Annotated in this window: 120 protein-coding genes and 3 tRNA genes (1 of these 123 cut by a window edge); 56 read left to right on the top strand and 67 right to left on the bottom strand. The window is 42.5% G+C overall.

The features are described 5' to 3' along the window. From J3P43_RS06365 to J3P43_RS06325, 9 genes are all read right to left on the bottom strand, one after another. Positions 1-301 carry the 5' end (the start) of a hypothetical protein gene (locus J3P43_RS06365; RefSeq protein ID WP_255900456.1) on the bottom strand. The gene continues 1,343 nt to the left of window position 1, outside the view, so only the first 301 of its 1,644 coding nucleotides appear in the window; it begins with the start codon at positions 299-301; its stop codon lies beyond the left edge, outside the window. Then, on the bottom strand, positions 291-953 hold the full coding sequence (locus tag J3P43_RS06360; RefSeq protein ID WP_255900454.1) for a hypothetical protein: 663 nt from the start codon (positions 951-953) through the stop codon (positions 291-293). Before J3P43_RS06360 ends, J3P43_RS06365 begins: the two co-directional genes overlap by 11 nt. Then, complete coding sequence (locus J3P43_RS06355) at positions 950-1,630, bottom strand: hypothetical protein (protein WP_255900452.1); 681 nt, start codon at positions 1,628-1,630, stop codon at positions 950-952. Before J3P43_RS06355 ends, J3P43_RS06360 begins: the two co-directional genes overlap by 4 nt. A 42-nt stretch (positions 1,631-1,672) precedes the next feature. Beyond that, a complete protein-coding gene (locus J3P43_RS06350) occupies positions 1,673-2,518 on the bottom strand; it encodes a hypothetical protein (protein ID WP_255900450.1) in 846 nt (281 codons plus the stop codon). Between the two features lie 112 nt (positions 2,519-2,630). After that, on the bottom strand, positions 2,631-2,831 hold the full coding sequence (locus tag J3P43_RS06345; protein ID WP_255900448.1) for a hypothetical protein: 201 nt from the start codon (positions 2,829-2,831) through the stop codon (positions 2,631-2,633). Between the two features lie 3 nt (positions 2,832-2,834). After that, a complete protein-coding gene (locus tag J3P43_RS06340; protein WP_255900445.1) occupies positions 2,835-3,398 on the bottom strand; it encodes a hypothetical protein in 564 nt (187 codons plus the stop codon). Between the two features lie 4 nt (positions 3,399-3,402). Further along, positions 3,403-3,729 carry a hypothetical protein gene (locus J3P43_RS06335; protein WP_255900443.1) on the bottom strand — a complete coding sequence of 109 codons (327 nt, stop codon included), beginning with the start codon at positions 3,727-3,729 and terminating at the stop codon, positions 3,403-3,405. A gap of 52 nt (positions 3,730-3,781) precedes the next feature. Continuing rightward, complete coding sequence (locus tag J3P43_RS06330) at positions 3,782-4,987, bottom strand: hypothetical protein (RefSeq protein ID WP_255900440.1); 1,206 nt, start codon at positions 4,985-4,987, stop codon at positions 3,782-3,784. Between the two features lie 11 nt (positions 4,988-4,998). Further along, positions 4,999-6,111, bottom strand: a complete 1,113-nt coding sequence (locus J3P43_RS06325) for a head maturation protease, ClpP-related (RefSeq protein ID WP_255900438.1) — start codon at positions 6,109-6,111, stop codon at positions 4,999-5,001. 115 nt (positions 6,112-6,226) lie between these two features. Here J3P43_RS06325 and J3P43_RS06320 point away from each other — a divergent pair, with 115 nt between their 5' ends. Then, complete coding sequence (locus J3P43_RS06320) at positions 6,227-7,123, top strand: hypothetical protein (protein ID WP_255900436.1); 897 nt, start codon at positions 6,227-6,229, stop codon at positions 7,121-7,123. Between the two features lie 3 nt (positions 7,124-7,126). Here J3P43_RS06320 and J3P43_RS06315 read toward each other — a convergent pair whose 3' ends face one another. Further along, positions 7,127-7,558, bottom strand: coding sequence for a hypothetical protein (locus J3P43_RS06315; RefSeq protein ID WP_255900434.1), 432 nt, complete (start codon positions 7,556-7,558; stop codon positions 7,127-7,129). A 30-nt stretch (positions 7,559-7,588) separates the two neighbouring features. Beyond that, a complete protein-coding gene (locus J3P43_RS06310; protein ID WP_255900432.1) occupies positions 7,589-8,173 on the bottom strand; it encodes a hypothetical protein in 585 nt (194 codons plus the stop codon). 109 nt (positions 8,174-8,282) lie between these two features. Here J3P43_RS06310 and J3P43_RS06305 point away from each other — a divergent pair, with 109 nt between their 5' ends. Genes J3P43_RS06305 through J3P43_RS06290 form a run of 4 tightly spaced genes read left to right on the top strand, consistent with a single transcriptional unit; the run spans position 8,283 to position 10,342 of the window. Continuing rightward, positions 8,283-8,525, top strand: coding sequence for a hypothetical protein (locus J3P43_RS06305; protein ID WP_255900430.1), 243 nt, complete (start codon positions 8,283-8,285; stop codon positions 8,523-8,525). A gap of 36 nt (positions 8,526-8,561) precedes the next feature. Next, positions 8,562-8,792, top strand: a complete 231-nt coding sequence (locus J3P43_RS06300) for a hypothetical protein (RefSeq protein ID WP_255900428.1) — start codon at positions 8,562-8,564, stop codon at positions 8,790-8,792. Positions 8,793-8,795: 3 nt separating this feature from the next. Next, positions 8,796-9,491, top strand: coding sequence for an SOS response-associated peptidase (locus J3P43_RS06295; RefSeq protein WP_255900426.1), 696 nt, complete (start codon positions 8,796-8,798; stop codon positions 9,489-9,491). Beyond that, complete coding sequence (locus J3P43_RS06290) at positions 9,491-10,342, top strand: DUF72 domain-containing protein (protein ID WP_255900424.1); 852 nt, start codon at positions 9,491-9,493, stop codon at positions 10,340-10,342. Before J3P43_RS06295 ends, J3P43_RS06290 begins: the two co-directional genes overlap by 1 nt. On the opposite strand, the gene J3P43_RS06285 is transcribed toward J3P43_RS06290, so the two are convergent. After that, positions 10,331-11,059, bottom strand: coding sequence for a DNA-formamidopyrimidine glycosylase family protein (locus J3P43_RS06285; RefSeq protein ID WP_255900422.1), 729 nt, complete (start codon positions 11,057-11,059; stop codon positions 10,331-10,333). The two genes, J3P43_RS06290 and J3P43_RS06285, sit on opposite strands and share 12 nt — an antisense overlap. 31 nt (positions 11,060-11,090) lie before the next feature. Next, entirely contained in the window at positions 11,091-11,294 is a 204-nt protein-coding gene (locus J3P43_RS06280; protein WP_255900420.1) for a DUF6965 family protein, read from the bottom strand. Between the two features lie 271 nt (positions 11,295-11,565). Here J3P43_RS06280 and J3P43_RS06275 point away from each other — a divergent pair, with 271 nt between their 5' ends. Further along, a complete protein-coding gene (locus tag J3P43_RS06275) occupies positions 11,566-12,048 on the top strand; it encodes a hypothetical protein (protein ID WP_255900418.1) in 483 nt (160 codons plus the stop codon). An 83-nt stretch (positions 12,049-12,131) separates the two neighbouring features. Here J3P43_RS06275 and J3P43_RS06270 read toward each other — a convergent pair whose 3' ends face one another. From J3P43_RS06270 to J3P43_RS06200, 15 genes are all read right to left on the bottom strand, one after another. Beyond that, a complete protein-coding gene (locus J3P43_RS06270; RefSeq protein WP_255900416.1) occupies positions 12,132-12,353 on the bottom strand; it encodes a hypothetical protein in 222 nt (73 codons plus the stop codon). A 2-nt stretch (positions 12,354-12,355) separates the two neighbouring features. Beyond that, complete coding sequence (locus J3P43_RS06265; RefSeq protein ID WP_255900414.1) at positions 12,356-13,558, bottom strand: phosphoadenosine phosphosulfate reductase domain-containing protein; 1,203 nt, start codon at positions 13,556-13,558, stop codon at positions 12,356-12,358. Then, a complete protein-coding gene (locus tag J3P43_RS06260) occupies positions 13,548-13,742 on the bottom strand; it encodes a hypothetical protein (protein ID WP_255900412.1) in 195 nt (64 codons plus the stop codon). Before J3P43_RS06260 ends, J3P43_RS06265 begins: the two co-directional genes overlap by 11 nt. Continuing rightward, complete coding sequence (locus tag J3P43_RS06255; protein WP_255900410.1) at positions 13,739-14,056, bottom strand: hypothetical protein; 318 nt, start codon at positions 14,054-14,056, stop codon at positions 13,739-13,741. Before J3P43_RS06255 ends, J3P43_RS06260 begins: the two co-directional genes overlap by 4 nt. A gap of 42 nt (positions 14,057-14,098) precedes the next feature. After that, positions 14,099-14,653, bottom strand: a complete 555-nt coding sequence (locus J3P43_RS06250) for a hypothetical protein (protein WP_255900408.1) — start codon at positions 14,651-14,653, stop codon at positions 14,099-14,101. A gap of 13 nt (positions 14,654-14,666) precedes the next feature. Then, positions 14,667-16,109, bottom strand: a complete 1,443-nt coding sequence (locus tag J3P43_RS06245) for a DUF3987 domain-containing protein (RefSeq protein WP_255900406.1) — start codon at positions 16,107-16,109, stop codon at positions 14,667-14,669. A 3-nt stretch (positions 16,110-16,112) separates the two neighbouring features. Then, a complete protein-coding gene (locus J3P43_RS06240) occupies positions 16,113-16,337 on the bottom strand; it encodes a hypothetical protein (protein ID WP_255900404.1) in 225 nt (74 codons plus the stop codon). A gap of 3 nt (positions 16,338-16,340) precedes the next feature. After that, entirely contained in the window at positions 16,341-17,069 is a 729-nt protein-coding gene (locus J3P43_RS06235; protein ID WP_255900402.1) for a DnaB-like helicase N-terminal domain-containing protein, read from the bottom strand. Positions 17,070-17,072: 3 nt separating this feature from the next. Then, positions 17,073-17,462 carry a hypothetical protein gene (locus J3P43_RS06230; protein ID WP_255900400.1) on the bottom strand — a complete coding sequence of 130 codons (390 nt, stop codon included), beginning with the start codon at positions 17,460-17,462 and terminating at the stop codon, positions 17,073-17,075. Beyond that, positions 17,459-17,827: a hypothetical protein gene (locus J3P43_RS06225; protein WP_255900397.1), complete on the bottom strand. Its 369-nt coding sequence runs from the start codon at positions 17,825-17,827 to the stop codon at positions 17,459-17,461. The genes J3P43_RS06230 and J3P43_RS06225 overlap by 4 nt, the downstream gene beginning before the upstream one ends. A 322-nt stretch (positions 17,828-18,149) precedes the next feature. Next, the gene (locus tag J3P43_RS06220; protein ID WP_255900395.1) at positions 18,150-18,305 is read right to left on the bottom strand and encodes a hypothetical protein; all 156 of its coding nucleotides are present in this window, start codon (positions 18,303-18,305) and stop codon (positions 18,150-18,152) included. Positions 18,306-18,553: 248 nt separating this feature from the next. Next, the gene (locus tag J3P43_RS06215; RefSeq protein WP_255900393.1) at positions 18,554-18,814 is read right to left on the bottom strand and encodes a hypothetical protein; all 261 of its coding nucleotides are present in this window, start codon (positions 18,812-18,814) and stop codon (positions 18,554-18,556) included. Further along, a complete protein-coding gene (locus tag J3P43_RS06210) occupies positions 18,811-19,176 on the bottom strand; it encodes a hypothetical protein (RefSeq protein WP_255900391.1) in 366 nt (121 codons plus the stop codon). Before J3P43_RS06210 ends, J3P43_RS06215 begins: the two co-directional genes overlap by 4 nt. Before the next feature lie 56 nt (positions 19,177-19,232). Next, entirely contained in the window at positions 19,233-19,796 is a 564-nt protein-coding gene (locus J3P43_RS19670; RefSeq protein ID WP_255900388.1) for a response regulator transcription factor, read from the bottom strand. Positions 19,797-19,806: 10 nt separating this feature from the next. Then, the gene (locus J3P43_RS06200) at positions 19,807-20,025 is read right to left on the bottom strand and encodes a hypothetical protein (protein WP_255900385.1); all 219 of its coding nucleotides are present in this window, start codon (positions 20,023-20,025) and stop codon (positions 19,807-19,809) included. Positions 20,026-20,191: 166 nt separating this feature from the next. Here J3P43_RS06200 and J3P43_RS06195 point away from each other — a divergent pair, with 166 nt between their 5' ends. Both J3P43_RS06195 and J3P43_RS06190 read left to right on the top strand, forming a co-directional pair. Further along, a complete protein-coding gene (locus J3P43_RS06195; protein WP_255900382.1) occupies positions 20,192-20,557 on the top strand; it encodes a hypothetical protein in 366 nt (121 codons plus the stop codon). Between the two features lie 919 nt (positions 20,558-21,476). Then, positions 21,477-21,917: a hypothetical protein gene (locus J3P43_RS06190; protein ID WP_255900380.1), complete on the top strand. Its 441-nt coding sequence runs from the start codon at positions 21,477-21,479 to the stop codon at positions 21,915-21,917. 37 nt (positions 21,918-21,954) lie between these two features. Here the strand turns inward: J3P43_RS06190 and J3P43_RS06185 are convergent, their stop codons facing one another. Then, the gene (locus J3P43_RS06185; protein WP_255900378.1) at positions 21,955-22,128 is read right to left on the bottom strand and encodes a hypothetical protein; all 174 of its coding nucleotides are present in this window, start codon (positions 22,126-22,128) and stop codon (positions 21,955-21,957) included. A 268-nt stretch (positions 22,129-22,396) separates the two neighbouring features. Here J3P43_RS06185 and J3P43_RS06180 point away from each other — a divergent pair, with 268 nt between their 5' ends. Further along, complete coding sequence (locus J3P43_RS06180) at positions 22,397-24,925, top strand: cellulase N-terminal Ig-like domain-containing protein (RefSeq protein WP_255900375.1); 2,529 nt, start codon at positions 22,397-22,399, stop codon at positions 24,923-24,925. A gap of 193 nt (positions 24,926-25,118) precedes the next feature. Here J3P43_RS06180 and J3P43_RS06175 read toward each other — a convergent pair whose 3' ends face one another. After that, complete coding sequence (locus tag J3P43_RS06175) at positions 25,119-25,295, bottom strand: hypothetical protein (protein WP_255900373.1); 177 nt, start codon at positions 25,293-25,295, stop codon at positions 25,119-25,121. Here J3P43_RS06175 and J3P43_RS06170 point away from each other — a divergent pair. After that, complete coding sequence (locus J3P43_RS06170; protein WP_255900371.1) at positions 25,294-26,142, top strand: DUF2911 domain-containing protein; 849 nt, start codon at positions 25,294-25,296, stop codon at positions 26,140-26,142. The genes J3P43_RS06175 and J3P43_RS06170 overlap by 2 nt on opposite strands. Positions 26,143-26,155: 13 nt before the next feature. Here J3P43_RS06170 and J3P43_RS06165 read toward each other — a convergent pair whose 3' ends face one another. The 4 genes from J3P43_RS06165 to J3P43_RS06150 all read right to left on the bottom strand — a co-directional run bounded on the left by J3P43_RS06165 (position 26,156) and on the right by J3P43_RS06150 (position 31,653). Continuing rightward, the gene (locus tag J3P43_RS06165) at positions 26,156-27,865 is read right to left on the bottom strand and encodes a sodium:solute symporter family protein (RefSeq protein ID WP_255900369.1); all 1,710 of its coding nucleotides are present in this window, start codon (positions 27,863-27,865) and stop codon (positions 26,156-26,158) included. A gap of 192 nt (positions 27,866-28,057) precedes the next feature. After that, positions 28,058-30,505 (bottom strand): PIG-L family deacetylase, encoded by a 2,448-nt coding sequence (locus J3P43_RS06160; protein WP_255900367.1) that lies wholly within the window; start codon positions 30,503-30,505, stop codon positions 28,058-28,060. A 134-nt stretch (positions 30,506-30,639) separates the two neighbouring features. Then, positions 30,640-31,095 (bottom strand): ferritin-like domain-containing protein, encoded by a 456-nt coding sequence (locus tag J3P43_RS06155; RefSeq protein WP_255900365.1) that lies wholly within the window; start codon positions 31,093-31,095, stop codon positions 30,640-30,642. Between the two features lie 15 nt (positions 31,096-31,110). Continuing rightward, positions 31,111-31,653 (bottom strand): YciE/YciF ferroxidase family protein, encoded by a 543-nt coding sequence (locus tag J3P43_RS06150; RefSeq protein WP_255900363.1) that lies wholly within the window; start codon positions 31,651-31,653, stop codon positions 31,111-31,113. A gap of 190 nt (positions 31,654-31,843) precedes the next feature. Here J3P43_RS06150 and J3P43_RS06145 point away from each other — a divergent pair, with 190 nt between their 5' ends. The 10 genes from J3P43_RS06145 to J3P43_RS06100 all read left to right on the top strand — a co-directional run bounded on the left by J3P43_RS06145 (position 31,844) and on the right by J3P43_RS06100 (position 44,354). Next, positions 31,844-35,374, top strand: a complete 3,531-nt coding sequence (locus J3P43_RS06145) for a response regulator (protein WP_255900361.1) — start codon at positions 31,844-31,846, stop codon at positions 35,372-35,374. Between the two features lie 8 nt (positions 35,375-35,382). Continuing rightward, a complete protein-coding gene (locus J3P43_RS06140; protein ID WP_255900359.1) occupies positions 35,383-36,213 on the top strand; it encodes a CheR family methyltransferase in 831 nt (276 codons plus the stop codon). Then, positions 36,206-36,823 carry a chemotaxis protein CheB gene (locus J3P43_RS06135; RefSeq protein ID WP_255900357.1) on the top strand — a complete coding sequence of 206 codons (618 nt, stop codon included), beginning with the start codon at positions 36,206-36,208 and terminating at the stop codon, positions 36,821-36,823. The genes J3P43_RS06140 and J3P43_RS06135 overlap by 8 nt, the downstream gene beginning before the upstream one ends. Next, complete coding sequence (locus tag J3P43_RS06130; protein ID WP_255900354.1) at positions 36,820-38,436, top strand: hybrid sensor histidine kinase/response regulator; 1,617 nt, start codon at positions 36,820-36,822, stop codon at positions 38,434-38,436. The genes J3P43_RS06135 and J3P43_RS06130 overlap by 4 nt, the downstream gene beginning before the upstream one ends. A 110-nt stretch (positions 38,437-38,546) precedes the next feature. Next, positions 38,547-38,631 (top strand) — tRNA-Leu (locus J3P43_RS06125). Between the two features lie 61 nt (positions 38,632-38,692). After that, positions 38,693-40,039 carry a trigger factor gene (gene tig / locus J3P43_RS06120; protein WP_255900352.1) on the top strand — a complete coding sequence of 449 codons (1,347 nt, stop codon included), beginning with the start codon at positions 38,693-38,695 and terminating at the stop codon, positions 40,037-40,039. A gap of 90 nt (positions 40,040-40,129) precedes the next feature. After that, positions 40,130-40,828, top strand: a complete 699-nt coding sequence (locus J3P43_RS06115) for an ATP-dependent Clp protease proteolytic subunit (RefSeq protein ID WP_255900350.1) — start codon at positions 40,130-40,132, stop codon at positions 40,826-40,828. A gap of 4 nt (positions 40,829-40,832) precedes the next feature. Continuing rightward, positions 40,833-42,071 carry an ATP-dependent Clp protease ATP-binding subunit ClpX gene (clpX, locus tag J3P43_RS06110; RefSeq protein WP_255900347.1) on the top strand — a complete coding sequence of 413 codons (1,239 nt, stop codon included), beginning with the start codon at positions 40,833-40,835 and terminating at the stop codon, positions 42,069-42,071. A 48-nt stretch (positions 42,072-42,119) separates the two neighbouring features. Then, positions 42,120-42,983 (top strand): AMP nucleosidase, encoded by an 864-nt coding sequence (locus tag J3P43_RS06105; protein WP_255900344.1) that lies wholly within the window; start codon positions 42,120-42,122, stop codon positions 42,981-42,983. A gap of 9 nt (positions 42,984-42,992) precedes the next feature. After that, positions 42,993-44,354, top strand: a complete 1,362-nt coding sequence (locus J3P43_RS06100; protein WP_255900342.1) for a pyridoxal-phosphate dependent enzyme — start codon at positions 42,993-42,995, stop codon at positions 44,352-44,354. Positions 44,355-44,453: 99 nt separating this feature from the next. Here J3P43_RS06100 and murA read toward each other — a convergent pair whose 3' ends face one another. From murA to J3P43_RS06080, 4 genes are all read right to left on the bottom strand, one after another. Next, the gene (murA, locus tag J3P43_RS06095) at positions 44,454-45,779 is read right to left on the bottom strand and encodes a UDP-N-acetylglucosamine 1-carboxyvinyltransferase (RefSeq protein WP_255900340.1); all 1,326 of its coding nucleotides are present in this window, start codon (positions 45,777-45,779) and stop codon (positions 44,454-44,456) included. Positions 45,780-45,815: 36 nt separating this feature from the next. Further along, positions 45,816-46,511 carry a DUF4290 domain-containing protein gene (locus J3P43_RS06090; RefSeq protein ID WP_255900338.1) on the bottom strand — a complete coding sequence of 232 codons (696 nt, stop codon included), beginning with the start codon at positions 46,509-46,511 and terminating at the stop codon, positions 45,816-45,818. A 202-nt stretch (positions 46,512-46,713) separates the two neighbouring features. Continuing rightward, complete coding sequence (locus J3P43_RS06085) at positions 46,714-48,990, bottom strand: ATP-dependent helicase (protein ID WP_255900335.1); 2,277 nt, start codon at positions 48,988-48,990, stop codon at positions 46,714-46,716. A gap of 139 nt (positions 48,991-49,129) precedes the next feature. Further along, positions 49,130-50,593, bottom strand: coding sequence for a tetratricopeptide repeat protein (locus J3P43_RS06080; RefSeq protein ID WP_255900332.1), 1,464 nt, complete (start codon positions 50,591-50,593; stop codon positions 49,130-49,132). A gap of 95 nt (positions 50,594-50,688) precedes the next feature. Here J3P43_RS06080 and J3P43_RS06075 point away from each other — a divergent pair, with 95 nt between their 5' ends. The 7 genes from J3P43_RS06075 (at position 50,689) to J3P43_RS06045 (ending at position 54,008) form a co-directional block, all read left to right on the top strand. Further along, the gene (locus J3P43_RS06075; RefSeq protein ID WP_255900330.1) at positions 50,689-50,829 is read left to right on the top strand and encodes a hypothetical protein; all 141 of its coding nucleotides are present in this window, start codon (positions 50,689-50,691) and stop codon (positions 50,827-50,829) included. Between the two features lie 34 nt (positions 50,830-50,863). Then, positions 50,864-51,004: a hypothetical protein gene (locus J3P43_RS06070; RefSeq protein ID WP_255900328.1), complete on the top strand. Its 141-nt coding sequence runs from the start codon at positions 50,864-50,866 to the stop codon at positions 51,002-51,004. 35 nt (positions 51,005-51,039) lie between these two features. Then, a complete protein-coding gene (locus J3P43_RS06065; protein ID WP_255900326.1) occupies positions 51,040-51,180 on the top strand; it encodes a hypothetical protein in 141 nt (46 codons plus the stop codon). A gap of 36 nt (positions 51,181-51,216) precedes the next feature. Then, complete coding sequence (locus tag J3P43_RS06060) at positions 51,217-51,357, top strand: hypothetical protein (RefSeq protein ID WP_255900324.1); 141 nt, start codon at positions 51,217-51,219, stop codon at positions 51,355-51,357. 11 nt (positions 51,358-51,368) lie between these two features. Continuing rightward, positions 51,369-51,524 carry a hypothetical protein gene (locus J3P43_RS06055; RefSeq protein WP_255900322.1) on the top strand — a complete coding sequence of 52 codons (156 nt, stop codon included), beginning with the start codon at positions 51,369-51,371 and terminating at the stop codon, positions 51,522-51,524. 63 nt (positions 51,525-51,587) lie between these two features. Next, positions 51,588-52,958 carry a dipeptidase gene (locus J3P43_RS06050; protein ID WP_255900320.1) on the top strand — a complete coding sequence of 457 codons (1,371 nt, stop codon included), beginning with the start codon at positions 51,588-51,590 and terminating at the stop codon, positions 52,956-52,958. Between the two features lie 207 nt (positions 52,959-53,165). Continuing rightward, positions 53,166-54,008: a glycoside hydrolase family 25 protein gene (locus J3P43_RS06045; RefSeq protein ID WP_255900318.1), complete on the top strand. Its 843-nt coding sequence runs from the start codon at positions 53,166-53,168 to the stop codon at positions 54,006-54,008. A 9-nt stretch (positions 54,009-54,017) separates the two neighbouring features. Here J3P43_RS06045 and J3P43_RS06040 read toward each other — a convergent pair whose 3' ends face one another. Next, complete coding sequence (locus J3P43_RS06040) at positions 54,018-55,115, bottom strand: mandelate racemase/muconate lactonizing enzyme family protein (RefSeq protein ID WP_255900316.1); 1,098 nt, start codon at positions 55,113-55,115, stop codon at positions 54,018-54,020. 126 nt (positions 55,116-55,241) lie between these two features. On the opposite strand from J3P43_RS06040, the gene J3P43_RS06035 reads away from it, so the two are divergent. Further along, positions 55,242-57,257: a thioredoxin domain-containing protein gene (locus J3P43_RS06035; protein WP_255900314.1), complete on the top strand. Its 2,016-nt coding sequence runs from the start codon at positions 55,242-55,244 to the stop codon at positions 57,255-57,257. A 76-nt stretch (positions 57,258-57,333) separates the two neighbouring features. Next, the gene (locus J3P43_RS06030; RefSeq protein WP_255900311.1) at positions 57,334-57,831 is read left to right on the top strand and encodes an FKBP-type peptidyl-prolyl cis-trans isomerase; all 498 of its coding nucleotides are present in this window, start codon (positions 57,334-57,336) and stop codon (positions 57,829-57,831) included. A gap of 182 nt (positions 57,832-58,013) precedes the next feature. On the opposite strand, the gene J3P43_RS06025 is transcribed toward J3P43_RS06030, so the two are convergent. Next, positions 58,014-58,625, bottom strand: coding sequence for a DUF502 domain-containing protein (locus J3P43_RS06025; RefSeq protein ID WP_255900309.1), 612 nt, complete (start codon positions 58,623-58,625; stop codon positions 58,014-58,016). A gap of 63 nt (positions 58,626-58,688) precedes the next feature. Further along, positions 58,689-61,157, bottom strand: a complete 2,469-nt coding sequence (locus J3P43_RS06020; protein ID WP_255900307.1) for a bifunctional UDP-N-acetylmuramoyl-tripeptide:D-alanyl-D-alanine ligase/alanine racemase — start codon at positions 61,155-61,157, stop codon at positions 58,689-58,691. Between the two features lie 64 nt (positions 61,158-61,221). On the opposite strand from J3P43_RS06020, the gene J3P43_RS06015 reads away from it, so the two are divergent. From J3P43_RS06015 to J3P43_RS05965, 11 genes are all read left to right on the top strand, one after another. Continuing rightward, positions 61,222-61,710: a regulatory protein RecX gene (locus J3P43_RS06015; protein ID WP_255900305.1), complete on the top strand. Its 489-nt coding sequence runs from the start codon at positions 61,222-61,224 to the stop codon at positions 61,708-61,710. Between the two features lie 113 nt (positions 61,711-61,823). Then, positions 61,824-61,896 (top strand) — tRNA-Gly (locus J3P43_RS06010). Between the two features lie 66 nt (positions 61,897-61,962). Beyond that, a tRNA-Leu gene (locus J3P43_RS06005) sits at positions 61,963-62,048 on the top strand. A gap of 419 nt (positions 62,049-62,467) precedes the next feature. Beyond that, positions 62,468-62,905 carry an RrF2 family transcriptional regulator gene (locus J3P43_RS06000; protein ID WP_255900302.1) on the top strand — a complete coding sequence of 146 codons (438 nt, stop codon included), beginning with the start codon at positions 62,468-62,470 and terminating at the stop codon, positions 62,903-62,905. A 42-nt stretch (positions 62,906-62,947) separates the two neighbouring features. Further along, the gene (locus tag J3P43_RS05995; protein WP_255900300.1) at positions 62,948-65,104 is read left to right on the top strand and encodes a cbb3-type cytochrome c oxidase subunit I; all 2,157 of its coding nucleotides are present in this window, start codon (positions 62,948-62,950) and stop codon (positions 65,102-65,104) included. Between the two features lie 8 nt (positions 65,105-65,112). Next, positions 65,113-66,108, top strand: a complete 996-nt coding sequence (locus J3P43_RS05990; RefSeq protein WP_255900298.1) for a cytochrome c — start codon at positions 65,113-65,115, stop codon at positions 66,106-66,108. 294 nt (positions 66,109-66,402) lie between these two features. Continuing rightward, positions 66,403-66,816 carry a cytochrome C gene (locus J3P43_RS05985; RefSeq protein WP_255900296.1) on the top strand — a complete coding sequence of 138 codons (414 nt, stop codon included), beginning with the start codon at positions 66,403-66,405 and terminating at the stop codon, positions 66,814-66,816. Positions 66,817-66,821: 5 nt separating this feature from the next. Beyond that, positions 66,822-67,208: a group III truncated hemoglobin gene (locus J3P43_RS05980; protein ID WP_255900294.1), complete on the top strand. Its 387-nt coding sequence runs from the start codon at positions 66,822-66,824 to the stop codon at positions 67,206-67,208. Then, on the top strand, positions 67,208-67,591 hold the full coding sequence (locus tag J3P43_RS05975; RefSeq protein ID WP_255900292.1) for a group III truncated hemoglobin: 384 nt from the start codon (positions 67,208-67,210) through the stop codon (positions 67,589-67,591). Before J3P43_RS05980 ends, J3P43_RS05975 begins: the two co-directional genes overlap by 1 nt. A 39-nt stretch (positions 67,592-67,630) precedes the next feature. Continuing rightward, positions 67,631-67,927 (top strand): 2Fe-2S iron-sulfur cluster-binding protein, encoded by a 297-nt coding sequence (locus J3P43_RS05970; protein WP_255900290.1) that lies wholly within the window; start codon positions 67,631-67,633, stop codon positions 67,925-67,927. Between the two features lie 22 nt (positions 67,928-67,949). After that, the gene (locus tag J3P43_RS05965; protein ID WP_255900288.1) at positions 67,950-68,681 is read left to right on the top strand and encodes a cupin domain-containing protein; all 732 of its coding nucleotides are present in this window, start codon (positions 67,950-67,952) and stop codon (positions 68,679-68,681) included. Between the two features lie 173 nt (positions 68,682-68,854). Here the strand turns inward: J3P43_RS05965 and J3P43_RS05960 are convergent, their stop codons facing one another. From J3P43_RS05960 to J3P43_RS05950, 3 genes are all read right to left on the bottom strand, one after another. Then, positions 68,855-71,020, bottom strand: a complete 2,166-nt coding sequence (locus tag J3P43_RS05960; RefSeq protein ID WP_255900286.1) for an amylo-alpha-1,6-glucosidase — start codon at positions 71,018-71,020, stop codon at positions 68,855-68,857. A 49-nt stretch (positions 71,021-71,069) separates the two neighbouring features. Next, entirely contained in the window at positions 71,070-72,173 is a 1,104-nt protein-coding gene (locus tag J3P43_RS05955; protein WP_255900284.1) for a glycosyltransferase family 4 protein, read from the bottom strand. A 334-nt stretch (positions 72,174-72,507) separates the two neighbouring features. After that, positions 72,508-73,485, bottom strand: coding sequence for a GlxA family transcriptional regulator (locus tag J3P43_RS05950; protein ID WP_255900282.1), 978 nt, complete (start codon positions 73,483-73,485; stop codon positions 72,508-72,510). Between the two features lie 190 nt (positions 73,486-73,675). Here J3P43_RS05950 and J3P43_RS05945 point away from each other — a divergent pair, with 190 nt between their 5' ends. After that, positions 73,676-74,089: a VOC family protein gene (locus J3P43_RS05945; RefSeq protein WP_255900280.1), complete on the top strand. Its 414-nt coding sequence runs from the start codon at positions 73,676-73,678 to the stop codon at positions 74,087-74,089. 338 nt (positions 74,090-74,427) lie between these two features. After that, a complete protein-coding gene (locus J3P43_RS05940; RefSeq protein WP_255900278.1) occupies positions 74,428-75,012 on the top strand; it encodes a dihydrofolate reductase family protein in 585 nt (194 codons plus the stop codon). A gap of 194 nt (positions 75,013-75,206) precedes the next feature. Here J3P43_RS05940 and J3P43_RS05935 read toward each other — a convergent pair whose 3' ends face one another. The 5 genes from J3P43_RS05935 to J3P43_RS05915 all read right to left on the bottom strand — a co-directional run bounded on the left by J3P43_RS05935 (position 75,207) and on the right by J3P43_RS05915 (position 78,081). Continuing rightward, the gene (locus J3P43_RS05935; RefSeq protein WP_255902303.1) at positions 75,207-75,404 is read right to left on the bottom strand and encodes a DUF2200 family protein; all 198 of its coding nucleotides are present in this window, start codon (positions 75,402-75,404) and stop codon (positions 75,207-75,209) included. Positions 75,405-75,504: 100 nt separating this feature from the next. After that, complete coding sequence (locus J3P43_RS05930) at positions 75,505-75,903, bottom strand: VOC family protein (RefSeq protein WP_255900276.1); 399 nt, start codon at positions 75,901-75,903, stop codon at positions 75,505-75,507. Between the two features lie 16 nt (positions 75,904-75,919). After that, a complete protein-coding gene (locus J3P43_RS05925; RefSeq protein WP_255900274.1) occupies positions 75,920-76,423 on the bottom strand; it encodes a DUF4199 domain-containing protein in 504 nt (167 codons plus the stop codon). 114 nt (positions 76,424-76,537) lie between these two features. Continuing rightward, on the bottom strand, positions 76,538-77,005 hold the full coding sequence (locus J3P43_RS05920) for a response regulator transcription factor (protein ID WP_255900272.1): 468 nt from the start codon (positions 77,003-77,005) through the stop codon (positions 76,538-76,540). A 275-nt stretch (positions 77,006-77,280) separates the two neighbouring features. Further along, positions 77,281-78,081, bottom strand: coding sequence for a GDSL-type esterase/lipase family protein (locus tag J3P43_RS05915; RefSeq protein ID WP_255900270.1), 801 nt, complete (start codon positions 78,079-78,081; stop codon positions 77,281-77,283). 191 nt (positions 78,082-78,272) lie between these two features. On the opposite strand from J3P43_RS05915, the gene J3P43_RS05910 reads away from it, so the two are divergent. Beyond that, complete coding sequence (locus J3P43_RS05910) at positions 78,273-80,168, top strand: AAA domain-containing protein (RefSeq protein ID WP_255900267.1); 1,896 nt, start codon at positions 78,273-78,275, stop codon at positions 80,166-80,168. A 327-nt stretch (positions 80,169-80,495) separates the two neighbouring features. After that, positions 80,496-81,731 (top strand): PQQ-dependent sugar dehydrogenase, encoded by a 1,236-nt coding sequence (locus J3P43_RS05905; protein WP_255900265.1) that lies wholly within the window; start codon positions 80,496-80,498, stop codon positions 81,729-81,731. Positions 81,732-81,801: 70 nt separating this feature from the next. On the opposite strand, the gene J3P43_RS05900 is transcribed toward J3P43_RS05905, so the two are convergent. Further along, positions 81,802-82,581, bottom strand: coding sequence for an NIPSNAP family protein (locus J3P43_RS05900; protein ID WP_255900263.1), 780 nt, complete (start codon positions 82,579-82,581; stop codon positions 81,802-81,804). 63 nt (positions 82,582-82,644) lie between these two features. Further along, positions 82,645-83,532, bottom strand: a complete 888-nt coding sequence (locus J3P43_RS05895) for an AraC family transcriptional regulator (RefSeq protein ID WP_255900260.1) — start codon at positions 83,530-83,532, stop codon at positions 82,645-82,647. Between the two features lie 125 nt (positions 83,533-83,657). On the opposite strand from J3P43_RS05895, the gene J3P43_RS05890 reads away from it, so the two are divergent. From J3P43_RS05890 to J3P43_RS05860, 7 genes are all read left to right on the top strand, one after another. After that, the gene (locus J3P43_RS05890; protein WP_255900258.1) at positions 83,658-87,134 is read left to right on the top strand and encodes a PVC-type heme-binding CxxCH protein; all 3,477 of its coding nucleotides are present in this window, start codon (positions 83,658-83,660) and stop codon (positions 87,132-87,134) included. 30 nt (positions 87,135-87,164) lie between these two features. Beyond that, entirely contained in the window at positions 87,165-88,700 is a 1,536-nt protein-coding gene (locus tag J3P43_RS05885; RefSeq protein WP_255900255.1) for an MFS transporter, read from the top strand. A 12-nt stretch (positions 88,701-88,712) separates the two neighbouring features. Continuing rightward, a complete protein-coding gene (locus tag J3P43_RS05880) occupies positions 88,713-89,570 on the top strand; it encodes a sugar phosphate isomerase/epimerase family protein (RefSeq protein ID WP_255900253.1) in 858 nt (285 codons plus the stop codon). Between the two features lie 34 nt (positions 89,571-89,604). Further along, on the top strand, positions 89,605-90,714 hold the full coding sequence (locus J3P43_RS05875; protein ID WP_255900251.1) for a Gfo/Idh/MocA family protein: 1,110 nt from the start codon (positions 89,605-89,607) through the stop codon (positions 90,712-90,714). A gap of 57 nt (positions 90,715-90,771) precedes the next feature. Further along, the gene (locus tag J3P43_RS05870; protein WP_255900249.1) at positions 90,772-91,164 is read left to right on the top strand and encodes a transmembrane 220 family protein; all 393 of its coding nucleotides are present in this window, start codon (positions 90,772-90,774) and stop codon (positions 91,162-91,164) included. 138 nt (positions 91,165-91,302) lie between these two features. Continuing rightward, positions 91,303-91,830, top strand: coding sequence for a c-type cytochrome (locus tag J3P43_RS05865; protein ID WP_255900247.1), 528 nt, complete (start codon positions 91,303-91,305; stop codon positions 91,828-91,830). 9 nt (positions 91,831-91,839) lie between these two features. Continuing rightward, positions 91,840-94,197: a TonB-dependent receptor gene (locus tag J3P43_RS05860; RefSeq protein ID WP_255900245.1), complete on the top strand. Its 2,358-nt coding sequence runs from the start codon at positions 91,840-91,842 to the stop codon at positions 94,195-94,197. Positions 94,198-94,295: 98 nt separating this feature from the next. On the opposite strand, the gene J3P43_RS05855 is transcribed toward J3P43_RS05860, so the two are convergent. The 10 genes from J3P43_RS05855 to chrA form a co-directional block, all read right to left on the bottom strand. Beyond that, positions 94,296-95,348: a sugar phosphate isomerase/epimerase family protein gene (locus J3P43_RS05855; RefSeq protein ID WP_255900243.1), complete on the bottom strand. Its 1,053-nt coding sequence runs from the start codon at positions 95,346-95,348 to the stop codon at positions 94,296-94,298. Positions 95,349-95,361: 13 nt separating this feature from the next. Further along, positions 95,362-96,519, bottom strand: a complete 1,158-nt coding sequence (locus J3P43_RS05850) for a Gfo/Idh/MocA family protein (protein ID WP_255900240.1) — start codon at positions 96,517-96,519, stop codon at positions 95,362-95,364. Positions 96,520-96,523: 4 nt separating this feature from the next. Next, a complete protein-coding gene (locus J3P43_RS05845; RefSeq protein ID WP_255900237.1) occupies positions 96,524-98,746 on the bottom strand; it encodes a PVC-type heme-binding CxxCH protein in 2,223 nt (740 codons plus the stop codon). Between the two features lie 16 nt (positions 98,747-98,762). Further along, the gene (locus J3P43_RS05840; RefSeq protein WP_255900235.1) at positions 98,763-99,518 is read right to left on the bottom strand and encodes a ThuA domain-containing protein; all 756 of its coding nucleotides are present in this window, start codon (positions 99,516-99,518) and stop codon (positions 98,763-98,765) included. 433 nt (positions 99,519-99,951) lie between these two features. Next, positions 99,952-100,518: a DUF4256 domain-containing protein gene (locus J3P43_RS05835; protein ID WP_255900232.1), complete on the bottom strand. Its 567-nt coding sequence runs from the start codon at positions 100,516-100,518 to the stop codon at positions 99,952-99,954. A gap of 10 nt (positions 100,519-100,528) precedes the next feature. After that, on the bottom strand, positions 100,529-100,912 hold the full coding sequence (locus tag J3P43_RS05830) for a DoxX family protein (protein ID WP_255900230.1): 384 nt from the start codon (positions 100,910-100,912) through the stop codon (positions 100,529-100,531). 6 nt (positions 100,913-100,918) lie between these two features. Then, the gene (locus tag J3P43_RS05825; RefSeq protein ID WP_255900228.1) at positions 100,919-101,383 is read right to left on the bottom strand and encodes an SRPBCC domain-containing protein; all 465 of its coding nucleotides are present in this window, start codon (positions 101,381-101,383) and stop codon (positions 100,919-100,921) included. 3 nt (positions 101,384-101,386) lie between these two features. Then, entirely contained in the window at positions 101,387-101,710 is a 324-nt protein-coding gene (locus J3P43_RS05820; RefSeq protein ID WP_255900226.1) for an ArsR/SmtB family transcription factor, read from the bottom strand. 96 nt (positions 101,711-101,806) lie between these two features. Next, positions 101,807-102,256 carry an SRPBCC domain-containing protein gene (locus tag J3P43_RS05815; RefSeq protein ID WP_255900224.1) on the bottom strand — a complete coding sequence of 150 codons (450 nt, stop codon included), beginning with the start codon at positions 102,254-102,256 and terminating at the stop codon, positions 101,807-101,809. Between the two features lie 216 nt (positions 102,257-102,472). After that, entirely contained in the window at positions 102,473-103,597 is a 1,125-nt protein-coding gene (gene chrA / locus J3P43_RS05810; protein WP_255900222.1) for a chromate efflux transporter, read from the bottom strand. Positions 103,598-103,771: 174 nt separating this feature from the next. On the opposite strand from chrA, the gene J3P43_RS05805 reads away from it, so the two are divergent. Continuing rightward, a complete protein-coding gene (locus tag J3P43_RS05805) occupies positions 103,772-104,530 on the top strand; it encodes a DUF4382 domain-containing protein (RefSeq protein ID WP_255900221.1) in 759 nt (252 codons plus the stop codon). Between the two features lie 71 nt (positions 104,531-104,601). Here J3P43_RS05805 and J3P43_RS05800 read toward each other — a convergent pair whose 3' ends face one another. From J3P43_RS05800 to J3P43_RS05775, 6 genes are all read right to left on the bottom strand, one after another. Then, entirely contained in the window at positions 104,602-107,775 is a 3,174-nt protein-coding gene (locus J3P43_RS05800; RefSeq protein WP_255900219.1) for an efflux RND transporter permease subunit, read from the bottom strand. Between the two features lie 100 nt (positions 107,776-107,875). After that, on the bottom strand, positions 107,876-108,940 hold the full coding sequence (locus J3P43_RS05795; protein ID WP_255900218.1) for an efflux RND transporter periplasmic adaptor subunit: 1,065 nt from the start codon (positions 108,938-108,940) through the stop codon (positions 107,876-107,878). Between the two features lie 4 nt (positions 108,941-108,944). After that, on the bottom strand, positions 108,945-110,282 hold the full coding sequence (locus J3P43_RS05790) for a TolC family protein (RefSeq protein WP_255900216.1): 1,338 nt from the start codon (positions 110,280-110,282) through the stop codon (positions 108,945-108,947). Beyond that, positions 110,269-110,886, bottom strand: a complete 618-nt coding sequence (locus J3P43_RS05785) for a TetR/AcrR family transcriptional regulator (RefSeq protein WP_255900214.1) — start codon at positions 110,884-110,886, stop codon at positions 110,269-110,271. Before J3P43_RS05785 ends, J3P43_RS05790 begins: the two co-directional genes overlap by 14 nt. Further along, a complete protein-coding gene (locus J3P43_RS05780; RefSeq protein ID WP_255900212.1) occupies positions 110,867-111,493 on the bottom strand; it encodes a TetR/AcrR family transcriptional regulator in 627 nt (208 codons plus the stop codon). The genes J3P43_RS05785 and J3P43_RS05780 overlap by 20 nt, the downstream gene beginning before the upstream one ends. 184 nt (positions 111,494-111,677) lie before the next feature. Further along, positions 111,678-112,277, bottom strand: coding sequence for a TetR/AcrR family transcriptional regulator (locus J3P43_RS05775; protein ID WP_255900211.1), 600 nt, complete (start codon positions 112,275-112,277; stop codon positions 111,678-111,680). 190 nt (positions 112,278-112,467) lie between these two features. Between J3P43_RS05775 and J3P43_RS05770 the strand changes: the two genes are divergently transcribed. The 4 genes from J3P43_RS05770 (at position 112,468) to J3P43_RS05755 (ending at position 114,847) form a co-directional block, all read left to right on the top strand. Next, the gene (locus J3P43_RS05770; protein ID WP_255900210.1) at positions 112,468-112,914 is read left to right on the top strand and encodes a KTSC domain-containing protein; all 447 of its coding nucleotides are present in this window, start codon (positions 112,468-112,470) and stop codon (positions 112,912-112,914) included. 284 nt (positions 112,915-113,198) lie between these two features. Then, a complete protein-coding gene (locus J3P43_RS05765; protein WP_255900208.1) occupies positions 113,199-113,705 on the top strand; it encodes a TPM domain-containing protein in 507 nt (168 codons plus the stop codon). Positions 113,706-113,780: 75 nt separating this feature from the next. Continuing rightward, a complete protein-coding gene (locus J3P43_RS05760) occupies positions 113,781-114,173 on the top strand; it encodes a PAS domain-containing protein (RefSeq protein WP_255900207.1) in 393 nt (130 codons plus the stop codon). A 47-nt stretch (positions 114,174-114,220) separates the two neighbouring features. Then, positions 114,221-114,847, top strand: a complete 627-nt coding sequence (locus J3P43_RS05755) for an alpha-ketoglutarate-dependent dioxygenase AlkB family protein (RefSeq protein ID WP_255900206.1) — start codon at positions 114,221-114,223, stop codon at positions 114,845-114,847. The last annotated feature ends 123 nt before the right edge of the window (positions 114,848-114,970 follow it).

Genomic DNA, 114,970 nt, shown 5'->3' with positions numbered 1-114,970 from the left:
TGTTTAATTTCTTCGGTGGGCGCTGGCGAACCCAATAATGAACATCTTTTATATAACCGCGGGCCTCCCACGATTTAAACAGCGGGGGGAGCGTCCTGTCTAAATGTTGCATGTAAGTGGCAGCAACTACGCCCGTAGTACCGCGAGGCATCACTGTTGCCTGGTGCGAAGTTCGTTTTGATATCGGGCCGTCGGTCTTACCCGTTGCCCGACCCCAAACGCCGTACTCTTCATTGGCTTGTACGAGCTCAGATATTTTTTGCGGACGATTAAGCCAAACTTTCCGCTCTTCAGTTACCATCTGGCACCTCCTCGGCGATATCAGCTTCCGAAATCATCTTATCCAGCTTCGTTTTCTTCCGTCTAGCCAGTATATCAGCAACTAGTTGATCAGGATTCTCAACCTTCGTGAACGCATCGTTCAATTCGCTCGGATCCGCAACAATTGCGAGGTGAGGCAGCTGCACCTGGTGATAGGCAGGCGCATCGATATCATCTTTCTTGTGGCCTTTAATTTCATTAAGTTCTTTAAAGAACGCATGTGCAGATTTATAATCGCCAGCTGCCCTGGCTTCAAACATCATCTGTTCGCCCCATTCAATATAAACTCCTCTTCCGAATTCCTTTTCATCCTTCGATTGGTCAGGAAGAAAAAATCGTTTAGCACTGGCAATATCGTTGTAGGCAGTGCGAAAAGAGATTTTATAGTATTCAACTAAAAATTCAGCAATCTCATTGTATTTGTAAGGGAGAGTTATTTCATTCTTCCCCCTTTTTACCAGATGACCTTCTCGTATCATCGCATTAACCTGCTTCCAGCGTTCAAGCATTCGAGCCAGGTCTTCCGGCAGTTCATTTATTTTGTGATCAAGCCAATATTTCAGGATGATATCAAAAGCGGTTTCTCCCTTAATATCCTTCGGCTTGAGCAATCCCGCTAACTGTGGAATCATCCTTCACCTCCCTTCAAAACTTCCAACTCCTTCCGTTTCTCCTCAATCAGCTTCAAGGTTTTCTCCCGGTCTTTATATCCGGGCTTTTTCAAGCGAGAATTCGCACGACTGATACATTGATAAATCAGCTGCATCTTCTCCTCCCGGGATTTCTCAGGCACCACCTCAACCACCTCAAAGCAACCATGCTCATCATAGTAATCGATCAGCATCCAGAGTTCCTGCTTTTTGTCCCAGAGTTTAAGCAGTTGCTTAGCCGTTTGGTGCAGCACTACCTGGTTGCTCTCGTAATTGAGGAGAAACTTGTTGTTATCGATTTGTAAAAGGATTTTATCCCGCTCGGCTTTTAACGCAAGGTATTTGCGCATATCGGCCGCACGCTGCGTTTCGGAGATGGCAGACTTCTGTTTTCCATTAATACGAATATTAACCTTTACCTCTTCCTTCGGCGCTTCTCCTTCACCTTTCACCTTTAACCTTTCAGCTTGCGCCTCCACACTGGCAGGTGTGCCAGGCGCCAAGCCTTCCAGCTCTTCGCCCAGCTTTTTTACGTTGTATGGCGTTGGACCTGCTTTAAGCAGCGTTCTAAAAAACGAGTTAGTGCCGTACTTTTGGTAAAGCTCGGCACCCTTGGTAAAATCTCTCTCAGAATGAAGCCACGCATTGATATCCTGCATGGCATAAAGGTGGTGATGGATAGATAGGAAGGAAAGGACAGGTTACCCTTTAGGTATATTTCTTACTGCGGTCAATAACATCTGGTGAAAATCGTTTATATGCATGGTTGAAAAAGGTGGGTCCTTTCTTAAAGTGTTCATAAGTTCCCCCATTGTAGGCGAATGGTTTAAAATTGTATCAACTGTCCAGTTTCGCTCTATTAAAGCGTTCTCCAACATCGTGGACAGCAGCCTTTGGTTATGTGATTCTATTCTAGAAGATACATTAATTCTAGTGCTTGGAGCCTTTAACCTGTTTATGTCTTGCTTAATTTCATCTAAATAATTAAATACCGCTTCAATGTCCAGTGGTTTCTCGTCGAGCCTTTGTGGCTTGAATGTTCCAAACGATTGTAAAAACGTACTATAATTCGGGTCTTTACTCTTTTCATAGGTTCCGTTGATCTTAGCTTTCAAATCTTCCTTAAAGGCGAGAATCTTGTGAAAATGTAAATCTCGTGGATATGAGAGATGTTCTATGGGAGATGTGTCAAAACTGTAATCAGTTTGATCATCTTTTACGACAATCGTCGGTTTATCGAACGCCAGACGCATCCCAAGCTCAAACATAACATTTGGGTTTTTCGCACTGACGTCGCATATAACAAGTTCGTTTTGGTACAGGTTAGAAACGATCCTCTGTTGAATGATTCCACTTTCTTCAGCATAACTTACTAGGTTCGCCTCAAAACCTTCACCCTCTATGGCCTCTTGTAGTATTAGCAGGACGTCGGCCCAATGGTTTGCAGGGTAACTGTCTATTGACGCAATCGGCATAATTATACCGCATTTTGGCTTTTTCGACGTTTTCTTTTTAGTCCCGTCTTCTTTAACTTCTGTTGTTGCCATTCTGATAGGTTAAGAGGACCAAAGTAAGAATTAATCCGGCGGATTTATCATACAAAAAAATCCCACTCACCTTGCGATGAGCGGGACTTAACTAACCAATTATAAACCTAAATTATGAAGAGACTTTCTTACCAGCTTTTTTCACTTTCCGCAGATACCTGGTTCCCGCAGCCACAAGCCTTTCGGCCTGCTCTTCGGTCATAGTCCGGAAATCTACCATACCAATGCGACTGTGCAATACCGGCAGATGAGTGTTTATCACCTCAAACTTACCTTTGATCAGCGCACTGATTTCAAAATTTAGCTTAGCCATACATTAAGGCGCTGGTGCAGGTACTTCGCCTTTGTAAACATACACAGGCATAATACCGTACGATTGAAACGTTACTTTGCTTCCCACTTCTCCGGTAGGTCCAACACCAGTACCGCCAGCAATGTCCATAACTTTAGCCGTTAAGCCTTCGCTACCTACCTGCCAGAATTCGCCACTACCATCGTTTTTCTGAATCAACAGAATACCGCGATAGTTTTTAATGGCACCAGCTGTACCAAGGGATGCAGCAGAGTTATCGGGTACAAACACCTCGACACCCTGTTCGAAGATCTTAGAAAGCTGCTCACCTGCAAGCTTCCAATTAATGCCCGATTTCTCGAACATCGGAGTGATGCGTATAGGTGCTTTGCCAGCTTTCAATACGTGGTCGGTGGTGATTTCCACCAGGCTCTCCGCCGTAGTGCCTGCGGGATCAGGTTTTTTTAATCCTGTACCATCCACAAAGAAGCTAAGTGGAATAAAGTATCCCACTTCCGAAACTCCGGAAGGGTTTTCTTTGCCATCGCCAAAATTCATGGCGAGGTTTGTTATAGTTGCGTAATCCATCAGATTAATCCTCCAATACTTTTACAGCACCCGACTTGAATTTAACCAGCACCTTTAACTTCGCCTGGTCTTTTGCAAGTTCTTCCTTTGTTAAACCATCAACACCGAATAAAACCTCAACAGTTTTACCGTCAACCTTTGCTGTTAATTTCTTTGGAAGGGCATCTTCCAACTGATTCGCTTTTTTTACTGCATCTTCTGCAATTTGCTCAGCGTCAGCCTTTGCCTTTTCGGCAACTTTCAACTTTTCCTTAGTTTCAGAAAGCTCTTTTTTTAGCTCCTCGATGTGAGCAACTGCAGCTTCAACAGTTTCAAATTTTGTGTTTGCCATTTGGATATAAATTAGCCCCGGATTGAACCGGGGCAATAAATTAATCTGTTAGTTATCCCTCGTCAGTCATTACAACCTCTTCCGCATCCTGGTAATTGAAACCAATTACTCCAGCCACACCCATTTTCAAAGTGTAAACATCAGGGATTACGTTAACCTCATTGAAGTCGCTCAATAGGTCTGTACCGATTTGGAAGTTGTCGATAGGACCGGAAAACATAGGATCACCAGTCTTCATCCAGGTAGCAGGAACAATCCTGCCTTTTTTGCTGGTATTAGCCAGGTACATCCTTCCGCTGCCATCATTCTCGGTGTACTTACCAACTTTGTTTTCAAAGTCGTCCATCAACTCTTCAACACGACTGGTTGGAGCGTAGATATTTACACCTAATGCTTTACGAGCATCAGAATGACCGCGGAACAATTCTTTAAATAAAGGATAAGCATCTTTACCAGCGGCAGAAACAACTTTCGTGATTTCGGCAGCTGCACGACCTGCAATCAGCTTTACTCCCAAACCTTCGCAGATTGCAAGAGCGTTAGACTCAGTCCACTTTGCAGGATGTGTTGAAGGACTTTCACCTGCCAAGGTTGCGGTTTTACAAACGAAGTACTGCATCTCGTTATTAAGCGTGAACTTAATTTTCGCACCAACAGCATAGGTTATTCCAGCGTTAAACGCCGCGAAAGCTGCTTTACCTACACCGTTAAAGGCTGTTAGGTTGTTGAATATAGCCGCATCGCTTTCCAACACCGTTTTGATGGTGAAAGCCTCAAAAGGAATCTTATTGTTCTTAGAACTTTCACCGGCTCCACGCTCGTAAGCAAAGTGTGATGTGCGGTATTTACGAGGATCCACAATTAAATCCCTTTGAAAAGGCTCAACAGTTAAAGTCCGTGGCTCGTAGTCCAGATCATCACCCACGGGGTTAAATACACCAGTATAAGGCTTCGGCCCGTTTTTAACAGTTAAACGGGTGCTTACCAAGATATTTTTTACGTTAGGTATCAGTGAGATATCCTTCGCAATATCCATGGAGTTGAAAAGCTTTGCCTGTAACCCCTTAGCTACCTTACCAATGTAAGTACTGATTTTAGAAATATCCGGAGATACATCGGCAGAAAACACACCCGGCATCTCACGTTTCGGCAGGGCAACGAACAGCGCAAATAAGGCTATTCCAATCAATGGATTAAAAGCGGTTGCCAAAAGGCTCACCACTAGTAAACACTTAAAAAAATCGAATAAATTTTTCATACGTATTATTATTAAGGGATTAGGTTGAACAATGCATTAATTGAATTCATCTCCTTGTCCATGGCCGTTAGAACTTCTTCATCCTTTTTACCATCGCCCGGAGTTTCATCCGTTTCTTCAGTACTAGGTGCAGTCGGATCAGTAACCACCGCATCCAATTTCTTTTTCTGCTCCGCGATTGTAGCTTCCAAGCCAGCAATCTTAGCCACCTGAGCCTCTAAACCAGTAACCTTATCAGCCGAAGCCTTTAATGTTACAATCTCAGCTTCCAACCCTTCCACTTTTGCAGCGGCATCCATGGTTTCTTTTAAATCGGCATCCAAAACGATAGACACGCCTTTTATTCCTTCAGCTTCGATTTCCTCTTGTACTGGCTTAAGCTGATCAGCAGTAAGGTCGGCCACTGCTACTTTAGCCAGGGCGGACAGAGTTTTGAATTTGTTTGTAGTTAATAATCCCATATCGGTTTTTTGTGAATTCGTAGGTAAATTTGATTTGTAGAGGGCCGCAACTTTATCGAACGACATATTGGTGATGTTCTCGGGCACTTCTGCCTCCGACTCATAATCCTCAACCGTTGCAAAACCAAACGCTTCCGTTTCCTGAGCGCTTAACCAGTGGTCTTTATAATCGAAAAATTGCTTTTGGATTTCTTCAACCGTTTTTCCGGAGGCATCCGAATAGAAGCCAGCCAACACCGTGTCGAATGTTTTAAGATAGTCGGCAGTATCTTGCATATCCTGGCTGTTGCCCCATGCAATTGTACTGGCGCTGTGAATCATGGTAACCGACTGTTTTGCCAAATGGCGTTTGCCAGTTTTTGCACTGCATAAAATAGCCGAACCCATACTGGCCGCTAAACCGTCGTTCCAGGTATGGATATCCAGTTTGCTGGATTTAATGGCATTACAAATACCTAAACCATCAAACACGCTACCGCCAACCGAATTGATATGCACGTCAACCCGCGAAATACCTTTACCTTCCAGTACGGTAAGCTCGCGAACAAAACGATCTGCTGTTAATGGAGAATCAGTCCAGTAATCGCCTATAATACCATATAAGTAAATTTTAGCCGATTTCTCAGCCGCGTTGCTAACGACTAAGTGAAGAGGTTTTTTCATTGAAGCGGTTGATCATGTTTGAATTCTGACTCTTAAAAATCTTGAACTCAAAAATCATCAACCGCGAGGAGGAGGGAAAGGACAGGGAAAATGGTATATTTACATACCTAAATATATGAAAGAACTAGTTGATGAAGTCCGGACCGGGGTTCGGGAGCGGCTTCGAAATCCTTTTGTTGGTGCCTTTTTTCTATCATGGATTGTGGTGAATTGGAAGGCAATATTCACTATCCTATTTTCCAAAAAACCGATAGAAGAGAGTATTCCCTATGTAACAGAAAACTTTGCAGGGATTGACTTACTTTTGGTTTGGCCGCTTACATTAGCGATAGTCTATCTTATCGGATTACCGTACATAAACTGGCTTTTAGAAGCGATTCTCACTCACTCATCCGAAAAACGTGCTATTATTTCAACCAGTCAAGAGATACGAAGAATTTCCAGGGGGACATCTATTGAGGTTGCGAAAATCGAACAAGAAAAGGCGAAAGCCGAACACCAAAGTCGCGATCAGCTAAACAAAGAGGTAGAGGACTTAAAGTCTCTTCTAAAAGCAGCTACAGAAAATGCAGCGAAGGAGAGAAAGGATTATACCGATGTAATTAAAGAATTACAGGAGCAGAATTTAAAAGCTCAGGAAGGTCGTTTACTTATAAGTGAGCAATATGAGAAGCGTCTTACTACACTCCAAGATAATTTAACTGTACAGACGCAGGCGAATGAACGCATATCGGAGCATAATAAGAAGAACGAACATTCTTACCTTTCAGAGATAAAAAAATTAGGCGACGAAATAAAGGTCCTTAAGGCGACGAATGAAGCTCTCGTAAATGATCTTCAGAAAGAGTCTAATAGGGGTCTTGGTATAGATCGTCCAAACTCTTCATCACCACATAATAGTTCTACGGCTAACATGGATTCCATTGCTGAAACGGCTACAATTTTTGGCATGTCTGAGCTTAGTAAAAAAGTAGGGTTAGACGCATTAATTCAGCCTAAAAAAAAGAAATAGAATCTATTCCTTAAAAGCCCTAAACACCTGCTCCGTCTTAAACCGCAGCTCCGTTCCATTCTCAGCAGTAAAGCCCTCGCCCGTACCGCCGCTCGTTTCCAGCGTAACCGCGTAACCAGGCGCACCAATTATCCTCACCTTACCATTCATATCAACCGTGCGTACAACCGCCACCTGACCAAGAAACGGATCCAGCTCGTTCTCATCCTCTTCGTTCCAGTGCGGCATAAACATGCGGCCGGCATAGTCGTGGATAATCCCGTTAGGAGAATCTATTTTTCTAACCGACAAACTTCCGCTGCCTTCTTTAAATGGGATTCGGGTCCAACCTTTACCGTCGTGAAAAACAACAGGGTTAAAACCGCTAAAATCTGTGTGCATTGCAATTTCGGCCGAGGCCAGCGAGCTGATGTTATCGCCTTCGTGGTATTCCATGGTTATAAGTAAAAATTAAAAAGTTAAAAGTCAAAAGCCCAGCGCGAACTGCACCGGCGCAGCCACCATCTGCACCACCTTAGCCTGCTTGCCTTTCGGCTCTTCCGAATACTCAATAGTAACAGTCGGGGTAAATGGCTCTATTTGCTTAGTCCGATCGTTCATACGTTCGCGCTCGCGGTAATACCAGCGTTTTACATTTCCAAACGGAAGCTCATCCTCACTAAAGCCGTAAAAATCCAGAAAGCGTTGAATGTTGTAATCCACCACCATATCGGTAGCGTTGGGGTGGTGGCACCAGCGGTACAGCTCGTCGTGAATCATATCATCAACGGCATCATTAAATTTCTTTAAATCTTCGTTCGAGATATACGCACCGTTTTTATTGTAGATAGACGAACCGATATAAACCGGAAAGCCCAGGTAGTTAATATTATCAATAAGCTTTTGCGATGGCCGTACCGTCCCCGGGTCTTTCTTTGCAAACTTCTGCAGCATCTTTAACAGTAGCAGAGGCACGTAACCGCGCATCGATACAACTATTAATTGCCCGAACTGTATTTCGAGATACTTTTTAATGTGTGGCTTTACCGGGATAAGAATTTTTGCGTCCATGACAGTTCATAGCGCAACGATGGGGGAATACTGTGGGGGAAAAGGACGTTATAAATGTAAAATTTATTTATCATCAAAGCAAAAACAAAATTGGTGGGTAGTTTTGTGTATGGGGAAATATAAGTTCAGGAAGATGTATTTTGTCTGTAAAGATAAACAGGTGATAAGCCCTGATGTTCAAATGACCAATGCTTACCAATCTAAAGATACCGCCGACGCTGTTTGTAAACAGCAGCAACGGGATTATAAATATTTATGGGAGACAGCTATATCGAAAAAAACGGTAGAGGGTTTTTACCTGGTGCCCGAAGCGCTGTTTGAAGAAGTGCTCAAAAAGTGGGTCGAAGAATAGCTTAAACAAACCGAAGAATTAATTATTATTGTAATTATGGAACCTTACGATGAGCCTTTCTATGTTCAACATGGCGATTATTCATTTCAAGTGATACCGAACACTGGTACAGAGCCCCTTGATTCCGAATTTCTAGTTTTGCTCGGTGGTGTAAAAGTTGGAGATTTAACGATGGATGAAAACGAACAATGGCAGTGGAACGACAGCAACATGACGGATGCTGATGCCGAAGCCATTGGCCGTGGTATTGAATCACATTACGATTAAAATATGTGCGGCAGAGTAGCGGTACCCGAGCGGGATCTTTTATTAGAAGCGTATAATCTCAAGCCCACCGGTAGGGAGTGGGTAAAGGATATTAACGTGCCACCCACCGGCGGAGTTCCGGTTATCGCTAACGATAGCCCCGGCGAGCTTGATTTTATGAGCTGGTCGCTGCTGCCTTGGTATACAAAGGCAGATCCCGCAACCGGTAAACCCATACATAACATTTCCACCTTTAACGCCCGGTACGACAAGCTCTTCGAATCGAAGCTATGGAAGCCATTGCTCGGGAAAAACCATTGCGTTGTGATTACCGATGGTTATTACGAATGGGAGGAGTTAGATGAATGGGCCGACGAGAAAAAGAAGAAGAAGAAAAAGCAACCACATTTCATTCGTGCCAAGAATCAAGACTTTACCCTGCTTGCTGGCCTGTATTCGCCATGGATAAATAAAGTAACCGGCGAAGTAATCAAGACCTGCGCAGTTATAACTCATGATGCTGTTGAAGCCTGGGGAAAGATTCACGATAGAATGCCGGCTTTCTTGACTGACGAAGGATCATCCATCTGGCTAAATAAAGAATTATCTTTAGAGGAGCGGCTCAAAGTAATACAACCCAAACCCGAAGACTTTCTCGAATCGTTTAAAATAGATCAGGTTGGGAATAGGGAAGAATTTGAACACGTAGTATTTAAATAATGGAATTCGGATTTCTACCATCTACTGATCTTGATACTATTGATTTCTCATTGCCAGAAGGCGACGACTCCATATTACCAGGTCAGGCAAGCCCTGATTTTAAATTTTACTTCGGCGCTGCCCGCTGGGGACGTAAAGAATGGGTTGGTACACTTTATCCTGAACGATTAAAAGAATCTTTATTTTTCGATGAATACCTTAAGCACTTTAATTACATCGAATTAAACGCAGTATTCTATCAACTGCCCAAAGCAGATCAGGTTCGAATCTGGGCAGAGAAAGCCAAGCCATATCCAGATTTCAAGTTTACACCTAAGATCAGCAGGGAGATCACGCACATCAGGCGATTAAAAAACGCACAGGCCGCTACCAATAACTTTATTGAAGTGATTTCAGAGTTCGGTGCCGCCTTAGGACCTTGCTTCTTTCAATTAAGCGATAATTTTGCATCAAAGCATTTTGATGTACTAGAAGAGTATTTGGTTTCGCTGCCAGAAGACTTTAAATGCAACGTTGAGTTTAGACATCCCGACTGGTTTGAGCCTGAAGTTTTCCGGCGAATCACCGATCTGCTAACCGATTTAAACATTGGTTTAATCATTACCGACTCAGCCGGCCGGCGCGATGTGGTGCATACTAGTTTAACAACCGACAGCGTGCATATCCGGTTCAATGGCTATAGCAACCATCCAACCGACCGCCAGCGCATGGAAGCATGGCGTGATAAAATTCTAAACTGGAAAGCAAAAGGCATTAAGGAAGTTTATTTTACCCTCAATCAGTGGGAAAACGATGCTTTTTATGTATCACAACTCACCGCCCGCGAAGTTTTTAAAGACTTACTCGTATAGTTCCTGGCACTTATCACAATAATAAATCACCCGCGATCCTAATTTCTCAGCAATCACCGGCATTTTATCCCGCGGACATTCCTCGCGTTTATAGATCACCAGGTTCTCATCCTGCACGCCGGCTTTCTTCCATTCAAACATCCGGAACATAAACGTAACGCAGGCCTCAATAATCTCCATCAGTTTATCATCGTCAATAGCGTTTACTTTGCTTAGCGGATGCACACCCACTAAAAAAAGCACTTCATTCCGGATCTTGTTGCCAATGCCGGCGAACAGGTTCTGATCGATCAGCGCATCCACAATTGCTAGCTTTGGTTTTTTCTTAAGATCAGAGAGTGCCAGTTTCTTATCAAACCGCTCGTTCATCACCTCCCGCCTAAAATCATATGCTTCTTCCAATGGTTCTTCAATTAACCTGGTATCGCAAGCATAAAAGTTCAGTTCTCCTTTCTGGAATTCGAGGCCAAGATGTAAAATGCCGTTTTTGTGATTGTTGATGGTATACGAACCAAATAGCATCAGGTGCACCCTGAGCGTAAAATCCGGAAAACAAATCAGCAGCTCCTTGCCAAAAGTTTTAACCGCAGTAACCGGCTGGCCCACCAGTCGCGACTTATCAAACTTCGATGCCTTTCCCTCGGCACTCAATACTTTCTGACCAATAAACTGTTTGGTTTGCTCTGCGAGGAGTAATACGGTAGGGGCTTCTGGCATTTCTTTTTAACAGGGGAAGGGTTGGAAGTGTTTATTCTCCTTCAGGTTTTGTGAGATGAGTGTACATCTGCATCAAATGCTCGTAGCCTGGGCTTTTTTCCCCGTGCTTCTTTGCATATGCCAAGGAAGTACTTAAAAACAGCTCCGTGTCAACAATTCTAGTAGAACGGTTTAGTTGAACTTCTTTAGGGATTGGGGTGGTAGCAAAGTATTGTTCGATTTGTGCGATTGACATAGTTTTTATTAATTTACTTTTATACAGTAAATATATGGTTCCCAAATCTACAACACTTCCGCTATTAAAGGATTCAGTAAATAGGATTCTTAATCATCAGGAAATAAAAATCGACAGCCTCGAAAAGATTATTACCAGGGTTGACATCAGTAAAGACTATTTTTCAGATATTCTGACTGCTCAATTATCAATTTTTATATTGATAATAAGTTTAATCGGCTTAGTTTCTTGGGCAGCTTTTTATATCCCGTTTAAAAGGAGAGAAAAAGATATGAGATTAACATTTACAACGATGATCGCAAACCAAAAGCTCAATTTCGATGAGACAATTAAGCAATTTGAAAAGAATTTCGAATCGTTGTCGTCAGACCATAAAAAGCTCTCTTATCATGCATTGCGAGCTATGTACTTCTATTGTGAGAGTTCTGATTATAAAAATGGTGCTGTGCTCTGGGCCTTGCGTGTTGCAAAAGTAGCCACCCAAGAACATATTTGGGGCTGGATGGATAATGCCGAACGGAATCTGGACGAGACTATTTTCCAGGAGGGGTTTCTAGAACTGTATAAACAGGAAATGATGGAACTTAAGGAAAGGGCTTCAAAAGAAGAATTCGAAGGACTCACCGAGAAAATTAACCTAATTGAAGATGCTTTTCATCAGGTGCGGATCGCTTGGTTGTTGGAGAAGAAGTTGGGGAAAGAGAAGTCTGAAAGAATGTCACTCGAGGACGATGAAGCAATTCAAGGAAATTAATTTGTTACCATTAATAGTTTATTAACGAAAGACACATAACGTGGATGTTCCATAGTTTTTTCTTACATGCTATAACATTATCACTATAAAAGTTTTAAAGTTTCATGCATTATCATTTCATTCATTTTCTCCACCGGCACAATCCGCACTTTGCCACCAGCCAGCGGCGTAAGCTCATAACTTACTACCTGGTAATTATTCAAAAATCCTTTACCCCAAATCCCGGTTACACGGAAGCTCTTTTTTGCTTCGGTGTGCTGCCAGCAAGTTTCAAGAGCGGGGTTTGGGTAGGGGTAGAGGTGCATGGTTAATTACCAAATTGGATAAGCGGTTGAATAGATCCGTCTGCATAAACCGTATCCATAGGAATATCAGCCGTTGGCTCTTCGCCTGTCCATTTGTTCGGCCATAGGTTATTTGCCCAGCATGTTTTTATAAATTCCTGCTCCTCATGATTCAATAAAAACACCTTCGGCATACCGGTAAGTTCCGCAGCTTCATTTATCTCGTCCTGAATAGATAATATTTCGTTGAACGCCGATTCTCTGGCCGACATCGTAATCGGACCCATTCGTTGCTTGTTGCGTTCGTTGGTTATTTCCTTTCCGGTTTTACGCAGGCGGTTTTGTGGTTTTCTTAGTTCGCGATAAATTGGGCGTAATCTCTTTAAAGGTGATAGGTATGCCCACTTAGGTTTTTTCAGCAAATTATCCAGAGCGGTGTCTTTATCTGTCAATGGGCAACCCATACAGCCTGTTCTGGCGTTCAGTTCTTCGGCTTCATCACCTCCGTAAGCATCAGCGATTAGTTCAGTCGAGAAATCGCCATACTCCGGAAGCGGTGCCCAATGCTTCAACCACTCCCAAACATGGCAAACGCGCCAGTGAAGTATTGGAGCCAAAGTATCGCATAACGCTTTGGGTAAAGTTTCCTGATACCAACCTTGGCCGCATTCTGATCCATTCTTAGAACACGATAAAACAATGCGTGCATCACGGATTGCCGATTCCCCCTGTCTCACTCCTGTAAGCATAAGAACCTTTTCTCCTAAATCGCCCACAAGCTTTTCTAAGGCGTGTTGCATCGGTTCTATCTTAATTCGAGATGTGCACCAACGGAATGTGGCATTGTTTGGAGGAGGAACGCCGCGACCGAGTATATAAGTCAAAAACCTATTCTCCATTGCGGCCATCACCACCTCAACCTTATAACCGTGCTCTGCCAGCTCTTCCATAATCGTTTGAGCTGCATAGAAAAGTGGCGTAAGTTCAAGCCTGGTATCAGCATACATTATGTAAATCTTTTTGGGCGGGTTTATTTTCTTTGAGATAATCAGCCAGACAATTAATGTTACCAGTGTGGTGCTGTCTTTTCCACCGCTCCAAGCCATGCACCAATAGTTGTACTTTGGCCCGTAAGCATGTAGCGATTGAATCGTTAGTTCAATGCTCTCATTCATTTGCAACCTGCGCGATCCTTCGAATAGGTTTGTTTGTGGGTTAGTCTTCATGTAATTGGATTTCGGTTTTTAATACCATTACTGTTTTATGCTCTCTTTCTCTTCCTTTTAAATCGAGCTTCACTCTGCAGTATTCTGGAAAGACGGAAGAGTAGTTCTTTATGAATTCTCCGGTGCGGCCTTTCAATCTTCCGGCAATGGCCTTAACTCGGTCGCCGTTGCTATACTGTTTCATAGTCCTTTACATTCTAAAAAAGCGAAACGGTTTCTTTTCCCTAAAAGGACAGCAAAAACGCTATAAATCAACACGTTAAAGTGGTTTTTTGCCGTTTCAAATCGTTTCATTTGGCTGTTTAGTAAATTGATAATCAATAACTTAGCATATGTCAATCGTTCCAAAATTTGGAACGGCATCGTTTCAAAATGTGAAACGATTATACCCCTCTCACGTACCTGAAAAGGCACGTTTGGAACGATTTGAAACGGTGCTGGAACGCTATTTTTCTGCGTTTTTAATAGTGTTAAGGTGGTTTTTGGTGTCTTTTTCATGATTTGAATTCGTTTCGGTTGTAGGAAATGAGTTTTAGTGCGTTAATTCTTGAATAAAGTTGGCCCTGTATATTCCGATTTGGCTGTAAAATCTTCTTCAAAATCTCGCACGTATTCCTTATCGTAAATTGAATCTATGTGCCCTTTGATATATAATCTTCTGAGGGCTGAGTACATCAGTGAATGCTCAGCTTGTAGGTTCTGCTTAAAGCCAGGGTGGCCTAATTGCATACCCGATGCTCCCATGTACCGATTGTATGGATTGTACACGCATCTCGCCTTAAATTTGTGGTCTACATAGATAAGTCCCCAGCCGTCGGGAAGTTCTTCCTTCTTAATAAGTCCAGTCGGGCAGACGTAATACCGGTATTTTCCCATCCCGCGCTCCGGATATTTCCTAAATGATTTCTTTTTATCACACAGGAAATCTGAACGCGTTGCCTTACATTCCAGTAAAACGCTGTTTCCCCAACTACCGAAACCAATAACATCAGGGTATTCGCCCGCTATTGTATTCAGTTCTTTAAATGCAACACCGCATGAGCCGTTTTTTAAAACCCATCTATATGCGGGCAGAATCAAGTCTTTATGTGTCATATTATTCAGGTTTCTAATTATTCACCGCACCAAACACCTTCGGATAATCCAGAATCGCTTTCTTAAGCTTCCGGTTCATGGCGCTCTTGCGGGCTTTAGGAGTTAATCGTTTATCAAGTAGGGCATCAGCAATAAATTGAATGCTGCGGCCGGCTTTTACCAGTGCCGCCATCTGCATCACTTCCAGCGGTGCTGTAATCGAATTATCCACCGCCTCATAAATATCCACCGCACTTTTAAAGAAGTACTCAGCGGCCATAATAGCCCGCTCCATAAGCTTCTCGGTGATGGGCAGTTCGTTAGGGTAGAATACATTCGAGCGGTCCAGATTGCCAAACTCGTTGACAAATACGTTAGCGGTATTTTTGTAAGCCTCAAAAGCAAAATCACTCACGGCCAGAATCCCGGCAAAGCGATAAGCATACGCTTTCATCTTCCCCAGAATCCCCGAGTGCACGTTCATTTCGCGGGTATCGCGTATCTGGTTAATCTCGTTGGCCTTGTTGCGTTGCCAGGTATCAATCAGCGAAGTAGCTTCTTTAGTCATAATGCACACTTTCGGTTCTTCGTAACCATCCTCCACCGGCAAATCCGTCCACATGCGTTTTACATGGTTGGCGTGCATCTGCTTCAATTCGTAGGGGATATCGTAACCAGGCTCAGGCTGAGCAATTTTGAATACTTCGGGAGAGGAGAACAGCAAGCGGAAGATAAAACCACTGCTTCCACGGTCGTTTTTAAAGAGTTTGTAGAGCAAATCCGGCTGAATTCCGCCCACCACATTGGTAAATACGCGGGGGATGTTGGTCTTCTGGTTTCCAGAGCGGATGGCCGAGTACTTCCTGCCGTCCCATGCCGAGATCCAGAACTGCTCGTCTGTGCTTTCTTTTTTGCCCAGCGAGTTCAGTCCGTTAATCCATTCCAGAATCTCGTCACTATCCTTCAAAACTCCCTTCGGGTTAAAAGGCATAATACTCCTGATCAGCGTCGGGATGTACGCATCGCGGTAGATAATCATTTTAATAAACTTTCGCATGCGGGCATCGTCGGTAATGCCTTTCGTTTCGGCATCCCATTCAGCATCCAAATCATTCTGTAGTTCGTTAAGCGGAGCCATACACATATCCATGGCCAAACTCTTTCCGGAGGAGGATATACCATTAAAGCAACCCCAGCAGCAAAGCGTCATTCTATCGCTTCCATTGCGCGAAACAGCGTAAGCCGTACCAATAGCGGTGCTGTAGGTGATAAGCATGCTGAGGCCGATGTACGAGCGCGGGATATCGTATTTAGTGTGCAGCTCGTTTAAAAAAGGCTTTATGTTGGGATGAAAGATTTCCAGAGGGAAAACATTGTTTTGGCTGTCGCGCTTTTCAAGCTCATGACGGAGGTCGCTTGTTGTGGCGGTGCTTACTTCGGTGGAGCGGTTGGTATTTATCCAGTCGTGGAATCCCATGGGTTAAAATGTTTGCTTTTTATCGTTTGCAACTCCGTTGTGAATGTCAAAGGCACCGAAATATTCAGCCTTAATTAGGATGGTTCGAGCGATTTTATGCATTTCAACAGTCAGCTTTTCAGCGTCTTTAGCATTTCCAGTGTGTCCCATAGAGTTATCATCATCCCAGGCATATAGTAATGCAGTCGCTAGCCTCAAGGCTTGAATTCTCGCTTCTTTTTGTGTCATAGCCTATTTCAGTATTAATTCCACAGCCTCAGTATATCTCGGATTAGTAGCACCTGTACTAATCATATCCGCAATCGCCTGGGCAAAAACATTGCATTCGCGTTTCACCTGGTTATTGCTGCAATCGGTAACGCTCATTAAGTATTTCAGGGCCACCTTAATGCTTTCCACCTTTTTGATGTTGCGGCACTTGTCGCTCACCTGACCGAAGAGTTCGCGGGTGCCTTCCAGTTCTTCCTCCATGTTATGGTGCTCGAAATAGGCCATCGCATTCTCCACCATATCGAAAACCGTTTCCGGCTCATTAGAAGCTTCGAGAATTTCGAGCAGCGAAGCAGCTTCCACATGGTCGTGATTGGCAATTCGCACTTCGCGCCATTCTTGCAGCTTCGCCCGAAACTTATTATTGATATCCAGTTGAAGCAGCGTAAAAGCCCAGCTGATCACATTGGCGTTGGCGTTCACCTTTTCGTTAGCGGTCTCAAAAATCCAGTGCATCAGCATTTGTTCGCTTTCAACCGGATGCATCTGTTTGTATTTGGCGCTCACGGTTACCAGATCGATAGGAGTGTGGGGGTAAAGACTGGCCATCACCTCAAACAGCTCCCTGCTTTTGTGCTCGGCAGACGAGATGAAGTTTTTAGCCGAAAGAATATGCGCCACCTGCGGAAAACCGTCGCAGTAAAGGCATGCGCCAAGTATGGCTCGTTCGATGTAGGTGCGGGATAGCATGGGCTAGGATTGAGCGGTTTGAGGTAGTGCCAGTTCTCGGGTATTATGATGTAACACCAACTCTCTGTCATTTATGATTTTGAACTTGCTGTTGCACTCTCCACATGTAAAAAATGAGTTTCTATTTTGGCGAAAAACATCCTGTACGTCTGTGTAACTATCGACATCATCTGCTTCAAAGTCTTCATTTACCCATCCATTACAGCAAGGGCATTTAAATTTTAAACTTACCGTGAGGTCGATGATGCAACGTGAATCGTAAACGTCGACCATTCCCGTTTTGAAGTCCTTAACCCATTCTTCCGCTTGCTTTATTATTTTGATGTGATCCTGGTTGCCGAATTCCGGTTTCGTGTGGCCGTCGATTAAAGCTCTCCGATTTATTCTCGTCATGCTGCCACCTCCTCTCTAACCACTTCCATCGAAGCAGCTTCCTTCTTCATCTTCGCTATCAGCCCTTTAACCCGTTGCTGTTGCTTGCAGTCGAGCAGAAAGAAATCATACACCAAATCCTTATGATGATCAACCGCAGCCAGCGCAATGGCTTTCTGCTCGTCGTTCATGTTTTTGGTTAATAAACGGCGGAGGGCGTTGCCCAGCTTAGTACAAGCTTTACCCGCTTGTTCGGCCAGGTTGCGCTCGTAGTTTTGTCCCTGCTCGTTTAAAATGGTAGCCAGCGATTCGGCATATTCGGCCGTGGTATCGGCGCTGAATATGGTGCCGTAGATGTAATTGAAATTTAGCTCTTCTTTGGTCATGGTGTGTGAAAATTAGTGTGATGACTTACATTGCGAAAGGATAGCGTAAGGCGGGTTCCGCAAGTCGGAAGGGAACTTCACAACGTGACGGGTGGCTTCTTCGAGTTCATCGCCAGCAATTAAATGTTGACAGCTGGATATACAGCAGAGAATGTATGGTGTGCCTTCGATAACGTTTGTGTAAGCAACTCGTGAAACATCGGCCTTTTGGTCTTGTGTTACCCAGATAGGGCCGTTTGCATACTTTACTATGCCGTTCTGCTTCACTTTACACTCTGGGCATACAACCCGCACATCTTCGCTCTCTGGAATCGGGAAAAAATTATACATTGCTGGCTCCCTTCCTGGTGGTGTTCTTCCAGTTTTGGTATTCACGATCGTCTTTATGTTTATCGCGGTAGCTGATGAGGTATCCAATACCTACACCTATAATAAATAATGCTGCCAGGCAGAATAGGATGGTGTTTGCTTGATTCATAATATTTAGATTTTTGGTTTTTAGAGTGAAATACTCCCGGCCTTCACGGGAACCGGGAGTGAAAAAAAGAACGAGCTTAAAGTCCTGCGGACTGAGAACATCAACCGGCATCCTCATCGAGGTAAGTTTAGGATTACCATTTCCTCATCTTAAATGCTCCGGCACCGGCACCGGATTTCCCTTTTCCAAACTCAGGCGCTCCCCAGCGCTGCTTTGTTTTTAACTAACCAATTATTCCGGTGAAGACTTTAGCCTCTGCCGCTCCTGAAAGCCGGGCAGGGTTCTTTAATACTTGAAATGATTTCTATGATGTCCAGATCCAGAAACTCCTCAGAAAGCAAGCGGAAGGTTTCGTCCTGGTCACGCTTAATTTCCTGTATCCTGCTTTCGAGGATCTGCTGTAATTGCGGATTGTGACTGTGCCATTTAATGGTATCCGCCAGGTTGTTGATCAAATCGCCCTGCAAGGCGTAGGATTTCAGCATATCGGCAACTGCTTCGATATTCATACCTGAGCCCTCCGGTTTAAGTAAGCGCGACAGTTATCCATTAGCGGGTTAAGCCGCTTGAAGTAATTTTTGCAAAGTGAAGAAGTGGCTGATGGTGCAATTCGGTTGAAAAGCAATTCGAGGTTTAAACAGATTTTCGCCGAGTCTTTCGGGTTAAGGCAACCGCGGGCATGGTTTAACGATACCCGGATGTAAGCAATAGTCGCGAACTTTTCGGCAGCACCTTTAGCATGCGGATACGCATTTAAAGCGTGATTTCTGTTCTCGCAAAGCGAAGAAAGTTTTTGAATAATTTCGGAAGGAAGAAATTTTACATTTGGCAAAACCATTGCCGCCTGCACTTGTTCAGCTTGTTGAATCATCAGTTCAAAAATTTAATTTTAGAGTCCTGCTTTTGCCGAGCGGGACTTTTTTGTTTTTAAATCAATCCTAATTTGTAAGCGAGAACTGCAAGTGCCGGCTTGCGTTCTATCCCAGCTTTCGTTGAAATATGTTCTTTATGAGTTCTCAGCGTATCCTGAGTAATTGAAAGTTTCTCGCAGATTTCTTTATCGTACGATCCTAGACCGATTTCTTTAAGCACTTCGATTTCTCGCTTAGTAAGTAAGCCGTGGGGCAACTGGATAGAGTTGCAAAGTTTCCCCTCGTAAGGGCATTTACCACGACGGCCGCAATCCACATACTCGGCCGGGAGAACCTCGCCTTTGGTTGAGATATCCGGATTATTATCAAAGCCGCCAAACCTGCAGGCAATGTACTGCCGCATTTGTTCAAGTGGATCGGTGATATCCCAGCTGGCAAGGGCTTGCATCGCTTTCGGGTTAGAAAGCATATCCTGTTCAACTATCGCCACCACAAATTCAGGAAGCTGATCGAACGTGTATACATTACCCAGATACAGGCATTTAATTTCGTGCTGGTGAATGAAGAATTCAACTGCATTGTCCACTAGTCCAGGAGGGAGTGATTGTCTGTTATCCACCAGATTCATATCAATCGTTCAAAACTTTGTAGGTGTATTGTTCTTTTTCGGCGGCAGGGAGTTTCGACATCTCGATCGCTTTCACCACCAAATCCTTTTTCACTCTACTACCCGCCATCACTTTCACGACCATTGAATCTGATATCTCAAACTCATTTGCCAGGGTATCCACCCATGGCCGAGGTAGGTGCTTTTTAATCTTGTTTAAAGAGGCTTTCGTTAGTCCCATTTTAATGTGATTGTTTACCTTTATTGTTGTGCCTATACTTGTGTTCCTTATCACAAGTGTAAAACTGTAAATATTTGGCGAATACTGCAAGTATTTTACAGTTTTATGCATTAAAATTACATAAGTAATTGATTTACAAGCGAAAATGTTTTACCAATTTTGCCAAATGAAGCCTCATATTGGTAAAAGAGTTGCAGTAATTGCAAAGTCCGTAGAAAAAAGCGCTCCCGAACTTGCACAAGAATTAAGCACAGCCGAACGCAACATCTATAATTATTACAAAAAGGAGGATTGGACCGTTCACCAGCTTTGGGATTTTTCGGTGGCCTTGGGGCATAATTTCTTTTCAGAAATCAATCCTCCAATAAAGCCAACCAAAGACCTGGCTTTTGAGGAAACTGCTGCGGAATATGAGCGAAGAGCGAGTATTTCTTTCCAGGTAGAGTACCCGATGAGTAAAGCTCAGGATCTCGGGGAATTTATAAAGCAGCTACATGTGCTGGCTAATAAAATGGGGCTGAAAGTGGTATAAACTTCGCAATTACTTCGCAGTGCTTTATATGAGCGTTGAAAATCAGCGGTTTAGCGATTAAAATATCACCTGATGGGTGTACAGCTAAAGCCACTTCTCCAAATCGGAAGAGTGGCTTTTTTGTTTGCATTTGGCGCGGGCGTGAACATCCTGGGCCTGGTTGACTGCATGACGGAGGCGGCTGAGGAGCACAGGGGCCTACGGCTCGCCGGCCAGCGGCGTTGTGATCCCAACCTGCAAAGAAGGATACTGACCCAACGTAGCCTATTACAAAAACGGCGGTAACGTTATTCTTGAAATTTTTTTACTTTTAACAATGCTTTTTGCCGGGCTAAAATAAAGTGCATCGTAGCCGTCATCATCGCAGACCTTTAATGTTAATGGCAACAAAAAGGACACATCGAACTACATTACAAGATCGAATAATTGTCGTTCGATAGCTTTGTACACCTCACTTTAAACAAGATTTTTTATGCACCCTCCCCACGCCGCAGCCTTTCCAAAAGGAATTTTGATGATTGGACGTTTTATGGTCCTATTTGTTAGTATTGTATTTAGATATTACAATGTGAAACAGCATGCCTTTCAACTTCCAGATTATCATTTATTTGATACAGCCTATAACTTAGTATATATCGCTTGCGGATTATTGCTTCTTTCCAAGAAAACCCATTACGTCCGAGTCGCACTCTTCATAATTGCCGCAATTATAGCTCTTAAAATAATTCTGATAATTTCTGGACACAGCCCTATAATTACAACCGTAAACATCACTTTCGCTATTCTATTCTTTGCTCTTCATATCTTTTTCTTTGTATATATCCGAGAAAAGGTTAACCAATATGCCACTGGGAAATATAAAAACCGGACAGTAGCCGACGATCTGGTTTTCAATATGACTCGGCTAAACACTAAGAGGATGAAAATTCAGACCGATTTAAATATTCAGGAAATCGACCAGAGGATCTCTGATATTCAAAAGAAAGAAACTCGACTAATCATATTTCCTTCACCAAACAAAATTCGATACGCAAATCGAGATGGCGATAAACTCATACTTACGAACTCAACCTTTAGAGCTTTCGGAAATATAAATATTTCAAAAAAAGAGATTCTAGTCAAAATTGAAATCTCTACCGTATACAAAATTGCAGGTATTGTTACCTTGCTGCTTTTCTCGGTTTCTGTTTTGTTTAATAAAGTAACTATAAACGGTAATGCAAATCCTTCTGTTTATGAAAAGCTTACTTACTTAGGGTTTTGCCTATTATTGCTCCTTATTCCAGTTTTAATTTTATTGAAGCAAAAATCCGACTTCCAAAAAAGAATCAAAGAAGTACTAGGGAGCAGAGGAGACTAAAAGAGTATCCGCACTCAACGTTTCTTCTTCCTCAAACTTATGTAACTGGGATGTACTTGGCTTTTCGCTTGCTGTCTTCCCTAACTTCCTGACTCATGCCGCTTACTACGTCAGTAGCCGTAACTAATACGCCAAGTGCCGAAGGAAGGCCTTCCCTCAATATGTCCGCCCAATAATGTTCAGTCTGAAAAGCTGAATTAATCCAGTTCATCTATACATATGTTCTATCACCTTCATCAAATGTGACATCGGTTCTCAACAGGCCGCTTTAGCTTTGTAGTATCAGTACTTAAAAGCAAAAAAATCACTCAAATTGATGAAGAAAAGACTTCTTTTTGCGCCATTGTTCTTCCGTGTAAATATCTCACTTGCACCTCAAATTGATTCTCTTAAGCCTCGCAATATCGCAGATATGTTCGCTGGGGCCGCTTTTTTCACCGCAGGAGTTTAAAACAGTATTTTTTATTTTTTAACCAAACATGAATAGATTAAGATTTTTATCAGTTGTAGTGCTCCAGCTGGCGGCGTTCAATTATGCTTCGAGCCAGGATTTAAAGCTCAATGATCTTGAGTATTTCGAGACGCAGGGCGTTAATGTCCTTGTGTACAATAACCTTTTTACCGGAGGTTTTAACGATGAAAAGAACGCCGGGATAGAATTAATTCACCATGGCGTCAGAACATCGCAGGGCGGCGCTGTGCGACTCTCCAATACTCCCGAGCAGTGGGATCTTGTTCCCGATATATCAAACCGAAAGGTAAACCGTGCGGCCAAAACCATTGAGGCCACGCTGAGGTATAAGGATTACGATTTTGATTCGCGCGTGGTTGTAACCGCGAAAGGTAAAGGTGTTGAGATATCTGTTTACCTTGATAAACCGGTTCCTAAGGCGCTTGAAGGAAGTGCTGGATTTAATCTCGAGTTTTTACCCTCACAATATTGGCAAAAGGCTTATTTGATGGATGGCCGGTATAACCGGTTCCCGCGCTATGTTGTAGGTAATACCACTACAAGGCCCAACAGCGAAAAACCAAAGCAATATAAAGGATATATAACTGCCGACGACAGAGGGACCGGCAAATACATCGATCCGCTTCCCCTTGAAACCGGGCGTACATTTCTGCTTGCACCCGATGAACCTGAACGTCTGGTGAAAATCACCTCGCAGGATGCCGATCTTATGCTTTTCGATGGCCGTGTACTGGCCCAAAATGGTTGGTTTGTAGTTCGCAGCTTACTTCCTGCGGGAAAAACAGGCAAGGTCCTGACCTGGACAGTTGAACCAAATGCTATCAATGGCTGGATCCGGGAGCCAAATATCGGCTTTTCCCAGGTGGGCTATCTCCCTTCGCAGAAAAAAGTTGCTGTTATTGAACTCGACAAGAAAGACAAGCCGCTTACTGTATCATCGTTATACAAAATAGGCGACGATGGTAAAGCTACCAAAGTTTTTAGCGGCAATATTACACCCTGGGGTAACTACTTTAAATACAACTATGTAAAATTCGACTTTACGTCTGTCAACACTCCTGGCATATACTACATTCAGTATGGCAACCTAAAAACCAATAACTTCTTAATACAAAACAACGTTTACGATAAGATCACTGATGCCACCAGCGATATATGGATCCCGATACATATGAACCATATGTTCGTGAACGAGGCTTACAGAGTATGGCATGGCGAGCCCTTTAAAGAAGGTTATCGCCAGGCTCCGCCCAACACCGATCACTTCGATCTTCATAAGCAGGGACCAACTACCGACACCAAATATAAAGCGCTCGAACTGATACCCGGATTAAACGTAGGTGGCTTTTTCGACGCCGGAGATTTTGACATCGAGACCGGATCGAACATTAGCGTGGTGCAAAACTTCGTTCGGACATGGGAACATTTTAAACCCCTGCGCGATCAGACTTTTGTTGACCAGAAGCAGCGTTATGTAGATCTTCACCGACCCGATGGAACGCCGGATGTATTGCAGTTTATCGAGCATGGAACCCTGAACCTGGTAGCCCAGGCAGAGATTATAGGCCACATGTCACAAACGCTTTCTAACTCTGTGCTCGACAATTACCATCACCTCGGCGATGCAGCCTCATTGACCGACGGTCTCCCTTATAATCCCAAACTGGGTCCTTACGAAGTAGCCGGTGACGGCCGGTCAAGTGGAGTGAAGGATGACCTGTGGGCGTTTACAAGCCGTAATCCTCGTCTCGACCTTGACGCAGCAACAATGTTTGCAGCAGCAAGCCGGGCGCTGAAGGGTTATAACGACGATCTTTCGGACAGGGCATTGCAACAGTCAAAAAGACTGTTAAAAGAGTCATCAGAATTACTTGCAAACCGCTCGCAAGATAGCTTAGGCAGGCGCGGGAGAGGAGATATTGCCACAAATTTTCAATTGTATGTTTCAACCGGTGAAAAACAATACCTAGACAGATTTCAGCAACTTTTATGGCCAGCACTTGACCGTAACGTGAATATCGTTCTTCTTACGGCCTTGGATGCCATACCGCATATGGACGCATCCTTCAAAGAAAAACTGCGACCATATGTTGTGAAGTACAAAGAATACATCGGCGGACTAGAAAAGGACAATCCATACGGAGTACCTATTGGTCTTGGTAACTGGGCAGGTAGCGGAGAGGTGATGAATTTTGGTACCACAATTTGCTTTGCCAGCAAACATTTCCCTGATATTATTGACGAAAGCCATGCTTTTAAAGCAGCTAACTACTTGTATGGCTGCCACCCGTATCATAACTATTCGTTAGTGGCAACCGTTGGTGCTACACGTCCCAAGGCAGTCTTTTACGGCAATAACAGGGCAGATTTCTCTTTTATTCCGGGCAATGTTGCTCCGGGCCTATTATTCAGAAAACCCGACCATTTCGAAAACTACGACGACTGGCCATTTTTCTGGGGACAAAATGAAGGCACTATTGGTGGCAATACCAGTTACTTAATTTTTGGATCAGCTTTTAAGAATTTAGTAAAATAAACAAACTACATTCACCAGTTTTGAATCGGGTACCGATTCAAAACTGGTTCGATTTCAGCGCAAGTTATAAAGTCTATTGATTTGAGGCTTATGGTTAAACCTATTTCCTCACAACCAGTACCCAATCTGCAGTTTATTAATAAGCTTCCGCGATTTATCAATAAGCTCCCATGCTTATAAGTAATCACGATAGTTATCCTCTCGCCATTGCCTGCCCCGACGCAGCAATCTCCAAACCTGCGAATAAGTAGCCGGTGAACACGCTACCCGACATTTCAACCAGCTCATCGGTCAGTATTAAGACACAATATAAACAGACGTTCTTTTTATAGATTCTATTCGTATTTTTAAACCATAAATTTATCATCATGAACGTATTTAAAAGTTTTTTTGCTGTGGCAGTTTGTTTAGTATGCTATAGCCCTTTGGCAAATGCTCAAGGCATAAAAATGCCCCAGGCAAGCTCAACTCAAACCTTAACTCAGGATTTCGGCCTTGGGAAAATTTCCGTAACCTACTCGAGACCTGATGTAAAAGGCCGCGTAATATTCGGCGGACTTGTGCCTTACGATGCAGTGTGGCGTACAGGTGCTAATAGTGCAACTGTAATTACCTTTACAGACGATATCAAGATTGAGGGAAACACAGTGCCGGCCGGAGAATATGGATTGTTCACTGTCCCTGGAAAGAACGAGTGGACCGTAATTCTAAGTAAAGGCTCAAAGCAATGGGGCGCTTACGCATACAAAGAGGCCGACGACTTTTTAAGGATAAAAGTGAAGCCTGCAACGCTTAAAGATAAGGTAGAGACTTTTACCATTCAAATCGCAAATGTTTATCCAACTACCGCTGCTCTGCAACTAATGTGGGACAACACAGCGGTTTCTTTGAACCTGAGCACCGACATAGATAGTAAGGTGATGGCAAGTATCGATGAAGCTATGAAGGGTGAAAAGAAACCTTATTTCCAGGCGGCTCAATACTATTTCAATAATGGTAAAGACATCAACAAAGCTTTAGAATGGATGAATGCTGCCGAAGCTGGTAGCCCTAAAGCTCCTCACGTTAAATACTGGAAAGCACGTGTTCAACTAAAAGCCGGCGATAAAAAAGGTGCTGCGCAGACAGCTCAGGCCGGAATAGATTTAGCTCGCGAAGCCAAAAACGACGAGTATATTAAATTGAACGGTGAGGCTTTAGCCGAAGCAAAAAAATAATCACTCAGCTATTTTATGCAGCCGCCGGGTATTTGCCCGGCGGCTTTTTTGTGCCCATTTCAATTATCGTTGCCAGCACAACCACCGTCAGACACCCGATCACATTAAGCCATAAATAAGCCACTACGCCATAATATCCGCAAATGCAAACAATTATCTCTGTTAACACAGCTGCGTAAAACACTGCTTTTCCTTGAATTCGTTTCAGGTAAAAGGCCACCAGGAATACTCCCAGAATGGTACCGTAGATATACGACCCCAGTTTATTAACGGCTTCAATAAGATTGCCCATTTTGCTGGCATATAAAGCCATTACAATACAAACAAGTCCCCATCCAATGGTAGCCAGCCGGGATGCCAGGAGGTAATTCTTATCTGATGCTTCTTTATGGATCAAACGCTTATACACATCAATCACCGTAGTAGAAGCTAAGGAATTTAAAGCGCTTGCAGTCGAACCCATAGAAGCCAGGAAGATGATAGCGATAAGTAGGCCTATCAATCCTTTGGGCAAATATTCGGTCACAAAGCTCAGAAAGATATAGTTGTTGTCGTTGATCTCTGCATCGGCATCATTCTTTTGCATCAAATCGGTCAACTTCGTCCTTAAAGCCTTGGTTTTTTCATCCGTCAGTTTCAGGTCTGTTCTGCTTTGATTAATCGCTGCCTCATCTTCTGTTGTGATAGCCTGGTTTAATTTGATGACCTGCTGCTGTTTATCATCAAAGGCTTTATCATATTCAGATCTGATCTTAGCTAATTCCGGGTTGAAGGAGCTCTTTTCGAGTTTATTGATCTCGTATTTGTTAAAAAATAATGGCGGTTTGTGATACTGGTAAAACGTGAACACCAAAACCCCTATCAACAAAATCAAAAATTGCATGGGGATCTTTACCAGGCCGTTCATCAATAAGCCAAGGCGGCTTTGGGCTACCGATGAGCCTGTCAGGTATCTTCCAACCTGGCTTTGGTCGGTTCCAAAATACGATAACTGTAAAAAGAATCCACCGATAATTCCACTCCAGACCGTGTATTGATTATCCCAGTCGAACGAAAAATCAATGGCATTGGTTCTGCCCATTTTACCGGCAATGCTGATAGCTTTTACAAAACCTATATCTTCCGGAAGGAGATACACTACCATTACCCCGGCTGCAAACAGTCCGGAAAATATAATGCTCATTTGAAGCAGCTGGGTATACGAAACCGCTTTAGTTCCTCCGTAAACAGTATAGAAAATTACCAATCCGCCGATAAAGATGGTGGTGTATGTAGTATCAATATTTAAAATAGTAGATAGTATGATAGATGGAGCATAAATAGTTATTCCAGTGGATAAACCTCGCTGAATTAAAAACAAAAATGCAGTAAGTACCCGTGTTTGAAGATTGAAACGGCCTTCCAGAAATTCATAGGCAGTGTATACTTTTAGTCTGTGAAAAATAGGCACGAAGGTGATACAAAGTACAATCATGGCCAGGGGCAGGCCGAAATAGAACTGGACAAAACTCATTCCCGAAGAATAGGCCAGTCCGGGGGCAGATAAAAACGTAATGGCGCTTGCTTGTGTAGCCATCACCGAAAGGCAAACATGGTACCATGGCAGCGACTGGTTTCCCAAGAGGAAGCCTTTAATATCATGACTTCCCCTGCTTTTATAAACACCGTAGCTTACAATGCCCGTAAGCGTCAGAACCAAAATGCACCAGTCAATCGTACTCATGCGAAATACCAGGTAAAGCAGTAAAATGCAATAATAAGCAGGACTAGCCAGCCTATTAACAGCAGGTAGAATTGATTCCAGCTTTTAACAAAAGGAGGAAGGTCGGGATTTGTATCTTTCATAAATAAAAACTGCTTGATGTCTGTTTGCGACCCTGTTAGTATATGGCTGAAGCGTTTCTTTGAACGGATTTTACTTCTGTTTAGATATTAAATTTACGAACAACCGGTATGCCCCGGGCACGCCTGCGGGCAATTGCCTGAAGAAAGATAATGAAGTGTACACAAACTTCCCTTTACCATGATTGGCTACCAGTAAAGAACCGGTATTTGGCTTTTCTCCGGTATCATTGGTGCTTAGTATCGGTGTGTAAGCTGCATCCGCTTCGGTGGCAAAATAGAGTCCCCGTTCCTGTATCCAGCCCTCAAAATCCCGGGCGGTAATCTTATTAGGAAAGTTTAAAACAGGGTGTTCCGGATTAATCAGCCGAACTTCAGCATCTTCCTGTGTAACCCGGTCGCGGTTAAGCCTGAAAGGGTAGGGCCCCATGTTTTGTATTAAAAGCGGATTGCTAACATTGTACTGCAGCAGTAACACACCACCTTTAAAAACATAGTCTAAAAGTTTGGGCTGCATCGCCTTTACATCCGGATTGGTATTATACAATCTCACTCCGGTAACTATTGCATCGAAAGCAGATAAGTCTGTACTTAAAACTTGCTCAGCCGAGAGATTGGTAACATCGTAACCAATTAATTTTAACGACTCGCCAACTAAATCGCCCGCTCCGGCAATGTAGGCCACTTTTTTTCCAGTGGTTTTGATATCTAATCGTGCTACCTGCGCTTGTGCCTTCGGAAACAGGCTTTGAGCAGGAATATGATCGTATTTTATTTCTTTAAAGCCTTGATTAAACGTCTGATTGCCAACCCGGATATTAACCGTCATGTTTCCGTTAGAAACGTTGCCACCGGGGGTAATCGTAAATTCCTTAACTTCAAAACCACCTTTCTTTTGCAATGTAAAATCGACGGTTTTAGGAGTAACGCTCCAGCCGGCAGGTACCTGAACTTCAGCCCGGCCTGCAATATTATCGCGGAAGCTCTGCAATTGAACACTTATTTTTTGGGGAGTGTTATGATTGAATACATAGGCCTTTTCTGTGAGCGAAGCAGTAACCGGTGGCGCCACAACAAGATGCTGGTATACTTCTCCGCGAACCTGGTCGGTGTACTTATAAACTACCGGACGTTTTACCGTTATTTTTTGATCGCCTATTTGAACGTTGAAAATTGCACTAAAGGGATCTTTGTTTTCGGGCATTCCATTCTCATTGGTATTAGTCAGGGAGTAAGACCCTATGCTCTGAGGCAGACGTAACCAGTACGGCTGGGTATTGGAAAGTGTTTCGAATTTTACCAACGGATTGACGGTGGTAATTTTATTAGGTGAGAGTTTGAGACCTGTTTGTTTGGATAAAGTTTCGTTGATTGATACGTCGTATTTAAAGTCTGTCGGCACCCGTGCTATTGCCTGAAGTTTCACCGCTATTGAATCTCCCGCCGCGTAATAGGGTTCGTTGCTGGTCATCTCGAACCAAATCCCTGCGCATGCCAATATCAGTTTGTTAATTTCTTCCGATTTCTGCTGTTCTTCAGTTTGATCGATCAGACGTTTTATTTTAAGCAGAGATTCAACAGATTTTGAGGGTTGAGTAGCATCAAAGATATTCTCGGCAGCTTTTATAAGTGTAGAAATCTCTTTGCCATCTGGAAGTTTCCCCCAACTGAAATCTAGACCCTCAAACAAATCAGTCTTAGCCTTCGACCCGGCCACATGACGGAAGAACTCCATGAAATCGCCCCGCTGACTAGCGCTTCCAAACCCCTGACTTTTGTGGTTGGTGCGGCTTTCTGCAGCAATTTCTCCGTATGATTTCCCCAGTAATGGATTGTAAAGGCCAACGTTAATAGTTAGTTGATCGCTGGCTGTTGTGTTCGTTCCCCCGAAATTAAAGGTGTTCCACACGATTCTTTTTGCCTGCCAGGTCTTTACTTGTTTAAGTTGATCAGGAAAACGTTTTGAATCTGCGGCAGCAATAAAAGCTTCTCTTGCCAGGATTGCAGAAGCCGAATGCTGGCCATGTCCGGCTCTTTCATCTTCCGGAAATCGCGTGATGATCACGTCGGGTTTAAAGTTTCTAATCACCCAAACTACATCTTCCAGGATTTGTTCTTTCCCCCAGAATTTTAGCGACTCTTCCGGCGACTTCGAGAATCCAAAGTCATTGGCACGGGTAAAGAATTGCTCTGCTCCATCCACTTTCCGGGCTGCGAGAAGTTCCTGGGTTCTTATCAGGCCTAAAAGTTCTGCTTGCTCTGTTCCGATAAGGTTTTGTCCACCATCGCCCCGGGTAATGGATAAATAGCCCGTTCGTAACTTTTTTTCTTTAGCCAGATAAGCGAGCAAACGCGTGTTTTCGTCGTCGGGGTGGGCTGCAATGTATAAAACACTGCCTACCACGTTAAGCTTTTGCAAACCGAGCCTGATCTCGGAGGAGTTTAGCTGATTAAACTCTTGAGCTTTGACCGAAAAAGAGAGGAGAAGAAGTAGGAAAACGTAATATCGACGGCTGTTCATATCAAATGATAAGCGTCGAAAATAAAATAAAAAATGGTTAATGCACCAGACGTAATAATGAAATTACTGTGTACTTACAATAACAAAAGCCCCAACTTTTGAGGTTGGGGCTTTCCGGGGCATTAAACTTAGTACTAAGAATACTGTTGTTCTAAACTCTGAACGTTTCTCAGGCACTCGTTAATATCTGAGCGCTGAGAGGTTAAAGTTTCGCGCATTTCCGGGGTCAGACTCGTATCTGCTAATACCTTATCATACGCTTCTATTGCAGCTTTTTCGCCGGTGATGCAAGCATCAAGAATAGCATGGTTGTCGTTTCCGGTTACAGCGGTTTTAATATCCATCCAAACCCGGTGAATAGCGCCTAAGGGACCGCCGCTTTCGTTATCAGAGTCTGCACCTAACTGGCGTAACAGACTTTTCAATTCCATTTCAAATTCAGACCGCTGGATTGAGTAGGTCGTAAACAGTGCTTTCAATTCTGCTGAATCGGCATCTTCGGCTGCGGTCTTATAGCCTTCTTTTCCATCGTTAGCTATGTGGAGAAGGTGTTTTATTCCGTCGATTAGATCTTCATTTCTTGTTTCCATAGATTTTGTTTTTTGTTATTCTTTTTCTGCTTTAGCAGATTCATTTACAAAGCTCTCTGCTATCTGAGTTAATTTAATGTCAGCGTTTTTTTCCTCCTCCAGGGTTTCTTCAAGCAATGCGGCTGCTTCGCTTAACCCCAGGGTGTTTGCAAGGGTACGTAAAGTACCGTATGAAGCGATTTCATAGTGCTCCATTTTTTGAGACGAGGAAATGATGGCCGCATCGCGGGTAAGACTTCCTGTTTCTGTTTCCTCCATCATGCTTTTACCTTCTTCTACCAAACCTTCCATTGCTTCGCATTTTTTCGCGGTAGCTTTTTGGCCTACCAGCTCAAAAACCTGTTGCAAACGGGTAATTTGATTTTCAGTTTCGGTTATATGCATCTCAATAGAAGAGCGCAATTCTTCCGAGGTTGCACCTTTAGCCATTTTTGGAAGTGCTTTTAAAAGATGTTTCTCTGCCCACAGGATATCTTTTAATTCGTCAATAAACAGAGTTTTAAGCCCGGATTCTTGAATGCTGCTTTCGTTTGATGTCTTTGAATTTTGTGTTTTCATGGTATTTTTTCAGTTTATGGTTAACTAACCTTGTTTTTAGATGTTCTTAAATTCTAACACCTCCTTGATGAAAGGGTTTTATTAAATTTTCAAATTAGCCAGATTGTAATATCTTAGGGCTGTCGAAGTTTGAAACCATTTTTCGCCTACCTCGTAATAGTCAGTAAATTATAAATCTATTATAGCTCTAATGCAAAAACTTACATTTAAACAGTTAGTACTCACGGGCTTTGCCGCAACTATAGGCTGTGTTTTTATTCTCGGAATTTCGTCGTACCTAAGTATTAGCGATTTGCAAGACTCTGAAAAACGAGTGTCGCAAACAGAGAAGGTTCTGGTGCAAACCCACGACGTATATCAACACCTGCTTGATGCCGAAAGCAGTGAAAGAGGCTATATTTTAACTGATAAAAAAGACTTTATTTCCCGCTATAATTATTCCGCCAGCCTTGTCAGGCCAACAGTCGACCGCCTGAGGCAGCAGGTCTCAGATAATCCTGTTCAGGTTAAAAATGTTGATTCACTTTCCTTTTATGTTTCGGAGAAGCTTGCCGAAATGAAAGCGATAATAGAAGCACACGATAAAAGCGGAATAAACGCATCAGCAAGTTTATTGAAAACCAGTCGTGCAAAGCAGCAGATGGATATGGTGCGGCTGCATGTAAGTAAGATCGAGGAGATTGAAAGGGCGGTTTTGATGGCTCAACGAGCCGAAAATGAAGCCAGCGCTTTCAGAACTTCTGCTATTATAATCGGAGGCAGTCTCTTTATCTTGTGTCTGGTAATTCTTTTATCCTCCTTGATCAGAAGAACTTTCCTGGCTCAAAAAAATATTGAGACAGAGATGCTGGAAACCCATAATCAGCTTGAGCTGGTATCAAAAGAAAGCGACAGACAGAATTGGTTACTGGAAGGTGCTGTAATGATGGATGCTGCGATGCGCGGTGCTCAAACCCTTGATGAACGTTGTGAGTGTATCATAAACGAAATGTCTAAATATGTAAAAGCCGATTTAGGTGCAATATATATAGCAGACTCACGTGGTGCGGCTTTGCATTTGCGTGCGGCATATGGTTTCCCGAAGGCCAGCGGCAAGAAAACGATTAAAGTAGATGAAGGCTGGACTGGACTAGCTGTTGCCGAAAAGAAAAATCTTATTTTTAACGATGTCCCGGAAGATTACACCAGGGTTACGTCTGGATTAGGAGATTCAATTCCAAAATCTATTTTTATACAGCCTATATTTTTCCAGGATACGCTTAAGGGGGTTATCGAGCTTGCTTTTGCAAGCGATGTCCCCGAAGATACAGCCCCATTCTTTGATAAGGTAGTTTATAGCATTGGAGTGAGCATTAATGCTGCCGAAGCTAGAGTACAGATGCAGGAGCTGGTTGAAAAAACCCAGCAGCAAGCAGAAGAGCTTGAAACTCAGCACGAAGAGCTGCGCGCTACTAACGAAGAATTGATTCGTAAAACCCAGCTGTTGCAGGTTTCTGAAGAGGAACTTATGGTACAGCAGGAAGAACTTAAACAAACGAATGCTGAAATTGAAGAGAAAGCGCAGCTACTGGAAGAAAGAAATAAGGCAATCGAGTTAGCGAAGGAAGCGATTGCGCTTAAAGCGGAAGAGCTAGAATTGAGCAGCAAATATAAATCAGACTTCCTGGCAAATATGAGTCATGAATTGCGGACTCCTCTAAACAGTATTTTGATTTTAGCGAAGATTCTGAAAGAAAATAAGCTTCAGAACTTGTCTGAAGAGCAAATTAAATATGCGGGGGTAATTCATAATGCAGGAAGCGATTTACTTTCTCTCATCAATGATATTCTTGATCTATCAAAAATAGAGTCAGGAAAAGTAGATTTAACCATCGAGGAAGTTGCCTTGAACGAAATCAAGGTGGATATCGAGATGTTGTTTAAAGAGGTAGCTAACAACAAGAAAATCAAGTTCGAATATAAAACGGAATCGGGCCTCCCGTTAGCAATAAACTCAGACAGAATGCGGGTAGAGCAAGTGCTGAAAAACCTCTTGTCGAATGCGTTTAAATTTACGCCGGAAAACGGTAAGGTTTCACTTGAAGTGTCTCTGGCCGATAAAAATCATCATTATTATTCTGAGCAATTAAAAGACGAAGATATTTCTGTCTTGGCATTTAAAGTAAAAGATTCAGGGATAGGTATCCCTGAAGACAAACAAAAAGTTATTTTCGAGGCATTCCAGCAAGCCGATGGATCTACAAGCCGTAAATACGGAGGCACAGGTCTTGGGTTATCAATAAGCCGCCAGCTGGCTAATTTATTGGGCGGAGAGATACAAGTCGAAAGCGTGGTGAACCAGGGAAGTACATTTACCTTATATCTGCCGATTGCAAGTCATGTAAGACTGGAAGGCGATGGAGAATTCGAGACTTCTTCGGTAACGCAAGAGAATATTCAGGAAGCAGCTTCAGTTATAAAAGAAGAAATCGCTAATTTAATCCCTGCAGAGGCCTTAAAGCTTCCCGATCCGAATAAGGAATACACATTGCTTATTGTAGAGGATGACACTTATTTTGCCGATATTCTGAAGGACTATGCCGAGGATCGCGGATTTAAAACTCTGATCGCTTATCAGGGAGATACTGGATTTGAAATGGCGAAGAAGCATCAGCCTGATGCAATAGTTTTAGATATTATGCTTCCCGTACTCGACGGTTGGTCGGTATTGAAAAGGCTTAAAGATGACTCCGCTACATGTGATATTCCGGTTCACCTGATGTCGGCCAAGGATGAGAAAATTTCAAAAGCCAAAGAAGAAGGCGCTTTAGGATTTTTGCGCAAACCTGTAGAGAAAGAGGAGCTTCAGGGCGCTTTCGATCTTATCATAAAAGAAACCGGTAATGTTAAAATATCCAGGGTATTACTGGTTGAAGATCAGCAAATTCAGAGTGATAATCTAACCATGCAGTTAAAGACTAAAAACATTAAGGTAGAACAGTCTTTCGATGGCGAGCAAACCATGAGTATCCTATCCGGCGACGCTGCATTTGACTGTATTATTCTCGACTTAAAGCTTCCCGATATTTCCGGATTAGATTTACTTGAGAAGATAAAAGCCGACGAGCGATTGGTAAAGATTCCTGTTGTCATCAACACCGCAATGGAATTAGATAAGGCAAGTATGACTCGTGTTTTGAAGCATACGGATGTAATGGTGCTAAAGAATAACAAATCCAATGACCGTATCCTGGATGAGGTTAACTTGTTTATGAATAAAATACGGACAAATGAGCCGGTCCCCACCAAGCCTTTGCCTTATCAGGTGCAGGGAAAACCATCGTCGGACACTACAACTCTTGAAAAAGCGCTCAAAAACAGATCTGTTTTAGTTGTAGATGACGATATGCGTAATATTTTTGCGCTCACAAGTGCGCTGCAGGAATATGAGCTGAACATTCAGATCGCTAATAATGGAATAGAGGCGTTGAAAAAACTCGACGAATTTCCGGATACCGATATTGTGCTGATGGATATCATGATGCCTGAAATGGACGGCTATGATGCCATGCAGGAGATCAGGAAACAAAATCGTTTTATGAAACTTCCAATCATCGCTTTAACGGCAAAGGCAATGAAAGCCGACAGAGAGAAGTGTATAGAGGCCGGAGCCAACGACTATGTGTCGAAGCCTGTTGATATGGATAAGTTACTTTCTATGATGAGAGTATGGTTAAGTTAAATTTTAATATGAAAGATACAGTGGTCGATGTTATATCTTTTGAACAGGTAGAAGAGATCATAGAATGGGTGAATAAAATTCATGGATTTGATTTCAGTGGTTATTCAAGAGCATCGTTAAAGCGGCGGATAACCCGCATTATGCAACTTCAGCAGCTTTCTATGTACGAACTAAAATCCATGCTGGTAAATAATCCTTCTTTCTTTGAAGAGTTTTTGATAGAAGTTACAGTAAACGTTACAGAAATGTTCCGTGATCCCACGTTCTTCAAAGCTGTAAGAGAAAAAGTGTTACCCTATTTGTCCTCCTTTCAAAGGATAAAAGTGTGGAATGCGGGCTGTTCTACTGGAGAAGAGCTATATTCGTTCGCTATTTTACTTGATCAGGAAAACCTTTATAACCGGGCGTTCTTGTATGGCACTGATATTAACCGAAACGTGTTAAATACCGCCAAAAAAGGAATTTACAACCTTAAATTAATGAAACAATACTCAGAGAACTATATGCTAAGCGGTGCAGCTGGCTCTCTCTCTGATTATTACGTTGCCAAATATGATGCGGCTACTATCGTGAATAATTTACGTAAGAACATCCTCTTTTCGGTTCATAATCTTGTTTCGGATGGGGTGTTTAACGAATTTCAGTTAATTTCGTGCCGCAATGTCATGATCTATTTTGATGTTGAATTACAGAATAAGGTTATAAATCTTTTTTACGAAAGCTTATGTCCGCTGGGCTTTTTATGCCTCGGATCTAAAGAAAGTTTACGTAATGCTGAACTTGCCAAGAAGTTTAGGGTTATTGACAGAGTGGAAAATATTTATCAAAAAATTGGCTGATTTAACGCGGCATAATAATGAGCGGGTTCGAAAGGCGAAAGTAGTTCTAATAGGCTGCTCGGCAGGAGGATTTACACTGGTGTATGATATTGTATCAAAACTGCCCAGAAACTTTCCGCTTCCCGTTATCGTAGTTATTCATCGTAGCCGGAAACATAAATCTTCTATTGAAGAGATTTTAAATAGTAAATCAAAACTGATGGTAAAGGTAGCAGCTGATAAAGACCAGTTAAAAAGAGGGAATGTATATTTCGCTCCTTCCGACTACCATCTGTTATTGGAACCTGATGAATCGTTAACTTTAGATTGTTCAGAACCAATATTATATTCACGTCCATCTATTGATGTGACGTTTCAAAGCGTTGCGGATGTGTATCATGACAACGTAATCGCCATCCTTTTATCGGGGGCGAATGCCGATGGAGCCGATGGGATCTGTTATATTCACGAAAAAAAGGGGTTCACGGTAGTGCAACATCCTGATAGTGCAGAAGTAAGAACGATGCCAGAGGCGGCAATAAATAAGTGTAGTGCAGATTTAATATTATCAAATTTGGAAATTTTCTCATTTATGGAAACTCTGGCAACTACCGTAAACCATAACGCATGATTGAGCCTATTAATATATTGATAGTTGACGATAAAATCGAGAATATAATTGCTCTTGAAGCGCTTATACAACGCGATGATATCAAAATCATAACAACTACATCTCCCAATGAAGCCCTGCGCATCTGCTGGCAAAACGAGATTTCCATAGCTTTGGTAGACGTCCAAATGCCCGAAATGGATGGTTTTGAGCTGGTAGATCTTATTAAGAGCAATCCTAAAACCCGCGATATCTTAGTGGTTTTCGTTACCGCGATATCTACAGAGACTAAATACGCAGTTAAAGGTTTGTCTACCGGCGCTGTCGATTACCTATATAAACCACTGGACCCTTATATCACCAACGCTAAAGTCGACTCTTTAATCAATCTTGTTAGAACACAACTTGAAATCAAGCACAAAAATATAGAGCTCGAGAGATACCAGGAAGAATTAATTGAGGCCAGAGATCAGGCAGAAAAAGGGAAGAAAATAAAAGAGCGTTTTCTGGCTAATATGAGTCATGAAATACGCACACCGTTAAACGGGATACTGGGTTTGGCACACCTGCTGAAAAACACCGATCTCGATTGCGAGCAAACACGTATGCTCGATCTGTTAAAACTATCGTCGGAAGCGCTTTTAGGGGTAATTAACGATATTCTTGATATTTCTAAGATTGATGCCGGGAAATTTAAGATCGTTCGCACCGAAACCAATATCGCTAACCTCTGCACTTCTGTAATCGACCTGTTAAAGTATAAAGCTGAAGAAAAAGGAATCGAAATTTTGGCAAAGACCGATCCTGAGATTCCTCAGTTAATCATGGCCGATTCGATGAGGTTGAATCAAATTCTTCTGAACCTGCTTTCTAATGCCATAAAGTTTACTGATGTTGGAAGTATTGTCTTAAGCCTTGAACTGTTGGAAAAAGGCGAGGGCAAGGTGAAATTGAGATTTAGTGTGATCGATTCTGGTATCGGTATTCCGGAAAACAAGATCGACAAAATATTTGAGTCTTTTGAGCAGGCAGACGACGACACCGACCATAAATACGGCGGCACAGGCCTTGGCTTATCCATTGTAAAAAAACTCGTCGATCTGAAAGGAGGGGAGATCAATGTCACCAGCGAACCTGGTAAAGGAAGTACATTTGCTGTAACCAACTGGTATGAAATTGCAGCCAATCAAAAACAAACTGCAAGAGTAAACCCTGCAGATCTCGCTAAATTCGACAATGTTTCTGTTTTGGTTGCCGAAGACAATACAATTAATCAATTTATGATTAAGAAGATTCTTACCGGCTGGAACCTGAAAGTAACTATCGTCGAAAACGGAGAATTGGCTCTCGAAAGCTTGAAGAACAATACATATGATATCATCTTAATGGATACACATATGCCGGTTCTGGGCGGGTTTGAGACTACCCGCAGGATTCGCTCGGATATGCCTGACGGCGTTAATAATATTCCAATCATATCGCTTTCGGCCGCAGTTTTAGAAGAAGAATTGCAAGAAGCGTACGACGCCGGTGTGAACGACATCGTTAGCAAGCCTTTTGATTTAAGCGTACTTCACCATAAAATTCAGAAGCTGGTGAACCAATATCGCGAAGAATTTGGCGCCGTTAAATAAATTAAATATCTGGTAGCCTTTACGATAGCAATTAAATCGAAATTACATTAAAAAAATGTTTTGATTTATCGGTAGAAACCTTACTTTTGCAGTCCTATTGAAATCCTAATGCGGAAGTGGCGTAATTGGTAGCCGCACCAGACTTAGGATCTGGCGCTTCACGGCGTGGGGGTTCGAGTCCCTTCTTCCGCACCAAATTCCCTCTGAGTAATCGGGGGGAATTTTTGTATAGATACGAACGTAAATAATTGCAATAATGAATATCACTCAGGAGAAAATCAACAACCTTAATTCGGTGCTTACTGTTAAAATCAACCCGGAAGATTATCGTGAACGTGTAGAAAAAGCGATAAAAACCCAGGCCAAAAAAGCTAAGCTTCCAGGATTCAGACCAGGTATGGTTCCATCTTCACATATTAAAAGAATGTATGGAAAGAGCATTCTTGTTGACGAGATAAATAATCTTTTAAGTGATTCACTTAATAACTATATCAACGAAAATAAACTCGAAGTATTAGGTCAGCCGCTTCCTAAGGTTGACGACAGCAAGGAGTTTAACTGGGATTATAACGATGAGTTTGAATTCAATTACGAGCTGGGCTTAGCTCCGGAATTTGAACTGAATTTCTCTGAAGCTGATAAGCTTCCTTACTATCAGATAAAAATTGATGCCGAAACGCTTGAATCCAGAATCAAAAATTTAAGAAAAAGCTATGGCAAAATGACAAATCCGGAAGTTTCGGCAGATGATGATGTATTATATGCAGAGTTAATACAATTATCGCCGGATGGCTCCGTTTTTGAAGATGGTATTTCCAACGTAGCATCTGTTAGGTTAGATACTGTTAAGGATGATTCGATCAGAAAATCATTGATAGGTTTAAAGATTGGTGATTCTGTTGAATTTGATCTTCAGAAAGCTTTTGATAACAATGCTGCCGCCATTGCAAAAGTATTGGGTATCTCTGAGGAAGATGCTGGAGACCTGCAATCAGGTTTCCGTTTAACGGTTAAGAACATTAACCGTTTAGAAGAATCTGATTTAGATCAGGAGTTCTTTGATAAAATATTTCCGGGTGGTGAAGTTACCACCGAAGAAGAATTCAGAGCGAAGATCACTGAAGAACTTGAGGGAATGATGGTTCAGAATTCTGACCAAAAGCTTCATAACGATGTGATCAAATTCGGATTGGATAAAGTTCAGCTAGACTTGCCGGACGATTTTCTGAAGCGTTGGTTAAAAGAAACCAATCAGAATATATCTGATGAAGAGTTGGAGAAAGGATATAACGACTTTGCTCAAAATTTGAAATGGACCCTGATAGAGAACAAAATCATTAAGGAGAATCAAATTGAGATTAAGTACGAGGATGTGTTAGCTTCCGCTAAGCAAAAATTGGACGCTCAATTCAGAATGTACAGCCCTCAGGCTTTACCAGAAGAGCAACTTACACAGTATACTGTTCAGTTCTTGCAAAATAAAGAAAATGCGAACAGAACCTTTGAAGAAGTAAAAGGTCAAAAAGTATTTGAATACCTGAAAAGTGTTATTACATTAGAAAAAAAAGAAATAGAATATAACAAATTTATAGAGTTGAATTAGTGGAGGTTTTTGTGAAAGGTGATAAGTTCTGCTTCTATTTATTGAACTAAAATTAAACTTTCCACTATTAAAACTGTATAACTATTGACTATGAATATTGATAAAAAAGAGTTTCGTAATTACGCGGTAAAACATCACCGTATAGGTAGCCAGCATGTAGATAAATTTATCGGCAGGGTAGAGTCTAACTATCCAAGCTCGATGACTCCATATATTATCGAAGAACGCCAGCTGAACGTAGCTCAGATGGATGTTTTTTCCCGTTTAATGATGGATAGGATTATCTTCTTGGGCGATGCTATATATGATCAGAATGCGAATATCATCCAAGCTCAGTTATTGTTCCTGCAATCAACTGATAATAAGCGTGATATCCAGATCTATATCAACTCTCCCGGAGGATCGGTTTATGCTGGTTTAGGTATCTACGATACTATTCAGTACATTACACCTGATGTGGCTACGATCTGTACTGGTATGGCAGCATCAATGGGCGCTGTTTTACTTTGCGCAGGTGCAGAGGGCAAAAGAGCAGCATTGCCGCATTCAAGGGTAATGATTCACCAGCCTTCTGGCGGTGCGCAGGGGGTGGCTTCGGATATGGAGATCAACCTGAGAGAAATGCTGAAACTGAAAAAAGAATTGTATGATATATTGTCCAAACATTCTGGTCAGTCCTACGAATGGGTAGAGAAAGCATCAGACAGGGATTATTGGATGATAGCCAGCGAAGCCAAAGAATTCGGAATGATTGACGAAGTGCTTGGTGTTAGCGGCGGAAAAGAATAAAGTAATGAGTAAAAGTAAAGATATCAAATGCTCTTTTTGCGGTTCTGGTAAACAGGATACATTGATGCTTATTGCAGGTTTGGATGCTCATATCTGCGATAAATGCGTTGCCCAGGCCAATCAGATCTTGTCTGAGGAATTATCCACCAGAAAGAACAAAACGGCACAATCAGCCTTAACGCTGATGAAGCCAATGGAAATCAAAAACCATTTGGATCAATACGTTATTGGCCAGGACGATGCAAAAAAAGTATTGTCTGTAGCGGTTTACAATCACTACAAACGTCTAAACCAAAAAGTGGATAAGGATGAGATCGAGATTGAAAAATCCAATATCATAATGGTTGGTGAAACCGGTACAGGAAAAACACTATTAGCAAAAACTATTGCCAAAGTTTTACATGTTCCTTTTTGCATCTGTGATGCTACCGTATTAACGGAGGCTGGATATGTTGGCGAGGATGTAGAGAGTATTTTAACCCGCCTGCTGCAAGCTGCTGATTATGATGTTGCTGCCGCCGAGCGCGGGATCGTATATATTGATGAGGTTGATAAGATTGCACGCAAGAGCGATAATCCATCTATTACGCGCGATGTTTCCGGCGAAGGTGTTCAGCAGGCATTGCTAAAGATTTTGGAGGGTACCATGGTAAATGTTCCGCCTCAGGGTGGACGTAAACATCCCGATCAGAAGATGATAGCAGTTAATACAAATAATATTTTGTTTATCTGTGGTGGCGCCTTTGACGGTATCGAAAAGAAAATTGCGAATCGGTTAAAAACCCAAACTGTAGGATATCGCGTAAACAATGATGATGTGAATATAGATATGAAAAATCTATACAAATACATCACACCGCAAGACCTGCGCTCATTTGGATTAATTCCTGAGTTAATTGGACGTTTGCCGGTTATTACCAGTTTGAATCCATTAGACAGAGATGCCTTATTAAACATCCTAACCGAACCTAAAAATTCTTTAATTCGTCAATACACCAAATTGTTTGAATTTGAGGGAGTGAAATTGGAGTTTGAAAGAGAAGTTCTTGAGTTTATAGTGGATAAAGCAATGGAATTCAAACTAGGTGCGCGTGGTTTACGCTCTATATGTGAGGCAATTATGATTGATGCCATGTTTGAAATGCCATCAGAAAAGCATCACGATAAAGAACTTTATATCACCCTCGATTATGCTATAGACAAGTTTGCAAAATCCGACATTAAAAAATTAAAAGTAGCTTAAAAAGCCCCCCGCCTTTTAGCGGGGGGTTTTTTGTTTTATATTAGATTTATGAACGAAGAAAAAGAGGTAAAGCAAGATCCGGAAATTGTTAAGAGCTCCAAAAAAGTAAAGGAAGTAGAATCTCCGGTAAAGAAGGGGCTTAAAACAAAAGAAGAGATTGTGAAAAACTGGTTGCCCAGGTATACCGGAAGACCTCTTGATCAGTTTACTGATTTTATTCTGCTTACTAATTTTTCCCGTTATTTACAGCTATTTTCAGAGTGGCACAACGACGCGCCTATAATGGGTCTTGATAAGCCTATGCAAAGCGTGTCGGCAGGTGGAATTACTATCATCAATTTTGGCATGGGAAGTCCGGTAGCAGCCACCATGATGGATCTGTTATCATCAATAAAGCCGAAAGCCGTTCTTTTTCTGGGGAAGTGCGGAGGATTGAAAAAAAATAATAACATCGGTGATCTTATTCTGCCGATAGCTGCTATACGAGGCGAAGGGACATCGAACGACTATTTCCCACCCGAAGTTCCGGCGCTGCCTTCATTCGCCCTGCAAAAGGCAATTTCCACTACTATTCGTGATCACTCCCGGGATTACTGGACAGGAACGGTATACACCACCAACAGACGGGTGTGGGAACATGATAAAGGCTTTAAGAAATACCTTAAAACTCTGCGTGCTATGGCGATTGATATGGAAACGGCGACTGTTTTTACAACTGGCTTTGCTAACAAAATCCCTACCGGGGCCTTGTTACTTATTTCCGATCAACCGATGATCCCGGAAGGGGTAAAAACTGCTGAAAGTGATTCAAAAGTTACGGAGCAATACGTAGAAACTCATCTTAGAGTTGGTATTGAATCGTTGAAGCAATTAATAAACAACGGACTTACTGTTAAGCACTTGAAGTTTTAATCAGAAAAGATGTGGTACAATAATATTCTGGAAACCATTGGTAACACACCCCTGGTTAAATTAAATAAAATCACGAAGGAAGTTAAAGCTACGGTGCTTGCTAAAATAGAGACAACCAACCCCGGTAATTCAATAAAAGACCGCATGGCTCTGCAGATGATTGTTGACGCTGAGCGCGAAGGAAAGCTAAAGCCTGGCGGTACAATTATCGAGGGAACATCGGGAAATACCGGAATGGGGCTGGCAATCGCTGCTGCGGTAAAAGGTTATCGTTGTATTTTTACGACTACCGACAAGCAATCCAAAGAAAAGTTTGATGCACTGAGGGCGTTTGGCGCCGAGGTGATTGTTTGTCCTACGAATGTTGAACCAGAGGATCCACGTTCCTATTACTCTGTAGCATCACGGTTAGAGAAGGAGATTCCGAACTCCTGGAAAGCAAATCAGTACGATAATCTTTCGAATACAAAAGCAAACTACGAGCAAACCGGCCCGGAGATTTGGGAGCAAACAGAAGGGAAGATTACACACTTGGTGGTGGGCGTTGGAACGGGCGGTACTATTTCCGGAGCGGGACGATATTTGAAAGAAAAAAATCCGAATATTAAATGCTGGGGAATTGATACATATGGGTCGGTTTTTAAAAAATACAAAGAAACCGGCGTTTTTGACAAAAACGAGATCTATCCCTATATAACTGAGGGTATTGGTGAAGATTTTTTACCTCAGAACGTTGATTTCTCTGTGATTGATCATTTTGAAAAAGTAACCGACAAGGATGCTGCATTGATGACCCGCGAGATCGCATTAAAAGAAGGAATCTTTGCGGGGAATTCTTCAGGCGCGATAATAGCAGGTTTGCTGCAAATGAAAGCTCATTTGACGGAAAATGACCTTGTTGTTGTTATTTTCCATGATCATGGCACCCGCTATCTTGGTAAAATGTACAACGAAGACTGGTTGCGTGAGCGCGGCTTTCTTAAGGATGAAAAGCTTACAGCAAGAAGTATCCTGAATAAACGGGCTCATCAAAAGATGGTAACCATTGAATCGGACAAGACTGTTTTAGAAGCTATTAATACGTTAAAGAGTCTGAATATATCTCAGTTGCCGGTGGTTCGAAACCAAATGATCGTTGGGAAGATTACGGAGGGAGATATATTTGCCTGTCTGTTTGATAATCCTGCCATAACCTCCAGTCATATCAGCGAGATCATGACTAAGCCCTTTCCTGTGGTAGATTTAGATACTTCCATTGATAAGATATCCTCATTGATCAACAAAGAAAATACGGCGGTAATGGTTGAGGATGAGTTTAGAAAACTGGAGATAATTACACAGTTTGATATTATAAATGCAATATCGGTGTGATACTATAGAGGTGTATCGGAGATTTCGAGTCATCCTGTAGCTAATCACGGTAGTAGAACTTGCCAAAAGTTCCGAACTTTTGGCAAGTTACGAATGCATCTAGTGCGACTTCGGCATTGCATCGATTCTCTTGATCTCAGCTCCGAGAGAACGTAATCTGATGTCGATATCCTGATAGCCCCGCTCGATTTGTTCTATAGCGTGAATAATGGAAGTTCCGCTGGCTGATAACGCAGCAATCAATAGTGAAACACCCGCCCTGATATCGGGTGAGGTCATTTCAATTCCGCGAAGTTGCACTTGCTTATTCAATCCCATTACGGTTGCCCTATGCGGATCGCATAGAATGATCTGAGCACCCATATCTATCAGCTTATCCACAAAGAACAAGCGACTTTCGAACATCTTTTGATGGATCATCACATTTCCCTTTGCCTGTGTAGCTACCACCAGGATAATGGATAGCAGATCTGGCGTAAATCCAGGCCAGGGTGCATCAGCAATAGTTAGAATAGAGCCGTCAATAAATGTATCAATCTCATAATTAGCTTGCGAAGGGATGTAAATATCGTCGCCTCTGCGTTCGAAGTCGATGCCGAGTCTTCTGAAAACATTAGGAATAATGCCCAGTTCTTCAAAATGAACATCTTTAATGGTGATTTCCGACGCAGTCATAGCTGCCAATCCGATAAACGACCCGATTTCGATCATATCGGGAAGTAGTCTGTGATCCGTTCCGCCAAGTTCTGAAACGCCTTCTATCGTGAGCAAGTTCGAGCCTATACCTGAGATCTTTGCACCCATTCGATTCAGCATTTTGCATAATTGCTGCAAATAGGGCTCACAGGCAGCATTATAAATGGTGGTAGTTCCTTTGGCGAGTACAGCAGCCATTACTACGTTTGCAGTACCTGTTACCGAGGCTTCGTCCAGCAGAATGTATGTACCCTGAAGATTGGTAGCATCCACATTAAAGAAACTTGTTTCCGCGTTGTAATTGAACTTGGCTCCAAGTTTTTCGAAACCTAAAAAGTGTGTATCGAGCCTCCTTCTTCCGATTTTATCGCCGCCTGGTTTAGGAATTGCAGCTTTCCCGAAGCGGGCAAGCAAAGGTCCAACAATCATTATGGAACCTCTTAAACTACCGCCCTTTGATTTAAACTGTTGCGACTGGAAGAACTCGAGATTGATGTTTTTAGCTTCGAAGGTGTAGGTGTCTTTGCTTAAGCGTTCGATGGTAACACCTAAGTCGCCAAGTAAAGCAATGAGCTTGTTTACATCAACAATATCCGGAATATTACTTACTGTTACCTTCTCCGGTGTTAACAAAACGGCCGCAAGAATCTGTAAAGCTTCATTTTTGGCTCCTTGCGGAATAATTTCTCCCTTCAGCGGTTTGCCGCCGTGAATTTCAAATGCATTCATGGAATATAAAAGGTTTAGAGCGAATTAAGGTTTGAGTTAATAACGTTTTCCGGTGTTTTTTGGGCGGTTCCCCTGATTGCGGGACGCATTATTGGTGTTTTGTCTGGGTTTGTTACTATTGCTGTTACCATTGTTACCGCTGTTAGAACCGCTTTTTTGTCTTACGCCAGGGGCATTTGGTCTAACCTCGATTTTATGCAAGTTAAAGCTTTCATCGAGTACTAATTCACCGCCTGAGAGGGCTTTCAAATCGCTGATTATCGTTTCGTCGGCAACGGTATCTTTATTCCACGTCACGTATGCCATTTTCATGAAATTTGCGATAGATTGAATCATTGCCTGTCTGCGTTGAGGATCTTCAACCGCTTTCGCTTTTTTTATCATGAGCTCTACGGTCTTTCCATAATGTTTAAACCTGATGCGCTGTTGAGGATAAGCGAGAGGAGCAGGCTTAAAATGAATTGCGTCGGGAGCGGGTTTTGGATAATTTGAGTCTACATCTATCTGAAAATCAGATATTATATGGAGATGATCCCATAGTTTGTGCTTAAAATCGGCAACATCGCGTAAATGAGGATTCAAAAATCCCATCAAGTCGATTACAACCTGAGCGTGTCTGTTCCTTTCCTCTTTAGTTGGCAGGGTACAGATATATGCTACCATGTTTTGAACATTCCGTCCGTATTCTGCAAGGATTAGCTTTTTCCTTGATGTATTATAATCAAATGTCATGTTTATTATATTTTGCCACGAAGACACAAAGGCACAAAGTAAAGATCTAAGTGTTAGATGTCTTTGAGACTATTTTTATTTTAGTCTTGAGCTGCTAAGGTACAAAACACAATCGCAAAATTCTTTGTCTTTAAAACCTTATTAGCTATTGGTGGAAGGGAATATTCCCAGCCTGATCGCTGTTTCTGTAAAGTTCTGGAATTTACGATACGATACGAAGTTTTGCAAATTTAAGTAAAAGTTGTTTCTGTCCTAGTTCTTTGAAAAATATTGTTGCTTTTATATCTGGCTTATTACCCTCAAGGTTAATTACCTTTCCAAAACCAAACCGCTCATGCTCAACATCCATACCTACCTGAAGGTTTGTCGTATCCGAAGGAGCAAAGCCTTCACTCGGCACGTGTGCTTTTGGAAGAATAGAAGTGGTTTTAGGCGCTGTAGCCGGTTTCGGTTTAGAGAACGTATCTCCGCCAGACTGGCTGCTCCATGAACTTCGCTCCTGATTAAAGAACGGATTCTCTGTTTTCTGCTGGGGCTTGAAATCGAGTTCCAGATATTTGGGGTCTATTTCGTCGATAAAGCGGCTTGGTTCGCAGCTTGTTAAAGTTCCCCATCTGTAACGCGAGGTGGCATAAGAAATTGTCAGCTTCTTTTCAGCCCGGGTGATCGCCACATAAAATAATCTGCGCTCTTCCTCTAAGTCAGCCCGCGAATTTAAGGACATCTGCGAAGGAAAGAGATTTTCTTCCAGGCCCACAATACAAACATTCTTAAACTCAAGTCCCTTAGCCGAGTGTATGGTCATTAAAGAGACTGTATCCGCATCAGGATTCTTATCGTTATCGTCATTGGTTAAGAGTGCGATGTCCTGCATGAAAATATCAAGACCTTTTTCTTCAATATCTTCGCGTTCGCTAAACTCCTTAATCCCGTTTAAAAGCTCCTGGATGTTTTCGTAGCGGTTCAAACCTTCCACTGATTTGTCATCATACAGGTCTTTTAATAGTCCCGAATGCTGCGCGATATGCAAAGCACAATCGTAAGCCGAATGCGTTTTTGCCAGTACCTGGAAACTCTGAATAACGGTAGCAAAATTCGCTACAGCCGCAGAACTGCGTCCATCCAGGTGGTTTGCCGAATCTGTTATGACTTCCCATAGCGTAGAATCGGCTTTGTCGGCTGCAATAATAATTCGCTCTATGGTGGTATCACCGATTCCGCGGCGCGGATAATTGATCACCCGTTTTAGCGCCTCTTCATCATTTGGATTGAAGGTAAGGCGAAAATAGGCTATCAAATCTTTGATTTCCTTACGCTGATAAAAAGACAGACCGCCGTAGATCTTATATGGAATGTTGAGCTTTCTTAAGGCTTCCTCCATGGCCCGCGACTGGGCATTGGTTCTGTAAAGAATCGCAAAATCGTTGTAGTGATATCCCTTCACGGCCCGTTCCTGGGCAATCCCTTCGGCTATTACTTTACCTTCTTCGTTATCGCTGAAGGCACGGAGAATCTTTATCTTATCTCCTGTTTCGTTTTCAGAAAATACCGTTTTTTTAAGCTGATTCTTATTATTTGCGATAATACTGTTTGCAGCGTTTACGATGTTCTGCGTTGAACGATAATTCTGCTCAAGCTTAAATACTTTTAAATCAGGGTAATCTTTCTCAAAATTGAGAATATTCTGGATGTTGGCTCCGCGAAATGCATAGATACTCTGGGCGTCATCGCCGACAACGCAAATGTTTTCATTTATGGCTGCCAGTCGCTTTACAATCAGGTACTGCGAATAATTAGTATCCTGATACTCATCCACCATTAAATACTTAAATTTATTCTGGTATTTATAAAGTACCTCGGGGTTATCTTTCAGAAGAACGTTTGTTTTGAAAAGTAAATCGTCAAAATCCATAGCGCCGGCTTTAAAACAGCGTTGGGCGTAGATCTGATAGATTTCGCCAAGTTTACCGCGGCCGGTGGCAAAATCTTCCGACTGAATGTGCTCGTTTTTTAAATATTCAGCCGGGGATATTAAATTATTCTTTGCTGATGAAATCCGGTTGTAAACGAAGTTGGCGTTATAAAGTTTATCATCCAGCTGCTGCTCTTTAAGGATAGCCCGAAGCAGGCTTTTACTGTCGTCGGTATCATAGATAGTAAAATTGTTGGGGTAGCCGATTTTGTTGGCTTCAACCCTTAAAATTTTCGCGAATACCGAGTGGAATGTTCCCATCCAGATATTCTTAGCTTCCGGACCAACCGCCTTCATGATACGCTCGCGCATCTCTTTAGCAGCTTTGTTGGTAAAGGTTAAAACCAGGATGTTAAACGGATCAACACCTTTAGTAATCAGGTGTGCTACACGGCAGGTGATCACGCGTGTTTTACCCGAACCAGCACCTGCTACAATCATTACCGGCCCGCTCGTTTGTTCTACTGCTTCTTTCTGTGAAGGATTTAACCCTATTAAATAATCCAAACCTGTTCCTTTTTCAAAAGTATATTATCGTTTTCTCTGGGATTCGAACCGGCATGGATTCATATTTCAACGATCGGGCGCTGAAAATGTGTGCCGGTTTCAAAAGGCTAAATTAAAAAAATGAAAAGGATTTAAAGCCTCAGGATTTAGTTTCTTTATCAACAACTCTGGGTATCAGGCCCGACTCGGACAGATTGTGTAAAACATCGTTAATATTGATGATCCGGTCGTCTACCTCGTTTACGCATTTACCAATTTCTTTAATGAATTCCTCGTCTTCAATGAGGTTTTCCTGTTCAAGAATCATTAGTCCCTTCATGGTAGCTACCGGTCCGCGAATTTGGTGGGAGAGGTGAGAAGAGTATTCCGAGAGTTTTCGGTTTTTTATTTGGAGATCCCTGGTGCGTTCGTCGATTATTTTTTCGAGGTTCTGATTTACTGTATCAAGGTTCTCTTTCTGAACAGAAATTTCTTCGTTTAATATTTTGAGCTGATGGTTGGTTTTTGCTTTCTTTTGAACATTCAAAAATAAGATTATGATGATCAACACTGCTAGAATAGAAATAGCAATTGACGCGGTAAAAACTACCCGGTTTGTCTTAGCTTTTTCGAGTTTTATAGCACTTTCCTTTTCTCTTGCCTGAAACTTTGATTGTTCTTCGAATAGACCAAATTTTTTAGATATCGTGGTTTGCAACTCGAGACTATCTTGAGTATACAGCTTTTGAAGATAGAGAAGCGCCTGTTTGTAGTCTTTACGCTTGCGTTCCAGTTCGTATGCTCTTTTCAAATAATCGCTCTGCAACTTCGTGTCTTTACCGATAATTGCATATCTGGTTCCTTCCTTAAGATATTGGTCTGCTTTACTGTAATTCTTAAATTTCATATAGATAGCAACCAAGGTCAGGTTGATACTTGCAATGGTGCTGTTCAGGTTGGCTTCTTTCGCCCTGGCATAGGCCTCCAAAAGTATTTTTTCTGCTTTCTTGTGCTGATTTAGTTTATTATATATTACGCCGGTGTTTTGAAGTGCGAGAGTCACACCGGTAGGATTGTCGAGTTTTAAGAATATCTCATAGCTTTTTTTGGTGTGTTTTAATGCAAGTTCATAATCTTTCGTCCGGTAATTGATAATTCCTATATTTAAATAGTGTCCTGCGACGATGTCCGGTGCATCTAGTTTAGTGGCTATTGTTAACGCTTTCTGGAAGTATTCCAAAGCTTTCTCGTAATTAACTTCCTTATATAAATTTCCTATATTGTTATAGACCTTAGCTTGGCCCGTCAAGTTTCTGGTTTCTTTAAAGCTCGCCAGAGCGGTGAGGTAATTTGATATTGCCCGATCATTCTTGCCCAAGTAATAGTATCCGATACCTAAGATGCGATGCGATTCGGCACTGCCATTTATATAGTTAGTTTTTTTTGAGAGACGTAACGCTGTCCGGCCGAAAACTAATGACTTCTCAGGATCTGTTAATCGCATCTCATATCCAACTTTATTTAATGAGTCGATTTTTAAGCTGTCGGAGGTTGTGAAAGATTGTGAATGCGAGAGAAAAGATATTACTGATAAGATAAGAGTAAAAATATATCTCAAACTCATGATTTGTGGAAAGAAAGATAGGTGGGTCTTATACGACAAGTTAGGAAAAAAGTTACATTTATTTTTAATTAAATTCAGAAACTTAAGTAAAAACCATGAAAAAAATCTTGTTAGTATTAGCGGTAGTAGCTTTAGGAATAAGCTCTTGCAAAAAGGAAACAGAAGTAAAACCAGTACAGGTTGAAAATGCAGCTATGGGGGCAGGGACCTTAAAGGACATGAGCGGAATGGACTAATGTATTACAATCATCAAATGTAAAATTAAAAACCATGAAAAAAATCTTGTTAGTATTAGCAGTAGTAGCCCTAGGACTAGGCTCTTGCAAAAAAGAAACAGAAGTAAAACCGGTGCAAGTTGAGAATGCAGCTATGGGCGCTGGAACATTGAAGGACATGAGTGGAATGGACTAGCGCCATTAATTCGTTAACAACTTAAAATTAAAACCATGAAAAAAATCTTGTTAGTATTAGCAATAGTAGCTTTAGGACTAGGCTCTTGCAAAAAAGAAACAGAAGTAAAACCGGTGCAAGTTGAGAATGCAGCTATGGGCGCTGGAACATTGAAGGACATGAGTGGAATGGACTAATCATTTAATCAAATCGATAACAAATTAATTAATATCATGAAAAAAATCTTGTTAGTATTAGCAGTAGTAGCTTTAGGACTAAGCTCCTGCAAAAAGGAAACAGAAGTAAAACCGGTAGCCGTTGAAAATGCAACTATGGGTGCTGGAACATTAAAAGACATGAGTGGAATGGACTAAACATCAGGAATATGAAAAAGGCATTTACTTTAATACTTATTTTAATCATTGCAACGGTGGGCGTTGTTATCGCTGAGATTGTGAAAAGCAAGCCTGTGGCAAAAGAGTCAATTAATGTCCCTCAAGAAACCACGTTGGAGCGTGTTGATCTGGCCTCATGGGATTAATTATTTCCACTCCTGTCAATCAAAGTTTTCACAACTCGGTTATATTTGTGAAAAAGGTGATACATGCAGGACATAAAGAAATATATTGAAGAGAATAAGCAGCGGTTCCTTGACGAACTCTTTGAACTGCTGCGCTTTCCTTCTGTTAGTGCCGACCCAAAGTACAAGGATGATGTTTTAAAAACAGCAGATTACGTAGCCGAAAAGTTAAAAGCTGCGGGGGCTGAAAAGGTAGAGGTCTGCCCGACACAGGGATATCCCATTGTTTATGGTGAGAAGATAATTGATGCCTCAAAACCAACGGTTTTGGTGTACGGGCATTATGATGTTCAACCAGCAGACCCTCTGGAGCTTTGGACCTCGCCACCCTTCGAACCGGTGGTAAAGGATGAAAAAATATTTGCCAGGGGGGCTTGTGACGACAAAGGCCAGTTCTATATGCACGTCAAGGCCTTCGAACTGATGATGTCACTAAATACGCTTCCCTGCAATATCAAATTTATGATTGAGGGGGAAGAAGAGGTTGGCTCGAGTAACCTTGATGAGTTTGTGAAGGCTAACAAGCAGCGGCTTAAGTCAGACGTGGTACTTATATCGGATACTGCGATGATAAGTCTGGAAAGCCCATCAATTGAAACTGGGCTGAGAGGACTTTCTTATCTCGAGGTCGAAATTACTGGCCCTAATCGCGATTTACATTCCGGAGTATATGGTGGTGCTGTTGCTAATCCGGCTACCATATTATGTCAGATGATTGCCTCTTTGCACGATTCGAACAATCACATTACTATTCCTGGCTTTTACGACGATGTGGCAAGTCTCAGTAACGAGGAACGCGAGCAATTAAATGCTGCACCCTATAATGAACATGATTACAAGACCGACCTTGGAGTGGAGGAACTTTGGGGAGAATTAGGTTACACAGCTATAGAACATACCGGAATCCGCCCTACACTGGAAGTAAATGGTATTTGGGGTGGTTATATTGGCGAGGGGGCAAAAACAGTGTTGCCTTCAAAAGCCAGTGCCAAAATTTCTATGCGTTTGGTTCCTAATCAGCAATCTGAAAAGATCACCCAGCTGTTTAAACAACATTTTGAAAGTATTGCTCCGAAAAGTGTTAAGGTGAAAGTTACTCCGCATCATGGCGGCGAGCCTGTGGTAACTCCTACGGACAGTATTGCGTTCAAAGCCGCGGAGAAAGCGATTGAAGAAGCTTTTGGAAAAAAGCCTATCCCGACAAGGGGAGGAGGAAGTATTCCTATTGTCTCGCTCTTCGAAAAGGAACTGGGAATAAAAACAGTTTTAATGGGTTTTGGCCTTGATAGCGATAATTTACACTCTCCGAACGAGAAATTTGATATTGCAAATTATTTTAAAGGGATAGAGACGATACCTTTATTTCATAAGTATTTTACGGAGCTGAGTAAGTAATTGAGCCACGAAGGTACTAAGAATCTAGTTTTGTGCCTTCGGGTCTTTAGGGCTATTTACTTGTTGAAATTTTTTGGCCGCGAAGACACTGAGAAATTTTGCGCCCTTTGGGCCTTTGTGGCTATTTACTTAAATAACATTTTCCTGCCTCGGGATACAAGCTATTAAAATCCCAACTTTGTATCTTTGTGGCCAATTAAAAAAGAATTGCCAGTCAAAAGAAAGCGGAAGCCGGTTAAGAAGAAAAAGAGCAAAGGAGGCATTTCCTTACAGGTTAAGATGGTGCTTGTGGCATTGTCGTTAATATTATTATCGCCCTTTTATTACGGATATATACTCAAGTTTGGTGCTTCGACCTGGGGCTGGCTAAAGTTTTGGGACGATGACCCTGATTACCCCAGCTATGAAAGCTATGGAATTAAGATCCCGAAAAAGTATTCAGTTCATGGTATAGACGTATCTTATTATCAGGGTAAGATAGATTGGCAGAAGGTAAAGGAAATGAATGATGACGGTGTTAAGGTCAGCTTCGCCTTTATCAAAGCGACAGAGGGTGTTATGCTGGTTGACCGGTATTTTCAGCGTAACTGGCGAGAAGCACCAAAAGCAGGAATAGTTTGCGGCGCGTATCATTTTTTCAGGCCTAAAAAATCGGGGCGCTGGCAGGCCAAGTTTTTTCTTCAGACAGTTGACGTAGAAAAAGGCGATTTACCTCCGGTTGTTGATGTGGAAGAATTAAACGGGGTCTCGCCATCGCGAATGCGGGAGGAATTGAAAGAATATATTCGCTATATTGAGAAGAAGACAGGAGTAAAGCCCATTATTTATACCGGATTAAGTTTCTATAAGGACTATCTCGCAGGTCATTTTGATGGCTACCCTCTTTGGATCGCACATTATTATAAAGCGAAGCTTAGCATCAGCGAAAAAACCAGGTGGCATTTCTGGCAGCATTCTGATAAAGCTAAAGTAAATGGAATTAGTTACATCGTAGACTTTAACGCTTTTAACGGGGATAGCACAGAATTCAAGGCATTATTGGTTGATTGAGTTCAGCAACTAAACTGTAAACCGTTCACATCCTTTTAAAAATTCCTCATTGGCATCGGCGCCAATACCTGGATGATCGCCTATATCCATAAGATAGCCATGGTATTTAACACCGTCTTTACAGGGATCTTCCAGATGTCCGATCATGCAGGTATCCAGATCGTAAAACCTGATTTGGGGGCAGGCGTAGGCAAAATGTAGCTTAGCGCTTAAAGCGATCCTGCTTTCCAGCATTCCGCCTATCATACAAGGTATATCGAATTTACTGGCAGTCTCATAAATCTTTAGCGATTCGGTGATACCCCCTGATTTTGAGAATTTGATGTTAATATAATCACATGCGTTGTCATTAATCAGTTTTCGGGCATCGTGATGATTAAAACAACTTTCATCTGCCATAATCTTTATCGGGGATATTTTCCGAAGCGCCGGAAGTAAATCATCGTACCAGGCACTCATCGGTTGCTCACAAAACTGAATATCTAAGTCGGACATTGATGTAAGTGCTTTAATGGCATCTTCAAAACCCCAGCCCTGGTTAGCGTCTATTCGTAATATGATGTCTGGTCCAACCGCCTCTCTGATCTCGGTCAGTCGTTGAATATCATGTTCTGCGTTTTTACCAAGCTTAACCTTTAGTATCCTCGCCCCCGATCCTTTAAATTCAATAGCCTGTTTTACCATTTCTTCAATTGTGCCAATGCCGATGGTGATGTCGGTCTCGACTTCTCTTTTTTGGCCGTTCAAAAATTTATATAACGGCAGGCCCGCATGCTTTGAAGCGATATCGTACAGAGCCATGTCGAATGCGCTTTTTATGGTGAAGTTATGAGCAGTGTACTTATGTAAGTCGTTATTTCTTTCTTCAATTTCCAGCGGGTTTCTGCCTTTCCATAGAGCTGCGAAATCTTTTCCCATTGCCAGGCACGTTTCCTGAGTTTCGCCAACTATTACCGGGAATGCAGAACATTCGCCCACACCGTAAATGCCGGCATCGGTATGCACCCTGATGAAAACGTTTTGGGCAAAATCCATTGTTCCGGTAGCTATGGTAAAGGGGCGCATTTTAATGCTGAAGCGGTAGAGGTCGGTATGTGTAATTTTCATGCGGTTGATTTTCCGTTTAAAGGCTGAAGCGGCCGATAGTTGCGGGACTAATAATAATCTCTATCAACAATTCGAACAAGATAAGAGTTAGAAATAATATTCAGACCATTAACTTCGCAGCAGATTATGTCAAACAGACTGAGTAAAGAAACCTCGCCATACTTATTACAGCACGCAAACAACCCCGTGGATTGGTATCCCTGGGGAAATGAGGCTCTAAGCCGCGCGAAGGAAGAAAATAAATTAATCCTGGTAAGTGTAGGTTACTCGGCCTGCCACTGGTGCCATGTAATGGAACATGAAAGCTTTGAGGATAGCGAAGTTGCAGAGATAATGAACGAGCATTTTATCTGCATCAAAGTGGACCGTGAAGAACGGCCTGATGTTGACCAGGTTTATATGACCGCTGTTCAATTAATGACAGGACAGGGGGGCTGGCCTTTAAACTGTATCTGTTTGCCAGACCAGCGCCCGGTTTACGGAGGAACCTATTTCGGGAAAAATAATTGGAAAAACTTATTACTAAACCTGGCAAATTTTTGGAAAGAGAAGCCAGAAGAAGCGATAGAGTATGCTGATAAACTCACGAACGGAATACAGCAATCAGAAAGCCTTAATTTATCTGATGAAACATTTGAGTATTCCCGTAAGGACCTCGAAGAAATATTCGAGCCTCTGAAACGCAGCTTCGATATGGCAGAAGGAGGTTATAATCGTGCGCCCAAATTTCCCTTGCCCAACAACTGGCAGTTTATATTGCGTTATGCTCGTTTAATGAAAGACGAGGCAGCACGCGTAGCAACCGGGCTCACGCTCGAAAAGATGGCATTTGGCGGTATTTATGATCATATCGGAGGAGGTTTTGCACGATATTCGGTCGATGGTTTCTGGCACGTTCCGCACTTTGAAAAAATGCTTTACGATAACGCGCAGTTAGTCAGCCTGTATTCGGAAGCTTATCAGTATTCTCCAAATGAACTGTATAAGAACGTAGTTTATGAAACACTTGAGTGGGTGAAACGCGAAATGACATCTCCGAAAGGAGGGTTTTACTCTGCTTTGGATGCAGATAGTGAAGGGGTGGAAGGTAAATTTTATACGTTTACCAGGAAAGAAGTTCAAGAGGTATTGGGCGAGGATTTTGAACTGTTTTGCCTTTATTACAATATCACAGAAGGAGGAAACTGGGAAGAAGAGCGTACAAACGTACTTATGCGTACCGAAGATGATGAAACATTTGCCGCCGATTCAAATATCAGTGTGGAAGAGCTTCGGTCTAAAATTCAGATTCAAAAACAAAGGCTCTTTGAGGTTCGGCAACAACGGATAAGGCCGGGATTGGATAATAAGATCCTCGCTTCCTGGAATGGAATGATGCTCAAAGGCTTTGCAGACGCCTACAAGGTGTTTAATGAAAAAGAATTCCTGAGTATTGCAATATCGAATGCTGAATTTATTTCTAAGCATTTACTAAGCGAGGGAGGCAGATTATGCCGCATTTATAAAGAAAAAGAAGGCGATGCTCTTTCCGGGGTTGCTTTCCTTGACGATTACGCTTTGGTGATAGACGGATTTATAACCTTATACGAAGCCACATTCGCCGAAAAGTGGCTCTCAACAGCACGTGACTTGTGCGAGTATGCTCTCCAGAATTTTTACGATCCGGGGACGGGGATGCTTTTTTATACTTCACAGCACGATGAAGAACTTATCGCCCGAAAATATGAATTGCTGGATAATGTCATTCCCGCTTCCAACTCAGTTATGGCAAATGTGTTGCTAAAACTGGGGCACTTTTTTGATGACGAGATGTATCTCGTTCAGTCGCGGCAAATGTTACAGAATATATTCCCCCAGGTAAAAACCTATGCGTCAGGATATTCCAATTGGGCTATTTTACTAATGAACGAGGTTTTTGGACTATACGAAATTGCAATTACCGGAGCCCAGGCCGAAGACAAAAGGAGGGAGATCGAAAAATCTTTTATTCCCAACAAAATTATGTTGGGAGGAATTACAGGAACATTACCTTTGCTGCAGGATAAGTGGACAAACGAAACCAAAATATTTGTTTGTAAAAACAGAACTTGTCAGTTGCCCGTTACAGAAGTTAGCGAGGCATTAAAGCAAATTTTTAATTAGTAACACTCCTTAAAAATTAAATCAGGTTAATTATTTATAAATCGTTACGACTTAAAGTCGGACAAAATTCAGTGTAATGAACATTCAACCAAACAGCGTTGTGGCGCTTACGTACGATTTGTACACCACAGAAAATGGCGAAGAAGTATTTGTAGAAAAGGCGACTGAAGATCAGCCTTTGGTTTTTCTATATGGCGTTGGAATGATGCTTCCTAAATTTGAAGAGAATTTGAGCGGACTTTCGCAGGGCGCTGCTTATGATTTTCATTTGGCAGCGGTTGATGCCTATGGCGAGAAAGATGCCAGTGCAGTTGCAGAATTGTCTGCCGAGATGTTTCAGGGCATGGACAAGCCAGAAATTGGTTCCGTTTTACCTTTACAGGATAATCAGGGAAATCAGTTCAGAGCTAAAGTTGTTGCAGTAACTGAAGAAAACGTGACGGTTGATCTGAACCATCCAATGGCAGGTCAGGATTTGCATTTTAAAGGACAAATTCTAAGTGTGCGCGAAGCTACAGAAGACGAACTTGCACATGGACATGCACACGGCGTTGACGGACATTCAGGTCATTAGCCAATTGCAGGCATAAATAATTGCCGGTAAAAAAGAGGAAGGGGTTTAATTACCTTTTCCTCTTTTTGCTATAGAACAGAGTTGTTTGCTGAATAGTAAAACCAGCCCAGCATTTGTCGACAGACATGGCAATATCAGTACTTGTCTTTTGTGGACGGAAAATTCCGTTCCGTTAATTGGGGCTAGCGACGCCCAAGCTTATCGGATAATCCACTTACGCCTCCCGAAACCACAAACTTCATCGCAGCACTGGCAGTCATATTAAGGGGAGTTACACGGTCGCTTTTAACAATAACAAGTTGTCCTGCAAAGGAGTATGAGAAGGGAAGGTAAACCGCTACTTCATCTGTAAGTTTAATTCTCTTGAGATTTTTATGGGTAACAAAGCCCACTTGCTTCAATCCCGAATCGTTCAATTCTACCAGTACCGGTTCGCTGAATTTCTTTTCATCACCAACAAATGCCTCGGTAAAATCTTTAATTGAAGAGTAGAAAAAGTTTAGTAAAGGAATTTTTCTCATCCAGCGGTTTAAGGCCGCCTTTATCGGGTCGGTAACAAAGTTTGTAACGATAATTCCCGCAGCGAGGATGATAACAATAACCGTTAAAATCCCTAAACCGGGAATATAGATTGGACGTCCTTGTTCATCAAACCCCAGAATGTTACTTAAGTTGAGGGCTTTGTCTACTGATGAAATTATCCAGTAAATAAGAAAAATGGCAGCACCCAGCGGAACAACAACTAATACGCCTTTGAAAAAGTAGTTCAATAAAACGCCTGCAATTCTTTTCATTTATCACGTGATATTTCGCAAAGGTAATGAATGATAAATAGAATGGGCAACGGAAAGAAATCGTTATTCGTAGAAATAAACACGTTTCACCCGCTCAGAAATACCCGTTAGTACTTCGTAAGGGATAGTTCCAATTTGCTTCGCAATGTCTTCAACCCGTATTACCTCGTTAAATACAATTACTTCATCTCCCTCATTAGCACTTAGGCCGCCCAAATTAAGCATGCACATGTCCATGCAAATATTTCCAATGGTAGGAACTATTACACCGTTCACCAGCATTTTTCCTACGCCATTGCCTAGTTTCCTGCTGTAACCATCGGCATACCCAATTTTTACAGTGGCTACTTTACCCCCATTAGGTAATACGCCCATCCGGTTATAACCCACGGTGTCGCCGGGTTGCAGGTCTTTGATCTGAGAAATACTGGTTTTTAAGGTTGTTACCGTTTGAAGCGGAGATTTTTTGTTTTTATACGAGCTGTCAATCCCGTAAAGGCCAATCCCTAGTCTAACCATATCAAACTGTGCTTCGGGCAGGCGACTAATGCCGGATGTGTTAGAGATGTGACGGAGGAACGTATAACCTACAGATTGCTCGATTCGCCGGGTTAAGTCGGTAAACAGATCTATTTGCTGGTGCGTAAAGCTATCAGAATCAGGGTCTTCACTGGCTACCAGGTGAGAGAAAACGCTCTGAATTTTGATAGCCGGGCAATCTTCGATCTCCTTTAAGAGCTTTTCTATGTCGCTGGCTAAAAACCCCAGCCGGTGCATACCTGTATCTAATTTAACGTGAACGGGATAAGCCTCCTGATTTTTTCTGTTCAGAGCTTCGATAAAGTCTTTGAGTACCCTGAAGCTATAAATTTCTGGCTCCAACGAATGTTCTACCATGGTATCAAAAGCCATCAAATCGGGGTTCATCACCATAATAGGTAAGGTAATTCCTGCTTTTCTAAGCGTTACTCCTTCATCTGCGTACGCAACAGCCAGCCAGTCCACTTTATTATACTGGAGCAGATTGGCGATCTCGAAACTTCCGCTTCCGTAAGAAAAAGCCTTTACCATCACCATCAACTTTACATCTTTCTTAAGTTGTGATTTGTAATAATTCAGGTTGTGTTCCAACGCATTGAGGTTGATCTCAAGCATCGTTTCGTGTACCTTTTTGGTGAGCACATTGCTTACCTTTTCAAAGCCAAATGCACGAGCACCTTTTATCAAAATAGTCTCGTTAAGTAGTTTTAGGGTTGGAATATTGGCAACAAGTTCCTCAGTACTTTGGAAAAATGCTGTTTCTATACTGAACTTATCCTGATGTTTACTGATCTCTGTTCCGACGCCTATAAAACGGTCTACTTCCTTGCTTTCGAGTAATTTGGCAACCTGTGTGTATAATGTATCCGAGTCAATTCCAGCCTCAGGGATATCAGATAAAATCAAAGAACGCCGGATATGCTGATTCTGCTGTTTTAAAAAATCGAGCGCAATAGCAAGAGAAGAAATATCCGAACTATAGGAGTCGTCAATAATAGAACAGTTATTGATGCCATCTTTAAGCTCTAGCCTCATTTTTATGGGATGGAGCTTTTCCAGTCGGATGTCTGCATCCTGAGGTAGATAACCTAGGGCAAGCACGGTAGCCCAGCAGCAAATGGCATTTTCGACAGAAGCGGCATCGGTGAAAGGTACCGCGCATTGTACATCCCGGTCCTGATATTTGCCCCTGATGAAAAGGTATTTGTCTTCAAGTACTTCGTCATCGATTAGCATCAGGTCTGCTTCCTCGTTCCAAGCCCAGGTAAACGTCTCTTTGCCGGGTATTTCGCCGGGATAACCTTTCAGATATTGAGGAGAATATATAAAGAGATCGGTGTTTTCAAAAAGCAATAACTTTTCTCTTATTTTCTCTTCTTTGTCTGCAAATCCTTCGTTGTGTGCCTCACCGATAGTGGTGAGGATGCCTATTGTTGGCTGTATTACCCTGGCGTGATTAATCATCTCGCCGGTTTTAGATACTCCGGCTTCAAAAATTGCCATAGTGTGGTCGTCGCGCATTTCCCAGACCGAGAGAGGCACTCCAATTTGGGAATTAAAACTCTTGGGGCTGCGTACAATATTTTTTTCGGGTGCCAGAAGTTGATAGAGCCACTCTTTTACTATTGTTTTACCGTTACTTCCGGTGATGGCAATTACCGGATAATCGAATTGCTGCCGATGATACGAGGCAAGCCAGTGCAGTGCTTGCAGGGTATCGCTCACCTGGAAGATATTTACATCAGTTTGCCTGCCTAAAAAGTTCGAATTCTCTGAGATTACAAAATTTCGGACCCCCTGTTTGTAGACGTCCTGTATATAGTTGTGGCCATCCCGTCGACCCCTGATTGCAAAAAATAAAGCATGATCAGTGTCGGCAAGCTTCCGGCTGTCATACGCAATAGTTCGAATGAGAGCGTCTGGGTTGTGTAGAACTGCTTCAGCCTTAATTACTTCCTTTATTTCGGTAACCGGATATAATTTATGCGACATAAGGATACTAATTTCTACAAATTTTTAGGATTTGAATGATATTTTTACGAATTGATTTGAAGCAATGGATTCCTCAAAAGAGCCTGTAAAACGTTTAGATAAAAAAACTGCCAAAGCACGATTAGAGCAGTATTGTGCCTACCAGGAGCGTTCGCAGCAAGAGGTTAGGGAGAAACTTTATAGCTATGGTCTGTATCCGTCGGAGGTAGAAGATCTGATCTGCAATTTGATTGAGGCCAATTACCTGAACGAGGAGCGTTTTGCAATCGCCTACACACTCGGAAAGTTCAGAATTAAACATTGGGGTAGAATAAAGATTAAACAGGGCTTAAAACAGAAGCGGGTAGGGGATAACCTGATAAAAAAGGCGCTCGGCCAAATAGATGCAGAAGAGTATGAGCGGGCATTGATGGGTGTTTTGAAAAAAAAAGACGCCTTGTCGAAAGAAAGTAATGCTTTTACGAGACGTCAAAAGCTTATTCAGTACGCAATATCACGCGGTTATGAAACGGACCTTGTAATTGATTGCCTGAATTCCAGTGGTTTAATATAAAAGAGAAAAAAAACTTCAATATTTTATTGACAAGGTTGGTTTTCTGTCTATATTTGCACTCACAAAAACGGGAAATATTCGTCAGAATAGCTAACGTTAACAAACATACCAATGCGAAAGTAGCTCAGTTGGTAGAGCACGACCTTGCCAAGGTCGGGGTCGCGAGTTCGAATCTCGTCTTTCGCTCTAAGTCCCTTTCTACCAGGAAGGGATTTAATTTTAAAACAGGTTCTATTTTTTTATAGAATACCTGCTGAAGTGGTGGAACTGGTAGACACGCAGGACTTAAAATCCTGTTCGCCTTAAAGCGAGTGCGGGTTCGATTCCCGCCTTCAGTACTGGACGGGAAAGAGTTGAAAAATCAACTTCTTTCCCGTTTTTATTTGTAACTAACTTTTTGTTAATCTGATAGATAAGTTGCGCTGCTTCGTTGAGTCTCCGGGTTCGATATTCATTGGCTCAGGTTCAAAATTTGGGAGAAGCGATAAAAAGAGTGATTTTAGTTTTTCAGACAGGCCAGGGACAGCACATGCGTAAGGAAAATGATTAATGCGCATAGAAGCAGGACGCTTTTTCAACTTTGTGGCTTTCAGTCAGGATTTAACTTCAGTCACGATTTCGAGATTTAGTTTATTACCTTCACTCTTTTAAAGGTTTATGAGATGGTTATCATCGAAGAGTATATGACTTTTTTGAATAAGCTTAAAAAAGGATAAAAAAGTGTTTTTTTTGTTAATTAAGCTTTACCTTTGTGTAAGTGGGAGTATTTTCAAAAACATGTGAATATGCGTTGCGAGCAGTTTTTTTTATTGCGCATCGTACTGCCGAAGGTGGAAAAGTAGGTATTAAAGAAGTCGCTGATGGGATCGCTTCTCCGGAATACTTCCTTGCAAAAATTTTACAAGATTTAAGTAGAAAAGGTATAATACAATCTGCGAAAGGGCCGCATGGAGGGTTTTTTATTGATGACAAGAGTCGTAAAAACTCATTATCTGAAGTTGTTAAAGCAGTGGACGGCAATGGTCTCTTTACTGGTTGTGGTTTGGGCTTAGAATATTGTTCAGAGGTAAATCCATGTCCGTTACATAATCAATTTAAGGATATCCGGAACCAGATTTATCTGATGCTTAAGAACACTTCGATCGAACAATTCAATGAAGACTTAAGCCTGGGTATCACAGCGTTAAAAAAATAAAATTTTATATATAAAAAGGATAAAAAGGTATTAATATATTTTATGAAAAAATCCAATGTTGTAAAAGTAGGAATAGTAGGTGCCGCTTTATGGATACCAAGCCATCTGACCCTGTACGCCGCTATCTCCGGCAACTCATCTGATGACTATAGTTCAATCCTTCTGCTGACCACGGTTGCTGTGCTCGTTGGAATTCTTATCTTCTCAGCCTTATATCTTTACAGTAAGACCAAACAGATAAGTGAGGTTATGAAAAGAAGGATCGGGACTAATGATGGTCGTTTTAGTAAGTATATTGAAACATTTGATAGCAAACAGATAGATCAGTATTTTAAGTTTAAAAGTAAAGAAGGCATTAAAGGCGGACAAGGGAACTTGCTTACGACTTTGCTTTTAACGACAGCTATGTGCCTTAGTGCTAATACGGCTTCGTCTCAGTCGTCAAGATCCACCGGTTCTCTGTTAACTGAAGGTGGTATACTGATTACTTTGGTTTTGATTTTAGTTCCAATAGCAGCCGGAATTATCCTGATGATTGTTAAAATAAGACAAGTTTTAAAAGTTTATCAGAATAAGGAAAACCAGGAAGAGGGTGAAAGACTGGCTGAATATCTGAAAGAAATTGACGGCAAAGAGTTGGAAAATGCACTCCTTAAACGCAAACACGCATTAGACTACGGGTTAAACCATAATGAATTGACTGGACATCTGGCGGCCGAGGATGATAAAGGTTTACTGCTTGATGTGAGCAATAGTGCAATTTTGCCTGTGGTGTCGGCAAAGAAACGCGCAACTAAAAGACCTGCAATTGATCCGGAATTATCAAGGTTGATTTTGTGGTTCCTTGGCAGCGCCACCTTCTGGCTATTATTTGGAACTACAGTTGGAGAATACCTGGGAATTAAGTTTGTCGCTCCCGATGTTGACCAGGTCAGTTGGCTGAGTTTCGGACGACTGCGTCCCGTACATACAAATGCCGTGTTCTGGGGCTGGGCCTCGATGGCCATGCTTGGTCTTGGATATTATGTTGTTCCCCGGGTTAGTAACATTCCACTAGTGAGCATTAAACTAGGGTGGTGGACACTTTATTTAATTAACGCATCTGTCATTCTGGGGAGCGTTTTTTTAATGGCGGGTATTAACAATGGAGGTGGAGAGTACAGAGAGTATATCTGGCCCATTCAGTTATTGTTTGGAATCGGACTATTGCTAACATTAATCAACTTTCTCCGCACAATCGCCCGAAGAACAACTCACGAGATTTATATTTCAAATTGGTACATCGTTGCATCAGTGATGTTCGCTTTAGTGATTTCCATTGTAGCCTACATACCGACCTGGCAGAATGGATTAGGGGAAACTATAGTTCAGGGCTACTACATGCACCAGGGGGTAGGGATGTGGTTTATGCTTTTTACACTGGGCATCGTTTATTATTTCCTGCCGCAGCAATTAAATAAGCCTATTTATTCGTATAGTCTAGGCATATTGGCTTTTTGGGCTCAGATTCTTTTTTATACCGTTATCGGAACGCATCACTTTGTTTTTAGCTCAATTCCCTGGTCTTTACAAACAATTGCCATTGTTGGAAGCGTAGGTATGGTAATTCCTGTAGCTGCCGGTACTGCTAACTTTTTACTGACATTCAATGGTGCATGGTATAAATTACCATCAAGCTATACTTTGCCTTTCTTTTTGGTAGGCGTGATTTTTTATTTCACGGGTTCATTGCAGGGTACGGCCGAAGCATTCCGGTCGACCAACCTGATATGGCACTTTACTGATTTTACGGTTGCCCACTCTCATTTGACGATGTATGGTATTATCTGCTTTTTTCTATGGGCAGGCATATATGCGCTTGTTCCCCGTCTGAGCGGAAAAGAGGCTCCGCAAATAACGGTAGGTGCACACTTCTGGCTCGCGCTTATCGGTCTTTTATTTTATACGATACCTCTGATGTATGGTAGTACGCTGAAAGGCCTTATGTGGATAGACGGAAAGCCGTTTATTGACAGCGTGGTTCTCATGGCACCATATTGGCTTTGGCGAGCAATTGGCGGAAGCCTTATGTGGCTTTCTCATATATTCTTCGCATACAATATTTACAAAATGCTAACCGGGAGTCCACCTGTAGATGTACGAGAAGCAGCAATTGCCAAATTAAATCAATCGTACGCAACCACAGAACCTGAACTTTAAGTATAGACATGGAATTTTTCAATAATCATAATAAATTATTTACTACGGCACTTCTGCTCTTTCTTTTTCTTACCATCATGGTTTGTATTATGCCTGCTATGACCAATCAGCGTATAAACGCTGCATTGCCCAATGCCATTCCCTTAAGTGAAGATGCCATAAAAGGTAAGGCGCTATATATATCTAACGGATGCGTTGCTTGTCACACCCAGCAGGTTAGGAGTATCGAAATGGATAACGTGTGGGGCGAACGCCCGAGTGTAGCAGCAGATTACGCAAACAATTATCGAACAGACTTTTGGAGAAACACTGCTACCCTGATGGGTACAGAACGGACCGGCCCTGACCTTGCAAACATCGGTCAGCGGCAGCCTAGTGCAGATTGGCATTTACCGCATTTATTCAATCCGCGTATTGTGGTAAAAGAGTCCATTATGCCTGCTTATCCATGGTTATTTACCATAAAAGATAAACTGGAAAAAGGTGATACCGAAGTGAATATCCCCGAAGAGTTTATGAAGGGCAGGAAAGGAAAAGTTGTTGCAACCGAAGAAGCACTTCAATTGGTAGCCTATTTACAAGAATTAAAACAGGCGAAATTACCCAACGGTACTCCTGAACCAGAGTTCTTATATCCTAAAAAGCCAGGTTTGGCTAACACATCAAAACCCGGTGCCGAACCCGAGATGGATGGAGCTATGCTCTATTCTAATAATTGTCAAAGTTGTCACCAGGCTAACGGAGAAGGCCTCAAAGGTGCCTTTCCCCCGCTTAAAGGCAGTAAAGTTGTGCTTGACGACAATCCTGAATTAATGCTGGATATAATAATGAATGGATATAACGCGCAGGATCAATTCGGGGAGATGCCGGCTGTCGGAACCAACAACAGATTAAAACCAGCAGAAATCGCTGCCATTATGAATCATGAACGAACAAGCTGGGGGAATAATTCCAGAAAGGTTACAGCAGCAGAGATCGAGAAGCTTATCAAATCGTTAGAATAACTGGATTTTAATGCAATCAAATAACAAGAAATATGAGGAAGTTATTTTTGGTGCTTTCGCTTTTAGTAACAAATAACTGGTTATTAGCGTGTCCGGTATGTGAAAAGCAACAACCCAAAGTTTTACGGGGTGTCACCCACGGTGCAGGCCCACAAAGCGACTGGGACTATGTAATTGTATGGGTAGGTGTTATCTTAGTGCTGTGTACCCTCTTTTATTCTTTAAAATGGATCCTTCGGCCTGGAGAAAAGTCCATAAATCATATTAAACAACATATATTAAGCGCCGACTAACATGGTAGATAAAAGCAAGATATTCATATTCATTGACGATGAACCAAAACCCATAGCAGAGCTTGTATCGCCGGTAAATTTTGAGTTGGATACTACAAAGCTGGTAGACGGTCAACATTCACTTAAAATTGTCAGCAAAGATCCAACAGGCAAGGAGGGTATCAGGTTTATTCCCTTCGAGGTGCGGAACGGACCCGCTATCGCCATCGAGGGAATCAAAGAAAATGCGGTGGTTGATGGAGTAATCCCAATAATGATCAACGCTTATGGCAAGGGTGATTCTAAGAACTTTTTAATTGTTGGAAGTGAGACCCCGCAAAGTATTCCTTTCTGGATTTTCATTCTCCTGATATCTTTTGTTGCCTGGGCTATATATTATCACATTGATTCATCGGCGGTAAGCCTTTTTAAATAATTCATATGAAAACAGACATTCAAGGATTAAGCGACATCATAATTTTTGTGAATACGTTTTACTCTAAAGTTCAAAACGATGACCTAATCGGGCCTATCTTTAATAGTGTTATTTCAGACTGGCAACCACATCTTGATAAAATGTACTTGTTTTGGAATGCCGCCTTATTTGGCGTGCCGGGCTTCAAGGGAAATCCGTTCGCCAAGCATGCGCCGCTACCGATCGAAGGCAAACATTTTGAACGGTGGCTATTATTGTTCAACGACACGATCGATTCACATTTCGAGGGAGAGATGGCGACAGAAACTAAGAAACGCGCGGGATTAATGGCGGCCATGTTTTTAACCAAGCTGGAGAATATGAAAGGTGGCCCCGATAAAGTAATTGTGTGATGGGAGAGGAGCTTAAAAAGAGTTCGGATATTTTAACGGAAGCAGATGTTTCTGTACTGGTAAACGCATTTTATGACAAGGTGAGAGAAGATCCTTTGCTTAGGGATGTCTTTAACGATGTAATTAAAGATAACTGGCCCGCGCATTTAAACCGAATGATTGATTTCTGGTCGACTGTTCTTTTATATACCAGAACATATAAAGATGATCCTATGCCTAAGCATTTACCGTTACCGATTGGCAAAGAGCATTTCGACCGGTGGCTTGCTTTGTTTGATGAAACAATCAGCGAACACTTTGATGGCCAGATCGCAGAAAACGCCAGAAAAAGAACTGCCAGCATTGCTTCGATCATGCAGGCTGTTAAAGGTATTCCGAGATAAGGACGAGATTTGAAAAATCCTCTTACAATTATCAGCTTGATGGTGAACATCGAGGGTGCAATGTATCACCTGGAGACCTATCCTAACGAATATCGAAACTTGATGATGCTGATCTATGATAAACTCGGCCCTGAAGATTTCGGCGACTGTTTAGGAATGGGAAAGTGTGGCACATGTTTAATTGAGATAGAGCCAGGTATACAGCTAAACTCTTTTGATCGGAATGAAGACACCACACTGACGAAAGCGAAATTGGATAAAGGGCTCAGGTTGGCTTGTCAGATTTTAATTGATGAACATATCAATGGTATAACAGTTAAAATAATCTCGCCTTAAGGGCAGAGAAAAGGAGAAGAATATGAATAAAATGTCAACAGTTACTGAAGTCCTGCAAAAGCTTAAAGAGGGCGGCTATACAGTGGATTTTAATTTAAGCGACAACTGCCTTATATGCCACGGCAATTCATTACAGATCCATCCTGAAGAATTCGTGGTTGACGAGCATTACCGATTTGAAGGGGCTACCGACCCTGGTGATGAAGCCATAGTTTATGCAATATCTTCTACAAAGCATAACATTAAGGGCACCCTGATAAACGGGTACGGCATATCAAGTGACCCGGCAACAGATAAAATCATTGCGGCACTTAAAGAAAAATCAAGTATTGAAATTGAAGCACCATCAGTTGAAAAATCAAATGATGCTACACCCCAACGATCCGCCGGTGAACGCACACTAGACGCGGAAATGGTGGTATTGGACCTAAATACAGCTCAAAATCAGATTAAATCAGAAGCAGCATGGCATAACAGCGACAGGAACGCTATAACTTTACTTAAAAATGAAGGATTGCGAATCGTTCTCATCGCTTTACACGCAGAAGCTGAACTAAAGGCGCACAAAGCCCCCGGAATAATTACAGTTCAGGTGCTCGATGGTCATATTAATTTCAAAACCGACAAGCTGGAATCAGGACTTAGAAAAGGTGAAATGCTAACCCTTCAGACTGGTATCACTCATAGTGTTTTTGCTGTTACAGAAGCGGTTTTTCTGTTAACGATTGCAATTGAAAAGAATGTTCGTGTTTGATGGAATTCTTCCCGCCGCCATATTTAAACATTGTTCGAGCAATTAAACGTAATAAAATTCCAAATCTCCGATAAAATGTTTGGAAACTTGTGTCCTGCTGAGTACAGTTAAAACATAAAAACCCGGTTCGTTATCCGGAACCGGGTTTTGTGTTTATCCACAGATTATATTTTCTACTTTTTAATCAGGATATCCCAATCATCCGGCTTTTGCAAAAGATTAAAGGATACATCGTTATGGTGGCGGTTAAACAGCAGACCGCAAGTTCCATTATCCAGTGCAAGATTCGATATGGAAACCTGACCAAGGTATTCAGGAAGGACAGGTCTGTTGAATGAAATTGTTTTTGAGGGCGCATCTATTTCTATTTGAAAGCAAGCCTGTAAAAGCATAAATACAACGGCAACCGACCAGGCCTGCGGCGAACAGGCCACAGGATATAGTGTTGGACCTTCGCTATGCCTTCTTTCAAAGCCACAATATAATTCGGGAAGTCGATGGAGCTCAATAAACAGGGAAGCCTGGAATATGGCTTCTGTAAGTTTTAACACATGTTCCCTGAAGCCATATCTTGCTAAACCATAAGCAATAAGCGCATTATCATGGGGCCATATCGAGCCGTTATGGTACGACATCGGATTGTATCTTTTTTCTGAAGAGGAAAGCGTACGGATACCCCAACCGCTGAACATATCACCGCTCAGTAAAGTATCCGCAAGTTTCCTTGCCTTGTCTTTATCAGCAATACCGGTAAAGAGGCAATGTCCGGCATTTGAAGAAATTACTTTGCAAGGTTTTTTTTGACCATCAAGTGCAAGAACATAACAGCTCAAGCCATCGTCCCAGAACTTTTCATTAAAATTATGTTTTAAGTCTCCGGCCTCTTTCGATAAGCGTTCACCAAAATCTTGTTCGTTTAAAAGCAATGCGAGTTTAGAGGCATGTTGTTTAGCTGCAAAAACATAACCCTGCACTTCACACAAGGCAATAGGAGTTTCAGCGAGTTCACCTGATTCGTCCATCACAGAATCATATGAATCTTTCCATCCCTGATTAGTAAGCCCGTTTTTTGCTTTATGTTCATATTCCACAAAGCCGTCCCCATCCAGGTCGCCGTAATTATCTATCCAGGCCAGCGCTGCTTTTATATTAGGCCATAGTCGTTTTATAAATTCCAGATCTGCAGTTCGTTCATAATACATACCGGCCAGCATTACAAACAAGGGAGTAGCATCAATCGTTCCGTAGTATTCTTTAAAAGGCACTTCGCCGGTATTTGCCATTTCACCGGTGCGTGCCTCGTGAAGGATCTTTCCCGGTTCAGCATCCTTTTCAGGAATAAGCTCTGTAGCTTGCTTTGAAGCAAGGAATAATAACACATCGCGGCTTATTTCGGGTATCAGCCATAAAGTTTCAATGCCCGTAATGATACCGTCCCGGCCAAATGGGGTATTATACCAGGGTACTCCGGCATACGGATATTTGCCGGTTTCTGTTTGGGCCAACAACGAAAGCAGATCAGCTTTAGAGCGGTTTATCCAGTGATTAAACTGTTCATTAGAAGTGTCAACCTCTGCAAATAATATACTGGTTGTATTTCTTTCCTTTTCAATTAAGCTTTTTGCTTCACTATAACTGATGTCTTTAGACTTGTCACCTCCTGATAAGAAGCGCAATGAATAAATTATTTTTACAGGCTTTTGAGCTCTAAGATTTATCGTAAATAAAATCTTGTTTTTTTTTATGGAATAATCCGCATCAGTGGTGATTTCGAAAGCGCTCGTCCTTTTTATTCCATCAAGGCCGTCATATTCCATCATACACTCCTGGCCTGCGTCGCAATATTTTACCTTATTTTTTGCAACATATCTTTGAATTCCCCGGATTTCAAAAATGTCCTTAAAATCTCCGTCAAATGAAAGTTCAAGGTTAAATGTACATTCGGTGTTTCCATAATGGCTGCAGTCAATCTCTTCATAAAAAGCACCATCCCGAACGAATAGCTTTCTCGAAATATGAACCGTATTATCAGGAAGGTTACAGGAAGTAAGTGCCGGATTGGTAAGGTCCACCGAAAGAATATCATTATCCTCTTTGATGTTGCTGCTTAACAGCAAAGGTTTTTGACCATTAATGGTTAGAACGAGTTTATTGATGTACCGGGTACCATCATGATAGATACCCTGCACCATTTTCCCGTTAGGATAAATATTACCCCACCTGTCGAATATCCCAAAGGTGTTTGAGTGATTCAGAATGTTAATCCGATCGTCTGCGTTAACAGCATCCGGGGAGATATGGAATTTATCTTCTTCCATCAAAGATTCTTCTGTTTGCATAACAATGATTTAAGTGCTGTTCTATAATCTTAATCTTTATACTAAGTCGTCAGTTTTCTTTACCAGAGAAAGCTAATAAATCAGGGTGCTGCAGTTTTATATTAAAGCTTTGTGCTTTACCCGACTGATGATTGTTTATCACTGAATTATAGATTCCGAGATAATTGTTAGCCATCCTCGAAGCGGTAAATCGTTCTTCAAACAACTCCCTGACTTTACTACGGCTAAGTTGAGATAGCTTTGAGATTGCGGTCACCGCCTCCTTAACAGAGCTTACAATAAATCCCGACTGTTTATCATCAATTATTTCAGGAACAGAGCCGGCGTCAAAGGCAATTACAGGTGTACCGCAGGCCATCGCTTCAATCATTACCATACCGAAAGGTTCCGCCCAGTTGATCGGAAAGAGCAGGGCTAATGCGTTTCCCATAAAATCAGTTTTTTGCTCTTCGTTGATCTCTCCGCAAAACTCAATTAAAGGATGCTTTAATAAATGCTTAATACTCGCTTCGTAATATTCCCTGTCCGCATTATCTATTTTCGCAGCTATTTTTAATGGGATCTGAGAGGTGATTGCAATTTCAATCGCCTGGGCGATCCCTTTTTCCGGGGAAATGCGACCCACAAACGCAAGATAACCACCATTGCCATTCCCCGGTTTATGTAAGCCTTCAGGCAGCCCGTGATAAACTGTACCCATCCAGTTAGCCTGCGGAAGTGGCTTTTGCTGGCTCTTAGAAATTGAGATGACAGGTTGCGATCTGAACTTATTATAGATAGGTTGTAAATCAGGGATATCGAGTCTTCCATGTAGAGTGGTGACGATTGGAATTCCAAGATTTTTTGTAAACGGAAAATGCAGATAGTCGGTATGAAAATGTAATATATCAAATTCATGCGCACAATCTATAACGTCCTGCATTTGCACGATATGATACGCCAGTGGATCTATACAGTCTGCCTTTAAGCGTAAACCACTTTCTACACTTTTAATCAACCGCGCCCCGGTATGAGAATCACCCGAGGCAAATAAAGTTACCTCATGCTCTTGTTTAACAAGCTGTTCCGTTAAATAATGCACCACCCGTTCGGTTCCGCCGTATAATTTGGGAGGTACGGCTTCATATAAAGGCGCTATTTGTGCGATTCTCATAAACAAACCTCCTTTAATTTTATCTAAGTGTTAAGCACTTGTTTTGAATTAGTATCGTTTGCTCATATTTTGTTTTAATGGTACAAAATTACAATAGTGTTGAGGCCGTGTTGTTTTAAGAATTTTCAATTTTTTAGATATCATCTCGCTCTGCAAATCATTTGCTAATGTGGAGGAGAAGATTTTGATTACTGCGATACTTAGCTCAAGGTATGACGCATTTGAACCGGAATGGAATCCGTCGGAGTAAATTTATAAGCAGATTAGGTAAATTCGTCAGTAGAAACTCCAATAGGCTTTCAGAATTGCAAATCCCCCAACAGCGGTTTCTTAATTACGCCGCAGCCTGCCTGTTATACTTCTGCTTGTATTCTATCGGCGACATGCCCGTAATTTTCTTAAAAGCAGTTCTGAACGCTTTGGTGTCCGTGTAACCTACCTCATACATCACCTCGGTTATATTCATAGACGAGTTTTCAAGCAACTTTTTACCTGCTTCAATCTTTACGCGCTGAATATATTCTGCAGGCGTATTACTGGTTGCTTTTTTAAAACGTCTCTCAAAATGCCGCCTGCCAATCGCAAATTTATCTGCCAGCAGATCTACCGACAATTTATCGGTATAGTGTTGCTCAATAAACTCCTGGGCCAGCTTTATCGGCTCATCTTCATGTTTCTTCTGTCCGTTAAACATCACAAAAGGCGACTGACTTTTACGGTCAATCTCTATCGCAAAAAATTTTGCTGCCATAATTGATAACTCCCGGCCGGCATATTTCTCGATCAGATGCAACATCAAGTTCATGTATGAGCTGGCGCCGCCGCTTGAATAAAGTCCCTCCACTTCAGTAATAATACTGCCTTCGGTCATCGTTACCTCCGGAAACATCGTCCGGAATTCATTTGCCGAGAACCAGTGCGTAGAACAGGATTTTCCGTTCAGCAGCCCGGTAGAAGCCAGCAAAAACGCGCCCAGGCAAAAAGATGCCACTTCTGCTCCCTTTTTATGTTGATTAACAATCCAGGGAATAAAAGCAGCATTTATTTCAATGGCCGATTTCATATCTCCCGATAGGGCAGGTATTACGATCAAATCTGTTTTTTTAACATCAGCCATTAAAACATCGCAATTCACTGCAAAAGCGCCATTGTTAAGGCTCACCTGCTTGGCTAAACCTACCAGCCGAACGTCAAATACAGGCTCTTTTCCCGCCTTTATCAAGAACTGGTTTACCGTGGTAAATATGTACCTGGGATCAACAATGGTAGAAGGAACCGCTTCAAAAGGTACTAAAATAGATATCTGTTTCATGGTTTTATTGACAAACGAGTTTTGCTGATAACCAAATTTAACAATTAATTCCTACACCTCAAGAGTTAGAAGGCCGACAAAGAAGGTCGCAAACACACCCTTTTTAAGTCAGTTTTATACAGCACCCCGTTCTGAAATCTGCCCTACCTTTGGATCAACGAACAAGATTTAATAACCTAAAAATAAAATCATGGCAAATAAAATTTTTGTAAACCTTCCGGTTAAAGACTTAAACAGGTCGGTAGAATTCTTCACCAAGTTAGGCTTCAGCTTTAACGCGCAATTCACCGACGAGAATGCAACAAGTATGGTCATTTCCGACGATATCTACGTGATGCTCCTGGTCGAGCCGTTCTTCAAAACATTTTTACCCGGCAAAGAAATCAGCGATGCAAAGAAAAATACCGAAGTACTCATCTGTCTTTCTGCCGAGAGCAAAGAAGAAGTTGACCAGTTGGTTCGCTTAGCAGTTGAAGCAGGAGGCGCCGCACCAATGGCAAAGCAAGATCATGGCTGGATGTATTCTCATGGTTTCGAAGACCTCGACGGACATCTCTGGGAAGTAGCCTATATGGATACCAGCGCAATTCCGCAAAACCCTTAATTGGACTTCCCCATCCCCGGAGCAGGAGCCTGCGCCCTGCCCGGGAACATAAACACATTAACACCAATCGATTATGGAAACTGCCCTAAATCACCACATAAGCGCCAGATCTTCGGAACCGAGCGCTAGTCGTGAATGGCGGCCGGGGTATGATTAACAGAAATTCATGCTAAAGCGCTTTGTTACGATAGAAGAAATCTCTCGAGTTTCCAGTTCTCCTGCATTCCGGAGAGATATCTCTGTCTGCCAGATATGACACGTAGCAACCATCAGCTTTACTAAGCAAAGTCCAGTGTTTGTTTGAGTAGAAGCCACTGTTCCCTAAACACCCAGTAGAAATGAGAAAAATCATTCTATCCATAAATATCACTAACGACGATTTCATTGCCGGTCCCGACGGTAGTCTGGACTGGCATCTCCCTTACTGGAACGACGAAATGTGCGAAGCCCTGGGAAAACTGCTCCATACCTGCGACACCCTTCTGCTTGGCCGAAACACCTATAATGCCTTTGCCGGATACTGGATAATCAAACGAAACGATCTAAGCATTGCAAAAGCCGATCTGGCCCTGGCAGAGATGATGAACCGCTATACTAAAATCGTGGTTTCTAAAACATTAGCCCAAACCCCCTGGACTAATTCGCTTTTGCTGCAGCAGAACATTTTACGCCAGCTCAAAAAATTAAAAGAAAAGCCGGGTAAGAACATCATCGTATTGGGGAGCTGTCAGCTAGCCGCTTATCTCATCCAACATAATTTAATAGACGAATACTATTTATGGCTGCACCCCATTACCATAAAACACGGTAAAGCTCTGCCTCAACTCATCCAGTCGCTGGCAGGCTCAAAGATTATTCAGTCCGAAGAATTTACTTGTGGAGTGGTTAAGCGTGGCTATGTGAAGCAGCCGATCGGCGTTTAGAGATGAAGACCTTCTTGGATAGGATTTTGAGCAGGGATTTTGAAAGGTGCTGGGGTGCTGCTATGAAAGAGGGGAGCCCTGCTATGCGCTACTAGTCCTCACACTGCGCACCGACTTGGCTTCGTTGCGGGCTATTCGCTTCTATCAGGTTTAAGGGGGTAGGCAGGTGTTTTGTGGGGGAGGTTGCGATTGTACTAATCTATCGGCATATGTTTGACTTTGTTTAATAGACAGCACTCTGCCTTGATTCGTGTCCCCACGAACCAATCACAGCCCCCATATCCGGGCATTTGGATTGATCTGCGGTGCTTCCACAAAAAAGTTTCAAAATCGGTTTCCCTGTCAATTTGATGTTGCAATGTTTTCTTGTTATATCCAGTTAGCCAAAATATGATTTCATCTACCTCTATTTTCGTGAGACCTCTCTTTTCTGCTTTTTGAAGGTATCTTGATAGACGCTTGCAAACGACATCTTGTAAATTTTTGTCGTTATCACTGTAAATTCAATTGCCATGAGATACCAAATTTGTCTGCAACCCATGTAAATTTTCGACTAAACCCATAGTTATCCAATGGCATCATTACAAATCCGTTTTCAGACAGTTTTGAATAAAGTGTTTCAAGTTCTTTTTCATTTTTACATTCCACCCAATTTGAAATAGCAGGAGTGAAAGTCCATTTGTGTTTAATAAAACTATCGCTGCAAATAAATTGCTTTCCGTTCAGTTCAAATTCGGCTTTCATGACAGACCCTTCTTTTCCTGGACCTTCTTTACCATAACGATGGATGTCAATAACTTTTGAACTGTCAAATAAATCCACGTAAAAATTCATAGCTTCTTCAGCATTGTTTTCTTGAAATGTGAGAAATGATGTGATTTGAAGTTTCATATCGTACTTATTTAGATTATTGCTTCTTTTTGAGTATTAGAGCACTTACAAAGGCAACAACCAATCCAACGGGTAATACTTCTGCAAAGGTTATTAGAATGACAAACAAGGGATTCTTGTACATCTCCTTAAAATTTGCCATTTCAGCAGTTTTGGCTGATAGGTCAGAGGCGGTTGTGCAATTGTTTAATACGTGAGAAGTGTATATATCTATAAAGTCTGGAACAAATAAATAATAGTAAAAGAGCCAAACAACTACATACATTGTAGAACCAATTAATGCAATCCAAAAACCTATTTTGAATGCCTTTCCAAAGGGAATAAATCCGTCAAGATGTTTGTTTCTATAACTCCGAACACCAAAGAAAATGAGCGAAAATAGGACAACCATTGTCGCATACCCTACAACATCATTACCCTTCATTTCGGGATTGCTGTACATTAGATTTACCATCAGAATCATATTTACAGATAATATGAACCCGATAACCAACCCAAAGATTAAAACTGCTTTTTTCATCGATCTTCCTATTTTAATTAGACTCCAAAACTAAAATTAGAAGTTGAAGTCAGCGTCATACTTTAGTACCAAAATGGCTTTGGTGATAGTTTTTCATACGAAAGTATGAGCGCATTACGGTATGATTTTCAATCGTTTGGACTTTTCTATTGCCTGGGTTCTGCTTTGTACATCCATTTTTGTAAAAAGATTAGATACGTGGGTCTTGACTGTACTAACAGAGAGAAATAAGTTTTTTGAAATGTCTGCGTTACTGTAGCCTTTTGAAATGAGTTGTAATACTTCGTATTCTCGGCTACTTAAATTCAATTTTTTTAGTCCCACCTCATTAATTGTAAAATCATCTGGCAGTGGTATGAACACCTCTTTCTCTATAATTACTTTATGCACTTTCGGTTTCACAAGTTGCGTAGCTACCCAAACTCCTAAAATGGTAAAAAAGACAGCAATTAGTCCAATGTAAATATCAATAGAGTTGTCTACGATTAGAAATTTCCATTGTAGCCATTTTAGAGCAAAAACCAAAATCGCTAAAATCAGCCCGTATAAAATGATATGTTTAAAATCCTTTAAAAGAGTCATTGTCTAATTTAACTGTGTTTGTTTTGCTTGCTGCTAACGGTTAGGGCTTTGCGAAGATGGCGGATAGAAAGCAATTCAATGTCACCCGGTCCAAAACTTAGTTAAATGTAGAAAAAGCTCGAGATAAATGTACCCGCCATTTTTGCAAAGGTGATGTTATGTGTAGCCTTTTATTTATGTCCCACTAATTTTTTGTAGTCTGGTTCCTCAAAGTGGGTACATAAGTGACCCCTCCTAAAATTGCTTTGACTTTTTTGCCGTTAAAGACAAATAACTTACCTATACCCGTACCTCTTCAAAAACTTAAGCTTCGAACTTACTTGTTTTATCCACTCCCTGGCCATTAGCTCATGTCCCGGCACTGTTGGATGAATACCATCCCACATCCAGTATTCAATAGAGGCTTTTTTCTGAGCTTTATCAAACACCGCTGGAAAATCTACTATTACCGCATTAAATTCTTTAGCCAATTTATATATCCGTTCGGTGTAGCTTGCGACAGCATTCTTATATTGTTCCCATTTATCTTTTACTTTCGATACCGGGTACACGAAGGGAAGGCACAAAACAAACAGGGTGTTCGGATTCTGTTGTCTGCTTTGTGTTAATATATCGCGGTAGGTATTTTCGAAGACGTCATAGGCGTCTTCTTCAGATGCTTTTTTGTTAATCAGAACAGCAGCATCATTTATCCCTACTAAAACGCTGAGCACATCCGGCTTAAGATCGAGCGTATCTGTTTGCCACCTGTTTTTAAGATCCGCCACCCGATTTCCACTGATTCCGCGGTTATAAAAGGTAATTTTTGATTCGGGGAAGTCTGCTCCAACCCGGCTCGCTACCGAAAAAGCATATCCATGTCCCATGATATGATTCGGATCTTTATTTCTTCCCCGGTTGCCATCAGTAATCGAATCACCCTGGAACAAAATCACAAGTTCCTTGTCGGCAGGAAGCAATTCCGGCGATTCCTGAGTTAAATTATCTGCCCAGCTTTTTTCGACAGGCAATGCCGCTGCTAAACCAACAAAGGCCGACGAGCGCAAAAAAGTTCTTCTTGATGTTTTCTGATTCATAAACAGAGTTTTGAAGATACAGACCTTACAAATAAACTGAATCCGGACAGTATAAGCTAATTTATATCTGATTGCCGCTCTTCGGTTACAACTTCCGATGAACCGGCGGGAAGCTAAACTTATAATAAGCCACTTAACAATAGTTATTTTGCGCTTACAGCCATACCTTTGCACCCAAAAAATAACACCACTTGCACCCATACTTCGCCAATCTCATTCAGCTGCTTCAAATCGAGCGCAGCGCTGATCTTGAATCATATCTTAAACTCACACAATCAGCAAGTGTTGCCGACCGGCGGGCTGCAGGTTTGACCTGGTATCCGATTGCTATCCGGGGCACCGAACCTGCCCGCGGCGATTACCTTAGTCTCGAAGCAGAGCGAACTACCCATCACGACATTTCGCACCAGCTTCGCTTTGGCGCTTCGGCCGTGCTTTTTTCAAACCATAATCCTGCGCAAGACAGGGCAGAAGGTACGATAACTTTTCAGGCAGGCAACCGCCTTAAAATTACCCTGCGCACAGAAGAACTTCCCGATTGGGCCAGCGAGGGGAAACTTGGTATAGAGCTTTTGTTTGATAATAACAGTTACGACGAAATGCTGGCAGCACTTAAAGAGGCTGCAAAGCGGACAGAAAATCCAAAGGAAGGTGGGTTGGCGCAGATTCTAAACGGCGAAGGGAAACCCACATTCAAAAGCGATATCCCGCGCTACGAGGTACCTAAACTCAACGCTTCGCAGCAGCAAAGCCTCAATTCTATACTTGCTGCCCGCGAACTTGCCATCGTTCATGGCCCGCCGGGTACCGGTAAAACAACCACTCTGGTTCAGGCCGTAAAAGCATTGATTAAACAAGACGGGAAGCAGATATTAGTGGTAGCGCCCAGCAATACAGCCGTTGATTTGCTTAGTGAAAAGCTGGCAGACGAAGGGCTTAACGTGCTGCGGGTAGGAAATCCCGCGCGGGTATCAGAGAAGCTGCTTTCACTTACACTTGATAGCAAAATGAACGAGCACAGTAGCATGAAGCAGGTCCGGGTGCTGAAAAAGCAGGCCAGCGACTTCAAAAACATGGCTCATAAATACAAACGCAATTTTGGTCGCGCAGAAAGAGAGCAGCGTAAGGCTTTATTTGACGAGGCCCACAAGATTATGAAAGAAGTGGGCAATACCGAACAGTTTATACAAGACGATCTGGTGGCCAAAGCACAGGTGATCACAGCAACTCTTGTTGGGGCCAACCATTATACGGTAAGAAGCCTCAAATACCACACGGTAGTAATAGACGAGGCAGGCCAGGCGCTCGAACCGGCTTGCTGGATTCCGGTTCTTAAAGCTCAAAAACTAATTCTTGCCGGCGACCCTTTTCAGCTTCCGCCTACAATTAAGTCGGATGAATCCGCCCGTAAAGGCTTAAATATTACGTTGCTCGAAAAATGTATCAGGCTGCATCCCGAATCTGTAGTAATGCTCAACGAGCAGTATCGGATGAACAAAGCTATTATGGGCTATTCGTCAAGGGTATTTTATGGTCAGCAATTAAAGGCCCATGACTCCGTGGCCAATCATGTTTTGACAGAAGGGGAGCAGCCGCTCACTTTTCTCGATACTGCTGGTTGCGGCTTCGACGAAAAAGCAGAAGGAACAAGTACCACTAACGCCGATGAAGCTGCCTTCCTTATCAGGCATTTAACCACGCTGATAACGAATCTGACACCTCTGATGGATTGCCCTTCAATCGCTATAATATCGCCTTATAAAGAACAGATGGGAGTATTAAAAGATCTCTTGCTTCAGGAACCGGCACTTCAACCCTTTTCAAAATATATCTCCGTAAACACGATAGATAGTTTTCAAGGCCAGGAGCGTGATGTTGTCTATATAAGTATGACGCGCAGCAATCCTGAAGGAACTATAGGCTTCCTTTCCGATATCCGTAGGATGAATGTTGCCATGACCCGCGCCAGAAAGAAGCTGGTGGTTATTGGCGATAGTGCAACACTTTCGCGCCGTGCCTTTTATGCCGATTTTATTGGGTATGCGGAAGGTGTCGGGGGATATAAAAGTGCCTGGGAGTTTATGTGAAAGAGGTGTATAGTAGTTTTCTATGAAAGCGAAGAGAACATAATTCTGTCCTTGCGAAGCCGAAGGGTGGTTCGGGCAGGGAGCTGTAGCAATCTCAACCTACAGAGACCCCGCATTTGCGCAGGTATGCATCTCCACTTGAAAAAAGGGGAGATGGTAGGGCGCCTAAACCTGATCCAAGCCCTAGACAGCCTGTTTCAAGCCCGCCGACCCGCCTATGCCATTGCGTAGGAAAGAATGAGGTGTCATTGAAAAAAATAAAGACAAAAACCGGATTGACTTGTTAATACAAAAAAACTCATATCTACTGAGTATAAAAGCATTGCCATGAACACGAAATTCTTTTTAATCAATATATCCATCACCTTGGGACTAATAGCCGGATGTGGTGATAAGACTAAGCCCCCCGGGCCGGAGACAAACCCTCCAGCCACAGGCGCACCCGTGGAGACCAAGCCCGCCAATACGAATTACAAACCTGCGTTTACCGGACAAACACGAATTGGCGGGATAAGCACTACCACTGCTATTCAGGCAAATGTGATAACATCTGCTCTTTCTTCCCCCTGGGGGATAACCAGCCTCCCCGACGGACGTTTACTGGTAACAGAAAAAATCGGGCGGATGCGAATTGTTACTACGACGGGTACAGTGAGCAGTCCGATTACAGGTATTCCAGCCGTCAATTCTTCCGGACAGGGAGGTTTGCTGGGTTTATGTCTCGACCCTCAGTTCGCATCGAATAGAATGGTGTACTGGGTGTTTTCTGAAAATGTATCTGGTGGAACATTAACAGCAGTAGCCAAGGGAAGACTTTCGGCTAATGAAGGCAGCATTGAAAATCCAACAGTAATATATCGTGCTAATCCTGCAGCGAATAGTACTCTCCATTACGGGGGCCGGATCTTATTTGATCAAACAGGAAATCTCTTAGTAAGTACGGGGGAACGTTCAAATACCTCTACCCGGCCATTGGCCCAGTCTGTAACTGGGGCCTTGGGGAAGGTTGTCCGGATTACAACTAGCGGACAGCCAGCGCCGCAAAATCCTGCCTTTAGCGGCGCAGGAGCCTTACCCGAGTTATACAGCATAGGTCATAGAAATCCGCAGGGCTTAGCTTTACACCCTACAACCGGCGACCTTTGGCTGAGTGAACACGGCCCGCGTGGCGGCGATGAAATTAATCGTGTCCAAGCGGGTAAAAACTATGGATGGCCCGTGATTACTTATGGAATTGAATATGGCGGACAAGTCATTGGATCGGGCATTCAGCAACAAAACGGGATGGAACAACCTGTATACTATTGGGACCCGGTAATATCACCAAGTGGTATGACTTTTTATAAAGGCAATCGCATTCCTGAATGGCAAAATAATCTTTTCATTGGTGCATTAAGCGGGACTCATATTGCCCGGCTAATAATACAAGACAACCGCGTAGTGGCTGAAGAACGCTTACTTGCAGGCGAGAACGAGAGATTCAGAGATATCACTCAGGGGTCTGATAATGCATTGTACGCTATAACGGACGCAGGAAGACTGTATCGGATTGATAAGCAATAGTATTTTCAACAAACGGCGCGTCTTAACCTCCCGGTTATCTAAGCTACACCCGAGGTGGAGAATATCTTCATCAAATATCCGAGTAATCCGTCGGGTGTAAAAAAGTGATATCTATTTTGGATACATTGTTCTTATAAAAAGGATTTGAAGAAAGCTTTTTCCATTCAGCATCAGCTCCAAATGCTTTCCAATGTTCATCACGCGAGGCCTTGTCTTCGAACGAAGTCATATACATCAGGTTTGGCATTCTGCTTCCAGCAAGCACTTCTCCATAAAATACAGCATTAAATCCCAGCCGGTTGAATAGGCTAACTTCGCCGCCTTCATTAAACATATGAACCTTATTTTTAAATATCTTTTCAGTAGCCCCTTCGTAGCTGCGTAACTCATATACCCTTTTCTGCGGGGCGTTTTTAAGTGCCGGAACTTGGAGGTTAGGCATGGCAGTGAAGGCGCTGATAAGTATTGATTCGATTCTTTTATAAGGAGCTTTGGTATGCGGGGCATCTAAATACTGCTTTCCAGCTGTGTGATATGCCTTGTCGCTATCCAGTTTATTCGCAATATCAGCAAATTGCTTAACCGTTTTGTAAGGGGTTAAAACATAGATGCGCCTGTCCTGAGTAGTATCTATAGGTTTAAAAACGCCAATGTTCTTTATTCCTTGCCGGTGCATTGCCGGCACAAAAGCATCTTTCAAATATTCATCCACAACACTTTCCTGCTCTTTATTTTGAAGATGATAAATTTTAAGTTCGTAAAGCGAGCGCTTTTTTGACTGGCCGAAGAGATTGGTTGATGAGCCTGATCCAAGTAATAATAATACGGTGATTAGTAAGTTTAACTTCATGGTTGTGGTTAAATGTCCTAAATTAAAATTTAAAAACTATCAAACTAAATTATGCACGTTTATTTAAGAAATCTTTCCGCCTCTGATTTTTAAATATTCCTTTCTGTAGTTAAGCGGTGTTTTTCCGGTAACCTCTTTAAAGTGCTTATTAAAGTTTGAGAGAGTACTGTATCCCGATTCGTAACTCACCTGGTTAATACTTATTTTATTCTCTTTAAGAAGTTTTAATGCATAATCAATTCTTACTTCTTTTAAAAACTCAGAAAACGGCCTGTTAACCCGCGATTTAAAGTATCTGCTAAAAGAGGTGGGAGTCATGTTTACTAAATCCGAAACATCTTCAAGGCTCACTTTTTGCCTGAATTTCTTCATTACATAGTGGTAAACCTTGTTCATTCTGTCGGTTTCGGCCTTGTTATTTATCGGAACATAATTAACATGAGTTATGGGATGGCCGTCTGCCGAATTTGCAATGGTATTTAAAATCTTTAACAGAAGAATAATGCTGTCTACTCCTTCCGTTCGAAGCAACTCCTCCATCATTCTGCCAACCAAACGGTTAGTCTTTCCCTGGATCTCTAAACCTCTCGTTGCTTTATTAAATAATTCGCGGATGTTTTCCAGCTCCACTTTCAGATTAATAATGTCGCCCAGAAAGTTTTCGGGGAAGTAAATGACTATTCCCGAGGTCTTTGCCTGATTACTTTTGCTGAAATAGCTTTCATCATTTTTCCAGAGGTGAGGAAGATTAGGCCCTGTAAATACCAAATCGCCTGCTTTAAAAGGTTTGATACTGTCACCGATTATCCTGGTGCCCATACCCTCTAAGACCAGGAACAACTGGTACTCCGGATGCAGGTGTAGCGTAGGATCAAAGTGTCGTTCTTCAAGCCGTTTTACAACAAATACTTTAGAATCTGGTACCGCTGACTTCTGAATTATCGTACTCATATCCCGAAAGTAAAAGAAAAATTACCACTATTGATAAAATACAGTCAGAACTAGATATAATTTAGAAGAAATAATATTATAAAAAGTAGTTACTTGTGATTTCAAATTGTAAACCGAGCTAACGAATGAAAAAAGTAATTTTTTCCCTGTTTATCTGTAGTATAATATTCTACAACTGTTCAGATAAAATCACAACCTCAAATAAGGGCGGAATTGCGGAGACTCCGCGCAGAGCAGAAGTCTTATTTCTGGGACATGCAAGTACTCATCATAATTCGGGTAGGTATGCGCCAATGTTAATGACTCCTTTATTCGATAAGGGCATCAATATGACGTACACTACCGACACAAACGATCTGACTGATGAAAACCTGAAGAAATACGACGGCCTTATCATATATGCTAACTACAATACCATTTCTGCTGCTAAAGAAAAAGCCTTAAAAGATTTTGTGCAGGGGGGGAAAGGTTTAATTCCTATTCACTCTGCTTCAGCATGTTTTGGCAACTCTGCATGGTACATACAGGCTGTAGGGGGCAAATTCAAGTCTCATAAAGCCGGAGTTTTTTCACCGGTGACAGTAAATCAAAATCATCCTGTGATGCAGGGAGTAGCGCCCTTCACTTCGTGGGATGAAACCTATGTTCACAGCAATATTAATCCTGATAAGACAGTGCTGCAGGAGCGGGTAGAAGGCAGTACCCGTGAGCCCTGGACATGGGTACGTAACGAAGGAAACGGCAGGGTGTTCTATACAGCCAGCGGACATAACGATAGTACCTGGACCCAACCTGAATTTTTAAAATTAGTGCGCAATGGGGTTCTTTGGGCAATCGGTGATAAGGTGCAGCGCCAGATCTCTAAACTGGCAATAGCTCCGGGCGTATATTCTGATGCCAATGTGCCAAATTACGAAAGGCGTGATCCGGCGCCTATGTTTCAGCATGCCTTTACTCCGGCCGAATCACAAAAGCGGATACAGGTTCCGGTAGATTTTGAATTAGAGCTTTTTGCTTCCGAACCTAATGTCACCAATCCCATAGCAATGGCATGGGATGAAAAAGGACGCTTATGGGTGATAGAAACTGTTGATTATCCGAACGATGTGAGAAATCAGGACGGCGCCGGAGACGACAGGATAAAGATTTTAGAAGATACTGATGGAGACGGCAAAGCCGACAAGTTTACCGTTTTTGCAGATAATCTCAATATTCCTACCAGCATGACTTTTTCTAATGGAGGAGTTATCGTGTCGCAGGCGCCTCATATGGTCTTTCTGAAAGATACTAATGGCGATGACAAAGCAGATGTTCGTCAGAATATCATCAGCGGTTGGGGACAAAACGATACTCACGCCGGGCCATCAAACTTGAAATACGGATTCGATAACAAAATATGGGGAGTAGTGGGCTATGCCGGATTTGAAGGAACGATAGACGGGCAAAGTCACAAATTTGGCCAGGGTGTATATCATTTTAGTCCGGATGGAAAAAATTTCGAATTTTTGGCACGTACCAGTAACAATACCTGGGGCCTTGGCTTCACCGAAGAGAATGACGTGTTTATATCTACTGCAAATAATACTCACAGCGCATATTATTCGATGCCGGCTAAGTTTATGAGAAGAACGTTACCATCAACTACTGTTCAGCCGGTGCAAAAGCTTGATGGCCATTATGATATCCACGTGGTTTTTCCGAACCTGAGGCAGGTAGATGTGCAAGGCGGTTTTACTGCGGCCGCCGGACACAACTTTTACACAGCAAGGAACTTTCCAAAAAACTACTGGAACAGAATTGCCTTTGTTGCCGAGCCTACCGGTCGGATGCTTCATAATGCGATTATAGAAAAGAGCGGCGCCGGATTCATTGAAAAAGACGGATGGAACCTGATGGCCAGTTCTGATGAATGGATGAGTCCCGTGCATGCAGAAGTAGGTCCGGATGGAGCAGTTTGGGTGGCTGACTGGTATGATTTTATCATCCAACATAACCCAACCCCCAGAGGCTTTGAAAACGGAAAGGGAAATGCCTATATCAATCCGCTGCGGGATAAGGAAAGAGGCCGGATTTATCGGGTAAAATATAAAAACGCCAAGCCTTATACATCGATTAAATTATCTAAGGACGATACTGAGGGATTACTGGCAGCATTACAAAATGATAACATGTTTTGGAGAATGACGGCTCAGCGCTTGCTGGTTGAGTCTAAGAATCCGGCTGCAATTCCGGGTCTTCTGAGAATAATAAACAACCGCAATGTTGATGAAATAGGATTAAATAGTCCGGTAGTGCATGCCCTATGGACACTTCAGGGCTTGGGCGCATTAGAGGGGACAAATAATGAGGCACTACAGGCAGTAACAGGAGCCTTAACACACCCAGCTGCAGGTGTAAGAAAAGCAGCCATCCAGGTTCTTCCGAAAAGTAAACTTATGGAGTCACTTCATAAAGCAGCTCTGTTAAAAGATACGGATCTGCGTGTCCGTTTAGCCGCGTTATTAGCAATAGCCGAACAACCTGCTTCTGTTCATTTCGGCCATATGTTGTACGAGGCATCTGCTGATTCAGCAAATGTAAATGACAAATATATTCCACAGGCGCTTTATGCTGCGGCACTGGTTCACCAGGAAGGATTCTTAGCAGCAGCGAAAACAGCTGCCAAACCATCGGAACTAAGTCTGGCGGTGACAAAAGGTATTAACGAAGAGGTATACCGACTGGAAAGAAGGAGCCAGATCCAGTTCCCTCCCGAAATAGCGGGGAAAGAAATCGTAATTAAAGGATCAATATCAAAGCAGGAGAGAGATTTAGGGGGTGTTATTGTTGCACACGGCGGAAAAGAAAACGGCTATGCGCTGTATGTAAAAGATGGCAAGCTCCATATGGTAGTGAATCAGAACGGAAAAGTATACATGGCTTCGTCCCGCAATACTATTCCTGAAAAGTTTGACTTTATAGCAAGGTTGTCCAAGGGTGGCGCCATTTCCCTGGAAATTGACGGAAAACAGGTAGCTGGGGCAAAAGCGCCTGCTTTATTCAATGCCCAGCCAACTGAAGGCATCAGAGTGGGGCAGGATAATGGTGCAGATAAAGTGGGCAGTTATCTAAATCCGACAGCGTTCACAGGTAATTTCGTAAACACGTCACTTGAACTGAAGAAGCCTTCGGAAGGAACACAAGTCGCTGGCTCTTCCTCCGGTAACGCAAGCTCGGGCGGCAATACCGTTGTGATCAATATGAAGGTCGTAGAGCATGTGATGAAGTTCGACAAGACAAACTTCACGGTGAAAGCGGGACAAACAGTAATTATTAATCTCGAGAATCCTGATTTCATGCAGCACAACCTGGTGATAGCGAAACCCGGAACGATGAATAAGGTGGGAGAAGCTGCTGATGTTCTTGCCAGGGACCCAAATGGAGCAGAGAAGCAATATGTTCCAAAAATGCCTGAGGTTTTATTTGCCACGAAATTACTGAACCCGGAAGAAGCGACTACTCTCCAGTTCACCGCTCCTTCAACACCAGGTAACTATCCATATCTATGTACTTTCCCCGGCCATTGGAGAATAATGAACGGAATGATGAAAGTTGTAAAATAAATGATTCCAAACTAACCTAAAACCCAAAAAATGAACGTCAACACTAACCAAACTCATGAGGCACCCAACAGGATGCTGTTTTTAGCTTGCTTCATGGCGATTGTAACCACGTCATTCAGCTTTATTCTGCGTGCACTTACCTTACCACAATGGGAGGCCGAATTCAACCTCACGAAAACACAGGTAGGAGAAATTGCCGGAGTGGGCCTTTGGCCTTTCGCAATCAGTATCGTATTATTCAGTCTGATCATAGATAAGGTTGGATATAAAAATTCGATGATCTTTGCTTTTATCTGTCATGTTTCATCAGCTGTGATCACCTTTTTTGCAGACGGCTATACCATGCTGTATGTGGGTACTTTTATTATGGCTCTGGGTAATGGTACCGTTGAAGCAGTCACCAATCCCGCAGTAGCAAGTATGTTCCCTAAAGCGAAAACCAAATGGCTGAATTTCCTGCATGCAGGCTGGCCTGCAGGGTTGGTGCTGGGAGGGATAATAGCTCTGCTGATGGGCCCTGAAGTGGGGTGGAAGCTTAAGATAATCCTGGTTCTGCTTCCTGCTATCGCCTATGCAATTATGATGCTGCCTCACCGTTTCCCGGTTAATGAACGGGTAAAAGCTGGAGTTTCATACCTTGAAATGTTGAAGGAAGTTGGTATCGGCGGTGCATTGATTATAGTAGCTCTTATTATCTTTCAGATCGGGGCGGTTTTTGGATGGAGTACTACAGCAAACATTCTCATAACTGCGCTGATTGTAGCAGCCTTCGGATTTTATGTAAAGAGTTTCGGACAGCCACTGTTCATAATAATGCTATTGATTATGTTACCTCTGGCAACAACAGAGCTGGGTACAGATAGCTGGATATCCGACTTAATGGCTCCTGAAATGGCCAAAATTGGAATACAGCCGGGTTGGATCCTGGTTTATACTTCTGTTATCATGGTGGTGCTTCGTTTATTGGCAGGCAAAATCATACACAGGATCACGCCTTTAGGATTACTCGCTGCCTGCTCCATTGTTGCGGCTATCGGACTCTTTCTTTTGTCGGCTTCAGCGGGTGTGATGATCCTGGTGGCGGCCACAGTTTTCGGACTTGGGAAAACATTCTTCTGGCCAACGATGTTGGGCGTAGTGGCAGAGCGTTTTCCTAAAGGAGGGGCATTGACGCTTAATATAACAGGAGGCGTGGGGATGATCGGAGCAGGAGTCATTGGCGCAGTAATATTGGGCTTTGTTCAGGATAAAACCATCGATACAAGTCTGAGAAGCTATGACAACGCAAACAATACGGCGCTCCACAGCACCTATGTCACCGAAAAGAAGACAAGCATCTTTGGCGACTATCAATCGGTCAACATAGCTAAGTTATCGGAAGCACCTGCAGAGGAAAAGCAATCTGTTATAACAATTCAGGATGAAGCTAAAAAAGAAGCTCTCAAAACAGTTGCTTTATTTCCCATCGGGATGTTCATCTGCTATATCTTACTGATGTTTTATTTTAAATCAAAGGGCGGATATAAGCCGGTTCTGCTGGCCGAAAATAACGTTGCATCAACTTAGTACAAATTATAAATGAGTTTAAATATCAAGTTTGGCGTCAGTACCTGGTTATGGACCTCTCCGTTTCAAACGGATACTGTCTCCCTGTTCCCGAAAATAAAAGAAATGGGTTACGATGTGGTAGAGATACCCGTTGAGGATCCTTCTTTGATAGATGTCGGGGCAGTTAAAGAAGCACTGGCCCAATATGATTTAAAACCGGTTATCTGCGGTGCTTTCGGTACCAGTCGCGATCTGACGCACGATGATCCTGCTTTTCATCAAACCAGTTTTAACTACATCGAATCCTGTCTTGAGATATGCTATGAATTAGGTGCAGGCTTCTTAGCCGGACCAATGTATTCTGCCGTAGGAAAAGCCAGGCTGGTATCATCCGAGCAGAAGAAAATTGAGTGGGAACGGGCCGTCTTGAACCTTACTAAGGTGTGTCATATGGCCGATAGCAGAGGGCTTAAAATTGCGCTTGAACCGCTAAACCGTTTCGAAACGGATCTTATCAATACTGCTGAAGATGTGGTTAAATTAGTCAAAGACATCAACCATCCGGCTGCTAAAATTATGCTGGACGGTTTCCATATGAACATTGAAGAACCGGATATCGAAAGAGCCATTCGGCTTGCCGGAAGCGATCTTATCCATTTGCAGGTTTCAGAAAATTACAGGGGAACTCCCGGCACAGGTCAAACCCGCTGGGACGCTTACAAGAGAGCGCTGGAGGCAATCAACTATGAGGGGGTAATCTCTATCGAAAGTTTCACCCCAGAAATAAAGGAGCTTGCAGGGGCTGTGTGTATATGGCGTCCGCTTGTGCCAAGCCAGGATGGGTTTGCAAGGGAGGGACTTCAGTTTTTAAAGCAGTGGAACAACTAATTTCTAAAAACCATAATAAATCTATAACAACAGTATGAGTCAAAAAAAGATTAACATTGCCATCATCGGACTTGGATTTGGAGCAGAGTTTATCCCAATTTATCAAAAGCATCCTTACGCCAATATGTATGCTATATGTCAGCGAAATCCTGAAAAGCTGGAAGAAATCGGCAATGCTTTTGGCATCGAAAAAAGATATACAAGCTACGAGGAACTGCTTAAGGATCCTGATATTGATGCAGTTCACATCAATACCCCTATACAAAATCATGCTGAGCAGTCTATAGCAGCTTTAAGGGCTGGAAAACATGTAGCTTGTACGGTACCAATGGCGACGACGGTAGAAGAATGCCGTCAGATAGTGGAGGCAGTGCAGGAAACCGGGCTGACGTATATGATGATGGAAACTGTAATCTACAGCCGCGAGTTTCTGTTTGTGAAGGAATTATACGAAAAAGGAGAATTAGGCAAAATTCAGTTTTTACGTGCCTCCCATCAGCAGGAAATGGCAGGCTGGCCGGGTTATTGGGAAGGATTGCCTCCTATGCATTATGCCACGCATTGCGTCGGGCCGGTTCTGGCTCTCCCACATGCACAGGCGGAATACGTTTCCTGCCTGGGTTCGGGTAGGATTGATGAAAACTTGATCAGTAAATATGGCTCACCTTTCGCGATAGAAACATGTCATATCAAATTCCGTAACTCGGATTTAGCTGCAGAGGTTACCCGGTCTTTATTTAACACAGCCCGTCAATATCGGGAAAGCTTTGATGTTTACGGTTCTAAAAAATCCTTCGAATGGACTTTAATTGAACATGAAGATAGTGTAATCCATACCGGTGAATCGCCTGAAAAAGTTAAAATACCAGATTATGCCCATCTGCTTCCAAAAGAAATCCAGCACTTCACAACGGCGGGCGTGTACGATTCGGACGAACATCAGCACCTTTCCTTTATCCAGGGTTCTGGTCATGGTGGCTCACATCCTCATCTAGCCAACGAGTTTCTTACTGTGCTGGTTGAGGGCAGAGAACCTTATCCGAATGCTAAACAATCGGCCAATATCACCTGTGTTGGTATCCTTGCCCATGAGTCGGCTATGAAAGGCGGCGAAATAATTAAATTGCCGGAGTTTACATTTTAACCAGAGCTTAAGCAAGAGATGATATTTTTCAATTCATAAAGGATATAATAATTGGAAATGAAAGTATTGAATGTCATTTTGATTTTAATATTCATTTTGTCGGCAGTTTTGCAATACAATGATCCGGACCCCTACATTTGGGTTCCGATTTATCTGTATGCTGCCGTTATATGCTATTTTGCGTTGCGAAAAGTGTACTCTCCGAAATATTATATTCTAGGGCTGGCGGTTTGCTTGTCTTATGCCATTTATCTGTTTTTCGATCGAAATGGAGTATTAAGCTGGATAACTGTACACGACTCGGAAAATATAGTGCAAAGTATGAAAGCCACTAAGCCCTGGATTGAGGAAACCCGTGAGTTCGGAGGATTGTTGATCTGTGTTTTCGCTTTTCTTGTGAACATGTTTTGGTTGAGAAACGGCGGAAACGAATCGGGTCTACAAACTTAAAGATCAAACAGCTTAAATAATATTTTAAAGCTAAGGCAAAGTGATGAAGCTCTTGAATGTATTTTTCTATTTTTACAGGCGCTTAACGGCTTCATCCCGCTTAAGTAAATTACTAATTAAACCACATACACACTTATAATGAAAAGAATCATTTTTTCCCCTGCCTTCCTGATTGGAATCTCTCTGTCATTGTCACTAGCCGGTTGCGGAGGACCGGATTCTCAGAAGGCAGAATCAGCATCTGAACAATCAATGGCTGATACAGCAGAGGCGGTTTCAGATACAACAGCGGTTATTACTGATACTGCAACACTGGCTTCTCCAACAGAGCCGGCCACTGCTACCACTGAGAAATCAAGTCCAAAACCGGCCGAAAAAGTTAAGGCAAAACCCGCAACTTCTACTTCTGCTATCTCTCAAGGCAAAGCGCTTATGGCAAAATCCGACTGTTTTGCGTGCCATAAGACAGATGTCAAGCTTGTCGGACCGGCCTACGAAGAGGTCGCTGCAAAATATCCCGACACCGAGGAGAACTTTTCTAAACTTGCAGATAAAATTGTTAATGGTGGCGCAGGTGTATGGGGCGAAGTTCCAATGTCTCCACATCCTCAAATATCTTCTTCAGATGCAAAAAAGATGGCTCAGTATATCTTATCGCTTAAATAACGTATAAAAATGAAGAAAATAACGTTGTTGATAGTTCTATGTTCTTTTTTGCTGGGCTCACAACTATATGCACAAAATACCGCGCAGATAAGCGGGCGGGTTAGTACAAAAAATGGAGTTGCTATTCCTGGAGCTACGATACATCTGCTTAACAGTAATTTCATCGGAGTAGCAGATAACGATGGGAAATATGTTTTGCGAAATGTTCCCACAGGCAAGTATACCATTGGAGTCAGGGCTTTAAACTATTCAACGCTTACACGCGAAATAAATCTGAGCAATCAGCAAATGGAGCTCAATTTTGAGCTTAAACAGCAGGGACATGCTTTGGAAGAAGTGATAGTTACCGCCGAAAAGCGTGAGGAAAGCTTGCAGAACCTGCCATTAAGCGTATCCGCAATCTCTGCCCGGCAGGCTGAAGAGTACAGATTGTGGAATATTAAACAGATCAGTGGTATTGTTCCTAATCTTTACTCAGCCAATCCTGGAGACAACAGGAACGTTACTTCCATACGTGGCATAGTAAGTTCGTCCTACGATCCAGCTGTAGCAACTTACGTAGACGGAGTGAATCAGTTCAATCTTGATACTTATATAGCCCAGCTGCAGGATGTAGAGCGAATTGAAGTATTGCGTGGCCCCAGTGGTACACTTTATGGTCGAAATGCGATGGGCGGAGTGATCAATATCATCACTAAACAGCCAGGTAATAATACGAGTGGATTTGCAGAAGTTAATTTTGGGAATTTTAACCAGCAAAGGTACAACCTCGGCTTCCGAACACCTTTAATAAAAGACCGGTTGTTCTTTGGAGCATCTGGTTTATATACGAAGCAGGAAGGATTTTATACAAACGAGTTTACTCAGTCATCTTTCGACAACCAGCATAGTACAATGGGTAATTATTACCTGAAGTTTCTGGCCAGTCCGAAGCTGTCTCTTAGCCTCAACGTAAAACATAATGAAAATCGAAATGACGGGGCTTTCCCTTTGGTTATGGGACTTGGGGACGCCTTGAGCAATCCATTTGTATTGAACCAAAACAGCGTAGGGCCGTTGGTTGATAATATTTTTAACACCTCTTTATCTCTGAATTATACAGGCTCAGGGTTTAATTTCACGTCTCAAAGCGCTTACCAGACCAATTACCGGTATTATAAGCAACCAGTCGATGCAGATTTTTCACCCATTGACGGTTATTCTATCGTGAACAACTATGGAAGCGAGTGGAATAACGTAAAGGCCCTGACACAGGAGTTCAGATTCAGTTCTGCAGCATCCTCGGCATCTGCTTTTAAATGGGTGGGGGGAACTTACCTGTTTTATCAGCACAGTCCTAATAGACAAGGGACCTATTTGGGCAAAGACGTTATGGGACCCGACCCTACTTTCACGAGTATAGCTACCAACAAATCTGACAATTTTGGAGTAGCATTTTTCGGCCAGGGAACCTATTCGCTAACGGCTAAACTTGATCTTATTGCAGGCTTACGGTATGATTTTGAGCACAAGAAACAGAGCATTAAAGGGGAATTTCAACCAGACGGAGCAGAATTGATGGAGACCCGTTCGGATACTGCGGCAACTGCCCGATTTAATACGTTTAGTCCAAAAGCAGGGATACAGTATCATCTTACAGCCCAAAGCAACCTGTACGGAACCTATAGCAGAGGTTTCCGGGCGGGAGGAATCAGTCAGTTATCATCCAATCCGGATGAAGCCTTGAGATCTTACGAGCCGGAATTTAGTAACAGCTTTGAAATCGGTTCAAAAAATATGTTTTTCGGAAATAAGGCGCGTGTTAATCTTGCTTTGTTTTACACTACAGTGAACAATGCCCAGGTTCCGACCCTGCTACTTCCGGATGCCATAACGTTAACTCAGAACGCCGGCAAACTAATCAGTAAAGGTGCAGAATTAGAATTGGGATTAAATCCTTTGCAAGGATTAGAGCTTGATTACAATTTCGGCTATACCGATGCGAAGTATAAGCGGCTAAACCTTCCGTCAAATGGCACATCTGTTAACTTTGCTAATAACAAACAAATGTTCACCCCGGATATTACCTCCATGCTGGCAGTACAGTATGGGCACCAGTTAAGTGAAAGTCAGAATCTGAAGCTTGTTGTGCGTGGAGAGTGGCGGTATACCGGGAAGCAATACTTCGATCTCGAAAATCAACTTCAACAAAGCGCTTACAGTCTGTTAAACGGCAGAGCTGGTGTTTCGACCCAGCGCTTCGATATCTTTGTTTGGGGAAGTAATCTAGATAATGAGAAATATGTAGATTACGCCTACAGCGGTATTGGAGCTGCTCACCTTGGGAATCCCCGTACCTACGGGATGTCTTTCAGGGTGAGATACTAACTCATTTAAACTAAGATGCCTTCTGGTTTATCAGAAGGCATCTTGTTTTTGATGTTCGCTGTTCTAAGAAATTGCGTTGATCCGAAATAACAATCTTCTCAAATACCCAGCAAATTCCGGTTAAGTTCGTCGTTGGTTCCAGAACCTGCAAAATCATCGAATGCTTTTTCGGTAACCCGGATAATATGATCTTTTATAAACACTGAACCTTCTTTTGCTCCATCTTCCGGATGCTTTATTGCGCATTCCCATTCCATCACTGCCCAGCCATCAAAATCGTAGGCGCTCAGTTTACTGAAGATCGATTTAAAGTCTACCTGTCCGTCGCCGAGCGAGCGGAAGCGTCCTGCCCGGTTTACCCAGCTTTGGTATCCACCGTAAACTCCCTGTTTTCCTGAAGGGTTAAATTCCGCGTCTTTCACATGGAACATTTTAATCCGCTCATGATAATGGTCGATGTAGGCAAGGTAATCAAGGCACTGTAGTACAAAATGCGATGGATCATAGAGCAGGCATGCCCGGGGATGGTTATTTACTTTTTCGAGGAACATTTCATAGCTGATACCATCATGCAAATCTTCTCCGGGGTGGATTTCATAACATACATCTACACCGGCTTCATCAAACGCGTTTAATATGGGCAACCAACGGTTTGCGAGCTCAGTAAAGCCCGTATCAACTAATCCGGCCGGGCGCTGAGGCCATGGGTACACGGTATGCCACAACAAAGATCCGCTAAAGGTTGCATGTGCATTTAAGCCAAGGTTCTGTGATGCTTTTGCGGCAAACTTGAGTTGCTGAACGGCCCATTCGGTCCGGGCCTTTGGCGAGTTATGATAAGCTTCGGGTGCAAAGCCGTCGAATAATTTATCATAGGCGGGGTTTACAGCCACTAATTGTCCCTGTAAATGTGTCGATAATTCAGTGATCTCTAAACCATTTTCATTTACAATCCCTTTTATCTCATCGGCGTAAGTTTTGCTTTCCGCTGCTTTCTGAAGATCAATAATTCGCTTGTCCCAACTCGGGAGCTGAACTCCGGCATAGCCTAAATCTGCTGCCCATCGGCAAATGGACTCCAAGCCATTGAAGGGATGAGTATCGCCTAAAAATTGCGCAAGAAAAATTCCCGGACCTTTTATCGTTTTCATACTATTTCTCAAATTAAACTGTAAAATCTATCCATTTTTTATCCGACTGTCCGGAGGCGATCACGTTTTCAATAAATGCCATGCCTCGCACTCCTTCGGTGATACCCGGAAAATCAAGCGACTCATCTGTGGGTTTTTCATTATTGAGAAGCGCCTTTATGGTAAGCGCAAAATTCCTGTAGAGGTTTGCGAATGCTTCCAGATAACCCTCCGGGTGACCCGCAGGAGTACGTGTGTTATGCTTTGCGAACGAACTGAGATAGCCGGAACCTGTTCTTAAGATTTCAGAAGGCCGGTCCGGCCATTTAACTGTTAATGTATTGGCGTCATTTTGCTGCCATTCCAGTCCGCCTTTTTCACCATATATTCTTATTCGTACATTGTTTTCTTCTCCGGCAGCAATTTGCGTGGCAAACAGCACACCGCTTGCGCCATTATCAAATTTAAGAAGCACAGAGCCGTCATCGTCCAGAAGGCGGCCCTCAACTACAGTATTGATGTCTGCATTTAGCTTCGTTACCTGCAAGCCCGTTATATATTCTGCCAGATTAAAGGCATGGGTACCAATATCGCCCATTGCGCCAGCAATACCGCTTTCCGCCGGATTAGTGCGCCAGCTTGCTTGTTTGTTTCCACTTGCCTCTTCCAGCTTGTTTAGCCAGCCTTGCGGATATTCAACATATACTTTCCGGATATTGCCTAGCTTTCCTTCCGCAATCAGCTGCTTCGCTTCCTTAACCATTGGATAGCCGGTGTAGGTATGGGTGAGGCACAACTTCTTCCCCGATTGCTCTTCAATTTCTTTAAGTTGCCTGGCTTCATCCAGACTAAAAGTCATCGGCTTATCCAGGATAACGTGGAAGCCTCCACGCAAAGCAAGTTTTGCCGGTTCAAAGTGCAGGTGGTTTGGCGTTACAATGCTGATTACTTCCACCCGTTGGTTTTCGGGCAACTGTTGCTCTTTTTCGAATAATTCCTGGTAAGAACGGTATACGCGGTTTTCAGCAAGTCCCAGCTCCATGCCGCTGAGCCTGGAGCGCTCAGCATCGCTGCTGAATGCTCCGCATACAAGCTCGTAATGCCCGTCTATTTGCGCTGCTATACGATGCACAGCACCTATGAAGGCACCCTGGCCTCCACCAATCATTCCTAATCTTAATTTTCGGTTCATTTAACTATTGGTTTAGTTCTGCCCAGGTCCAGAATTTGCTCCTGCCGGCAGTTGCGTCTCTTACTTTTTTTACATCAGATGGTTTCACTATGGGTGCATTGTTTCCCGCAAGGTTCTTTCGAATATAACTCAGCACAGAAGCAATATACTGGTCGTCGTTGCCGCCCAGGGGAGGCATAATATCCGAGTAGACCTTACCTTCCACCGGTCCGGTTAATCCATGTAAAAGTACTTTAACGAGCTTTTCCGGGTCGCCGTTAACATTTTTTGAACCGGCGAGGGGAGGGGCCGGCATTTCTTTATTTTGATTAAGCACTCCTTTCCCGTCGGCTCCGTGGCAGGTAACACAAAGCTGATTGAAGAAAACTGCCCCCCTTTGCACCAGCCTCTGTTCTTCGGCAGTCATCGTTTTGGAATTTTCGTCTGCCAGTGCCCGGGTTCTTATGCCTTCTTCATACTTCTTTTGCGACTCTGTCATCAGTTCGTTGCCTGCGTTAAGTGCCAGCAGTTCTTTTACTATATTTTGTGCGGTTTCAGATTTACTAAAGCGGAGCGACAGGGCAAGCTGAAAACGGACATCTGCACTCGGGTCGCGTTTTAAAGCGTCGAGCGCCTTTATCACTTGCTCGTTTCCTTTGATAGCTTCCTCCTCGCTTATCCAAACTGCGGTTCTTCTTACCTGTGGGGCATTATCTTTTAGGGCCTGCATCAAGGTTTCATTATTGAGGGCACCTAAGCCCTTTAATGTCCAAAGCGCATGGATGCGTGCAAGCTCAGATTCCGAAGTAGTTGCCACAGCGGCCAGTTGTGGCGCAATTGACTTATCGCCGCGCACAACCATCAGCTTTTGGGCATTATCCCGCCACCACCCGTTAGGATGTGACAGGTATTTTATCAGTTGAGAAGAAGGAAGACTCAGCATCCGCGGAAGGGTTCTATCCGGTTTGATATCATCATGCACGAGCCGGTAAATTCGCCCGCGTCCGATATTCTTGTCAAGCTGCCTGCCTAGAATCTGGCGCCTGAGGAACGAGCCTGGGCGGGTCCAGTTACCTTCCTGTATGATGCCGCGGTACATGTCCACAATATATAAACAACCGTCAGGACCGGTTGCGGTATTTACAGGCCTGAAATTCATGTCGGCAGAGGCAATGAATTCCTCTTTCTGGTAGGCGTTTTCCAGCGTGATCTTACCATCGGTATTGATCACCTTTGCCCTTCTTATCAGGCGGCCCACAGGTTCGGGAATAAGCAGGTCGCCTTTTAAAACAGCAGGCAGCGAATTTCCCCGATAAATGGATTGTCCGGCCACGGCTGTGAAATGATTCAGTGTGCTGTCTGCGGGGCGTAGACGACCCACACCTCCCTGAACGTCGGGGGTGGCGATGATTGGCCAAACTTCAAGAAAGTCCCGGCTGTATTGGTTCTTCAGGTCCAGGCGTCCGTAGAAAGGGTTTTGTTGGAAATCCAAAGCGGGTACCTCTGAGCCTGCCTGGGAATAAAACAGGCGGCCATAGTCGTCGTTGGTCAGGCCCCATTGTCCGCGTGAACCTTCAATAAGAGATTCGGTTTTAAATACGTCGTTTACCCGGTCGTATACATACCTGACATTTTCGTAGGTAACATAAATTTTGTTGTCCAGGTTCCAGATCAGCCCGCTTCGCTGGTGTTCCAGATTGTTTCTCGAGACTTCGTCGTTGCGGAAGATTAACTTCTTTTCATCTGCAACGCCATCTCCATTGGTATCCCTGTAACTATATAAATGCTTCACATTTGTTTCGCTGACAATCAGACGATCGTCGAGTGTGAGCAGCATGCGCGGAAGGACCAGGCTATCTATAAAAATAACAGACTTATCCATCACGCCGTCTCCGTTGGTGTCCTCAAGCCTTTTAACGGAACATATGGGACTCATTTGGTTTTTTCCATCTATGTCCTGCATATAGGTATTCATTTCTGCAACAAACAGGCGGCCGTTCCCATCCCAGGCTATTGCGACCGGTTCGTGAATCATGGGTTCGCTGGCTACCAGTTCCAGGCGATACCCTTTTTGCAAATACATTTTTTTAAGACTTTTCCGTGGGGAGAGCGGCTCGGTATTGGGATTTTTGTCGGCTATAATATTTCCGTTCTCATCTCTCTGTACCACACTTTGGGTTACCTTGCACGTATAAACGAGCATAGCTATTGCAACTATGCCTATAAGCCATTGGTTCTTTTGCCTCATTTTTGATTTACTGTTGCTATTTTTTATAACCTATTGCGTATTTGATGCCCCCTAAGAGATGCTGCAAGAACATGGGGTCGATGTAAGATTCGTCAGTGTGGCCCAGAGCCGTGTAAAATGACCTTCCCCCATCGTATTCGTGATACCAGGACATCGGATGATTTTCTCCCATCTTGTTTCTTCCGGGCTGATAACTCGTCTCATCCAGTGAAATAAGTACATTTAGATTAGGGGCTACCCATTTGAAATTGTACCATTCGTCCTTCCGCTTCCACTCACGGGGCAGATGCTTGGTAGCCGGGTGCTTTTGGTTATGTACTTTCAGTACTGCCTCTTGTTGCTGCGGGTGGCTCACAAAATAGGCGCCTACCAGATTTCCGTACCATGGCCAGTCGTACTCGCAATCTGTTGCAGAGTGCACCCCGACGAAGCCAGCACCTGAACGGATGTAATTTTCGAATGCACTCTGTTGCTCATTGTTTAAAATGTCGCCCGTCGTGTTGAGGAAAACTACAGCTTTATACTTCTTCAGGTTTTCGGTATTGATCTGCCTAGCATCAGTAGTAGTGTCGGTATCGAACTTGGCATCAATTCCGAGTTTCTGAATCGCTTTTATCCCTTTGGGGATAGACTGATGATGAAATCCGGCGGTTTTGCTGAAAATCAGGATTCGTGGACTTTCCTTGGCACTGGCCGGCAAAATAAAGAAGCATATGAAAATCAGGCTTAGCTGCCAGTCGCGGCATTTCGTTGCTATTAAGGTTATGGTCATATTTGGTTTTGAAGTTCGGCAGCTGGAGATTACTCCTGACTGTAATAATGCAAAATAAAAATTGTGATTACGAATTCCTAATGTGAAAGTAGTTTATAAACCTTCAGGTATACTATTACGCTTTGGGTTGTGTTTTTTTCGGCAATAGCCCAAAAGAGGAGAGCAAAAGTGCTCAATATGCAAGGGAGCAGCGGTTTATAAGGTTGTTTCATTGACTGAACTATCATTACAAGCAATTGTGTTTACATAGACCATGCTAATTTAATGGGAAAAAGTTGTTGAGTAGGGCATATTTGTATAATTTTTAGATATAGATGTCTGCTCTAGCCGATACGTCGCGCATCCATAAAATTTCATGTTGAAATGTTGCGTTTCAAAAAGGGAAAGTTAATCGTACTCGGGTCAAGCGAGGAGTGTCGATTAGTGTTCGTTTTCAGACTCTTAGCGATCCACGGAAACCTCTGGCTGCGTAATAAGATTCTGCACCGTTGTGATATACGAAGACTGTATCGTATCTGCGGTCGCAGAAAATAGCTCCACCTAGTTTTCTGATATCCGAAGGTGTTTTCACCCAGCTCGATGTCTTCGTGTCGAATTTCCCAAGTTTCTGCAAGCCTCGGTATTGTTCTTCGTTTAAAATCTCAATACCCATATCAGTAGCCATATTAAGAGCACTATTTTCTGGCTTATGTTCCTTCCGCGCCTCCAGAGCCTGGTGATCGTAGCAAATACTTCTGCGGCCTTTAGGGCTTTCCGCCGAACAATCGTAGAAAATATATTCGTTAGTTTCCCGATCATAACCGACCACATCCGGTTCGCCGCCGCTTATTTCCATTTCGTCAAGCGACCAAAGTTTTGCAGGATCGGCTTCCAGTTTTGCTTGTATTTTTGCCCATTCCAGACCGGCATGGCGGTTCATATTTTTCTCAAAACGGGCTTTTAAGGTCTCTAGCAGTTCTTCGCTTTGTTCTGGTAGCAATTTCTTTTTAATGGTGTTCATATTATAAATATTAATTTGTTAAGGATCTCAATGTTCTACCGGCAGGCCTGAAATACCAGGATATCACAGTAAGGACAAGTAATAAAACCGGCCCAAAATAATCTTTTGCCTCGTCTCCCCTAAACGAATGAGAAAATACAGCACCCGACATGACGAAAAAGAACCCTGCGTACACCCATTCTTTTAATATGGGGAATTTAGGAATAAGCAGCACTATAACTCCCAATATTTTCCAAACACCCAGGATGGTTAAAAAATAGCTTGGATAGCCTAAGTGTGTCATCATGGCAACTTCCTCTTTCATTTTCAATACTTGTACAATTCCGGTCGACAGCATTCCTAATGCCAGCCAAATGGTTGCAATCCAATAGATGATTTTATTTCGTCTAGTCATAATGGTTTATTTTAATTTATTTAGGATGTCTTGCAGTCGATTATGTGCCATATTTATACCTTGAATAAAAGGAAGCTGCAGCATTTGGTCTCTATGAGCAACTGATTTGAATACAATATGCATCTTGAGTCTGCTTGTTTCCTGCGTAAGTTCTTCAAATTCCAGGAACTCGAGTTGGACAGCAAACGGGGTATTCTCCATTTCAAATGTCCGGGTAATTTTCCGGTTAAGGCAGAACTCGTGGATTGTCCCATGGAACCCGTGTTTATTCCCCTTTGGATCGGTGGTTTCGAACTGGTAACTGCCGTGGTTCTTGTTTTCAAGCTTTAATACTTTAGTTCCCATCCATTGCTCAACAATTTCTGGATCTGCATATGCTTTAAAAAGTAATTCCAGGGGGAGGTCAAATTCCCTTGTAATCATTATATCCTGTTTACCTTCTTCGGCATGGACGTGGGTTTTTTGCTCCATAGTTTAATTTTTCGGTTTATAGTTTTTCATTATGGTTTCAAGTTTATTAAAACGATCATCCCACATTTTCCGGAAAGGTTCAATGAAATCCGCTACTTCTTTCATTTTTTTTGCATTGATGTGGTAAAGAATCTCCCGTCCGTTTTGTTCCTGTTTAAGTAGTTCGCACTCAGTCAGGATTTGTATATGCTTCGAAATAGTTTGTCTGGATGAGTTAAAATTCTCGGCAATCGCAGTCGGAGTCATTGCCTGCAAAGCCAACAGAGTAATAATCGCCCGTCTGGTGGGATCCGCTATCGCTTGAAAAACATCTCTTCGTAGTTCCATCTATGCAGCCATTTGACTGCAAATATATGCGCAGTCATATAACTGCGCAAATATATTTTGATTTTTTATGGGATAGGTTAGCAGTGCATCGTCCTGCTATGGCATGAGGATAGTAGAAAGATACTTTTCCAATTTTTCCAGATTCTGTCTCTGGCCGTCGTCTGCCTTGTGGGCGCTTACGATAATTTCACGCATCTCGACCGTGTCAAATTCCAGCGTCCATTCTACTTTAGTAGTTTCAGTGTTAGAATCAAAAATAATTGTGGCAAGGAAATGTGGGTTGAAATGCTCAAATACAATTTTTTGATTAGGAATGATTTGCTTGAAAACACTTCTGTTTGGAAAGTTAGTCCCGTCTGGCCCGTGTAGTGTTAGGCGCCATTCTCCTCCCTCGCTTAGATCCATTTCATGAATAGTGATCGTAAATCCCAGGGGCCCCCACCAGTTTGCGAGGTGTTTGGGATTTGTCCATGCATCCCACATCAAGTCAATAGGTACTTTGAATGATTTTTCGGTGCGAAGTTCTCTGCTCTCTTCTTTTTTCATGGCCGGTTGGCTACGAATATATAAAGTAAACTTCACCAGGTCAACTCATTTTAATTACCGTAGGGCCGGATTTGTGTAAGCACGATGATAAAGGCAGTTTAGATGAAGAATTGAAACAAAAAAGCTCCAAAGTACCTCTACTTTGGAGCAAACCTAAACCTTATCACTAATTCTTAAACGGCTAGATTTGCGGAAAATTATCCTGGCGAACAGATTTTAAATAAAAGTAAGCAGATATCCCAGAAATCCTCCTCCAAGAATAATGAATGCTGTATTTAGTTTCTTAAATGAAAATGCTGCAACAAATCCCAAAAGGCCGATAAAGGCGGTTCTCCAGTCGGTTATCGCTTCCGTTCCCATTTCTATGCAGATGACCAGGATTAATGCGACAGAGGCGATGCTTACGCAATCTAAAAAGGCAGACATCATCTTTGATTTTCTGAGAACTGGTATAAGGGGGTTAAGAAACGCTACAAAGAGAAAGGAAGGAAGAAAGATTCCAATGGTTGCAAGAAGCGCTCCCTGGAAGCCTGCTATCTGCCAGCCAATAAAAGTGGCTGCAGAAAAAACCGGCCCGGGCGTAAACTGACCGATGGCAATCGCATCTGTGAGTTCTTGTTTGCTGATTAAGCCACTGGTAACAAGTTCTGCATCCAGAAAGGCGAACAGTACGTATCCGCTTCCGTATAGAATCGAACCTACTTTTAGAAAAATCCAAAAGAGCTTTAAATTAGAGTTATTCGATCCTATATCACTTACAAGTAAAACGAGCGGAGAAAAACTTAGCGATTGCCTGTTTCGAACGCCCGATAGTAAAATCCCCAAAAAACCTATTCCGAATAAAATATAGATCTCACTAATCCCATACAGGGCCAATACAAATGCCAGGCCGCCAAGTATGCCAAGTTGTATACTTTTCAAAGCCTTTCGGCCGAGTGAGAGCATTAGGAAAAAAATAACCGCAATAACAGCTGGTTTTATACCGTATATGAAAGATTCAACCTGTGGTAGTTTTCCGTACTGCTGATAGGCCCATGCAATTGCGCCGGTAATGATAACTGCCGGTAAGATAAAACATATTCCGGCCACTATAAGCCCTTTCCACCCATCACGCTGATGGCCACAATGCATGGTCATTTCCGTAGAATTAGGTCCGGGAATAAGATTTGTTGCTCCAACCAGATCCAGAAAATGTTGCTGCGATATCCACTTTTTCTTTTTCACAACTTCCTCCTCCATCATGGCGATATGCACGGCCGGGCCGCCAAAACCGATGCAACCCAGTTTCAGGAAAAGTTTCGCTACTTCCATAAGAGGACGAGGCCTTGCTTTTTCGTTCATGCAACTCTTGATTTTTTACAGGTAATGACCTGACAGCAAACAACATTAATGGGGTTAAACTCAGGCATTTTCTGGCTTCCTTTTAACCTTCCCGAAACTTTTTACGAATCTTCATCTTAGCTTCATGTTCAGTATTTAGGTTTGACGAAAGTAATTTAAGAAACACACATAATTATGAAAAAATTAATTCTACTACCCGCGCTGCTTGCAGTGATTTTTTTATCGTCCTGTAAAGATAACAATGCGGGCTCTGTTACCCGACTGAATATCAGGATGACTGATGCTCCCGGCGCTTACGACGCTATTCTTCTTAGCATAAAAGAGATTCGTGTACTGTCGTCAGAAGGTGAGTCAACGCTGCCGGTTGATGCTGATTTTGATATTCTAAAATTCAGAATGGGCAAAGATACCTTGCTTGCCTCGCAGGATATCCCTTCGGGCACGCTTAATGAGATTCGGTTGGTTTTAAATGACACCGGTAACGAAGTGATCATTGATGGGGTATCTCACACTCTAACTACACCCAGCGCACAATCGTCCGGTTTAAAATTAAAGGTAAATGAGGACCTCACAAGTGGCATGGAATACACTCTGAAGTTGGACTTCGACGCGGCAAAGTCAATAGTAAAAACCGGAAATGGAAAATATATGCTAAAGCCGGTAATTAGAGCTATCCCGAGTGCCGTTTCTGGCGCCTTAACGGGCCTTGTCTCTCCAGCTAATTCCAATTCAAAAGTTTACGCTATTTTAGGTATTGATACGATTGGTGCCGTTGCAGATAGTACCGGCAAGTTTTTTATGCCTGGTATGAAAGCAGGAACGTACAAAGTTAATATCGCGCCTCAAAGTCCATATTTGCCTAAAACCATTGAAAATGTTCAGGTTGTTACGGGTTCTGTGAAGGATTTGGGTACAATAACAGTTACTCAATAAGAAGGATTTTTCAGGTAGATTTAGATGTGAAAAGGGCGCCGGGAGGCGCCCTTTTTGTTTTCTACAGATGTCTATCGCTGATACTCCATCACCTCATATTCCTCGTCCATAATTTCGTCGGTAAAAGGCTCTTCCATCATGGCTTCAATATTATCAGGACTCTTTTTCGATAACTTCTTGATGATCTTATCAAATGCCTCATAAACCACTGGTACGATGATCAGCGTTAAGAATAACGAACTTAACAGACCTCCGATAATTACCCAGGCCAGGCCATTCTTCCATTCGGCACCGGCACCCTGTGCTAAAGCGATGGGAAGCATACCAATCACCATCGCAATGGTGGTCATCAAAATGGGGCGCAAACGAGCATGGTTGGCATTAATTAAGGCCTCGCGTACTTTTTTGCCCTCAGCAATTTGCTGGTTCGTAAAATCGACCAGAATGATCGCATTTTTAGCTACCAGTCCGATAAGCATAATCAAACCCAGAATGGTAAAGATATTTAAAGAATTGTTTGTCAACGCAAGTGCTAGTAATGAACCGATGATCGAAAGTGGAATGGAGAACAATACCACAAACGGGTGTACATAGTTATTGTACAGTGCCACCATGATCAGGTATACCAATACAATCGACATCAGTAAGGCAATTCCTAAGGTTCCAAATCCCTCACTCTGATTTTCCATGTCGCCGCCGAAAATATAATTTACACCGGCAGGGCGGGGTAGATCCTTAATTTGAGTTTCCAATTCAGAGAAGATGGTTCCCGAGGGGCGACCAACAACCTGTGATTGTACCGAAACCTTAGTTGTTTTGTCCTGGCGCTCTAAACGTGACGGACCGGAGCTTTCTGTTACTGTTGCAAACTGGTCTAATTTAATTTTTTGACCTGCGGTATTTATAAAAGTTAGGTCCCGTACATCATTGATGCTTTTTCGGTTAAAATTATCCAGCCGGATATTGATATCATATTCATATTCACCCTGACGGAATTTTCCATTGGTGTTGCCGTTGAAGGCCGTCTGCATAGTTGCGCCTACGGTTTGCAGGTTCAGTCCCAATGCCGACATCCGGTCGCGATCTACCTGAACCTTAACTTCTGGATTACCGCCCTCTACCGAAAGCTTAATTTCTGTAGTACCCTGAATTTTTGCGAGCTTATTCTTCACCACATTTGCAAAAGCCATTACGCTGTCCAGTTCAGTTCCGCGTACAATTACTTCCACAGGAGAACGTTCTGCCATACCCAGAATACTTACCGGTGTGGTTTTTACCTTCGCCCCAACCAATTGAGGGGCAAGCTCTTTCTTGATTTTTGCGGCATACACATCTGCACGATCAAGCCGCAATTTTCTGTCAACCAATTGAACGGTGATCTCGGAAGAATACGCCGGAGCTTGCTGAGAACCAGAGCCATCACTCGCCTGACCTACAGTAGTGATCAATCGTGTAACTTCGGGTTTGGTGCTTAAGATCTGTTCCGCCTTGGATGTAAGCAGATTGGTTTGCTCTATCGACGCATCTTTAGGAAGCTCTATCTGAACAATGAATTGCCCGCGATCACTTTTTGGAAAGAACTCTGTACCGATAAAACCGCCGCCAATCAGCGCGAATGAAGCGATAAGCAGGGCCACTGTTCCTCCCAAAACGGTCTTTTTATGTCCCAAAGACCATTGAAGGATCTTGGTAATCCATGCTGTGAATTTATCCAGACCTCTTTCAAAGCTTAAGATGATTCTTCCGAAGATGTTTTTGCCTTCTATATGTTCCAGTTTTCCGAAACGTGATGAAAGCAAGGGTACGATAGTGAAAGAAGTAAGCAAGCTCAATAAAGTTGCGATAATTACCACCATACAAAACTGGCGCAAGATATCAGATACAAGACCAGTGCTTATTGCTATAGGGAAGAACACCACCACAATTACCAGCGTAATAGAGGTTACCGTGAAGCCGATTTCTTTGGTAGCTTCGTAAGCAGCCCGCACGCGATTCTTACCCATTTCCATGTGGCGGTAAATGTTTTCTAATACCACAATCGCGTCATCGACCAGGATACCTACCACGAGCGATAATCCCAATAACGACATCAGATTTAGCGTGTAGCCCAGCATATTGATACCGATGAACGTAGCGATCAAAGATGCCGGAATAGAAACCATTACAATGGCTGCGTTACGCAAACTGTGTAAGAAGAACAACATCACAAAAGCCACCAGGATAACCGCGATAAACAAATCGTGGATTACGGCATCAGCGGATTCAAGAGTATAAATCGAACTATCTGAAGCAATGGTTAGCCCAAGATTAATGCTTTTATATTCTGATTGCAATGCTTCAACGCTTTTCTTTACGCCCTCGCTCACAGATACGGCATTTGCATCGCTTTGCTTCACAATTTGTAGGGCAATAGCTGCTTTGCGGTCGACCCGTGCTATTTTTTCAACATCTTTCTGAGTATCCTGGACTTCGGCTACATCGCCTAGTCGCACTTGGACGCCGTTTTTATCTGATACGATCAGGTTTCGCAGTTCTTCAACATTTCCATATTTTCCGGAGAGACGTACCAAAATGTCACGATCTTCTGTACGGATACTTCCGGTAGGGAAGTCGAGGTTTGACGACGAGATAACCTGCTGAACCGATAATAAAGGTAATCCGTAAGCTTCAAGCTTATTTTCATCAATATTCACCTGGATTTCGCGTTCGCGGCCTCCGATAATATTCACCTGCGCCACGCCTTCGGCCCGCGAGATAGTAGGAACAATTCTGTTCTTCACCATGTCGTAAAACTCAGCATCGTTCATGTTGGCTGTTGCAGACATAGTAATGATGGGTAGGTCGTCTAACGAGAATTTATTCAGCGAAGGGGCCTCCACATCCTCAGGTAACTGAGAAAGTATCGAGTTTACTTTTCGCTGTGCATCGTTTAATGATACGTTTACATCTGTTCCGGTTTTTAACTGTATACTTACCAGTGATAAACTTTCGTAAGAGGTTGCCTGGATTTTCTTAATGTTTTCCATCGAAGAAACGGCATCCTCTACTTTTTTGGTCACGGTGTTCTCCACCTCACTAGGCGACGCACCGGGATAGATTGTTACTACCGAAACCACCGAAGGAGAGAACTTTGGAAGCATCTCATAATTCAGCGATTGGTAGCTTATGATTCCCAACAGCGAGAGTACTGTAAAAAGTACCACCACTATGGTCGGGCGTTTTATAGATATTTCAGCTATTTTCATTTTATTTAGATTTTAGATAGGAGATGTGAGATTTGAGACGCGATTCGCATTACGTTTCTGCGCCCAATCTCCTGACTCTGGCCTTCTTTTTTCTTGTCTCTTATTTTACCGCCATCACCTCCGTACCATCAACTAAGTTGATCTGGCCGCTGGTAATTACCGTTTCACCTTCTTTTAATCCGTCCAGAATCTCTACGCGGGAGCCAAATGTTCTACCAGCAGTAACTTGCCGTTCGATTGCTTTATTTCCTTCAAGAACGTAGATTTTATTGCTGTTTACGCTGCCTACAAAAGCGGTTCTCGGAATAGTAAGGGATGCATTTTGTTTCGGGAAATCGAATACTGCCGTACCGTACATTCCTGCCTTAAGCTGGTTGCCAGCGTTATTGCTTACCTGTACCTCAACCGGGAAGTTAAGGCTGTTATCTGCCTTCGGAGCAATAAAACTTACCCTTCCGCTAAATGAGCTATTAGGAAAAACGTTAGACTTAATTGCCACGCGGTCGCCAACTTTCAGGTTGACTACCTGGGTCTCATTCGCCGTTACCTTAAGTTTTAGTTTAGAAACATCAACTATCTCAAACAATTGCATTCCGGGATTAACAAAAGAACCCTGCTCAATGAAACGCTTATTGACAATTCCGGAAATAGGCGCTTTAATATTGGCATCACCAGATTTGATACTGGCAGACGATAGACGTGCTTTCGACGTGCGTACATTAAGGCGGGCATTGTCTAACTGCTGCTGGGTTACCCCGCCTGTTTTAAATGAACTTTCGTAGCGTTCCAAATCACGTACGGCAGTTTGGTAATTGGCACGTGCTGTCTCCACATCAACGTTCAACAAGTCGGCGTCAATACGTGCTACCACCTGGCCTTTACTTACACGTGAACCTTCATCTACTAAAATACGGGTCACACGACCGGAGTTTTCGGCCGAAAGTGTCAGGTCCTGGTTCGCAATAAACGTTCCGTTCGAACTGAAATCCAGATTAACCTCCGATTTAGTTACCTTTTCGGTATTCACCGCCACAGCCCCCGAGTTGCCAGATGCCACCACAGCGGTGGTCTCGGCGTTTTTCTTTTTATTGTTTTTTAGTACCCATGCAATCGAAAACAAGACAGCGACGACTGCTAATATGGTTATGATTCCTCTTTTCTTCATTTTGTTAGTTTAATAGCGATTTTATATTTCCGTTAGATTGAATTAATTGGATTTCGGCCAGCTTATAGTTTAGCAAGGCCTGGGTGTAGCTGTTCTGCGCATCGATTAACGAAGTCTCTGCATTTAGCAAATCGGTTAATGTAGCCAAACCGTTATTGTAATTGTTCTGAGTGCTGCTGTAAACCTGCTTCGCCAGCGTCACGTTCTCGCGTTGAGCGCTAATAGTGTTAATGCTGTTGCGAATTGCAAGGTTAGCGTTGCGGTGAGCCAGAGTAAGCGAGTTTGTAGTGTTCTTGATGTCCTCTTCTAGCTGCTGAATCTCGTTCTCAGCCTGTTTTACTCTGGATTTCCTTGCGTTGCCATCAAAAATTGGAATACTGAGCGACAAACCAATAGCCGAGGCATCATATTTAGTTGCCGTAGATCCCGAGCCTTTTAAAATATCAAACTTATCGCTGGTGCTGGTATAACCATAGTTACCCGTCAGCGCCAGAGAAGGGTAGTACTCTGCCTGTGCGGCTTTCTTTTGATAACCCAGCAGCTCTTTTTGTTTTTCCAGAAGCTCGTATTGGGTCAGGTTTTCTACCTTAAAATCTTCAGAGAGCTTTTGGGCATCTGCAGAAATAGTATTTAATTCCGTTGCCGGGATAACTATCTCTGTTTCAACTGGCATGCCGATATAAAATTTCAAAAGGTTTTCCTGCTGGATGATAGCATTTGCGATCTGTTCCCGCTGGGTTTTTATATTAGTAAGGTTAACCCGCACCCGGTCGAGATCTATACGTTTGGCCAGGCCGTTTTTAAACTGGTCGGCTACGGTCCTTTCAATCTTGCTGATGGAAGTAATATTCGCGTCTATGGTTTTTAGCTGCTCGCGGGTTACCAGTACCTGATAATAGGCTGAGGCAGCTTGCTGTAATACATTTTCTTCAGTCAGTTCGGCGCTAAGATTATAGAAAGTTTCGCCTGCTTTGGCCGCTTTCAATCCGGTGAAAACCTGTTGATTAAAGAGTTGCTGACTGAAATTTACTCCGGCGTTTCCGTTCCACTGCCTGCCCATTTTGAAGGTCTGATCGCCAACCACCAGTTGCGGAATAATCAGCTGGTCGGTAAGTGTAGCCGAACCATTCACTTGCGGCAATGCTCTGGCGCGGATTTCGTCCGTTTCGAGTTGGCCGTTAATTACCTCAAGCCTTGCCTTGTTAATATTTGCATTGTTTTTGAGCGCATAATTTAACGCCTCTTTCAATGTCAGATTTACCGTCTGTGCTGTTGAGCCGACACCACTCAGTACCAGCAAAAGCGACAGTGTTATTGCTATTGTTCTATTAGTTATATTCATTGTTTTGATTCTCAAAGTATTTTTTAATTACTACTTGTCCTTCTGCACTCCCAACTCCGTAAAGGAAAAGCCGGGTGATCTGGCTGATGACGGCTTGGGATTTAAACTGGCCGGCCGGATAACTATCCGAGTTAAAAAACGAGTCGAATTGCATCAGCTCAAACTGACTGATGATTTCAAAATCAAGATCCTTTCTAAAAAGACCCTCCGATATTCCTTTTTCAAGATTCTGTATAAAGGCATTTTTAAGGCTCTTCTCTTTGAACTGTTTAATAAGTTTCCACGACTCCGGAAAATACTTATGCAGGTCATACAGCATCACCGGGCGCAGTTTCCCCATTAGGGTCTGCACGTTTTCAGCCATAAGTATTACTTCATGGATTGCATTCTCAGATGTTTTTAAACTTTGTTTAAGCAGATCTTCCTGCTGTGCAACCAGCTTGCTGATAATGCTAAGTACTACAGTGTTTTTATCCCTAAAGTACAGGTAGATCGTTTTTTTCGACACACCCGCTTCCCTGGCAATGTCATCCATCGATACGCTTTTTAATCCGTAGGTAAAAAATAGCTTCTCTGCGGTCTCCTCAATTCGCGGTTCCATCATCCCGGGTTAGTCCTTTTAAAAATAAGTGTGTGACTTCTTTCTGCTTAGAAAGCACTTCGTCAAATCCCTTTTGATCGGGCATAGGCTGACGTGCTTGTTTGGCCATAACACACACGCTGATTCCTGAAAGCGTATCCATGAAAAGTTCTGCGGTATGCGCTGCATCGGCAGATTTTATTTTCTCCTGCTTAATCGCACGCTCCAGGACCTGTTGTAAGAGCAATACTTCGCTTGCTCTGATATTTACTATTGACTCCTTAATGTCTGCGTTGGCGAAAGGCGTATCGTGCGGATTGTCGCCCAGGTGCAGCATGAAGTATTTCTGATAAAACTCTCTTCTAAGTTCTAGCATTGAAAAAATCGCTTCTTCAACACCAGTGGCCTTATCCAGTAAAACCGCAAGTTTCTCAACATACTCGCCGAATATTCGCTCAATTACCGCTACTATCAGGCTGATCTTATCCGGGAAATAATAATAAACGGATGGTTTAGACATCGACAGATCATCCGCAATTTCATTCATTGTGGTTTTATGAATTCCAAAATGAGCAAACCGTGCTACCGCCTTCTCCAAAATCAACTCCCGCTTCTTGTCTGCAACGATCAAATTAATATCTCCTTACCTTTTAACTATTTGACTATTTTAATATAATAGTCAAAAGTACAATAAGAGGAATTAACCCGCAAGCCCGAGCATGAAAAAGTTGAGTTTTATCAAATTAGTTACAATAGCTTGACAGGAGTGGTATTGTTGGAACGGTATTGCTGCGATAGTCGTTGAAACTGGCCTGTTATTTAAGCCCTTTCAGAAAGATCTCACCCAATTGTTTTTGGCGGACTAAGAGAGCTTCAAATTGCTGCCGTTGAAGCTGAAACGGTTGTTTGTTTTGTAGGGCAACCGCTCTCATACCCATCAGTGCATCGAGCAAGAGCGCAGAAGCCTCGTCTACTTCGGCAACCTGAAGCTCGCCCGAATCCACTCCAATTTGGATGATGGAAGAAAGTAATTTCTGTTCGGCAGCACGGGCTTGTAGCAAAATGGTTTGCACACTTACGGGAAGTTCTGTACCCGACATGCGAATATAATCCAGGATATTATGGTACTTTAAAATGTACTCATGTCTTTTAGTGAGGTAAAAGAATAAGGCTTTCTGACTCTCCTTTATCTTGGCGATGCTTTTATTAAGACTGTCGCTCATTTCACGGATGATGCTCTCGAGCACGGCAGCATACAAGCTTATTTTATCTGGAAAATAGTAATAGAGTAAGGCTTTGGAAAGTGATAAATCAGAGGCTATATCGGTCATCGTCGTTTTTGCCAATCCGAAATGTGCAAAGCGTTTTACAGCTGTTTCAATAATCAACTCTCTTTTTTTATCCTGGTTCTCCATAAAGAGGTAAAGTTAATAGATAGGACGATAAAACTGGAAGGATTTTAGTAAGTGCAGAAGTTTTAAAGCTTCCACTCAGATGAGGAAATGCCCTAAATCTGAAGAACAGGACTTTTATAACCCGGAAAGCCGTACCTTTGTCGAATTATTTTCAAAAAAGCCAGGGCTTCGTTGAATTAAAGATACATAGATGAAAAAAATAGTTGAGTTCAGGAAGTTGTTAGAGGTAAACGAAGCTGCAAGTTTACTGGAACTAAAAAACAGTTACCGCAGTATGATGAAAAACTGGCACCCAGACAAGTTCCAGGATAGTGAAGCAAGCAAACTGGAAGCCGAAGAAAAAAGTAAGGCCATTATTGAAGCGTATCATTTTTTGGTGAGTATAGCTCCCGAAACTCGCAGTCAGACTTTCGCCGAGTATACATTAACCACCACCACATCAGCGATAGCCGATTTTGAGTATAAATCTCAGATACTAAAGATCAGCTTTATGGATGGAAGTGAGTACGAATATTTTGATGTGCCAAAAGCTGTGTATGTAAAGCTTGTTAACGCTGATTCACCCGGAAGATTTGCCCGAAGACATATATATAATGCATATGTTTATCGGAGTACCAGTAAGCTGGTTGCTGCCTAAATATAAAAAAGCGCTGGAAATTCTCCAGCGCTTTGCTCAAAGCTATATTCTGCTTATTTAATAAGGCAACTAACCTACACTTCTTCGATGTCGGTTCGCTGTAGTCGATTTCATACGAAACATCATTTACGAACCCTTTCCATCTGCGGGCATTTTGCTGCGCTTTTTCCGCTCGAAACTCATTCAAATTAGCCAATGTTAGTGTCATAGAAATAAGGCCGTATTTTAAACATCTTTAAATGGCTAAATATTCTTTCTGACCAAAAATTTGCACCTTCGCTGATATGAAATTTGCGATAAAACTAATTTTTCTTTTCCTTATCCTCAACTCTGCATGCGGCCAGTCCGAAAAGCCAGCTGCGATAGTTTTTCCGAAGCCGACCGGCAGTGTCAGCGATTTCTCCAACATCTATTCCTCAGCAGAAGAGAAAGTGTTAGATTCCATAATCCGCACGTTTGAAAAGAGAACATCTATGGAAATTAAAATCCTGAGCCTTGATAGCACGATGACGACATTAGAGGGCTTCAATTCATATATTCTTCGATTAGCCGGAGCCTGGCAAGTTGGTAAGAAAGAAGGGAAGGATAACGGGGTTTTAATAGGAATCTCTCCTTCGCTGCAACGGGTAAGAATAACCAATGGCCTGGGGGTCGAAAAGTCGCTAACCGACATGGACACGAAAAGAGTGCTTGACGACTTAATGTTTCCCGAGTTTCGAAATGGAAGTTATTTTAATGGCACAAGACTGGGAGTTGAAGAGTTAATCCGGGTGTTAGAAAAACAGAAATAACTGCGGAAAACGTATCAATTGTTTTACAATAAATTGGTCGCTTTTTCCGCCTGGTATAATGTTACCTTTGCGGTTATGAAGAAAAGAGAAGTACTCGAAAAACTTCATCAACAAATGATTGCTGAGATTCAGGATTATGCAATTATTTTATTAGACATTGATGGAACTATTTTAACCTGGAATAAAGGGGCTGAAATGATTAAGGGTTATAAGGAGGAAGAAATACTCGGGCAGAACTTCAGACTTTTTTATATGCCGCAAGACAGGCAAGCTGGCCTTCCGGAGCAATTGATAGAACAGGCAAAAAAGGAGGGACGAGCAAGACATATCGGAAGGCGCTTAAAAAAAGGAGGATCCATATTTTGGGGTAGCATCCTTATTACAGCTCTGCATGATGATAATGGAGAAGTGATTGGTTTTACAAAATTGACCCGGGAGATAGACGAAAACCAAACTTCAAATTATTAATTCTACGTTCAGTCGCTATCGTGACATTGAAATAAACACACTCGGAAGTGGATCTTTTTAATAACGAACCAAATTTTTTGCGAAACTTGCTTCCGAAGGACGGGATAGTAAATTATTATGGGAAAGTTGTCTCAGCTTCTGATGCAAATTGGTATTACGAATCCTTACTGCATTCTATCGATTGGAAAAACGATGAGGCTATAATTTTCGGCAAGTCGATTATTACTAAAAGGAAAGTAGCCTGGTATGGTGATTCTGAATTTGAATACACCTATTCCAACACCACCAAAAGAGCTTTAGCCTGGACAAATGAATTGCTCGAACTCAAAACGTTAATCGAACAGGCAACAAGTGAAACTTTCAACTCTTGTCTTCTTAATTTATACCATAGCGGCGACGAAGGAATGGCCTGGCACAGCGATGGCGAAAAAGATTTAAAGAGAAATGGGGCAATTGGCTCATTGTCTTTTGGTGCAGAAAGAAAGTTCGCATTTAAGCATAAACAAACTAAAGAAACCATTTCGTTGATTTTGGAACATGGGAGCCTGTTGGTGATGAAGGGCCCAACACAGAGCAATTGGTTACATCGGCTGCCACCTACCAAAATGGTTAACAAACCAAGAGTTAATCTTACATTCCGCACTATTGTCGATAATAGCAGATCATCTGCTTAAGTTAATAGATGCCAGGATATCCCAACCGTTTATATGTAATAGCCACAACTTGATCTGACAGTTAATAGGTTTTAAAAAGTGTCAGATGTTCTCTTCGAATATATAAAAGTTTCTTCGAACTCA

Origin of the sequence: Paradesertivirga mongoliensis (assembly GCF_024436395.1) — a bacterium.
GTDB lineage: Bacteria > Bacteroidota > Bacteroidia > Sphingobacteriales > Sphingobacteriaceae > Paradesertivirga > Paradesertivirga mongoliensis.
This window is presented reverse-complemented; position numbering and strand designations above follow the sequence as displayed.

Coding starts and splice junctions, on each gene's coding strand:
- J3P43_RS06360 (WP_255900454.1), bottom strand. CDS start 953: ATGATTCCACAGTTAGCGGGATTGCTCAAGCCGAAGGATATTAAGGGA.
- J3P43_RS06355 (WP_255900452.1), bottom strand. CDS start 1,630: ATGCAGGATATCAATGCGTGGCTTCATTCTGAGAGAGATTTTACCAAG.
- J3P43_RS06350 (WP_255900450.1), bottom strand. CDS start 2,518: ATGGCAACAACAGAAGTTAAAGAAGACGGGACTAAAAAGAAAACGTCG.
- J3P43_RS06345 (WP_255900448.1), bottom strand. CDS start 2,831: ATGGCTAAGCTAAATTTTGAAATCAGTGCGCTGATCAAAGGTAAGTTT.
- J3P43_RS06340 (WP_255900445.1), bottom strand. CDS start 3,398: ATGGATTACGCAACTATAACAAACCTCGCCATGAATTTTGGCGATGGC.
- J3P43_RS06335 (WP_255900443.1), bottom strand. CDS start 3,729: ATGGCAAACACAAAATTTGAAACTGTTGAAGCTGCAGTTGCTCACATC.
- J3P43_RS06330 (WP_255900440.1), bottom strand. CDS start 4,987: ATGAAAAATTTATTCGATTTTTTTAAGTGTTTACTAGTGGTGAGCCTT.
- J3P43_RS06325 (WP_255900438.1), bottom strand. CDS start 6,111: ATGAAAAAACCTCTTCACTTAGTCGTTAGCAACGCGGCTGAGAAATCG.
- J3P43_RS06320 (WP_255900436.1), top strand. CDS start 6,227: ATGAAAGAACTAGTTGATGAAGTCCGGACCGGGGTTCGGGAGCGGCTT.
- J3P43_RS06315 (WP_255900434.1), bottom strand. CDS start 7,558: ATGGAATACCACGAAGGCGATAACATCAGCTCGCTGGCCTCGGCCGAA.
- J3P43_RS06310 (WP_255900432.1), bottom strand. CDS start 8,173: ATGGACGCAAAAATTCTTATCCCGGTAAAGCCACACATTAAAAAGTAT.
- J3P43_RS06305 (WP_255900430.1), top strand. CDS start 8,283: ATGGGGAAATATAAGTTCAGGAAGATGTATTTTGTCTGTAAAGATAAA.
- J3P43_RS06300 (WP_255900428.1), top strand. CDS start 8,562: ATGGAACCTTACGATGAGCCTTTCTATGTTCAACATGGCGATTATTCA.
- J3P43_RS06295 (WP_255900426.1), top strand. CDS start 8,796: ATGTGCGGCAGAGTAGCGGTACCCGAGCGGGATCTTTTATTAGAAGCG.
- J3P43_RS06290 (WP_255900424.1), top strand. CDS start 9,491: ATGGAATTCGGATTTCTACCATCTACTGATCTTGATACTATTGATTTC.
- J3P43_RS06285 (WP_255900422.1), bottom strand. CDS start 11,059: ATGCCAGAAGCCCCTACCGTATTACTCCTCGCAGAGCAAACCAAACAG.
- J3P43_RS06280 (WP_255900420.1), bottom strand. CDS start 11,294: ATGTCAATCGCACAAATCGAACAATACTTTGCTACCACCCCAATCCCT.
- J3P43_RS06275 (WP_255900418.1), top strand. CDS start 11,566: ATGAGATTAACATTTACAACGATGATCGCAAACCAAAAGCTCAATTTC.
- J3P43_RS06270 (WP_255900416.1), bottom strand. CDS start 12,353: ATGCACCTCTACCCCTACCCAAACCCCGCTCTTGAAACTTGCTGGCAG.
- J3P43_RS06265 (WP_255900414.1), bottom strand. CDS start 13,558: ATGAAGACTAACCCACAAACAAACCTATTCGAAGGATCGCGCAGGTTG.
- J3P43_RS06260 (WP_255900412.1), bottom strand. CDS start 13,742: ATGAAACAGTATAGCAACGGCGACCGAGTTAAGGCCATTGCCGGAAGA.
- J3P43_RS06255 (WP_255900410.1), bottom strand. CDS start 14,056: ATGAAAAAGACACCAAAAACCACCTTAACACTATTAAAAACGCAGAAA.
- J3P43_RS06250 (WP_255900408.1), bottom strand. CDS start 14,653: ATGACACATAAAGACTTGATTCTGCCCGCATATAGATGGGTTTTAAAA.
- J3P43_RS06245 (WP_255900406.1), bottom strand. CDS start 16,109: ATGGGATTCCACGACTGGATAAATACCAACCGCTCCACCGAAGTAAGC.
- J3P43_RS06240 (WP_255900404.1), bottom strand. CDS start 16,337: ATGACACAAAAAGAAGCGAGAATTCAAGCCTTGAGGCTAGCGACTGCA.
- J3P43_RS06235 (WP_255900402.1), bottom strand. CDS start 17,069: ATGCTATCCCGCACCTACATCGAACGAGCCATACTTGGCGCATGCCTT.
- J3P43_RS06230 (WP_255900400.1), bottom strand. CDS start 17,462: ATGACGAGAATAAATCGGAGAGCTTTAATCGACGGCCACACGAAACCG.
- J3P43_RS06225 (WP_255900397.1), bottom strand. CDS start 17,827: ATGACCAAAGAAGAGCTAAATTTCAATTACATCTACGGCACCATATTC.
- J3P43_RS06220 (WP_255900395.1), bottom strand. CDS start 18,305: ATGAATCAAGCAAACACCATCCTATTCTGCCTGGCAGCATTATTTATT.
- J3P43_RS06215 (WP_255900393.1), bottom strand. CDS start 18,814: ATGAATATCGAAGCAGTTGCCGATATGCTGAAATCCTACGCCTTGCAG.
- J3P43_RS06210 (WP_255900391.1), bottom strand. CDS start 19,176: ATGATTCAACAAGCTGAACAAGTGCAGGCGGCAATGGTTTTGCCAAAT.
- J3P43_RS06200 (WP_255900385.1), bottom strand. CDS start 20,025: ATGGGACTAACGAAAGCCTCTTTAAACAAGATTAAAAAGCACCTACCT.
- J3P43_RS06195 (WP_255900382.1), top strand. CDS start 20,192: ATGAAGCCTCATATTGGTAAAAGAGTTGCAGTAATTGCAAAGTCCGTA.
- J3P43_RS06190 (WP_255900380.1), top strand. CDS start 21,477: ATGAAAATTCAGACCGATTTAAATATTCAGGAAATCGACCAGAGGATC.
- J3P43_RS06185 (WP_255900378.1), bottom strand. CDS start 22,128: ATGAACTGGATTAATTCAGCTTTTCAGACTGAACATTATTGGGCGGAC.
- J3P43_RS06180 (WP_255900375.1), top strand. CDS start 22,397: ATGAATAGATTAAGATTTTTATCAGTTGTAGTGCTCCAGCTGGCGGCG.
- J3P43_RS06170 (WP_255900371.1), top strand. CDS start 25,294: ATGAACGTATTTAAAAGTTTTTTTGCTGTGGCAGTTTGTTTAGTATGC.
- J3P43_RS06175 (WP_255900373.1), bottom strand. CDS start 25,295: ATGATGATAAATTTATGGTTTAAAAATACGAATAGAATCTATAAAAAG.
- J3P43_RS06165 (WP_255900369.1), bottom strand. CDS start 27,865: ATGAGTACGATTGACTGGTGCATTTTGGTTCTGACGCTTACGGGCATT.
- J3P43_RS06160 (WP_255900367.1), bottom strand. CDS start 30,505: ATGAACAGCCGTCGATATTACGTTTTCCTACTTCTTCTCCTCTCTTTT.
- J3P43_RS06155 (WP_255900365.1), bottom strand. CDS start 31,095: ATGGAAACAAGAAATGAAGATCTAATCGACGGAATAAAACACCTTCTC.
- J3P43_RS06150 (WP_255900363.1), bottom strand. CDS start 31,653: ATGAAAACACAAAATTCAAAGACATCAAACGAAAGCAGCATTCAAGAA.
- J3P43_RS06145 (WP_255900361.1), top strand. CDS start 31,844: ATGCAAAAACTTACATTTAAACAGTTAGTACTCACGGGCTTTGCCGCA.
- J3P43_RS06140 (WP_255900359.1), top strand. CDS start 35,383: ATGAAAGATACAGTGGTCGATGTTATATCTTTTGAACAGGTAGAAGAG.
- J3P43_RS06130 (WP_255900354.1), top strand. CDS start 36,820: ATGATTGAGCCTATTAATATATTGATAGTTGACGATAAAATCGAGAAT.
- tig (WP_255900352.1), top strand. CDS start 38,693: ATGAATATCACTCAGGAGAAAATCAACAACCTTAATTCGGTGCTTACT.
- J3P43_RS06115 (WP_255900350.1), top strand. CDS start 40,130: ATGAATATTGATAAAAAAGAGTTTCGTAATTACGCGGTAAAACATCAC.
- clpX (WP_255900347.1), top strand. CDS start 40,833: ATGAGTAAAAGTAAAGATATCAAATGCTCTTTTTGCGGTTCTGGTAAA.
- J3P43_RS06105 (WP_255900344.1), top strand. CDS start 42,120: ATGAACGAAGAAAAAGAGGTAAAGCAAGATCCGGAAATTGTTAAGAGC.
- J3P43_RS06100 (WP_255900342.1), top strand. CDS start 42,993: ATGTGGTACAATAATATTCTGGAAACCATTGGTAACACACCCCTGGTT.
- murA (WP_255900340.1), bottom strand. CDS start 45,779: ATGAATGCATTTGAAATTCACGGCGGCAAACCGCTGAAGGGAGAAATT.
- J3P43_RS06090 (WP_255900338.1), bottom strand. CDS start 46,511: ATGACATTTGATTATAATACATCAAGGAAAAAGCTAATCCTTGCAGAA.
- J3P43_RS06080 (WP_255900332.1), bottom strand. CDS start 50,593: ATGAGTTTGAGATATATTTTTACTCTTATCTTATCAGTAATATCTTTT.
- J3P43_RS06075 (WP_255900330.1), top strand. CDS start 50,689: ATGAAAAAAATCTTGTTAGTATTAGCGGTAGTAGCTTTAGGAATAAGC.
- J3P43_RS06070 (WP_255900328.1), top strand. CDS start 50,864: ATGAAAAAAATCTTGTTAGTATTAGCAGTAGTAGCCCTAGGACTAGGC.
- J3P43_RS06065 (WP_255900326.1), top strand. CDS start 51,040: ATGAAAAAAATCTTGTTAGTATTAGCAATAGTAGCTTTAGGACTAGGC.
- J3P43_RS06060 (WP_255900324.1), top strand. CDS start 51,217: ATGAAAAAAATCTTGTTAGTATTAGCAGTAGTAGCTTTAGGACTAAGC.
- J3P43_RS06055 (WP_255900322.1), top strand. CDS start 51,369: ATGAAAAAGGCATTTACTTTAATACTTATTTTAATCATTGCAACGGTG.
- J3P43_RS06050 (WP_255900320.1), top strand. CDS start 51,588: ATGCAGGACATAAAGAAATATATTGAAGAGAATAAGCAGCGGTTCCTT.
- J3P43_RS06040 (WP_255900316.1), bottom strand. CDS start 55,115: ATGAAAATTACACATACCGACCTCTACCGCTTCAGCATTAAAATGCGC.
- J3P43_RS06035 (WP_255900314.1), top strand. CDS start 55,242: ATGTCAAACAGACTGAGTAAAGAAACCTCGCCATACTTATTACAGCAC.
- J3P43_RS06030 (WP_255900311.1), top strand. CDS start 57,334: ATGAACATTCAACCAAACAGCGTTGTGGCGCTTACGTACGATTTGTAC.
- J3P43_RS06025 (WP_255900309.1), bottom strand. CDS start 58,625: ATGAAAAGAATTGCAGGCGTTTTATTGAACTACTTTTTCAAAGGCGTA.
- J3P43_RS06020 (WP_255900307.1), bottom strand. CDS start 61,157: ATGTCGCATAAATTATATCCGGTTACCGAAATAAAGGAAGTAATTAAG.
- J3P43_RS06015 (WP_255900305.1), top strand. CDS start 61,222: ATGGATTCCTCAAAAGAGCCTGTAAAACGTTTAGATAAAAAAACTGCC.
- J3P43_RS05995 (WP_255900300.1), top strand. CDS start 62,948: ATGAAAAAATCCAATGTTGTAAAAGTAGGAATAGTAGGTGCCGCTTTA.
- J3P43_RS05990 (WP_255900298.1), top strand. CDS start 65,113: ATGGAATTTTTCAATAATCATAATAAATTATTTACTACGGCACTTCTG.
- J3P43_RS05985 (WP_255900296.1), top strand. CDS start 66,403: ATGGTAGATAAAAGCAAGATATTCATATTCATTGACGATGAACCAAAA.
- J3P43_RS05980 (WP_255900294.1), top strand. CDS start 66,822: ATGAAAACAGACATTCAAGGATTAAGCGACATCATAATTTTTGTGAAT.
- J3P43_RS05975 (WP_255900292.1), top strand. CDS start 67,208: ATGGGAGAGGAGCTTAAAAAGAGTTCGGATATTTTAACGGAAGCAGAT.
- J3P43_RS05970 (WP_255900290.1), top strand. CDS start 67,631: ATGGTGAACATCGAGGGTGCAATGTATCACCTGGAGACCTATCCTAAC.
- J3P43_RS05965 (WP_255900288.1), top strand. CDS start 67,950: ATGAATAAAATGTCAACAGTTACTGAAGTCCTGCAAAAGCTTAAAGAG.
- J3P43_RS05960 (WP_255900286.1), bottom strand. CDS start 71,020: ATGCAAACAGAAGAATCTTTGATGGAAGAAGATAAATTCCATATCTCC.
- J3P43_RS05955 (WP_255900284.1), bottom strand. CDS start 72,173: ATGAGAATCGCACAAATAGCGCCTTTATATGAAGCCGTACCTCCCAAA.
- J3P43_RS05950 (WP_255900282.1), bottom strand. CDS start 73,485: ATGAAACAGATATCTATTTTAGTACCTTTTGAAGCGGTTCCTTCTACC.
- J3P43_RS05945 (WP_255900280.1), top strand. CDS start 73,676: ATGGCAAATAAAATTTTTGTAAACCTTCCGGTTAAAGACTTAAACAGG.
- J3P43_RS05940 (WP_255900278.1), top strand. CDS start 74,428: ATGAGAAAAATCATTCTATCCATAAATATCACTAACGACGATTTCATT.
- J3P43_RS05930 (WP_255900276.1), bottom strand. CDS start 75,903: ATGAAACTTCAAATCACATCATTTCTCACATTTCAAGAAAACAATGCT.
- J3P43_RS05925 (WP_255900274.1), bottom strand. CDS start 76,423: ATGAAAAAAGCAGTTTTAATCTTTGGGTTGGTTATCGGGTTCATATTA.
- J3P43_RS05920 (WP_255900272.1), bottom strand. CDS start 77,005: ATGACTCTTTTAAAGGATTTTAAACATATCATTTTATACGGGCTGATT.
- J3P43_RS05915 (WP_255900270.1), bottom strand. CDS start 78,081: ATGAATCAGAAAACATCAAGAAGAACTTTTTTGCGCTCGTCGGCCTTT.
- J3P43_RS05905 (WP_255900265.1), top strand. CDS start 80,496: ATGAACACGAAATTCTTTTTAATCAATATATCCATCACCTTGGGACTA.
- J3P43_RS05900 (WP_255900263.1), bottom strand. CDS start 82,581: ATGAAGTTAAACTTACTAATCACCGTATTATTATTACTTGGATCAGGC.
- J3P43_RS05895 (WP_255900260.1), bottom strand. CDS start 83,532: ATGAGTACGATAATTCAGAAGTCAGCGGTACCAGATTCTAAAGTATTT.
- J3P43_RS05890 (WP_255900258.1), top strand. CDS start 83,658: ATGAAAAAAGTAATTTTTTCCCTGTTTATCTGTAGTATAATATTCTAC.
- J3P43_RS05885 (WP_255900255.1), top strand. CDS start 87,165: ATGAACGTCAACACTAACCAAACTCATGAGGCACCCAACAGGATGCTG.
- J3P43_RS05880 (WP_255900253.1), top strand. CDS start 88,713: ATGAGTTTAAATATCAAGTTTGGCGTCAGTACCTGGTTATGGACCTCT.
- J3P43_RS05875 (WP_255900251.1), top strand. CDS start 89,605: ATGAGTCAAAAAAAGATTAACATTGCCATCATCGGACTTGGATTTGGA.
- J3P43_RS05870 (WP_255900249.1), top strand. CDS start 90,772: ATGAAAGTATTGAATGTCATTTTGATTTTAATATTCATTTTGTCGGCA.
- J3P43_RS05865 (WP_255900247.1), top strand. CDS start 91,303: ATGAAAAGAATCATTTTTTCCCCTGCCTTCCTGATTGGAATCTCTCTG.
- J3P43_RS05860 (WP_255900245.1), top strand. CDS start 91,840: ATGAAGAAAATAACGTTGTTGATAGTTCTATGTTCTTTTTTGCTGGGC.
- J3P43_RS05855 (WP_255900243.1), bottom strand. CDS start 95,348: ATGAAAACGATAAAAGGTCCGGGAATTTTTCTTGCGCAATTTTTAGGC.
- J3P43_RS05850 (WP_255900240.1), bottom strand. CDS start 96,519: ATGAACCGAAAATTAAGATTAGGAATGATTGGTGGAGGCCAGGGTGCC.
- J3P43_RS05845 (WP_255900237.1), bottom strand. CDS start 98,746: ATGAGGCAAAAGAACCAATGGCTTATAGGCATAGTTGCAATAGCTATG.
- J3P43_RS05840 (WP_255900235.1), bottom strand. CDS start 99,518: ATGACCATAACCTTAATAGCAACGAAATGCCGCGACTGGCAGCTAAGC.
- J3P43_RS05835 (WP_255900232.1), bottom strand. CDS start 100,518: ATGAACACCATTAAAAAGAAATTGCTACCAGAACAAAGCGAAGAACTG.
- J3P43_RS05830 (WP_255900230.1), bottom strand. CDS start 100,912: ATGACTAGACGAAATAAAATCATCTATTGGATTGCAACCATTTGGCTG.
- J3P43_RS05825 (WP_255900228.1), bottom strand. CDS start 101,383: ATGGAGCAAAAAACCCACGTCCATGCCGAAGAAGGTAAACAGGATATA.
- J3P43_RS05820 (WP_255900226.1), bottom strand. CDS start 101,710: ATGGAACTACGAAGAGATGTTTTTCAAGCGATAGCGGATCCCACCAGA.
- J3P43_RS05815 (WP_255900224.1), bottom strand. CDS start 102,256: ATGAAAAAAGAAGAGAGCAGAGAACTTCGCACCGAAAAATCATTCAAA.
- chrA (WP_255900222.1), bottom strand. CDS start 103,597: ATGAACGAAAAAGCAAGGCCTCGTCCTCTTATGGAAGTAGCGAAACTT.
- J3P43_RS05805 (WP_255900221.1), top strand. CDS start 103,772: ATGAAAAAATTAATTCTACTACCCGCGCTGCTTGCAGTGATTTTTTTA.
- J3P43_RS05800 (WP_255900219.1), bottom strand. CDS start 107,775: ATGAAAATAGCTGAAATATCTATAAAACGCCCGACCATAGTGGTGGTA.
- J3P43_RS05795 (WP_255900218.1), bottom strand. CDS start 108,940: ATGAAGAAAAGAGGAATCATAACCATATTAGCAGTCGTCGCTGTCTTG.
- J3P43_RS05790 (WP_255900216.1), bottom strand. CDS start 110,282: ATGAATATAACTAATAGAACAATAGCAATAACACTGTCGCTTTTGCTG.
- J3P43_RS05785 (WP_255900214.1), bottom strand. CDS start 110,886: ATGATGGAACCGCGAATTGAGGAGACCGCAGAGAAGCTATTTTTTACC.
- J3P43_RS05775 (WP_255900211.1), bottom strand. CDS start 112,277: ATGGAGAACCAGGATAAAAAAAGAGAGTTGATTATTGAAACAGCTGTA.
- J3P43_RS05770 (WP_255900210.1), top strand. CDS start 112,468: ATGAAAAAAATAGTTGAGTTCAGGAAGTTGTTAGAGGTAAACGAAGCT.
- J3P43_RS05765 (WP_255900208.1), top strand. CDS start 113,199: ATGAAATTTGCGATAAAACTAATTTTTCTTTTCCTTATCCTCAACTCT.
- J3P43_RS05760 (WP_255900207.1), top strand. CDS start 113,781: ATGAAGAAAAGAGAAGTACTCGAAAAACTTCATCAACAAATGATTGCT.